Annotated in this window: 97 protein-coding genes, 3 tRNA genes and 1 riboswitch (2 of these 101 running past the window's edge); of the genes, 65 read left to right on the forward strand and 35 right to left on the reverse strand. The window is 39.6% G+C overall.

Going from position 1 to position 115,343, the window contains the following annotated elements:
- On the reverse strand, positions 1 to 451 hold the 5' portion of the coding sequence (locus ABZP26_RS06740; protein ID WP_024601385.1) for a PilZ domain-containing protein. The gene continues 158 nt to the left of window position 1, outside the view; the window shows 451 of its 609 coding nt (coding positions 1–451); its start codon is at positions 449 to 451; the stop codon falls past the left edge of the window.
- A gap of 300 nt (positions 452 to 751) precedes the next feature.
- Here ABZP26_RS06740 and ABZP26_RS06745 point away from each other — a divergent pair, with 300 nt between their 5' ends.
- From ABZP26_RS06745 to ABZP26_RS06755, 3 genes are read left to right on the forward strand one after another with little or no spacing between them, the layout of a single operon-like run.
- Positions 752 to 1,309, forward strand: coding sequence for an RNA polymerase sigma factor (locus ABZP26_RS06745; protein WP_013464680.1), 558 nt, complete (start codon positions 752 to 754; stop codon positions 1,307 to 1,309).
- Positions 1,306 to 2,382, forward strand: coding sequence for a FecR family protein (locus tag ABZP26_RS06750; protein WP_138765170.1), 1,077 nt, complete (start codon positions 1,306 to 1,308; stop codon positions 2,380 to 2,382). The genes ABZP26_RS06745 and ABZP26_RS06750 overlap by 4 nt, the downstream gene beginning before the upstream one ends.
- A 9-nt stretch (positions 2,383 to 2,391) precedes the next feature.
- A complete protein-coding gene (locus ABZP26_RS06755) occupies positions 2,392 to 5,424 on the forward strand; it encodes a TonB-dependent receptor plug domain-containing protein (RefSeq protein WP_368485520.1) in 3,033 nt (1,010 codons plus the stop codon).
- Positions 5,425 to 5,489: 65 nt separating this feature from the next.
- On the opposite strand, the gene ABZP26_RS06760 is transcribed toward ABZP26_RS06755, so the two are convergent.
- From ABZP26_RS06760 to ABZP26_RS06785, 6 genes are all read right to left on the reverse strand, one after another.
- Positions 5,490 to 5,933, reverse strand: coding sequence for a PA2169 family four-helix-bundle protein (locus ABZP26_RS06760; protein ID WP_024601388.1), 444 nt, complete (start codon positions 5,931 to 5,933; stop codon positions 5,490 to 5,492).
- Between the two features lie 172 nt (positions 5,934 to 6,105).
- Entirely contained in the window at positions 6,106 to 7,044 is a 939-nt protein-coding gene (locus ABZP26_RS06765; RefSeq protein WP_028835763.1) for a LysR family transcriptional regulator, read from the reverse strand.
- Positions 7,045 to 7,060: 16 nt separating this feature from the next.
- Entirely contained in the window at positions 7,061 to 8,779 is a 1,719-nt protein-coding gene (aceK, locus tag ABZP26_RS06770) for a bifunctional isocitrate dehydrogenase kinase/phosphatase (protein ID WP_368485521.1), read from the reverse strand.
- A gap of 355 nt (positions 8,780 to 9,134) precedes the next feature.
- Entirely contained in the window at positions 9,135 to 9,617 is a 483-nt protein-coding gene (locus tag ABZP26_RS06775) for a DUF4124 domain-containing protein (protein ID WP_013464686.1), read from the reverse strand.
- Between the two features lie 145 nt (positions 9,618 to 9,762).
- Positions 9,763 to 11,259, reverse strand: a complete 1,497-nt coding sequence (locus ABZP26_RS06780) for a DUF3413 domain-containing protein (RefSeq protein WP_013464687.1) — start codon at positions 11,257 to 11,259, stop codon at positions 9,763 to 9,765.
- Between the two features lie 5 nt (positions 11,260 to 11,264).
- Positions 11,265 to 11,477: a DUF1414 domain-containing protein gene (locus tag ABZP26_RS06785; protein ID WP_008109847.1), complete on the reverse strand. Its 213-nt coding sequence runs from the start codon at positions 11,475 to 11,477 to the stop codon at positions 11,265 to 11,267.
- Between the two features lie 63 nt (positions 11,478 to 11,540).
- Between ABZP26_RS06785 and yejK the strand changes: the two genes are divergently transcribed.
- Positions 11,541 to 12,557 (forward strand): nucleoid-associated protein YejK, encoded by a 1,017-nt coding sequence (yejK, locus tag ABZP26_RS06790; RefSeq protein WP_368485522.1) that lies wholly within the window; start codon positions 11,541 to 11,543, stop codon positions 12,555 to 12,557.
- A 544-nt stretch (positions 12,558 to 13,101) separates the two neighbouring features.
- Positions 13,102 to 14,270 (forward strand): IS3 family transposase gene (locus tag ABZP26_RS06795; RefSeq protein ID WP_128860809.1). Its coding sequence is split into 2 segments (ribosomal slippage): positions 13,102 to 13,372 and positions 13,372 to 14,270, totalling 1,170 coding nucleotides; the frame shifts between segments, so codons are not numbered across the junction.
- Positions 14,271 to 14,591: 321 nt separating this feature from the next.
- On the opposite strand, the gene rne is transcribed toward ABZP26_RS06795, so the two are convergent.
- A complete protein-coding gene (gene rne, locus ABZP26_RS06800) occupies positions 14,592 to 17,771 on the reverse strand; it encodes a ribonuclease E (RefSeq protein ID WP_368485523.1) in 3,180 nt (1,059 codons plus the stop codon).
- A 770-nt stretch (positions 17,772 to 18,541) separates the two neighbouring features.
- Here rne and rluC point away from each other — a divergent pair.
- Positions 18,542 to 19,501, forward strand: coding sequence for a 23S rRNA pseudouridine(955/2504/2580) synthase RluC (gene rluC, locus ABZP26_RS06805; RefSeq protein ID WP_036982979.1), 960 nt, complete (start codon positions 18,542 to 18,544; stop codon positions 19,499 to 19,501).
- An 11-nt stretch (positions 19,502 to 19,512) separates the two neighbouring features.
- The gene (locus ABZP26_RS06810) at positions 19,513 to 20,157 is read left to right on the forward strand and encodes an HAD-IA family hydrolase (RefSeq protein WP_096038368.1); all 645 of its coding nucleotides are present in this window, start codon (positions 19,513 to 19,515) and stop codon (positions 20,155 to 20,157) included.
- On the opposite strand, the gene ABZP26_RS06815 is transcribed toward ABZP26_RS06810, so the two are convergent.
- Positions 20,150 to 20,746 (reverse strand): nucleoside triphosphate pyrophosphatase, encoded by a 597-nt coding sequence (locus ABZP26_RS06815; RefSeq protein ID WP_368485524.1) that lies wholly within the window; start codon positions 20,744 to 20,746, stop codon positions 20,150 to 20,152. The two genes, ABZP26_RS06810 and ABZP26_RS06815, sit on opposite strands and share 8 nt — an antisense overlap.
- 131 nt (positions 20,747 to 20,877) lie before the next feature.
- On the opposite strand from ABZP26_RS06815, the gene yceD reads away from it, so the two are divergent.
- The 14 genes from yceD (at position 20,878) to ABZP26_RS06885 (ending at position 32,762) form a co-directional block, all read left to right on the forward strand.
- Positions 20,878 to 21,402, forward strand: coding sequence for a 23S rRNA accumulation protein YceD (gene yceD / locus ABZP26_RS06820; protein ID WP_013464694.1), 525 nt, complete (start codon positions 20,878 to 20,880; stop codon positions 21,400 to 21,402).
- Positions 21,403 to 21,411: 9 nt separating this feature from the next.
- Entirely contained in the window at positions 21,412 to 21,582 is a 171-nt protein-coding gene (gene rpmF, locus ABZP26_RS06825) for a 50S ribosomal protein L32 (protein ID WP_008109865.1), read from the forward strand.
- A 12-nt stretch (positions 21,583 to 21,594) separates the two neighbouring features.
- Positions 21,595 to 22,635, forward strand: a complete 1,041-nt coding sequence (gene plsX / locus ABZP26_RS06830) for a phosphate acyltransferase PlsX (RefSeq protein WP_013464695.1) — start codon at positions 21,595 to 21,597, stop codon at positions 22,633 to 22,635.
- A 53-nt stretch (positions 22,636 to 22,688) separates the two neighbouring features.
- Entirely contained in the window at positions 22,689 to 23,615 is a 927-nt protein-coding gene (gene fabD / locus ABZP26_RS06835) for an ACP S-malonyltransferase (RefSeq protein WP_033102705.1), read from the forward strand.
- 11 nt (positions 23,616 to 23,626) lie between these two features.
- Entirely contained in the window at positions 23,627 to 24,373 is a 747-nt protein-coding gene (gene fabG / locus ABZP26_RS06840) for a 3-oxoacyl-ACP reductase FabG (RefSeq protein WP_008109872.1), read from the forward strand.
- A gap of 250 nt (positions 24,374 to 24,623) precedes the next feature.
- Positions 24,624 to 24,860, forward strand: coding sequence for an acyl carrier protein (gene acpP / locus ABZP26_RS06845; RefSeq protein WP_008109873.1), 237 nt, complete (start codon positions 24,624 to 24,626; stop codon positions 24,858 to 24,860).
- A gap of 269 nt (positions 24,861 to 25,129) precedes the next feature.
- Positions 25,130 to 26,368 (forward strand): beta-ketoacyl-ACP synthase II, encoded by a 1,239-nt coding sequence (fabF, locus tag ABZP26_RS06850; RefSeq protein WP_008109876.1) that lies wholly within the window; start codon positions 25,130 to 25,132, stop codon positions 26,366 to 26,368.
- A 68-nt stretch (positions 26,369 to 26,436) separates the two neighbouring features.
- Entirely contained in the window at positions 26,437 to 27,228 is a 792-nt protein-coding gene (pabC, locus tag ABZP26_RS06855) for an aminodeoxychorismate lyase (protein ID WP_368485525.1), read from the forward strand.
- Positions 27,228 to 28,214: an endolytic transglycosylase MltG gene (gene mltG / locus ABZP26_RS06860; protein WP_090492912.1), complete on the forward strand. Its 987-nt coding sequence runs from the start codon at positions 27,228 to 27,230 to the stop codon at positions 28,212 to 28,214. Before pabC ends, mltG begins: the two co-directional genes overlap by 1 nt.
- Before the next feature lie 5 nt (positions 28,215 to 28,219).
- Positions 28,220 to 28,846 carry a dTMP kinase gene (gene tmk / locus ABZP26_RS06865; RefSeq protein ID WP_368485526.1) on the forward strand — a complete coding sequence of 209 codons (627 nt, stop codon included), beginning with the start codon at positions 28,220 to 28,222 and terminating at the stop codon, positions 28,844 to 28,846.
- 1 nt (position 28,847) lies between these two features.
- Complete coding sequence (locus ABZP26_RS06870; RefSeq protein ID WP_013464701.1) at positions 28,848 to 29,762, forward strand: DNA polymerase III subunit; 915 nt, start codon at positions 28,848 to 28,850, stop codon at positions 29,760 to 29,762.
- A gap of 12 nt (positions 29,763 to 29,774) precedes the next feature.
- Positions 29,775 to 30,101: a PilZ domain-containing protein gene (locus ABZP26_RS06875; protein WP_008109887.1), complete on the forward strand. Its 327-nt coding sequence runs from the start codon at positions 29,775 to 29,777 to the stop codon at positions 30,099 to 30,101.
- 17 nt (positions 30,102 to 30,118) lie between these two features.
- Complete coding sequence (locus ABZP26_RS06880) at positions 30,119 to 30,898, forward strand: TatD family hydrolase (RefSeq protein WP_036956235.1); 780 nt, start codon at positions 30,119 to 30,121, stop codon at positions 30,896 to 30,898.
- A gap of 4 nt (positions 30,899 to 30,902) precedes the next feature.
- Complete coding sequence (locus ABZP26_RS06885) at positions 30,903 to 32,762, forward strand: alkaline phosphatase D family protein (RefSeq protein WP_368485527.1); 1,860 nt, start codon at positions 30,903 to 30,905, stop codon at positions 32,760 to 32,762.
- A gap of 187 nt (positions 32,763 to 32,949) precedes the next feature.
- Here ABZP26_RS06885 and ABZP26_RS06890 read toward each other — a convergent pair whose 3' ends face one another.
- The 4 genes from ABZP26_RS06890 to ABZP26_RS06905 form a co-directional block, all read right to left on the reverse strand.
- Entirely contained in the window at positions 32,950 to 34,272 is a 1,323-nt protein-coding gene (locus ABZP26_RS06890) for an O-antigen ligase family protein (protein ID WP_368485528.1), read from the reverse strand.
- 64 nt (positions 34,273 to 34,336) lie between these two features.
- A complete protein-coding gene (locus ABZP26_RS06895) occupies positions 34,337 to 34,882 on the reverse strand; it encodes a hypothetical protein (RefSeq protein WP_013464705.1) in 546 nt (181 codons plus the stop codon).
- Between the two features lie 21 nt (positions 34,883 to 34,903).
- The gene (locus tag ABZP26_RS06900) at positions 34,904 to 36,910 is read right to left on the reverse strand and encodes an EAL domain-containing protein (RefSeq protein WP_016899842.1); all 2,007 of its coding nucleotides are present in this window, start codon (positions 36,908 to 36,910) and stop codon (positions 34,904 to 34,906) included.
- Positions 36,894 to 37,592, reverse strand: a complete 699-nt coding sequence (locus ABZP26_RS06905; protein ID WP_029609966.1) for a transglutaminase-like cysteine peptidase — start codon at positions 37,590 to 37,592, stop codon at positions 36,894 to 36,896. Before ABZP26_RS06905 ends, ABZP26_RS06900 begins: the two co-directional genes overlap by 17 nt.
- A 259-nt stretch (positions 37,593 to 37,851) precedes the next feature.
- Between ABZP26_RS06905 and galU the strand changes: the two genes are divergently transcribed.
- The 10 genes from galU to ABZP26_RS06955 all read left to right on the forward strand — a co-directional run bounded on the left by galU (position 37,852) and on the right by ABZP26_RS06955 (position 50,366).
- Complete coding sequence (gene galU / locus ABZP26_RS06910) at positions 37,852 to 38,748, forward strand: UTP--glucose-1-phosphate uridylyltransferase GalU (RefSeq protein WP_016899844.1); 897 nt, start codon at positions 37,852 to 37,854, stop codon at positions 38,746 to 38,748.
- Positions 38,749 to 39,024: 276 nt separating this feature from the next.
- Positions 39,025 to 40,299 carry a Vi polysaccharide biosynthesis UDP-N-acetylglucosamine C-6 dehydrogenase TviB gene (tviB, locus tag ABZP26_RS06915; RefSeq protein WP_290208082.1) on the forward strand — a complete coding sequence of 425 codons (1,275 nt, stop codon included), beginning with the start codon at positions 39,025 to 39,027 and terminating at the stop codon, positions 40,297 to 40,299.
- A 67-nt stretch (positions 40,300 to 40,366) separates the two neighbouring features.
- A complete protein-coding gene (locus ABZP26_RS06920; RefSeq protein WP_016899845.1) occupies positions 40,367 to 41,386 on the forward strand; it encodes an NAD-dependent epimerase/dehydratase family protein in 1,020 nt (339 codons plus the stop codon).
- Positions 41,387 to 41,440: 54 nt separating this feature from the next.
- Positions 41,441 to 42,547, forward strand: a complete 1,107-nt coding sequence (locus ABZP26_RS06925; RefSeq protein WP_016899846.1) for a glycosyltransferase — start codon at positions 41,441 to 41,443, stop codon at positions 42,545 to 42,547.
- A 37-nt stretch (positions 42,548 to 42,584) separates the two neighbouring features.
- Positions 42,585 to 43,868: an O-antigen ligase family protein gene (locus ABZP26_RS06930; protein ID WP_368485529.1), complete on the forward strand. Its 1,284-nt coding sequence runs from the start codon at positions 42,585 to 42,587 to the stop codon at positions 43,866 to 43,868.
- Positions 43,855 to 44,961, forward strand: coding sequence for a glycosyltransferase family 4 protein (locus ABZP26_RS06935; protein WP_016899848.1), 1,107 nt, complete (start codon positions 43,855 to 43,857; stop codon positions 44,959 to 44,961). The genes ABZP26_RS06930 and ABZP26_RS06935 overlap by 14 nt, the downstream gene beginning before the upstream one ends.
- A gap of 18 nt (positions 44,962 to 44,979) precedes the next feature.
- Entirely contained in the window at positions 44,980 to 45,951 is a 972-nt protein-coding gene (locus tag ABZP26_RS06940; protein ID WP_368485530.1) for an acyltransferase family protein, read from the forward strand.
- A 32-nt stretch (positions 45,952 to 45,983) separates the two neighbouring features.
- On the forward strand, positions 45,984 to 47,216 hold the full coding sequence (locus ABZP26_RS06945; protein ID WP_368485531.1) for an oligosaccharide flippase family protein: 1,233 nt from the start codon (positions 45,984 to 45,986) through the stop codon (positions 47,214 to 47,216).
- A 386-nt stretch (positions 47,217 to 47,602) separates the two neighbouring features.
- A complete protein-coding gene (locus ABZP26_RS06950) occupies positions 47,603 to 49,882 on the forward strand; it encodes a choice-of-anchor A family protein (protein WP_016899851.1) in 2,280 nt (759 codons plus the stop codon).
- Positions 49,883 to 49,976: 94 nt separating this feature from the next.
- Positions 49,977 to 50,366 (forward strand): hypothetical protein, encoded by a 390-nt coding sequence (locus ABZP26_RS06955; RefSeq protein ID WP_016899852.1) that lies wholly within the window; start codon positions 49,977 to 49,979, stop codon positions 50,364 to 50,366.
- 10 nt (positions 50,367 to 50,376) lie between these two features.
- Here ABZP26_RS06955 and ABZP26_RS06960 read toward each other — a convergent pair whose 3' ends face one another.
- Positions 50,377 to 51,507, reverse strand: coding sequence for a hypothetical protein (locus tag ABZP26_RS06960; RefSeq protein ID WP_368485532.1), 1,131 nt, complete (start codon positions 51,505 to 51,507; stop codon positions 50,377 to 50,379).
- Between the two features lie 58 nt (positions 51,508 to 51,565).
- Positions 51,566 to 51,648, reverse strand: a riboswitch (cyclic di-GMP riboswitch).
- A gap of 293 nt (positions 51,649 to 51,941) precedes the next feature.
- Here ABZP26_RS06960 and ABZP26_RS06965 point away from each other — a divergent pair.
- The 6 genes from ABZP26_RS06965 to ABZP26_RS06990 are packed head-to-tail and all read left to right on the forward strand — an operon-like array spanning position 51,942 to position 58,739.
- Entirely contained in the window at positions 51,942 to 53,345 is a 1,404-nt protein-coding gene (locus ABZP26_RS06965; protein WP_016899854.1) for an undecaprenyl-phosphate glucose phosphotransferase, read from the forward strand.
- On the forward strand, positions 53,329 to 54,543 hold the full coding sequence (locus ABZP26_RS06970) for an outer membrane beta-barrel protein (RefSeq protein ID WP_016899855.1): 1,215 nt from the start codon (positions 53,329 to 53,331) through the stop codon (positions 54,541 to 54,543). Before ABZP26_RS06965 ends, ABZP26_RS06970 begins: the two co-directional genes overlap by 17 nt.
- Positions 54,540 to 55,061: a polysaccharide biosynthesis/export family protein gene (locus ABZP26_RS06975; RefSeq protein WP_016899856.1), complete on the forward strand. Its 522-nt coding sequence runs from the start codon at positions 54,540 to 54,542 to the stop codon at positions 55,059 to 55,061. Before ABZP26_RS06970 ends, ABZP26_RS06975 begins: the two co-directional genes overlap by 4 nt.
- Positions 55,062 to 55,085: 24 nt before the next feature.
- On the forward strand, positions 55,086 to 57,293 hold the full coding sequence (locus ABZP26_RS06980; protein ID WP_368485533.1) for a GumC family protein: 2,208 nt from the start codon (positions 55,086 to 55,088) through the stop codon (positions 57,291 to 57,293).
- An 11-nt stretch (positions 57,294 to 57,304) separates the two neighbouring features.
- Positions 57,305 to 58,033, forward strand: a complete 729-nt coding sequence (locus ABZP26_RS06985; RefSeq protein ID WP_368485534.1) for a tyrosine-protein phosphatase — start codon at positions 57,305 to 57,307, stop codon at positions 58,031 to 58,033.
- Complete coding sequence (locus tag ABZP26_RS06990) at positions 58,026 to 58,739, forward strand: VpsP family polysaccharide biosynthesis protein (RefSeq protein ID WP_368485535.1); 714 nt, start codon at positions 58,026 to 58,028, stop codon at positions 58,737 to 58,739. The genes ABZP26_RS06985 and ABZP26_RS06990 overlap by 8 nt, the downstream gene beginning before the upstream one ends.
- A gap of 1,417 nt (positions 58,740 to 60,156) precedes the next feature.
- Here ABZP26_RS06990 and rsmF read toward each other — a convergent pair.
- Entirely contained in the window at positions 60,157 to 61,596 is a 1,440-nt protein-coding gene (gene rsmF / locus ABZP26_RS06995) for a 16S rRNA (cytosine(1407)-C(5))-methyltransferase RsmF (RefSeq protein WP_368485614.1), read from the reverse strand.
- Positions 61,597 to 61,859: 263 nt separating this feature from the next.
- Between rsmF and ABZP26_RS07000 the strand changes: the two genes are divergently transcribed.
- The 6 genes from ABZP26_RS07000 to ABZP26_RS07025 all read left to right on the forward strand — a co-directional run bounded on the left by ABZP26_RS07000 (position 61,860) and on the right by ABZP26_RS07025 (position 70,732).
- Positions 61,860 to 62,576: a GntR family transcriptional regulator gene (locus tag ABZP26_RS07000; RefSeq protein ID WP_128583546.1), complete on the forward strand. Its 717-nt coding sequence runs from the start codon at positions 61,860 to 61,862 to the stop codon at positions 62,574 to 62,576.
- A gap of 336 nt (positions 62,577 to 62,912) precedes the next feature.
- A complete protein-coding gene (gene prpB / locus ABZP26_RS07005; protein WP_013464731.1) occupies positions 62,913 to 63,791 on the forward strand; it encodes a methylisocitrate lyase in 879 nt (292 codons plus the stop codon).
- A gap of 25 nt (positions 63,792 to 63,816) precedes the next feature.
- Complete coding sequence (gene prpC / locus ABZP26_RS07010; protein ID WP_058154488.1) at positions 63,817 to 64,944, forward strand: 2-methylcitrate synthase; 1,128 nt, start codon at positions 63,817 to 63,819, stop codon at positions 64,942 to 64,944.
- A gap of 113 nt (positions 64,945 to 65,057) precedes the next feature.
- Complete coding sequence (gene acnD, locus ABZP26_RS07015; RefSeq protein WP_368485536.1) at positions 65,058 to 67,667, forward strand: Fe/S-dependent 2-methylisocitrate dehydratase AcnD; 2,610 nt, start codon at positions 65,058 to 65,060, stop codon at positions 67,665 to 67,667.
- Positions 67,668 to 67,679: 12 nt separating this feature from the next.
- On the forward strand, positions 67,680 to 68,855 hold the full coding sequence (gene prpF, locus ABZP26_RS07020; RefSeq protein WP_016899865.1) for a 2-methylaconitate cis-trans isomerase PrpF: 1,176 nt from the start codon (positions 67,680 to 67,682) through the stop codon (positions 68,853 to 68,855).
- Positions 68,856 to 69,436: 581 nt separating this feature from the next.
- Positions 69,437 to 70,732 (forward strand): diguanylate cyclase, encoded by a 1,296-nt coding sequence (locus tag ABZP26_RS07025; RefSeq protein WP_368485537.1) that lies wholly within the window; start codon positions 69,437 to 69,439, stop codon positions 70,730 to 70,732.
- Positions 70,733 to 70,779: 47 nt separating this feature from the next.
- Here the strand turns inward: ABZP26_RS07025 and ABZP26_RS07030 are convergent, their stop codons facing one another.
- Positions 70,780 to 71,679, reverse strand: coding sequence for a substrate-binding periplasmic protein (locus ABZP26_RS07030; RefSeq protein ID WP_368485538.1), 900 nt, complete (start codon positions 71,677 to 71,679; stop codon positions 70,780 to 70,782).
- A gap of 196 nt (positions 71,680 to 71,875) precedes the next feature.
- Between ABZP26_RS07030 and ABZP26_RS07035 the strand changes: the two genes are divergently transcribed.
- Positions 71,876 to 72,799 carry a hypothetical protein gene (locus ABZP26_RS07035; RefSeq protein WP_368485539.1) on the forward strand — a complete coding sequence of 308 codons (924 nt, stop codon included), beginning with the start codon at positions 71,876 to 71,878 and terminating at the stop codon, positions 72,797 to 72,799.
- Between the two features lie 36 nt (positions 72,800 to 72,835).
- Here the strand turns inward: ABZP26_RS07035 and ABZP26_RS07040 are convergent, their stop codons facing one another.
- Positions 72,836 to 73,609 (reverse strand): transporter substrate-binding domain-containing protein, encoded by a 774-nt coding sequence (locus tag ABZP26_RS07040; protein ID WP_016899869.1) that lies wholly within the window; start codon positions 73,607 to 73,609, stop codon positions 72,836 to 72,838.
- A 448-nt stretch (positions 73,610 to 74,057) separates the two neighbouring features.
- Here ABZP26_RS07040 and ABZP26_RS07045 point away from each other — a divergent pair, with 448 nt between their 5' ends.
- Positions 74,058 to 74,501 carry a transposase gene (locus ABZP26_RS07045; RefSeq protein ID WP_058154493.1) on the forward strand — a complete coding sequence of 148 codons (444 nt, stop codon included), beginning with the start codon at positions 74,058 to 74,060 and terminating at the stop codon, positions 74,499 to 74,501.
- Between the two features lie 399 nt (positions 74,502 to 74,900).
- Here the strand turns inward: ABZP26_RS07045 and ABZP26_RS07050 are convergent.
- The 5 genes from ABZP26_RS07050 to ABZP26_RS07070 form a co-directional block, all read right to left on the reverse strand.
- Positions 74,901 to 74,977 (reverse strand) — tRNA-Val (locus ABZP26_RS07050).
- 307 nt (positions 74,978 to 75,284) lie between these two features.
- Positions 75,285 to 75,361: transfer RNA gene (locus tag ABZP26_RS07055), tRNA-Val, on the reverse strand.
- Positions 75,362 to 75,611: 250 nt separating this feature from the next.
- A tRNA-Val gene (locus tag ABZP26_RS07060) sits at positions 75,612 to 75,688 on the reverse strand.
- Between the two features lie 235 nt (positions 75,689 to 75,923).
- The gene (locus tag ABZP26_RS07065) at positions 75,924 to 76,973 is read right to left on the reverse strand and encodes a DUF3080 family protein (protein ID WP_368485540.1); all 1,050 of its coding nucleotides are present in this window, start codon (positions 76,971 to 76,973) and stop codon (positions 75,924 to 75,926) included.
- On the reverse strand, positions 76,951 to 78,306 hold the full coding sequence (locus ABZP26_RS07070) for an MATE family efflux transporter (RefSeq protein WP_013464741.1): 1,356 nt from the start codon (positions 78,304 to 78,306) through the stop codon (positions 76,951 to 76,953). The genes ABZP26_RS07065 and ABZP26_RS07070 overlap by 23 nt, the downstream gene beginning before the upstream one ends.
- A gap of 192 nt (positions 78,307 to 78,498) precedes the next feature.
- Here ABZP26_RS07070 and ABZP26_RS07075 point away from each other — a divergent pair, with 192 nt between their 5' ends.
- Positions 78,499 to 79,125 carry a riboflavin synthase gene (locus tag ABZP26_RS07075; protein ID WP_028835882.1) on the forward strand — a complete coding sequence of 209 codons (627 nt, stop codon included), beginning with the start codon at positions 78,499 to 78,501 and terminating at the stop codon, positions 79,123 to 79,125.
- Here the strand turns inward: ABZP26_RS07075 and ABZP26_RS07080 are convergent.
- Positions 79,122 to 79,325: a CPXCG motif-containing cysteine-rich protein gene (locus tag ABZP26_RS07080; RefSeq protein WP_008464077.1), complete on the reverse strand. Its 204-nt coding sequence runs from the start codon at positions 79,323 to 79,325 to the stop codon at positions 79,122 to 79,124. The two genes, ABZP26_RS07075 and ABZP26_RS07080, sit on opposite strands and share 4 nt — an antisense overlap.
- A 212-nt stretch (positions 79,326 to 79,537) precedes the next feature.
- Positions 79,538 to 80,407, reverse strand: a complete 870-nt coding sequence (locus tag ABZP26_RS07085) for a fructosamine kinase family protein (protein ID WP_036982909.1) — start codon at positions 80,405 to 80,407, stop codon at positions 79,538 to 79,540.
- Positions 80,408 to 80,529: 122 nt separating this feature from the next.
- Between ABZP26_RS07085 and ABZP26_RS07090 the strand changes: the two genes are divergently transcribed.
- Complete coding sequence (locus ABZP26_RS07090; protein WP_090492838.1) at positions 80,530 to 81,222, forward strand: DUF445 domain-containing protein; 693 nt, start codon at positions 80,530 to 80,532, stop codon at positions 81,220 to 81,222.
- A gap of 97 nt (positions 81,223 to 81,319) precedes the next feature.
- On the opposite strand, the gene ABZP26_RS07095 is transcribed toward ABZP26_RS07090, so the two are convergent.
- Positions 81,320 to 81,682: a DUF3718 domain-containing protein gene (locus ABZP26_RS07095; protein WP_215522084.1), complete on the reverse strand. Its 363-nt coding sequence runs from the start codon at positions 81,680 to 81,682 to the stop codon at positions 81,320 to 81,322.
- 443 nt (positions 81,683 to 82,125) lie between these two features.
- Between ABZP26_RS07095 and ABZP26_RS07100 the strand changes: the two genes are divergently transcribed.
- The 3 genes from ABZP26_RS07100 to ABZP26_RS07110 all read left to right on the forward strand — a co-directional run bounded on the left by ABZP26_RS07100 (position 82,126) and on the right by ABZP26_RS07110 (position 85,648).
- On the forward strand, positions 82,126 to 82,911 hold the full coding sequence (locus ABZP26_RS07100) for a hypothetical protein (RefSeq protein WP_013464747.1): 786 nt from the start codon (positions 82,126 to 82,128) through the stop codon (positions 82,909 to 82,911).
- Positions 82,912 to 83,011: 100 nt separating this feature from the next.
- Complete coding sequence (locus ABZP26_RS07105) at positions 83,012 to 84,394, forward strand: amidohydrolase (protein ID WP_368485541.1); 1,383 nt, start codon at positions 83,012 to 83,014, stop codon at positions 84,392 to 84,394.
- 12 nt (positions 84,395 to 84,406) lie between these two features.
- Positions 84,407 to 85,648 carry an amidohydrolase family protein gene (locus ABZP26_RS07110; RefSeq protein WP_013464749.1) on the forward strand — a complete coding sequence of 414 codons (1,242 nt, stop codon included), beginning with the start codon at positions 84,407 to 84,409 and terminating at the stop codon, positions 85,646 to 85,648.
- 156 nt (positions 85,649 to 85,804) lie between these two features.
- Here ABZP26_RS07110 and ABZP26_RS07115 read toward each other — a convergent pair whose 3' ends face one another.
- Entirely contained in the window at positions 85,805 to 88,027 is a 2,223-nt protein-coding gene (locus tag ABZP26_RS07115; protein ID WP_350607932.1) for an NADP-dependent isocitrate dehydrogenase, read from the reverse strand.
- A gap of 453 nt (positions 88,028 to 88,480) precedes the next feature.
- Positions 88,481 to 88,699 (reverse strand): cold shock domain-containing protein CspD, encoded by a 219-nt coding sequence (gene cspD, locus ABZP26_RS07120; protein WP_013464751.1) that lies wholly within the window; start codon positions 88,697 to 88,699, stop codon positions 88,481 to 88,483.
- A gap of 209 nt (positions 88,700 to 88,908) precedes the next feature.
- Here cspD and clpS point away from each other — a divergent pair, with 209 nt between their 5' ends.
- Together clpS and clpA are read left to right on the forward strand one after the other, a co-directional pair.
- Positions 88,909 to 89,217, forward strand: a complete 309-nt coding sequence (gene clpS, locus ABZP26_RS07125) for an ATP-dependent Clp protease adapter ClpS (RefSeq protein WP_008110102.1) — start codon at positions 88,909 to 88,911, stop codon at positions 89,215 to 89,217.
- Positions 89,218 to 89,285: 68 nt separating this feature from the next.
- On the forward strand, positions 89,286 to 91,547 hold the full coding sequence (gene clpA / locus ABZP26_RS07130) for an ATP-dependent Clp protease ATP-binding subunit ClpA (RefSeq protein ID WP_016899877.1): 2,262 nt from the start codon (positions 89,286 to 89,288) through the stop codon (positions 91,545 to 91,547).
- A gap of 457 nt (positions 91,548 to 92,004) precedes the next feature.
- Here the strand turns inward: clpA and infA are convergent, their stop codons facing one another.
- From infA to trxB, 5 genes are all read right to left on the reverse strand, one after another.
- Positions 92,005 to 92,223: a translation initiation factor IF-1 gene (gene infA, locus ABZP26_RS07135; RefSeq protein ID WP_002962494.1), complete on the reverse strand. Its 219-nt coding sequence runs from the start codon at positions 92,221 to 92,223 to the stop codon at positions 92,005 to 92,007.
- 90 nt (positions 92,224 to 92,313) lie between these two features.
- On the reverse strand, positions 92,314 to 93,018 hold the full coding sequence (locus ABZP26_RS07140; RefSeq protein WP_368485542.1) for an arginyltransferase: 705 nt from the start codon (positions 93,016 to 93,018) through the stop codon (positions 92,314 to 92,316).
- A complete protein-coding gene (gene aat, locus ABZP26_RS07145; protein ID WP_368485543.1) occupies positions 93,011 to 93,727 on the reverse strand; it encodes a leucyl/phenylalanyl-tRNA--protein transferase in 717 nt (238 codons plus the stop codon). Before aat ends, ABZP26_RS07140 begins: the two co-directional genes overlap by 8 nt.
- A gap of 180 nt (positions 93,728 to 93,907) precedes the next feature.
- Positions 93,908 to 96,721 carry a bifunctional aconitate hydratase 2/2-methylisocitrate dehydratase gene (locus ABZP26_RS07150; protein WP_368485544.1) on the reverse strand — a complete coding sequence of 938 codons (2,814 nt, stop codon included), beginning with the start codon at positions 96,719 to 96,721 and terminating at the stop codon, positions 93,908 to 93,910.
- Between the two features lie 295 nt (positions 96,722 to 97,016).
- Positions 97,017 to 97,967, reverse strand: a complete 951-nt coding sequence (trxB, locus tag ABZP26_RS07155; RefSeq protein WP_008110078.1) for a thioredoxin-disulfide reductase — start codon at positions 97,965 to 97,967, stop codon at positions 97,017 to 97,019.
- 276 nt (positions 97,968 to 98,243) lie between these two features.
- Here trxB and pssA point away from each other — a divergent pair, with 276 nt between their 5' ends.
- Positions 98,244 to 99,569 (forward strand): CDP-diacylglycerol--serine O-phosphatidyltransferase, encoded by a 1,326-nt coding sequence (pssA, locus tag ABZP26_RS07160; RefSeq protein ID WP_368485545.1) that lies wholly within the window; start codon positions 98,244 to 98,246, stop codon positions 99,567 to 99,569.
- A gap of 118 nt (positions 99,570 to 99,687) precedes the next feature.
- On the opposite strand, the gene ald is transcribed toward pssA, so the two are convergent.
- Complete coding sequence (gene ald / locus ABZP26_RS07165) at positions 99,688 to 100,809, reverse strand: alanine dehydrogenase (protein WP_008110075.1); 1,122 nt, start codon at positions 100,807 to 100,809, stop codon at positions 99,688 to 99,690.
- Positions 100,810 to 100,948: 139 nt separating this feature from the next.
- Here ald and lrp point away from each other — a divergent pair, with 139 nt between their 5' ends.
- The 6 genes from lrp (at position 100,949) to serS (ending at position 107,764) form a co-directional block, all read left to right on the forward strand.
- Entirely contained in the window at positions 100,949 to 101,428 is a 480-nt protein-coding gene (gene lrp / locus ABZP26_RS07170) for a leucine-responsive transcriptional regulator Lrp (RefSeq protein ID WP_008110073.1), read from the forward strand.
- 197 nt (positions 101,429 to 101,625) lie between these two features.
- Entirely contained in the window at positions 101,626 to 104,115 is a 2,490-nt protein-coding gene (locus ABZP26_RS07175) for a DNA translocase FtsK 4TM domain-containing protein (RefSeq protein WP_350607929.1), read from the forward strand.
- Complete coding sequence (lolA, locus tag ABZP26_RS07180) at positions 104,115 to 104,741, forward strand: outer membrane lipoprotein chaperone LolA (protein WP_350607928.1); 627 nt, start codon at positions 104,115 to 104,117, stop codon at positions 104,739 to 104,741. The genes ABZP26_RS07175 and lolA overlap by 1 nt, the downstream gene beginning before the upstream one ends.
- On the forward strand, positions 104,734 to 106,077 hold the full coding sequence (locus ABZP26_RS07185; protein ID WP_013464762.1) for a replication-associated recombination protein A: 1,344 nt from the start codon (positions 104,734 to 104,736) through the stop codon (positions 106,075 to 106,077). The genes lolA and ABZP26_RS07185 overlap by 8 nt, the downstream gene beginning before the upstream one ends.
- Entirely contained in the window at positions 106,070 to 106,450 is a 381-nt protein-coding gene (gene crcB, locus ABZP26_RS07190; protein ID WP_010389726.1) for a fluoride efflux transporter CrcB, read from the forward strand. Before ABZP26_RS07185 ends, crcB begins: the two co-directional genes overlap by 8 nt.
- A gap of 9 nt (positions 106,451 to 106,459) precedes the next feature.
- Entirely contained in the window at positions 106,460 to 107,764 is a 1,305-nt protein-coding gene (gene serS, locus ABZP26_RS07195; RefSeq protein ID WP_024601694.1) for a serine--tRNA ligase, read from the forward strand.
- Between the two features lie 202 nt (positions 107,765 to 107,966).
- Here serS and ABZP26_RS07200 read toward each other — a convergent pair whose 3' ends face one another.
- On the reverse strand, positions 107,967 to 108,935 hold the full coding sequence (locus ABZP26_RS07200) for an integron integrase (protein ID WP_350607927.1): 969 nt from the start codon (positions 108,933 to 108,935) through the stop codon (positions 107,967 to 107,969).
- A gap of 95 nt (positions 108,936 to 109,030) precedes the next feature.
- Between ABZP26_RS07200 and ABZP26_RS07205 the strand changes: the two genes are divergently transcribed.
- The 4 genes from ABZP26_RS07205 to ABZP26_RS07220 all read left to right on the forward strand — a co-directional run bounded on the left by ABZP26_RS07205 (position 109,031) and on the right by ABZP26_RS07220 (position 112,711).
- Positions 109,031 to 109,960: an IS1595 family transposase gene (locus tag ABZP26_RS07205; RefSeq protein WP_161781329.1), complete on the forward strand. Its 930-nt coding sequence runs from the start codon at positions 109,031 to 109,033 to the stop codon at positions 109,958 to 109,960.
- A 15-nt stretch (positions 109,961 to 109,975) separates the two neighbouring features.
- Complete coding sequence (locus ABZP26_RS07210; RefSeq protein WP_036956898.1) at positions 109,976 to 110,668, forward strand: hypothetical protein; 693 nt, start codon at positions 109,976 to 109,978, stop codon at positions 110,666 to 110,668.
- 286 nt (positions 110,669 to 110,954) lie between these two features.
- The gene (locus ABZP26_RS07215; RefSeq protein ID WP_008130145.1) at positions 110,955 to 112,202 is read left to right on the forward strand and encodes a hypothetical protein; all 1,248 of its coding nucleotides are present in this window, start codon (positions 110,955 to 110,957) and stop codon (positions 112,200 to 112,202) included.
- A 131-nt stretch (positions 112,203 to 112,333) separates the two neighbouring features.
- Positions 112,334 to 112,711 carry a hypothetical protein gene (locus tag ABZP26_RS07220; RefSeq protein WP_024602732.1) on the forward strand — a complete coding sequence of 126 codons (378 nt, stop codon included), beginning with the start codon at positions 112,334 to 112,336 and terminating at the stop codon, positions 112,709 to 112,711.
- A 397-nt stretch (positions 112,712 to 113,108) separates the two neighbouring features.
- Here the strand turns inward: ABZP26_RS07220 and ABZP26_RS07225 are convergent, their stop codons facing one another.
- Positions 113,109 to 114,263 carry an IS110 family transposase gene (locus tag ABZP26_RS07225; protein ID WP_350608565.1) on the reverse strand — a complete coding sequence of 385 codons (1,155 nt, stop codon included), beginning with the start codon at positions 114,261 to 114,263 and terminating at the stop codon, positions 113,109 to 113,111.
- Positions 114,264 to 114,427: 164 nt separating this feature from the next.
- Between ABZP26_RS07225 and ABZP26_RS07230 the strand changes: the two genes are divergently transcribed.
- Both ABZP26_RS07230 and ABZP26_RS07235 read left to right on the forward strand, forming a co-directional pair.
- The gene (locus ABZP26_RS07230) at positions 114,428 to 114,787 is read left to right on the forward strand and encodes a hypothetical protein (RefSeq protein ID WP_368485546.1); all 360 of its coding nucleotides are present in this window, start codon (positions 114,428 to 114,430) and stop codon (positions 114,785 to 114,787) included.
- Between the two features lie 321 nt (positions 114,788 to 115,108).
- Positions 115,109 to 115,343 carry the 5' portion of a 50S ribosome-binding protein YggL gene (locus tag ABZP26_RS07235; protein ID WP_350606650.1) on the forward strand. The gene runs 92 nt beyond the window's last position, so 235 of the gene's 327 nt are visible here — the first part of the coding sequence; it begins with the start codon at positions 115,109 to 115,111; the stop codon falls past the right edge of the window.

Below are 115,343 nucleotides of genomic sequence, written 5' to 3' on the forward strand. Positions count from 1 at the left end.
GTTTTTCAATGGCAACCACTTCGCTATAACAATACACCGCAGAGGCCTCGTGTTGTAAAAAAAGTTTAGTACGAAACTTTTGCCCTAATGTATACAAATGTTCACTGGTAAACTTAATGCCGCCACCGCCGTAACTGTCGCAATAGATAGAGTTATCTTCTGGTTGTTCAGAGGCTAAAATATGACTCATGATCAAATCTATTTTGCGCGACTGAGCTTGTAAAAAAGTAGTTAGTTCTTGGGCAATATCACCTAAATTACGCAAAGGGCCTAAGGCGCTTTGCTCTAAACTGCTTACTTCGTTAGCAAGTTTAAATAAAGGCGGAATATCAGCCTCAAGTTCAGCTAAGCTTTTTGGCACAGCCGAATCATCTACGGCAAACAGATTGACGCGATTACTTTCATCAATTTGAAAATAAAGCTCAAAATCTGATAATTTTTGATTATTCATATGGAACTCCTATCCGTTAATAGTAGCGTTGCGACTACTAAATTACTACACAACACGCCAATAAAATTAAGCTAAATATCTGTTTGCCCTCATTATAAAAAGCCAAATCAACTAAAATTGCGCTAACTTTCAATATTTACCAAACAGGCATAATGATTAAAAAAGCTTTAAAAGGTAATACGTTTACATTGCACTATGTATGTTAGCAACTAATAAATAACCAATAATTAACAAAACTCCTTGTAATTAGCCCTAAAACTCGTAATCTTACGGTAATAATAATAACAAGGGACTACCCACGTGGCTCGAGGACTTAAATTAGCCAGTACATTCTCAGACATATCCACGCAACTGCGGCGCTTCGTGTCTAAAATTGTGTTGCCTGACGATGTTGATGATATTGTTCAAGAAACCTTTGTTAAAAGTTATGAAGCTGAATTAAAGCAAGATATTCAATACACCCGTAGCTACATGTTAAAAACAGCTAAACACCTAGCACTTAATCATATAGCTAAATGGGATAATAAATTTAGTACCCCTTTAAATCACGAAACTGAACTCCCCAAATTGCTTAAATCAATGCAATTAGAAGACGAATACACCTCTAAAGAGCGTTTTTTATTATTTTGTCGGGCGACTGAGCAATTAAGTCCTGTTGTAAGAAAGTGCTTTATTTTAAAAAAAGTCTATGGAATGAGCCAAAAAGAGATCGCACAGCAAATGCAGCTAAGTCAAAGTACGGTAGAAAAACACATTGCCAAAGGGTTATTAAATACCATGCTATATATGCGCGAACAGTCACACGATGAGAGCGACCATTGCCAACAAAGTGCGGACATAATGAGGGCAGCAAAATGAATAACATCCATCAATTTACCTCAAAAGAATTAATATTAGAAAAAGCATCGCAATGGATCAGTGCTATTGACCGTGGCCTTACAAAAGAAGAGCAAGAACAATTTAAACTGTGGATGCTACAAAGTACTGCTCATCAAAATGCGGTGTATGAATTAGCTCAGCTTTGGGATGACCTGAGTGTACTTAACGAACTCAGCGTATTATTTCCAAATAAACAATCGGCTAATAGCAAAACAAAGCCTGCGTATTTATTTGGCATGGCAGCAAGTATTGTTGCTGCATTAATGATGTGCAGCTATTTATTGCTAAATATAGATAGCAATTTCAACAAAAATTTAGCCAAGGTAAATTATACAAAAATTTATAAAACAAAAGTTGGCGAGCAAGCAACCTATGTTTTACCAGATGGCACAATTGTACAACTTAATACCAATAGCTCATTGGAAGTCGCTTATAGCCAAGGCCGTAGGCAATTGTTACTAAGTCGTGGCGAGGGGCGTTTTAATGTTGCTAAAGATGCATCACGCCCATTCAGCGTGATGGCCGGTGATAAAAGCTTTACCGCTCTCGGTACTGTATTTAATGTGCAGCGCAATACTTCGTCAGATCTCGAGCTGGTTGTTACTGAGGGTAAAGTGATGATCACCGATCCTAGCGTTGCTGTTAATGCTGATGATTTTAAAGCGTATCAACAAGCTGATAATAACAATCATGAAATTCGTCAAATTAATGCCAATATTGTGATTTCCGGTGAAAAAGCCATTATTGAACAAAGCGTTACCAAACCAATCACACAGTTATCGGTTGATGATGTACAGCGTGACTTAGCTTGGCAAAATGGCATGTTGATATTTAATGGTGAGCAACTGGTTGATGCCTTAAACGAAGTTAGCCGTTATACCGCCACGCGGTTTGAACTATCATCTGATGAGTTAGCCCGTATAAAAGTGGCCGGTGTTTTTAAAGCGGGTGATGTGGCAGGGCTGTTAGAGAGCTTGCAAAATAATTTTTCGATTGAACATGAACGTTTAGGCGAGCATGTTGTTAGCCTAAAATATCAAAAAAAATCATAGGTAATCGTAATGAAAATCACACCATTGTTAATCAATGTTGCCCATAAGGGTGTAAAAAGTAATTTAAAGATTAAAAAAATGATAAAAAACTATAGAGGATTTTTGTTTGCTAACTGTTTATATAAGTTGCGCAGTAACCATACGTGTCATTTAGCTCAGTTTGGCCTTGTTGCACCGCTGTTTTTAAGTATCAGTGTGTATGCAAGTCAAACCGAGGGACAAATGATGCAATTTGATATAAAAGCGCAACGAGCAGACAAAGCCTTAATAGAATTTGCTAAGCAAACAGAACAAACTGTGGTTTTTTCGTATGAACTTGCCAAGCAATACGAAGCAAATTCGTTGTATGGATTTTATTCTCAACTTGATGCACTAAAAGCATTACTGGCTGAGACACAGCTCGATGCGGTTGTTGATCAAAATGGTTTACTGAGTATTAAACTCAAACAAATCAATAGGAAAGATAACAACATGATGAAGCTTTCAGGAGTTAGTGCAGCTGTATTACCTGCTTTACTTGCAGTTAATTCACAAGGAATAAATGCCGCTGAACAAAGCGCAGAACAAAACATCGAAAAAATTGCTATTGTAGGTAGTCGTGTGGCAGGGCGCTCAGTTGAAGACTTACCTGTCCCCGTTGATATTTTAAGTGCAGAAGCACTCGAAAATACCGGCCAAACAGAAGTTGGCCGCATGCTTCAAGCTATCGCACCTTCTTTTAACTTTTCAAGTTCATCTATCAGTGATGGTACTGACGCATTAAGACCAGCAACGCTACGTGGCCTAGGGCCAGATCAAACGTTGGTATTGATCAATGGTAAGCGTCGTCACCAAGCCAGTATTATTCATATTAATACTTCGGTGGGGCGTGGTACGGCGGGTACCGATATGAACGCTATTCCAGCCTCAGCAATTAAACGTATTGAAGTACTGCGTGATGGCGCTGCGGCTCAATATGGTTCTGATGCAATTGCCGGTGTTATAAATATTGTGCTCAAAGATGGCAGCGAAGGTGGTAAAGCCGCTATTAACTACGGTGAGTACTCAGAAGGTGATGGCGAAACTGTTAACATCGACTTTAATAAAGGCTTTGCTTTAGGTGACAATGGTTATTTAAATACGACTATAAACTATCGTGACCGCGCACCAACTAACCGTGCAGGGCTTCATGGTTCATGTCAATTTTATGGTTGTACTGAGCTCAGTGACGGCACGTTACTGGCAGGCGACCCGCGTGAACTAACCGCGCCACGCGATACATTTAGAATTGGCGATGCCGACTCTCAACAATTTGGTTTAACGGTTAACACCGGCTACGAATTAGGAGCGGGTGAACTATACGGTTTTATTACCTATTCAACGCGTGATAACGAATCAGCAGCATTTTTCCGTCATAATGCCAATGCCGGTGGTAACCCAGTATTACAAGATGGTGATGCGACAGTTCCGGCTGGCTTTTTACCAAAAATAAACACTACGATTGACGATATTTCATATAACTTTGGTTATAAAACGCAGTTTGATAACGACTCAAGCTTAGACTTATCGTACACCTATGGTGAAAACAGCATTGATTACACCACTAGCGATACGATTAATGCCTCTTATGCCAACTTCTTACGTTACGACCAAGGCTTAAGCGCTGCAGATATTCGCACCACTATTCCACGTGAAGGCTACGCCTATGGTATGGAGTTATCACTGCAAACGATTAATCTTGATTTTACTCAAAATTTTGATGATTACTCATTAGCAATGGGCGCAGAAATACGCACCGATGAGTACCGTATTTTAGAGGGCAGCGAATACGCATACCGCGATTACGATACCAACAATGGTGTTAATATTTACGATGGACTGAGCGGTGGTATTGGTAGCGAAAATGCATCAGGTGGCACACAAGGCTTTGGTGGTTCATCGCCAGCATCGTCGGTTGATGAGTCGCGCGATGTGATCTCGTTTTATTTAGACGCTGAAGCTTACGTTATTGAAGATGTGATTATCTCAGGGGCGTTACGTTACGATAATTACAAAGGATTTGGCGATACAGTTAACTTTAAACTCGCGGGTAACTGGTCACTAACCGAAGATATTTCACTTCGTGGTGCATTAAGCTCAGGCTTTAGAGCGCCTTCAATGCAGCAGTTGTACTTTAACAATATCAGCACGCAGTTTGTTGTTGGTCCTAATGGCAATTTAGTGGCTGAAGAAGTGGGCACGTTTAGAAACGATTCAACCTTGGCGCAAAGTTTAGGTATTCCTAAGTTAACAGAAGAGAAATCTCAAAACCGCAGTTTAGGTATTGTTTATAATGTAAGCGATAATATTAATGTAACGCTTGATTACTACTCAATCGATATTGACGACCGTATTGTAATTAGTAATCGCTTAGGCAAAGGTTTATCAAACAGTCTTGATGCCGCGTTATTGAGCTCGGGTGCTGGTGCAGGACAGTTTTTCTTAAATGGGGCTGACACAGAAACGCAAGGTATCGACTTTGTGGCTACATGGAATACAGAAGGCCTAGGCGGCACACTTGATTTTACATTAGCGGCCAACTTTACCGAAACCGATGTTGTGTCGTTATTTACACCTGCAGGTTCTGGTCTTGAAACCGTGCCAGTCGATGATGTGTTTTCTGATCAAGAAATTTCTATCATTGAAGAATGGCAACCAGAAGATCGCATTAACTTAAGTGCGCTTTATCGCCGTGACGATTGGACTGTTAATTTATCACTTAATCGTTTTGGTGAGTATACAGTTGAAGATGGCGGCCGCCAGACTTACGGTGCTGAAATTTTAACTGACATTAAAGTTAATTACTTTGTAACTGATAATTTATCGGTAAATATTGGCGCAAATAACTTATTTGATGTTTATCCAGATGAAAACACCATAGGTAATTCACGTTCAGGCACTATTGTAGATGCTCAAGGTAATACCATTGTCAGCAGTGATGGGGTATTTAAGTACTCTCGTCGTTCAGCGCCATTTGGTTTTAACGGTGCTTACTACTACGTAGGTGCAGAATACCGCTTTTAATTAATAACTCTCCTATTGTTATTTAACAACCAAAGGGCCGCAAGGCCCTTTTATAGTTTTTAAACTTAATGTTTTTGCATTTTACTCATTTCAGCATGACAGCTTTGCATGGTAAGCAATACCTTTGACAGCGCCGCTTCACAATCATGTGATTGAGGCTTTTTTAACGCTGTTTTAATTTCTTCTAAGGTTTTATCTTCTACTTCTTCAAGCTCTTTAATGTAGGTTTGGTCGTTATCGCTAGTGAATGTACTGAGCAAAGCGGTAAATGCTCTGCGTGCTTCTACCGCGAACGAAGAGCCATCTTCACGTGCACCTTGTTGATTAATTGCATAGGGTTGTAAGCTTTCAACACTTACTTTGCGGGCGTCGATCATGCGCTGAAATAATGCACTTACGCTAGGATCTTGTACTTTATCTTGTGCTTTTTCGTAAAAGTCGATACCGCTATTCATTACTTGGATAATGTCGGTGATATGATTTATCTCTTGTCCTTGATGGGTGCTCATAATAATGACCTCTGTTAATTTAAAATACATAGATAACTAAGCAAGCGGCATTCCAACGCGGTTTTATTTTTTAACTAATTGTTTTTCATGGTTTTATTATTATGGGGAGGTCTAGGCAAGCTTGCTAACATGCTGCTAGCAAGCAAAATTTACATAAAAGCATGTAAGAAGGTTATTTAAGCTCTTCAGCTACTTCGGCTACTTTTTGACGTAACCAAATATGGCTAGCATCTCTGTGTAACAAAGGGCTCCATATCATATCAAGTTCAAATGGTGGAATTGGAAAGGGTGGTTCAAGTATTTTAAGCCCCGGATCGTCTACATAAATATTGGCCGCTTTTGAAGGTAAAGTCGCCACGAGGTTTTTTTCTTTCGCTAAATGAATCGCAACATGGTAGTTACGAGTAAACGTGGCAATATTTCGATGCTTCCCAAAATGTGCGAGCGCTTCGTCAACCCAACCCAGCTTTTGCACATCTTTTGGATCCATGCCAACCCCAACACCAAAGCCTGTTTTACTTACCCAAATATGACGGGCTTTTAAATAGCTATCTAGGCTAAAGTTTTCAATAATAGGGTTGTCGGATCTTACTAAACAGCAAAAGCTATCTTTCCAAATTCGCTTATGATGAAACGATTGCGGTAAGTTCTCGAAGCGGTTAATTGCCATGTCTACTTTACCGTTTTCTACATCATGAAAAGTTACATCGCTGGGCGTTAAAATATCTAATGTGGTGTCTGGGGCTTCTTCATGTAATTTCCCTAACAAACGCGGTGCCATGGTACTGGCTGCATAGTCACTGGCCATAATTCTAAACACGCGTTTACTTTGTTTAGCTTCAAATTCGCGATTAGGTGCTAGCGTTTCTTCAAGCGTCATCAAAATACCGCGAATAACAGGCTGTAACTCAATAGCGCGCTCGGTCGGCACCATACCATCACTGGTACGCACTAAAATAGGATCGTTAAAAAGGTTACGTAGGCGTTTAAGTCCATTACTCATTGCCGGTTGAGTAATACTAAGCTGGTTAGCGGCACGAGTAACGTTACATTCGCGCAGTAACGTATCGAGATAAACCAGTAAATTTAAATCTATTTTACTTATATTCATTGTGTGTCCTTAACGTTTACCAGTAATGGATAAAACGCTGTGCTGTAGGATAGGGATAAATATGACTCACCTTTCCATTTTTTATATTTTGTTGTGCTTGTTTCCAAAAGCTCACATCAAGTAGTTCTGGGTGCGTACTGGTTAAAAATTGTTTATATGTTGGGTTAGGCATTACAAAGGTACATAATTGCTCTGGAAATACATCTTGCGGAGCAACCGAGTAACTTTGTTCATCCATCAAATAATCATCATAACTTTTTGCTTTGGGTAGCGCTCTAAAGTTCATGTCTGTTAAATATTGCACTTCATCGTAATCATAAAAAATAACACGTTTGTGCTTACTTACACCAAAGTTCTTTAACAGCATATCGCCAGGGAAAATATTCACGGCAATCATTTCTTTAAGCGCCTGGCCATACTCTTCAATGGCATCGGCGGCACTTTTTTCGTCTGCATTTTCTAAAAACAAATTAAGCGGTGTCATTCGCCGTTCAATGTATAAATGTTTTATGATTAACCAGTCACCCTCAATCACCATCGATGAGCCAATGGTTTTGTGCAACTGTGCTAACAAGTTACTATCAAATCGTGCCAAAGGAAATACGACGTTTGAATACTCTATGGTGTCAGCCATTCGGCCAACACGGTCATGACTTTTAACCAGTTGATAGCGTTTTAATACCGTATCGCGACCAAACGGCTTACTTTCACCAAATTTATCTTTAATAACTTTAAATACATAACCAAACGAGGGTAGGGTAAATACCATCATCACCATACCCGGTGTACCGGGAGCAATGGTAAATTCATCATTAGAATGGGTTAAATGATTCAAAAACTCGCGATAAAACTCGGTTTTACCTTGTTTATGAAAGCCTATGGCGTTGTAAAGCTCGGCGAGGGTTTTATTAGGCATAAGTTGATTTAAAAACCGCACTAACGCTGAAGGAGCATGAGTTTCTACCATAAAATAGGCACGCGCAAAGCCAAAAATAACGCGCATTTGCGACGACTTTGTAAGTAAGGCATCTAAATAGAGGCCTTTATCTTCATGGTGTAACACGGCAATAATAAAAGGCTGAACGCCACTTTGTGATACAACGCGCCCCACAATGTAAGCGGCTTTATTACGATAAAATGGGGTATGTAATATATCAAAACGCATTTGCCAATGCTGGTGGTGTGTATCGGGTGCTTGTTTATAAAAGGCTTTAACTAATAAACGAATATCGCGTTCTAGGTTGACAAAGTCGGCCTTAAAATCAAAGTGATTAATAATACGCTTAATGGTGGGCTTTAAACCATCTACAACAGGAAAATAACTACGGTATTCAGCTTCAACGGGCACAGAAGGCGCATCTTTGAGCGTGGCTTCTACAAAAATAAAGTCATTGTGAAAATAGCGGCGGTGGTACAGGCGGCAGAATACTGAATTATAAAATGTTTCAGCAAGTTCTGCTTGCGGATGAAAACATAAAAAGTGTTGGTAAAGCTTTTTCACTTCAAGCCATAAGCTCTCGTTTAGCGCGTCTGTTTGCTGGCGTTCCCTTAGTGTTTTTGTTGTTTCGTTTACCCGATCATCGTAATAGCTTATACGCAGGCGACTTATATCATTAATAGCTTGCCAGTCTCTTTTAGCAAAAGCGTAGGGAGCCTTGGCTGTTGTTCTTTGAAACAGCAAATAATGCTTTTTAAAACCGGTTAAAATTAATTCAGCAATTTGGCGTGGTTGCATCAGTACTCCTTAATAGACGCCTTTAGGTGTTTAGGATAATGCCGGTGGTTATACCAATTTTATTAAAAACATGATCATTCTAGCGTTTTAAATAATCCGCTAGCTGCGTTAAAAATTATTTATATAGAACAACTATGTATCATAATTTTCGCCTTGTTATCGACTTATTTCTTTGTCGCTATAATAGATCACTAATTTAATGCAATTGGTATTAGTATTAAATCCGAAAAAGGTGGTCAAAGGAAATTACACCACTAAACACACAATAGAGTTTATGCTCTATAGATGTTAAGGGTATGTTATTTTATATTTAAAACCAAGCTAATTAAGATGATATTTATTGAAGTTAGTCTGATTAAGGTTGATAGGCATCAATCTTTTTTTGTAACTTTTTAATACGCTTTTCAATCAATGCTTTATCTTTTTTATATTGCTTATCTAATTTTTTCTGTGTGTTTCTAATATCTTTGCTAATACGCTTTTTATCATCTGCGCTCAATATATGATTTAAACGCTGCTGTTGTTTAAAATCAGCCCTGTCTTTTTCTCGTAAAAGTATTGCTAACTTATGCTGATTACTGCGCAGCTCTGCTTCTAGGTTGGAAATAATCGTATCTCGTTCCAGCTCGTTTAACTGTTTGGTATAGTTTATTTCTTTACCGGTTTGCTTAGGCTCAGTGGCGGTTATTGTGTGTGAGGTAGCATTATCACTACAGGGAAACTGAGAGAAAGTGGTGCCTTTGGGAGTGACGCACTTGAAATAGGTGGTTTGAGCTAATGCAAGAGAGCTAAAACATAAAATACAGACAGTAATGATCAGATTAATAACGCTGAACATAATGATTATCCTTTGTATATTCTGATCGAGTTAATAATTTTTAATGATAAAAACTATAACCTAGCTTGGGGGGATAGCAAGTGCAAAGGAGTAATAACAGAAACTAAGCGAGTCAGTTTTAATGACTCGCTCGTATTATGAGGTGCTATTGAGAAAATGTTTTAAGCTTTTTAATACCATGCACTAAAAATGGAATATCAAGCCCTTGTTCAATTGAAAACCCTTCAGCGGCAGAGATATTTCTAAAATTTCCATCACGATCAATAAGCGTGATTCTATCTTTTTTGTAAGCAATCACCACGCCTTGCGAGTAATTAACCCCAATATTATTACTTTTACTGTACAAATTTTCACCCAGCATAGTTTGTTGCGCAAGCGCATTACAGTTTAAGTATTGGCCAAGGCTCGTAGCGATAATATCGCTAGGCTGAATTAAACCGTTCACCTTAGAAATAAATTTATCGGAACTGTACAATGTTGACGTGGTTACAATTTCATTGCTATTTTGCGAGATACTAAAAGCAAAAAATTCAGTAGCGTCATCACGTACAGTGGCGTTTTCAGCCCCTTTGACAATTCTTATTGCACTGTCTTTGTGTGCTTGCTCGTTAATAAAGCTCAGCTCATCAATACCGGCCACTTCCACACTACGACGTTGGCTTTGCCAAACGGGTAAAGTTTGCTGCTCAATAATGTTCGTTTTGTAAAATGCTGGCAAGCCGTACACAAGCCCAAATAACATATCACTATGATCGGTGGGTTGTAAAAATTGCGTGTTTTTATAAATACTTTGTTGGCTGGCAACAAATTTTGCTAGCTGCTCGTCATTATCAAACACCAAGATATCAACTTTTGCTGCGCTGTAATCTTCACATTTTTCTAATGGAGCAGGTGCTTGATAATTAATACCTTGGTTATTAATTTTAACGTTGTGCGCTTGCTCGTAGCTTTCAACATCCAGCAAATCGTTTTTAGCGAGTAAGCTTTTTGCCGTAGTCGGGTACGAAAGCGGTAGTACATTATCTTGTTTAGTGATATCAAATTTTAAATTGGCATCAGCCCAAATATGAATGCTGTGGCTGAGCGCAAAACAAATCACTAAAAATGAACCAGCATAACGGGCAAATTTAAACTGTTTTAAACGCCCTAAATGATGCCAAGTAAAATTACTAACAGTCAATTGAAACGCTAATATTGCTAACACTATGCTGCCTGCTAGCAAGGTAGTAAGTGCGGGTGAGTTTGTTACACGATGCCACAACAGTGAAATAATTTCAGGCAGTGCAGAGGCATTTAAGTGATAACCTAAGTTAAAGTAGACGTAAGCGTCTAAAGTCAGTATTGAGGCCCCGACAGTTGCAATCACTGCTGCCATACCACGTATATGCCGTGGGTAGGGGAATACTAAACTCAAAGGGAAAACCGTCAGCACAAACGCTAAAAATGCAATAAAGCTAGTGTGGCTTAGCCAAGTAACCATCATATAGGTTATACCCATATAAGTGGTCGGTGGCGAATCGGCAAATAAATAGCTTAAGCTAATTAAAAGCGCTAAGCCAATATTGGCAAATGTAAACCAATGACCCCAACTTAATAATTGACTCGCTTTCGATGAAAACTGGTTGTGCTGCGATAAATTCATAGAGTTTACTTAACCGACTGCGCGAGTGCTTTTGCAAAGTTCTCGGTAACGGCTTGTCTTTTCCCTGTTGGTACATGCTCTTTTAAGATATGCGTGATAGAATTTCCTAAACACATAAGACTTAAATCAACCGGCGCATTATGTTTTGATAAAACATCAATAAGCTGATCGACGATTTGTTCTACTTCTTCATTAGAGTATTTTGATAAGATTGGCATCAGTTGGTTCAATAAAAAGAGTTATATTCCCGTATTTTAACACCAGAGGCGTGAAAAACAAAGATGGCAATAGATGTTAAAAAATTAGTCGTTCACTATGTAGACAAAAAAGACGACGACACTCAAATTCACCTTCGTAACGACGAAATGACTATCAACGATAAAGTGGCTGTATTCATTGAGCAATTACACCATGCCTACAATGGCAAGCCAGGCAAAGGGTTTTGTGCTTTTAGTGGCGAAAAAAACAGTATTGTAGCCTCTACCATGCAAAGCTATCGCAATAATGAGCTTGGCTTTTGGCATATGACCGAGCAAGCATCAACGGTATTAAAAGAAGAGTTAGATAAATACGCCTTTAATGAAACCGGCTATTTAGTATTTTGTCATTATCAGTACGTGGCGACTGATTATATGTTGATTGCCATGATCAATATTAAAGAGCATTACTCAATGACCTCTGAGCTTGATTTAGCCGCATCGCGTCATTTAGATATTTCGCGTATGCAATTGGCTGCTCGTATTGACTTAACCGCATGGGATACCCAGGCAGACGACAATCGTTATATTTCATTTATTAAAGGTCGTGCAGGGCGTAAAGTCGCTGACTTTTTCTTAGACTTTTTAGGTTGTGAAGAGGGCATTGATCCTAAGCAGCAAAGCCAAGTGATGCTAAGCGCGGTAGAAGACTACTTATCGGAGCAAGAGTTTGATAAATCTGAAAAAGACGAGTTACGTAAGCAAGTATTTGATTACTGTAACGACTGTGTTACCACGGGTGAAGAAGCTAATGTGAGTGAACTTTCAGCAACGCTTACCAAAGGCGACGACAACCCGTTTGAAAGTTTTTGTAAAGAGCAAAGCTATGACTTAGAAGAGTCATTCCCGGTTGATAAAAAAACGGTAACCAGCATGGTTAAATTTTCAGGCTTAGGCGGTGGAGTCAGTATCAGTTTTGAGCGTAAGCATTTAGGCGAGCGTGTAACTTATAATGAAGCCACTGATACGTTAGTGATCAAGGGCATTCCACCAAACCTAAAAGATCAACTACAGCGCTTTATGGAGCAACAGCAAGATTAAACTCACAGCGGGCTGCGAGCTACGGGTTTCGGGATCAGGCTCGTAACCCTAACCCCGCAGCCCGTTAACTTTACCTCTATCTTCATTTTTGAACCACGGAGTACACCGAGGCGCTACGCGCTGCACCGAGAATACAAAACAAAACCAATACCCTGTACTTTTTAATTTCATAACATTTGTATTTAATTATTTCCTCTGTTTTCTTCTATCCTCTGTGGTAAATAAATTACTAAAATCTTATTGTCATGCTTACGGCAATTTGCGAGCTACGGGTTTCGGGATCAGGTTCGAAGCCCGATCCCCGCAACCCGTTAACTTTCGATTGTAACTTTACCCTCTAAAAGCGCAGCGTCTCTTAGCCCTCTTTGTGAATAATTTTCTTAAAGATCTAATTGCACTGAGAGAAGAGAATGAGGAGTAAATGAGAAGATAAAACAGGTATTAGCAGATAACTGGTAGACATAGAGCTTGATCTCGTGTGAAGCGAAGCTTCGAATGTGATACGACTCTATAAAAGTGGACACTTATTTAAGGAATAAGTGTTATGAAAATCAAAACTAGGCGTAGTCATTCAATTGAATTTAAAACAAAAGCAGTTGAACAATCGTTAGACTCTCCAGATACTGTTAATGTAATAGCTCATCGGCTGGGCATTAACCCTGTCTTATTATCTAAATGGAGACGAAAAATGACGTCAAAAAGTACATCTAACCCAATTAAAAACCAAGGCCCTGATAAGTCATATAAAGATTTGGAGCGCCAAGTGCGTAAGCTTGAAAAGCAATTGGAAGATGCGCAGTTGGAGAACGATGTGTTAAAAAAGGCGAAGGCCTACTTGGACAGCCGAAAAGAATAAGATTTGAGTATATTCACCAAGCTGCGACAGCTAAGAAAACGATAAAAAAATTATGCACATGGTTGTCAGTATCAAAAGCTGGATATTATAAATGGCTAAAGCAATCATTAAGTCAACGTGCGTCAGAAAACGACTCATTGCTTGAGTTTTTGAAAAAAGTAAGTAGTGATGAGCACTGTATTCCGGGCTACAGAAAGTTGTGGAAAGCCGCTATAGATAATGGGTATGAGTGTAGTAAAGGCCGTGTGCAGCGATTACTGCAGAGTATGGGTTACCGCTCAGCCGCGGGTAAACGCCGATATACCGGTAGCGGAAAAAAGCAGGGGCATATCACTGCAGAAAACTTATTGGGTCGTGAGTTTAGTGTTGATGAACCCAATACGGTATGGGTGTCAGACATAACGCAAGTTCGTTGCAGAGAGGGTTGGCAGTATTTATGTGTAATTTTAGATTTATACTCACGCAAAGTCGTTGGTTGGGCAACAAGTCGAGTTAACAGCGCAGACTTGGTGATTAGAGCGTTAAAAAAAACATGGGATGCACGTAAACCTGATGGAAGTCGCTTATTATTTCACTCAGACCAAGGCAGCCAGTATCGTGCAAAAGAAACAATATCGTGGTTGAACAACCGACAGGTAACAATTAGCATGTCGAGAAAAGGGAATTGCTGGGATAATGCCTGCTCAGAAAGCTTTTTTGCCCAGTATAAAAAAGAATGGATGAACAATTTAAATGAACTGAGTCGTAGTGAAATGACAGTACAAAGTCGCTTTTATATCGAAAACTACTACAACTCAGTAAGAATGCATGGCACGCTAGGAAATGTGAGTCCCATGCAATACGAGTTAATGAATTAAAAACCCGTGTCTACTTTATCGGGGTCGTATCAATGTTTTAACCTTTAACCTTTAACCTTTAACCTTTAACCTTTAACCTTTAACCTTTAACCTTTAACCTTTAACCTTTAACCTTTAACCTTTAACCTTTAACCTTTAACCTTTAACCTTTAACCTTTAACCTTTAACCTTTAACCTTAAGTCTTTAACCTTAAGTCTTTACTCCTTACCCGATCCTCGCAGCCCGAATCCCGTTTGCCAGATACATAAATGCCAGGCATTAAAAAACCGCGTTAAAATCAATTAACGCGGCTTTTTTATGCTTTGAGCTAAACTCAGTGCTTATTCAGCACTCAGCGTTTTAGTCATTGCTGAGCTTGCACGACCGGCAGGTTTTACCGAGCCAGGGCGAAGGCCGCTGTCAGGGATTAACTCACGTTTGTCATGTGCCATTGCAACCGATGTATGCTTGGTTTCGCTATCGGCTACAGGCGCAGGCTGTGCCATTGGCGCACTTGCATGTCCTGCTGTAATCACTGTTTTAGCGTTTACATTAGCTGAACTCGTTTGCGAAACTGCCTTAGGTTTATTTTCAACCACAGGTGCTTCTTTCGCTTCTACAGGTGTTTCAGTAGCGCTAACCGGTGCTGTTTCAGCTTCAACAGCAACTTCTTCAGCTGGTACTGATTCTTCAGCTTTTACTGGTTCTTCAGCTTTTACTGGTTCTTCAGCTTTTACTGGTTCTTCAGTTTTCACTGGTTCTTCAGCTTTCACTGGTTCTTCAGCTTTCACTGGTTCTTCAGCTTTCACTGGTTCTTCAGTTTGCACTGGTTCTTCAGCTTTTACTGGTTCTTCAGCTTTCACTGGTTCTTCAGCTTTCACTGGTTCTTCAGTTTTTACTGGTTCTTCAGCTTTTACTGGTTCTTCAGCTTTTACTGGTTCTTCAGCTTTTACAGGCTCTTCAACTTTCGCTAATTCTTCTTCAACAATGTTTTGTTCAACTGCATCAGAGGCATCAACGGCCGTTTTATGTGCTTTTGCTTTTAGCTCTGCTTCGTATTCAGCAGCGGCTTGATCCGCAACTGGAATGAAAGCAGGCGCTTCATCAGACTTCTCTTGCGTGCCTTCACCTTCAGGACGACGACGACGTTGGCCAGATGCACGAAGATGACGCGGTGAACGACGTGAGCGGGTACGTGTTTGCTCTTGCTCTTCATCTTGTGTTGCCACGTTATCGTTTGCATCAACCACAGCCTCAGCTTGTTTTTTAGCAGGTGCAGGTGCTTTTTCATCAGATACCGGCGCTTGCTTTTCAACAACAGGAGCTTGCTCTTTCACTTGTGGCTTGTCTTCTTTAACCACTGGTTGCTCAACAGCTTGCTCAGTTGTTTGAACTTGCTCTGTGCTTTCGTCTTGTACGCGAACTTTTTTACGTAAATTACGACGTTGACGACGTACCTTAGGCTTTTGCTCTTTTGGCTCAGCATTCTTATCAGATTTAACTGCAGTATCCGTATTTTGAGTTGCCTCTGCTTTTACTTGCGTTTTATCTTCAGTTTTATGCTCAGGACGTTTACGCGTATTTGAATTACGACGGCGCTTATTGCGATTCTCATTCTTTTCTTGCGTATCATTTACAGGCGCCGACTCATTTTTAGCTTCAGTGTCTGCAGTACGTTCGTTACGCGGTTTATTACGAGGGTTATTATTACGACGACGTTGGTTGTTATTACGACGACGATTATCATTACCACGGTTATTACTAGGGCGATCTTGCGATTGCTTTTCAGTCTGTTTTTCTGATTTTTGCTCAGTATCAGACCCAAATAACGACTTAATCCATTTACCTAATGCGGCAAATAAACCAATTTCAGCTTTTGCTTCTACTACCGGCGCAGCTTTTGCTGCCGCTTGTGGAGCAGGCGTTGAAGGCATAACGACGCCTTTAAGCTTCGGCTCTTCACGAACAGGTGCCGCTGGCGATTTAGACATTTCAAATGCTTCAGGCTCAGGCGCAACAACTTGCTCGTAACTTACAGTTTCAAGCGTTTCATCTTTACGTAAACGCATTACTTCGTAGTGAGGTGTTTCCATGTGTTGATTAGGAATAATCACTACATCACATTTATGATGCTTTTCAATACGGTGAACGCTACGACGTTGCTCATTCAATAAATAAGCGGCAACAGCAACAGGCACTTGAGCATTAACTTGAGCGGTGTTGTCTTTAATCGCTTCTTCTTCAATTAAACGAAGAATAGACAATGCGATTGATTCGTTAGAACGAATTGTACCTTGACCACTACAACGTGGACAAACACCTTGGCTTGCTTCGCCTAGTGAAGGGCGTAGGCGTTGGCGTGACATTTCAAGTAAGCCAAAGCGAGAAATTTTACCAATTTGTACGCGCGCACGATCAGGGCGAGCAGCATCTTTTAAGCGGTTTTCTACTTCACGTTGATGACGTGGAGGTGTCATATCAATAAAGTCGATAACAATTAAGCCACCTAAATCACGTAAACGAAGTTGACGTGCAATTTCATCTGCCGCTTCTAGGTTGGTGTTAAGCGCTGTTTCTTCAATATCGCCGCCTTTTGTTGCTTTAGACGAGTTGATATCGATAGAGGTAAGTGCTTCAGTAGGGTCAATTACAATAGAACCACCTGAAGGTAAGCGCACTTCACGTTGGAACGCAGACTCAATTTGGCTTTCAATTTGGTAATGTGTAAATAACGGTGTATCACCTTGATAAAGCTTAACGCGACTCATGAAATCAGGACGAAAACGCTCTATGTGCGCTTTAGCTTCTTCAAAAACACGAGGCTTATCAATTAAAATTTCGCCAATGTCACGACGTAAATAATCGCGAATTGCACGGAAAATTACGTTGCTTTCTTGGTGAATTAAAAATGGTGCTTTTGCACTGTCTGCCGCTTGTTGAATGGCTTCCCAGTGGACTAATAATGCTTTTAAATCGTAGTTTAGTTCTTCAAACGACTTACCAACACCTGCGGTACGTACAATTAAGCCCATACCTTTTGGTAGTTCTAAGCGGCTTAGCGACTCTTTAAGTTCAGTTCGCTCATCACCTTCGATACGGCGAGAAATACCGCCAGCGCGAGGGTTGTTAGGCATAAGCACTAAATAACTACCTGCCACGCTGATAAAGGTAGTCAGTGCTGCCCCTTTTTGGCCGCGCTCTTCTTTATCAACTTGTACAATAACTTCTTGGCCTTCTTTGATCACGTCGCGAATATTCGGACGACCATGAAAGGTGTAACCTTGCGGGAAGTAAGTACGGGCAATTTCTTTTAAAGGAAGGAAACCATGACGATCAGCACCGTAATCAACAAATGCTGCTTCTAAAGATGGTTCAATACGTGTGATTTTACCTTTGTAAATATTGGCTTTTTTCTGTTCGTGACCTGGGCTTTCTATATCTAAATCATATAGGCGCTGGCCGTCAACCAGTGCTACGCGCATTTCTTCTTGCTGCGTTGCATTGATTAGCATACGTTTCATAATGTTACTCTACTAGTTTGTGTCGCTGACATGACGATGTTTTCTCGCCTGTTCAGGTGTTCCTATTTTTAGAATGTGCAGCCTCACGACTGGGTCTTTAACGGAACGGCTCTGTATTTAGTAAGCAGTATTTTAAATGCCGGCAAACAATAGGGTGTAATCACGCTATTAAATTCTAAGGGGATACAAACGTGTCGGCTTTTTAGCTCAATACTCGTTTTATCCAGAAGTTGGCCTGTCATAACAATCTTATTAAATGCATTCATACTAGGTGCGTAGGGCTCTTTAGCTTCAAACCATAGTTTCGTTTTTAAAACTACCGTTATCGTTTTTATGAGCAAAAATCGCTACCGATGTTAATGAACGCTTATTTATTAGATTTTTTTAGTTCTAAATAAGCTGCTGTACGGTACTACAATATTTGAGCGAATTCTGAACGGCGTTTTTTTACGCCGCCACTATCAGACAAATTATCTGTTCATTGCTTTTACTATCACTTTAAAAATCAATTCATGTTCAAACTTAAGCAGCAATATATTACGCGCATTGCCGTTAGTTGTGCGCACGTGTTAACTGGGTATGTATAAAAGCTTTGGAAAACTTAACTCGGATCTGTATGATCGGTTACCCAGAATGTGCATCACGAATGTTTTAATGTGTTAAAAAGCACCGTTGTTATTTGCAAATACTAAATATTTGCGCTGCTGATTATCCCACTATTATAACTGTGTTAGCAACTAAATTATTTTACTTAAATCAGTGATTAGGCAATGTCAGAAAAAACCGGCTTACAAGTAACTTTTGTCACTATCAACGAAGACCACCTAGGTCAGCGTATTGATAACTTTCTTATTACCCATTTAAAAGGGGTGCCTAAAAGCGCAGTTTACAAAATTCTTCGTAAAGGTGAGGTGCGTGTAAACAAAAAACGCATTAAACCTGTGTATAAATTGCAGCTAGACGACGTTATTCGTATACCACCAATCAGAGTGTCAGAGCGTGAAGAGTTTGTCCCTTCAAAACTCGATAAAGTAACTCGCCTTGAAGACGATATTCTATTTGAAGACAAATACCTGATGGTTATTAACAAGCCATCGGGTATGGCTGTGCATGGCGGCAGTGGCCTAAGCTATGGCCTTATTGAAGCATTACGTGTTTTACGCCCAGAAGAGCGCAGCCTTGAGCTTGTGCATCGTTTAGACCGTGATACATCAGGTTGTTTACTCATTGCTAAGCGCCGCTCTGTGCTGACTGCCTTGCATGAGCAATTACGCGAAAAAACCATGGAAAAAAATTATTGGGCACTTGTTGAGGGTCAATGGGACTCTAAAACAAAAAATGTGACTGAGGGCTTGCGCAAAAACACCCTAAAATCGGGTGAACGCGTAGTACGTGTTGATAATACCGAGGGCAAACCGTCGCATACCCGCTTTAAAGTGCTTGAGCGTTTTAACGATTGCTCATTAGTACAAGCATCCCCTGTAACCGGTCGTACTCACCAAATTCGTGTGCATACTCAGTGTCAAGGTCATGCTATTGCCTGTGATGACAAATATGGCGATCAAGGGTTTGACGAGTCAATGCGTAAACGTGGTTTAAACCGCTTATTTTTACACGCCCATGATTTAAGTTTTTACCACCCTAAAAACGAAACCACCATGCGAGTAGAAGCACCACTAGACAAAGCACTATCAAGTTGTTTAGTTAAACTTAGAGCAGCAAAAGCGTGATCTCACCCCCCATGAAAAACTACAAGCTGGTGATTTTTGATTGGGACGGCACCATTATGGATTCAATTAGCAAAATAGTTAATTGTATCCGCAAAAGTGCACAGTTACTCAATATTGAACCGCCGAGCGATACTGCCAGTAAAAATATTATTGGCTTGTCGCTTGAAAACGCAATAGCGAGCTTGTTTCCTGATTACAGTGAGCATCACGAAGCGCTTATTGCAGGTTATAAACAGCAGTATGCGCTTGATACCACCCCAACACCGGTGTTTGAGCACGTTGAACAGGTGCTCACTGAGTTAAAAAATCAAGGCGTAATATTGGCGGTTGCCACAGGTAAAAGTCGGGTAGGGTTGGAGCGTCTATTGGATGAGAGCCAGCTGCGTCATTTTTTTAGTGCTACGCGTACCAGCGACGACGCCAAATCAAAGCCAGCTCCTGATATGCTCTATCAACTACTTGAAGAGCTGGCTATAAGCGCCGACGAAGCATTGATGATAGGCGACACGCAAATCGACATGGCAATGGCAAAAGCTGCAGGTATGGATAGACTAGGGGTAACCATGGGCGTGCACAACGCTGCGCAATTAAACGAGTTTACGCCTATTGCAACCGCTGACAACTATCAGCAGTTGCAACAACTTTTACTTAGTTAGTTTGTGCGCTTAATACATCTAAGCCAAACTCAGCCAATAATTGGCTGAGTTTAATGAGTGGTAAACCAATTAAACTATTTGGGTCATCACCACTGAGCTTTTCAAATAAACAAATACCCAAGCCTTCACTTTTAAAACTTCCTGCACAATTATAAGGTTGCTCTGCATCGCAATAAGCACTTATTTGCGCCGTTGTTAACGTTTTAAAAGTGACATTAAAGGGCTCAACAAGGGTTTTGCTTTGCTTAGTGTCTATATCGTACACACACAAGCCAGTTAAAAAAGTGACCGTTTGCCCACTAAATAAGCTGAGTTGTTTTATGGCGTTTTCTTTATTGTGTGGTTTACCTAATATTTGGTCATTAAATACAGCAACCTGATCGGAGCCAATCGCTAAGCCTTGGCCAAAATGCTCGACCGCAGCTGCGGCTTTTAGTTCGCTTAAACGTTTAACAAGATCGTTAGGCGTTTCGTTGCTGTGAGGCGTTTCGTCAATATCGGGCGAAAACGCTTCAAAAGGCAGATTAAATTTTTGTAATAAAGACTGCCTAAAAGGCGAGCTTGAGGCTAATATAAGAGAGTGCTTCATGGCATGTTTTCCTAGCGTAAATCAGATTGAGTTAGGATAAATCAGATCCGTGAGTAAAACACGTGAAAAACAACGTAAAATTGGTTTTTTACTTTGACTAACCCACTAACTATCTATATGATGCAGCCCCTATGCAAAAGGTGAAAATTCCCATCACCCTTCATCCGGGCAAAGCAGCGCAACACCGTTTAAAGTATGACGGCATTGTACCGCTTGAGAAACTTCCTCGTTTACGAGGGGTTATCCAGGAAGAAGTAGGTGAAATAGCGGTAAAAATTCATTGCAAAAACGATGAGCAAGGTTTAGTTGTGATTAGTGGCAATTTGTCCACACACGTAACTGTCACTTGTCAACGTTGTAATGGTGATTTAGGGTTGGATTTGGATCAAGACTTTGTGTATTCGCCAGTCGGTTTGGATGCAGAGTCAGATGATCTTCCAGAAAGCTACGACGAAGTAGCACTTGATGAAAATGGTGAAATAGACGTGTTTGAGTTAATCGAAGACGAGCTTATTTTAGCAGTGCCATTAGTGCCTACCCACAACGAAGCTTCATGCAGTTATACAGCAGAGCCTGCCAGCTTTGGTGTTTTAAAGGCGGAAGATGATAAACCAAATCCATTTGATATTTTGAAACAACTTAAGAAAGATTCTTAGGAGAAGACTATGGCTGTACAAAAAAGCAAAAAGTCTCGTGCAAGACGCGGCATGCGCCGTTCACACGATGCGATCAGTGGTCCAACTTTAACTGTAGACCAAACATCTGGTGAGACTCATCGTCGTCACCATGTGACTGCAGATGGTTACTACAAAGGCGTTCAAGTAATTTCTAACTAAGAGATTGCTTATATGCTGACCAATCTAACCATAGCGTTAGATATGATGGGGGGCGATTATGGCCCCCGTTCATCTATCCCCGCAGCCGTTTCCGCGGTAAATGCTAATGCCAACTTAAAACTCATTTTATGTGGCAACGAGCAAGTAATAGCTAAACAATTAGAATCACTCGATTCACTTTCTCATCCCAGATTAATAATTCGCCATTGTAATGACGTTGTCACCAATGCTTGCGAACCCGCTGTTGCTATACGCTCAAAAAAAGATTCCTCAATGCGTGTTGCCCTTGATTTAGTTAAATCGGGTGAAGCGCAAGCCTGTGTTAGCTCTGGCAATACAGGGGCGCTATTTTTTATGGCGCATTACGTATTAAAAATGCTTCCAGGAGTGAAACGTCCCGCACTCATATCGGCTGTACCCACTGAACGAAAAAATCCTGTTTACTTACTCGATTTAGGTGCCAATGTGCACTGTGATGCGCAAATGCTGTATCAATTTGGCATTATGGGTTCGGTAGTGGCAGGACAAGCACTCGGGTGTGATAACCCAAAAGTCAGTTTATTAAATATTGGCGCCGAAGACATCAAAGGTCACGACGAAATTAAGCAAGCCGCGCAGTTAATGCAGCAAAGCGAGCTGATTAATTATATTGGCTACAGTGAAGGTAGCGATATTTTTTCTGGCAAAGCCGATGTTATCGTCTGTGAAGGGTTTGTCGGTAACGTAGCACTTAAAACCTGCGAAGGCATTGCCAAACTTATCATGAAAAAATTCACTCGCGCTCTCGAAAAACACGTTGTTTATAAGTGCATGGCGTTTATGTTGGCGCCAATCATAAAAAAACTCTATAAAAGAGTGAACCCCGACCAGTATAACGGCGCTTCTCTGGTAGGATTGCGCGGTATTGTTGTTAAAAGCCATGGAAATGCCTCAGCTAAAGCATTTCATGCCGCAATCGACGAAGCAGTGAAAGAAGTAGAACGTCAACTTCCGGATAAAATTGCTGCTATCTTCGAAAAAACACATTCTAAAGACACGGTGGCCAATCAGTAAATTGATGTGCCGTGTTATACATTATTTATTTTGTTTAATTAAAAGAGCAAACTATGGCACAAAAAATTGCACTTCTTTTTCCAGGTCAAGGCTCGCAAACTGTGGGTATGTTAAACGAGCTACTTGAAAGCTCAGACATAGTAAAAGCCACATTTGCAGAAGCATCAACCGCACTAGGATACGACCTAGCAGATCTCGTTCTTAACGGTCCAGAAGAAAAACTAAATCAAACTCACCGTACTCAACCTGCTTTATTAACAGCAAGCGTTGCTATTTACCGTCATTGGTTAGCAGCAAATCCAGATGCAGACGTTGTCATGGCAGGTCACAGCCTAGGCGAATACTCAGCACTAGTATGTAGCGATGTGATCAGCCTAAGTGAAGCCGTAAAACTGGTTGAAAACCGTGGTTTATACATGCAAGAAGCCGTCCCTGCGGGTGTGGGTTCTATGGCCGCTATTATTGGTTTAGGTGATGACGAAATTAAAGCGGCATGTGAAGCGTCTGCACAAGGTGAGGTTGTTTCACCGGTTAATTACAACTCGCCAGGCCAAGTGGTTATTGCCGGTCATAAAGATGCAGTAGATAGAGCATCAGTAGCTTGTAAAGAAGCCGGCGCAAAACGTGCGCTACCATTATCGGTCAGCGTACCGTCGCATTGTGAACTTATGAAACCTGCGGCTGAAAAATTAGCCGCCGATTTAGCGGCTTTAATATTTAATTCACCTAAGTGTGATGTAATTAATAATGTTGATGTAAAAGCTGAAGGTTCAGCCGATGCAATTAAAGACGCATTAGTACGTCAGTTATACAGCCCAGTTCGTTGGACTGAAACAGTGCAAGCATTAGTTGCACAAGGCGTAACGCAAAGTTATGAATTTGGCCCTGGTAAAGTATTAACAGGACTTGCAAAACGCATTGATAAAGCGATGGTGTGTGGCTCAGTTAACGACCTTGCATCAATCGATACAGCTAAATAAGAGTATATAATATGAGTAATTTATTTTCTTTAGAGGGCAAAGTTGTCCTGATCACCGGCGCTAGCCGTGGTATTGGTAAAGCGATTGCAAACACCTTAGTGGCACAAGGCGCAAAGGTAGCGGGCACCGCGACAAGCGAGTCAGGTGCGGCTAAAATTAGCGAATACTTAGGTGATAACGGTAAGGGTTATGCGCTTAACGTCACCGATCCTGCGTCAATTGAGGCAACATTAGCGGCAATTAAAGCCGATTTAGGTGATATTGATGTTTTAGTAAATAACGCCGGTATTACGCGCGATAATTTATTAATGCGCATGAAAGAAAATGAGTGGGACGATATTATCGACACCAACTTAAGCTCTATTTTCCGTTTATCTAAAGCGGTACTTCGCCCAATGATGAAGAAAAAGAACGGCCGTATTATCAATATTGGCTCAGTAGTGGGCACTATGGGTAACGCTGGCCAAGCGAACTACGCGGCAGCTAAAGCGGGTGTTATCGGTTTTTCTAAATCATTAGCGCGTGAAGTTGCTTCTCGTGGTATTACTGTTAACGTGGTTGCACCGGGATTCATCCAAACAGACATGACGGATGATTTGACAGATGAGCAAAAAGCAGCAACGCTTGCAAACGTACCTGCGGGTCGTTTAGGCCAGCCAGATGAGATTGCAGCAGCTGTGTGTTATTTAGCATCTGACGCCGCTGCGTACGTATCAGGTGAAACTTTGCATGTAAATGGTGCGATGTACATGGTTTAGCTTCGCAATGCGAAATAGTTAAACCACAAATTACCAATGAGTTTGCTAAAAAATATTGAATTTTTCGCAAACTTGCTTTAAACATACTTGAAATCGCTGTGAAAATAAGCGATAAAAGATAAAATAAACACTCAAGAGGTTTGACCAGCAAATTATTTATGGTCAAAAGATTGAATCAGAGAATTATCGGACGTAAACTACGCCGCAATCTGAAAATAACGCATTGGCGTTTTTAATAAAGGAAAGAAGAATGAGCGATATCCAAGAACGCGTAAAGAAAATTATCATCGAACAGCTAGGTGTTAAAGAAGAAGAAGTTAAAAACGAAGCTTCATTCGTTGATGACCTAGGTGCAGACTCTCTTGATACTGTTGAATTAGTAATGGCTCTTGAAGAAGAGTTCGACACTGAGATCCCAGATGAAGAAGCTGAAAAGATCACTACAGTACAATCTGCAATCGATTACGTTACAGCTCACGCTGAGTAATTAATCGCAAATTAAGGGCAGCATCCGCTGCCTTTAATCTTTATATCCAAACCACCTCAAAGTACATGATTCAATTCCAAACTCTCACCTATCATCAGCAATTAAGTTGTTATTGCTCAGCGTTGGTTATTGGTTTGAGACTCGCACTTTGAGGTAGCTTGGGTATGATCATCCCCAATACTAATAACATAACTAGCAACAGCGTTAACGCTGAAATAAACTGAGCTAAGTTAATTGGTATAATAATAATTCCTTATTGGAGGCAAACCGTGGCTAAACGTCGTGTCGTCGTAACTGGCTTAGGAATGTTGACGCCGCTAGGCAATGATGTGCAATCAACCTGGCAAGGCTTATTAGATGGTAAAAGTGGTATTCAAAATATTACCCACTTTGATACATCAAAATTTGGTACTCACTTCGCTGGTTTAATCAATGATTTTGATGCATCGGCTTATATGTCGCCAAAAGATGCTAAAAAAATGGATTTATTTATCCAGTATGGCATTGCAGCGGGTGTTCAAGCTTTTCAAGATTCAGGCCTCGAAGTCACTGAGCAAAACGCAACCCGTATTGGTGTAGCGGTAGGTTCAGGCATTGGTGGCTTAACCCTAATCGAAGAAAACCACATTAAATTACTAAACAGCGGTCCACGAAAGTTATCGCCGTTTTATGTACCGTCTACCATTATTAATATGATCTCGGGTCATTTATCAATAATGCATGGCTTGCGTGGTCCTAATATTTCAATTGTAACCGCATGTACCACAGGCCTGCATAACATTGGCCATGCAGCACGTATGATTGCCTACGGCGATGCGGATGCAATGGTTGCCGGTGGCGCAGAAAAAGCGTGTACGCCAATTGGTATGGGTGGCTTTAATGCCGCACGTGCGCTTTCAACGCGTAACGACGACCCACAAGCAGCGTCTCGTCCGTGGGATAAAGACCGTGATGGCTTTGTGCTTTCTGATGGCGCTGGTGTTGTGGTTGTTGAAGAATACGAACACGCTAAAGCTCGTGGTGCTAAAATTTATGCAGAGCTTGTTGGCTTTGGCATGAGTGGCGATGCCTACCACATGACCTCGCCACCAGAAGACGGCGCAGGTGCAGCACTGGCTATGGAAAACGCATTAAACGATGCGCAAGTAAATGCAGAGCAAGTTGGCTACATTAACGCACACGGTACGTCTACTCACGCGGGTGACAAAGCCGAAACCTCAGCGGTTAAAACCATTTTTGGTGATTCAGCGAAAGATGTGATGGTAAGCTCATCTAAATCGATGATGGGTCATTTACTAGGTGCAGCGGGCTCTGTTGAGTCGATAGTGTCTATCTTATCGTTGACCGAGCAAAAAGTAACACCCACGATTAACCTAGACAACCCAGATGAAGGGTGTGATTTAGATTACGTTCCGCACACAGCGCGAGACGCCAAACTTGATTACGCTTTATGTAACTCATTTGGTTTTGGTGGTACTAATGGCTCGTTACTGTTTAAAAAGGTATAATCTTTTTTAACAACGAACGACAATAAGAACCCAGTTGTTTAACTGGGTTTTTTTATGTGTAAAAAAATATGCAAACAATAATAACAGCAAGTGAAACCAGTACCATAAGTACCCGCGATAGGGGCTTAAACTATGGCGATGGTTTTTTTACAACCGCAATTATTACTCATGGACAGGTTGAGCATTGGGCTTATCATAAAGCGCGCTTAATTGAATGTGCGCAGCGTTTAGGGTTTCCAGCGCTTGAGTTTAAAGCACTTGAGTCGCACATTACTCAGCAAATAGCATCACAGGTTCAAGCGGTTCTTAAAATAGTGGTAACACGTGGCGAGGGCGGGCGAGGCTATGCGCCACCAAACGAATGTAATTTAAACATTATTGTGAGTGTTTTACCTTATCCAGCGCATTATCACAGCTTACACGAGACAGGAATTAGTTTAGCTATTAGCCCAATTAAACTGGCTTTACAACCGCACTTAGCAGGGCTTAAAACCTTAAATAGGCTTGAGCAAGTATTGATTAAAAATGCCCTACAAGCCGAGCAAAGTGATGATGCACTTGTACTTGACTACAACAACAATGTAATTGAAACCTCAGCGGCTAATATTTTTGCAATAAAAAATAATAAAGTAATTAGCCCCAGGCTTGATGAGTGCGGCATTAAAGGTGTTTTTCTGCAATCTTTATGTGATAAATTAGCAATTGAATTTAAAACTATCAGCGTTGATGAGCTTACCCAAGCAGACGCGGTATTTGTATGTAATAGTTTAATGAAAATTGTGCCGGTAAAAAGCATAGGCGAGCACTGTTTTGATATTGCTCACAGTAAGTCATTACTAACAGTAGCCAAGGAGGCTTAGTGTTAAAAGTTATAGTATCAGTATTATTGCTGGCTTTTTTTAGCTCAGTGATTGGCTATCAGCAATTACAGGCAACCATTCAAACGCCATTACAGATAGCCGATAACACCCAATTTGAAGTTAAAAAAGGCACCGGCTTTAATAAGTTGTGCCGTCAATGGCAGCAGCAACAGTGGGTAGAAGACTGTTGGCGTTTTCAAATATTAGCGAAGCTCGACCCAACCTTGACCGATTTAAAAGCAGGCTTGTACGAGCTAAGCGCAGATAGCGTGCTTAATAACATCAAAAAAATAAATCAAGGTCAGCAAATTAGTTTCAGCTTTACCATTATTGAAGGCCAAGCACTTAGGGATGTTTTAAATACCCTGAGTACTTCTACACACTTACAAAACGATTTAAAACTTGAGCAACTTGGCGAGCAAATAATAGGTAAGCAAACCCATCTAGAAGGGTGGTTATTCCCCGATACCTATCATTATCATAGCAATGATACTGCCAGCAGTTTATTAAAACGAGCAGCGCAAAAAATGCAGCAAACGTTGGCTGATGCTTGGCAGCAACGGGCAAGCGATTTACCTTACGATACCGCCTATGAAGCACTGATCATGGCCTCTATTATCGAAAAAGAAACCGCGCTTGCCAGCGAGCGTCCGTTAATTGCATCGGCATTTATAAATAGATTAAATACCAATATGCGCTTACAAACCGATCCAACCGTAATATATGGGCTAGGCGAAGATTTTGACGGTGATATTAAACGTAAAGACTTGAGAAATTACACACCGTATAATACTTATCGTATTAACGGATTACCGCCCACACCCATTGCCATGCCATCCAAAGAAGCGATTTTAGCCGCGGTAAACCCGCCTAAAAGCGAGTATGTTTACTTTGTAGCAAAAGGCGATGGCAGCCATCAGTTTTCAACCACATTAAAGCAACATAATGCGGCGGTTAACCGGTATATTTTAAATAAAAAGAATTAGTGTTTATGAAACCAAAATTTATAGTTATAGAAGGCCTAGAGGGCGCAGGTAAATCAACCGCTATTGCCTTGTGCCAAAACTTTTTAAACCATCATCATATTGATTTTATTAATGTGCGTGAACCCGGTGGTACACCACTAGCTGAATCCTTACGTACTTTAGTAAAAGCAGAGCATCAAGAAGAAATTGCCTTTGAAACTGAGCTACTTATTATGTACGCAGCTCGCTCACAGCTAATGCACAATGTAATAAACCCTGCACTTGAGCAAGGGCAATGGGTATTGGCTGATCGTCACGATTTATCGTCACAGGCGTATCAAGGCGGTGGACGCGGAATTAGTGCAAACACGTTAGCGTCGTTATCCTCTATGGTGTTAAAAGGATTAAAACCCGATTTAACCATTTACCTTGATATTGACCCTGTTATTGGTCTTGAACGGGCAAAAGGGCGTGGTGAACTCGATAGAATTGAACAAGAAGCCATTGAGTTTTTTCAGCGCACCCGTATGCGTTACATAGAACTGGCAAACGATGATGAAAGCATTAAAACCGTTGATGCTAACCAAAGTATTGATAAAGTACACCGTGATATTACCAATGTACTGCGCACATTTTTTTCAGGGTTAAAATAATATGGCATTGCCATGGCTTAACGATGTAGAACAACGTTTAGCTCAAAGCTATAAAGCACAGCGCTTTCATCACGCGCAGCTATTTTGCGGGCCTATTGGGGTAGGCAAGTTTGAGCTAAGCGATCAATTAGCTAACAGTTTGTTATGTCACAATACACAATCGCAGTTGAGTGCACCTAATAGCGTGTTAACGCCGTGTGGGCAGTGTAAAAGCTGCTCGTTAAATCTAGCTGGGACGCACCCAGATAAACGCGTTACCCAAGTAGAAGGGCAAAGCATAGGTGTAGACGACATACGCGGCATAAGCGATTTTATGCACCAGTCGGCGGCGCAAAATGGCAACAAAGTGGCGATTATTGAAAACTGCGAAAAAATGACCACGGCGGCAGCAAATGCATTATTAAAAACCTTAGAAGAGCCAAGTAACAGCCGGTTTTTAATTCTCACAACCAGCCAAGTGGCACAATTACCAGCGACTATTTTAAGCCGCTGTGCTAAAACTGAGGTCAAAGTAACCAATAGCCAGCTAGCACAGCAGTGGCTAAGTTCTTTAGATGTGCCTAACTACCCATGGTTATCATTGTTTTACAGTCAACCCCTGCAAGTAAAGCAGTGGCAACAGCAAAATCAGCTAGAAAGCATTGATACACTCTATAAATTTGCAACTGAGTTTAAACAAAGCCATAATTTCAATGCGTTAGTCGATATAATAAATAAACAGCCTGAGCTTGTTCGTATTTTTACCTTATTTTTAAGTGAGCAGCTAAAACAGCAGCTTTTAAACGGCATGAGTTTTGAAGCCTACCAAGTTGCACAGCAAGCCTTGAATGATTTTTTACAAAATAACATACAAATTCTTGGGCTAAACTTACCGCTTGCGGTATCACGACTAGCGTATACATTACGCAACCAATAAAAAGGATTAGATATGCAAGAGCTATTAGTTGATATAGATGACCTTGACGAACTATATCGCTGCTACATGCCTTTTTTAAAAAAAGGGGGGCTATTTGTACGCACCAATATGCGTTATGAGCCTGGGTATTCACTCGCTTTACGAGTAACCTTACCTGATGCCTTAGAAGACGATGTGGTCACCGGCAAAGTTACGTGGATCACTCCGCAAGGTGCACAAAGCTCAAACCCTCCGGGGATCGGCATTAGCTTTTTAGATGATAAAACAAACCTAAACGCGAAGATCGAAAAACTGCTGGGGACTATGTTAAACTCCGGCAATCCAACTTATACCATGTAGTAAAAACAGGCCTTATTTTGATTGTAGATTCTCATTGCCATTTAGACCGTCTTGATTTTGATAAACTCGATTTAAACCTAGACCAAGTACTTGATAACGCCCGTGCCAAAAAAGTAGAACACTTTTTATGTGTGAGCGTCACACTTGATCAGTTCCCTAACATGCTAGAGCAAATTAATCATTACGACGACGTATCAGCGTCATGTGGTGTACATCCGCTTGATCAAAAAGACGCGCTCAACAAACAGCAACTAATTGATTTAGCCTCGCACCACAAAGTAGTGGCTATTGGCGAAACCGGGCTTGACTACTATTACGCAAAAGACACTCACGCAGTGCAGCAAGCAAGCTTTGTTGGCCATATTGAAGTAGCCAACGAATTACAAAAGCCACTTATTATTCATACCCGCGACGCACGTGCCGACACCATTAATTTAATGCGTGAACACAAAGCAGAAAACTGCGGTGGGGTATTACATTGCTTTACCGAAGATTGGGATATGGCTAAAAAAGCCATTGATATGGGTTTTTATATTTCTATTTCAGGTATTGTAACCTTTAAAAACGCGATAGAGCTTAAAGAAGTGGTAAAACAAATCCCACTTGATCGACTCCTTATTGAAACCGACTCGCCGTATTTAGCCCCAGTACCGTACCGTGGTAAAACTAATCAGCCAGCGTATGTGGAAGACGTTGCTTATTATATTAGTGAACTAAAAGGCATTAGCTTTAACGAGTTGGCAAAGGCCACCACCGATAATTTTTATTCTTTGTTTAAATTAGCAGCTAAAGGCTAACCTCATGACGACTCTCTCGGTGCAACACCCGCTGTTACTTATGGGGCCTATGGTGCGCCGAGCAGAAAAAACCACAGTTTGTATTCAGTTTGCTACCTCAAAGCAGGTAAACGGCCGTATAGAGCTAATGGGCTACGAATGCTATAGCGAACAAAACAGCGTTAGACTGGGTGAACATTTATTTTTACAGTTTATAGTTATTAAACCCATAAACAGTCAGTTCCCGCGCGACATATTATTACAATATCAGTTATTTTTTGATGACAGCCCCGTTGATTTATCAGCGTTTAGTTTTAATGATGGTGCGTTACCTGCGTTTGTGATCCCCAAAAGATTGACGCAAATATTACATGGCTCGTGTCGTAATGCACATCATCCCGCAAAAGACAGCCTAGTTAGTTCAAGTCAGTGGCAAGCTACTCAACGCAGTCATAATCAACAAGGGGCGCAGTTGCTATTGCTCTCGGGCGATCAGGTATATGCTGACGATGTAGCAGGGCCTATGTTATTAGCTATCCATCAACTCATTGAGCAATTAGGCATTTACAAAGAGCAAGCGCTTGCGCTGGATTTACCCGACGATATTAGCCAACAGCTTTATGGCCGTCATCATTTACTCCCTACCACCTCATGGAAAAAGCGCTCTAAATTAGGCATAGGTTACTGGTTAAAAAAAGACGAGCCGCATTTTTCTAGCGTAAAAGCGTATAACCACCTTATTCATTTTGAAGAATTTGTGGCACTGTATTTACTTAATTTTAGTAGTACCGCGTGGCAATATGTTGACTTATCAAAGCTAAATTACTCAGGCGGTAACGAAAAAAGCCAAGCATTGTTTAGCACAGAAAAAGCCACACTCATTGATTACGCTAAAGGCTTAGCTGAGGTAGAGCGATTATGTGCCAATGTGTCTACCTTAATGATGTTTGACGATCACGATGTCACTGATGATTGGAACCTCACCGCCGGGTGGGAGCAAGCCATTAATCAAAACCCCAGTAGCAAGCGTATTGTAAATAATGGCTTAGCAAGCTATTGGCTGTTTCAGGGAATGGGGAACGACGCACTGCAAAAAACCGGTGCGCTACTTACTCCATTTACAACAAGTCTAGCTGGGGATAAGCAATGGCAATTCAAAGCATTTGATAAACATCTAAACGATTTTAACCATTGGCATTATGAGCTAACAACTATTCCTAAAGTGGTGGTGCTTGATACCCGAACACACCGCTGGCGTAACGAGCAGAACTTTAATGAACCCTCAGGCTTGTTAGATTGGGAGCGTCTCACTGAGCTTGAAGAAAGCCTACTCAGCCATGACCAAGTCATTATTGTATCGCCCGCACCGGTGTTTGGAGTCAAATCAATAGAGGCAATTCAAGCGGTGTTTAACATGTGTGGGCAACCGCTTATGGTTGATGTAGAAAACTGGATGGCGCACGAAGGCTCAGCTAAAAAATTGCTCGACACATTTAGACGCACCGACACCCCAAATGAAACGCTGATTTTATCAGGCGACGTGCATTATTCGTTTTGTTTTTCAGTGCAAAAGCGTTTTGGCGATCACCCCAACAGAATTTGGCAGCTCACAGCTAGTGGCATTAAAAACGAGTTCCCGCGTAAGCTAATAAATGTGCTTGATAAGCTCGACTCCATTTTATATGGCCCTAAAAGTCCGCTTAACTTTTTTACCAAACGCTGGCACATGGAAGTCGACAAACACCAAACTAAAGGCAAAGGGCAAAAGTACCTAGTAAGTGATTCGGCTATTAGTTTGGTTTCCCTTAAAGGCGGTAATTTAGTCCGTTACCAGCTCATACACGGCGACGGCCACACCACCGAATTTGATTTAGAAGAGCAGTAAATTGGAACAGGCGATAGGTTTTAGGTGCTAGGTATCAGGTCGATATTATTGCCGATTTGTAGCAGCGACTTCATGTCGCGGCATTTTTTAATGTCGTGAGCGACGAGCGACGAGCGACGGGCAACGGGCGACGGGCTTCGAGTTGCGGGTTTCGGGATTAGGCTCGTAACCCGCTCCCCGCAGCCCGTTAACTTTCACTTCGCCGTTTTTTAATCCGCTTTGGTGCTGGTAACTTATTGGTTAATAAAGCTAAACATAACACCACGATAAATAACATCGAATTAGCCCCTGCTTGCAGCGAATAATCAACCGACGAATGCAGCATCATTGCTACAATAGCTGTAGCACAACCAAACGCCACACCCTGATAAAGGGCCGTTTTGCGCGTTCGCATAGTATTAATACATAACCATAAACAATAAACCACTAACAGCCCCAATAGCGCCGTAGTAGGAATACCCAGCTCAACTGCAAATTGCACATAATCGTTGTGCGCATTGTCGTAATAACCAGAGTAGGGCTCAGACTGATACGCGGGAAACGCAGTATAAAAAGTACCGCCGCCCGAGCCTAATAACGGGTTATCTAAAATCAGCGGGATTGAGTCGCGTACAACTTCATCGCGAGTTTCCGATTGTAAACTGGTTTCGCTAATACGTTGTTTTACCTTTTCTACATCGAAAATGGCACCAATGATGATTAAATCGATAATGAAAAAGCTGACAATCAGCAATTTAAATGCTTTAGGCTTTTGCTTATAAACAAACAGCGCCAGTAAGCTCACTATAATTAAGGCGATAAAAAAAGCCGAATTACCCATGCGACTACGGGTTAAAATAAGTGCCACAATTATAATAATTAGCGATATACGCAAAATTATTTTAGAGCTTAATATAATCTCAGCCCAAGCACGTAAGGTTTGTTTTAAAGTAGGCTTGTAGCCGTTGTTAGTGCGTTTTAGTTCGCTAATTAAAACACCAATGCCTAAGCATAAACACAGCGCTAAATAGTTAGCTAAAAAGTTAGAATAGGTAAAAGTACCAATAGCTCTGTCGGTGTGTTTGTAGCCAAATAAAGGGCTAACAATATCGGGCGATAAGTTTAAGTAACTAGCATACAAAGCCTGAAAAACACCGGCGCAAATGACGGCGTAAATTAATTTTTTAATACGATTTACATTATTACAGTAATTAAATATTAACCAGCTCAACATTATTAAAAAACTGGTTTTTAATAACATTTGTTTGGTTTGAAAAGCATCAACACTTACGCCAAATAACTGAACCGCGCACACAAAAGCAACAATGCCTAAGGCAGTAAATAACGGCCAAGTATATCGAGGAGGTAAGAGTGCTTGCTGGTTATTTAAAACACTGTTTGCCAAGTGAGTAATAAAGGTAAAGCTAGTTAAAATACCAATAGCTAAAATTGCCCAAGGCCTGTAACTACCTAAAGGAAGGGGAAGCAAAAAAAGGATCAGACAAATAAGAAAAAATATAAAACGATTCAAAATAAACTCAAACAAAGTAAAAACGCAGCCAATTGGCTGCGTTTGAATATACTAATAGTAAAAACTAGTTACCGACTTCAGATATACCGTTATCACCGCCTGTACCACCAGAACCTGGAGGTGTTGGTAATGTTGGTAAGCTGCCTACTGGCGGAGCAGGCTGACCTGCACCAGGACCTGCAGCAGTTGCTTCAGAAGCGGTTGTTGCATCAACACCTGCGGTAATTGCTGCTAGGGTAATTGCATCAGTATCTAAACCAGCATCCGAAAGAGCAGCTAAAAAGTCAGAAATTAATGGATTGTCTGCACCAAAACGTGCCACAACAGCAGCAACCATTGCATCTATATCAGCAGCGCCACAAGCGCCATTAAGCAGTTTTTCGTCTAGCTTGATTTTTTCTTTATTTTTACAAATACGTTTAATCGCTTCTACTAAATCTTCGCGTAATTGCTCTGGCGTAGTATCTGCTGTTACGTTATTAAGAATATCAATAATGCTATTTATGCTCACTTCTTGAACCACAGCATTATTATCCGTTTGTGCATAGGTTGGCAAAGCAGTTAGAGCAGACGCACTAGCTACTAAGCCAGCTAAAATTAATTTTTTCATTTCTCGTCCCTTGGTTGAGTACTAATTGCAAAATTTTAGCGCATCGGTGCAAAAAGTAAACTCTTTATTTACGCCATTTTCATTAGATTTAATAATTTTTGATGGTGGTAATATTAAATTACCTTGTACCCCATCACATCCTAGGTATTCAAGTATTTCTAAAGTCTCGGTTTTTTCAATTAAACAGGCTAAAACTTTAATACCAAAGCCATGACAAATATTATTAACTGTTTGAATATAAAATTGACTTTGCGGGTTAGTTACCAAATCTTGAATGTAACTACCATCAATTTTAACGTACTCAATATCAAGACCTTGTAAATACCTAAACGACGTTAAGCTAGTACCAAAGTGCTCAATACACACATTAATACCCAGCTCTTTAATTGCATCTATATGTAAAGACGCAACATGCACGTTATAAAGTAAACCAATTTCATGTAGTTCAAACACTAAGTTTGTTTTAATTACCGGTTTAGTGTGCGAGTAAAGGGTAAGCCATTGTATAAAGTCGGCTGAATACAAGGATGCTTTACTAATATTCAACGCAAACACATCATTAGGGTAGTGCTCTTTTACATCTACAAAGCTACGTATAATTTTTTTATCGAGTTCTTCGGTTAAATTTAACTTTTCAGCCATCGCAAATAAGTGACCATTATTTACCTTTTCGCCTTCATGAATAAAGTGTGCAAATACCTCAAAGTAACACTGAGAATCAGTTTTATTAGCTTGTTTAACAGGTTGCACCGAAAAACTCACTTCGCCAGCATTTATAATCGACTTAATTAAGGTACGCCATTGGTTAACACTAAATAATGACTCTTTATCGTTTTTATCAAACGTAGTGTCTTCACCTATAGTGCAACCAGTATCAAGTAGCGATAACACTTCACCTAAACTCGCTCCTTGCTCAACACCAACAATCGCTAAATTAGCGTAACCGTTTATATGTAAGCTGTTTTCTTTTTGACTTAAATTATCAATGAGGTCTAAGCGGGCTTTATTTAAAAATAAAACGTCATATGGGGCCAGTAATACAAACGTACCCCCATTAAGCCTAAATATAGTTGAATTTGGTAGCTCATCGGCAACATGCTTAAGTATTTTAGCAGCATCAAGCACATGCTGATCACCATCTTGGTAGCTTACCACTTGGTTAATATTATTTAACGAGGGTAGGGTAAGCATCATCGCAGTAATTGGCGTATCGTCAGTAATATTATTTACAACAGAATTAAAGTGGTTTTCAAACGACTTACGGTTACCCAACCCCGTTAACGAATCTATGTATACTTCTTCAGTAAGCGCTTGTGTTTGTTTGGTCAGCGAATCAAACGTACTTTGTAAGTTTATAACCATGTTATTTATGGCTTGGGTTACTGTGCGAAGCTCCCGTGCTACTGGTATTTCTTTATTTAAGGTAAAGCGTTTTCGAGTCACTAAAGTGGCTTGATCTTCTACTGCTTTTAACGGCTTAAATACTGCGCGTAAAATTAAAAATGCAATAGCCAGCGATGCTGCTAATAGCAAAAATGAGCTATATAAGCTGCGGAGTGTGTGTTGCCACAACGTAAGGTAAGATTGCCCAGTATGGCTAGTTACATCGAGTGTACCTGCCATCATCCAACCATTGTTTATTTCAGAGTGCATAGTGGGCGCACTCAGTTCAACAGCATTAATAAACCAACCAGGAACAGATTCAACGCGTTTAGGGTTTTGTAACTCAAACACTATATTATTTTGCACATCGGTAAATTTAATTTGGCTGTAATAACCAGAGTCAAAAATAGCGGTTGCCATCGTTTCGGCAATCATTAGGCTGTCGTCTTCTAAATAAGGTGATATAGAAAGCCCTAAACTGGTAGCGGTGTCTTGCGCATGGCTGGCCATTTGCGTTTGTAAATAATTACGGGTTGTATCCACATCGGTTATAACGCGTACACAAAATGAAATAACCGAAATTAATATGATCAAGCCATATACTTGAGTTTTTAAACTCAATCCATATTTAAATATTCGAGACATAACTACTAGTTCCTTTATTGTTACCGGCGGCGGGGGCAAGCTCACCTTGTTCAATTCGTTCAAGCATAGTGTTCCAAGCAGAAACGCCACGACTATTTTTAACCTTATTACCTAACCCTTTCGATTTGGCTAACCATAAACCTTGGCCATTAAAACTGTATATAGGTTTTAAATCGCCCCGATTGCTTGCAGGCACTAATTTTGTATTAAAGTTATCAAGCACCAACGGTATTTGGTTTGGTTGTTCAAAGTATATAAGCACCATGTGTGGTTGATTAACCGTACGCTGGCGAACATACATAAAGCGTATTTTATCTTCGGGGATACCTAAAGCGATTAAAGTAAAATATTTAGCAATAACATAATCTTCACAGTCACCCATGCCAACACCTAGGCTTTCTAGAGGGGTGGCCCAGTAATCTTTTTTTTGCCAAAGTTCGTCATCGGTTTTGTACTTTATATGCTTATTAAAAAAATCATTAACTAAATGAATTTTTTGCCATTCGCTCTTATCGGCGGAGTCATCTATAAAACTCAGCCACGTTTTTATTCGTTGGTGGCCAGCATCACCGTAAAACTGTTTGGCACGGCTTATTATATCGCTATTTCGCAGATGCAAAAGCATGTCTTGTGCACAAGCAAAAAAAGACACTAATATAATGATGCAAATTCCAACGCGCACAAAGCCCATCCCTAAAATGTTAACAAAGCCATTATATTCCCATTGAAAGTAAATTGATAGATTACAAAAAAAGCAAAAATAACCCGTTAACAAAAAATTAACCTAAAACAATCAAAAAGGCTGCTTTTTATATTGAGCGATTATTTGTGTTGTGTATAATACCCGCCCATCTGGTTAGTAGTATTTAAAACTCGCTACTCGCAGCGGTATTGTATAAATAGCTACGTTATAACCAAAAGTAACTATAAAAGGAATTGAAGTGAAAGTATTAAAAGCAGTCTTGCCTGTTGCAGGCTTGGGTACCCGTATGTTACCCGCTACCAAAGCAACACCAAAGGAAATGCTTCCACTAGTCGACAAACCTCTCATTCAATACGTTGTAAACGAAGCCGTAAAAGCCGGTATTAAAGAAATTGTACTGGTTACTCATGCTTCTAAAAACGCAATAGAAAATCATTTTGATACCAGTTTTGAGCTAGAAGCCACTCTAGAGGCGCGTGTAAAACGTAGTCTGCTAGAAGAAGTTCGTTCAATAATCCCAAGAGATGTAAGCATTATATCGGTTCGTCAATCGGCGCCGTTAGGCTTAGGCCACGCAATACTTGAAACTCGTCCAATCATTGGCAATAACCCTTTTGCTATTTTATTGCCCGATGTAATTATCGATCAATATAAGTCAAATCTTAAGGTTGATAACCTAGCGCAAATGATCGCCCAATTTGAAGGCACTCAACATAATCAAATTATGGTTGAACCAGTCCCTCATGAGGAAGTGCACAACTATGGTGTGGTTGATTTAGCAGGTAAAAAAATCCAGCCTGGTGAAAATGGAGCCATTACCAACATGGTTGAAAAACCAAATAATGACGAAGCACCAAGCAATTTAGCAATAACAGGGCGCTATGTTGTATCGCCCGCTATTTGGGATTTACTCGAGTTTACGCCTCCTGGGGCTGGCGGCGAAATACAATTAACAGATGCATTACTGCAGTTACGTCATCTTGAAACAATTGAAGCGTACCATTTAAAAGGTAAGTCACACGACTGCGGCTCAAAATTAGGTTACATGCTTGCAAACGTAGAATACGCAATGCAATCAAGCCTAATGGGTGAAGAATTTACAAAGCGCGTTAAGCAATTAATGGCAAATGCATAAAGTTATGCAAAACCGGTTAGTAAAAAACTGAATACTAAAGTATCGCTAAAGCTAAAATTAACCGTAAAGAGCTTATTTATACAAGAAATCATTTTTAAAATGGGTCTTTTCATATGAATTTAAACTCAATTAAAAATGATGGAAAATCACAATTAATAAATTTTGCTAATTAAAATAAAAGTCAGCTTAATATTTTGGTTTGGCTGAAGTTGACTTACTTTTGGTGAGCTTTGTATTTTATTGCATTTAGGTTATTAATAAACAGGGAATTATTTAATGAATTTTTCAAATAAAAAAATAGGGGTTATTGGCTTAGGTTATGTCGGCCTTCCTTTAGCTGTTGAATTTGGGAAAAAGTATCCAACATTAGGGTTTGATATAAATCAAGGTCGTGTTGAGCAGTTATTAGCAGGCCATGACTCTACTTTGGAAGTGAGCGATGAAGAACTCAAAGCTTCACCATTTATGAGTTACTCATTTTCTCCATCTGATTTAGAAAGTTGTAATGTTTATATAATTACAGTTCCTACCCCTATAGATGAGCACAACCAACCAGACTTAACACCTTTAGTTAAAGCAAGTCAGATGCTAGGTTCTGTTGTTAAAAAAGGGGATATTTTAGTTTATGAGTCAACAGTATACCCGGGTGCAACTGAAGAGGTTTGTATTCCTGAAGTAGAAGAAGTATCTGGCTTAAAGTTTAATGTTGACTTTTTTGCTGGTTACTCACCGGAGAGAATTAATCCAGGTGATAAAGAGCATCGCGTTACTAATATTTTAAAGGTGACAAGTGGCTCTACACCTGAAATTGCGGAACAAGTTGATCAACTTTATAAGTCAATTATTACAGCGGGGACGCATAAAGCTTCATCTATCAAAGTCGCTGAAGCAGCTAAAGTAATCGAGAACACTCAACGTGATGTAAATATTGCTTTGATCAATGAACTGTCGATTATTTTTAATAAATTGGATATTGATACCCTTGAAGTATTAGAAGCTGCAGGTACAAAATGGAATTTCTTACCATTTCGTCCAGGTTTAGTTGGTGGGCACTGCATAGGTGTTGATCCGTATTATTTAACACACAAAGCACAAAGCGTAGGTTATCATCCAGAAATGATTTTAGCCGGCCGTCGATTAAATGATGGTATGGGTGAATATGTAGTATCACAATTAATTAAAAAAATGCTAAAAAAGCGAATTCATGTTGAAGGCGCAAATGTGCTAATTATGGGCTTAACATTTAAGGAAAATTGTCCAGATTTGCGTAATACCAAAATTGTAGACATTGTTAGTGAATTAAAAGAATACAATATTAATATTGACATTACAGACCCTTGGTGTTCAAACGAAGAGGCTCACCATGAATACGGCTTATCTTTGGTTGAGAATGTACAAGACAATCATTATGACGCTATTATTTTGGCCGTTGGGCATAATCAATTTAAAGAGCTTGGCGCAGAAAAAATTCGCGCATACGGTAAACAAGAACATGTTTTATATGATTTAAAATATCTGCTTGATAAAAGCGATGTTGATATGCGCCTTTAGAATTTTACACATTTAACTTTAAAGAGTGAACAGCTGTTCGCTTCAATATCAAGGTATTCGTTACTCTATGTCACAATTTGAAATAGTAAAAGCAGAACTTCTTACATCACCTAAAACTTGGTTAGTCACAGGAGTTGCAGGGTTTATCGGCTCTAATTTATTAGAAACATTACTCAAGTTAAACCAAAAAGTTATTGGTTTAGATAACTTCGCTACAGGTCATCAACATAATTTAGATGAAGTGAAAAATATAGTAACGGAGGTACAATGGTCTAATTTTACTTTTCACAATGGTGATATTCGCAATTATTCAGATTGTGAAGCTGCAGTAAAAGGCGCTGATTATATTTTGCATCAGGCTGCATTAGGTTCTGTACCTCGCTCAATTGCTGATCCGATAATGACCAACTCAGCAAATATTACAGGTTTCCTAAATATGTTGCAGGCCGCAAAAGAGCAAAACGTTAAAAGTTTTACTTATGCCGCAAGCAGTTCAACCTATGGTGATCACCCTGCATTACCAAAATTAGAGGAAAATATAGGAAATCCGTTATCGCCATATGCTGTAACTAAGTACGTAAATGAACTTTATGCTGCTGTGTTTGCAAAAACATATGGTTTTAAATCAATTGGCCTACGTTATTTCAATGTTTTTGGCCAACGCCAAGATCCAAATGGTGCATATGCCGCAGTTATACCTAAATGGACTGCATCCATGATTCAAGGTGAGGATGTTTTCATAAACGGTGATGGTGAAACCAGCCGCGATTTCTGTTTTATTGAAAATACTGTACAAATGAATATCTTGGCGGCAACTGCAGCAGAAGAAGCAAAAGATGAAGTTTATAATGTGGCAGTTGGTGACAGAACTACACTGAATGAATTATATAATGCGATAAAAGTATCTTTAAATGAAAATTCAACTCTAGTAAAAGGTGAATTGATATATAGAGATTTCCGAGCTGGTGATGTACGCCATTCTCAAGCCGACATAACCAAAGCAAAAAGCTCCTTAGGTTATGAGCCCCAATATAATATAAACGATGGAATTTCAAAGGCCATACCTTGGTATATTAAATCAATTTAGTTAGCAATTTAAAAATAATTATAATTGAAATCTTCTTATGAAAAGGAATAGCACTTGAGTCGCAACACAGTATTTGTAATAAACTCTTTCGGAGGGGGAGGAGCTGAAAGGGCATTAAGCAAAATCTTACAAGATCCAACTATTAATGACGGCTGCCTAACTTTAGTTACACTAGACCATGCAGAGTTTGCATATAGGATCCCAGATAATGTAAATCATGTTTGTTTAAATACAAATGGCAGTTTCATAAAGAGTATATATAAATTAGTAAAGTATTTAAAAGTAAATCAACCAAAGCAAGTTATGAGCTTTTTGGCTCGTGCTAATTGCTGTAATGTAATTGCAGGCAAGCTACTCAATTTTAAAACTATCATCAGTGAAAGAACATACACAAGCACTTACTACAACAACTCGATATCTGGCCAGCTTTTTAAATTTTTAATAAGAGCTTTGTACCCGAAGGCTGATAAAATAGTAGCTGTGTCTAAAGGAGTCGCAAAGGACTTAGAAGTCAATTTTTCAGTCGATAGTGAAAAAATAACTGTTTTATATAATTTTTATGTAAATCAAGAGATAATTGATGCCTCTAATGAGGAAGTTATTAAGTCCCTACCCAGTAAGTTCATAGTTGCTGTAGGGCGTTTACAAAAAGTAAAAAACTTTTCAATGTTAATTGAGGCTTATTCGAAGGTTGCTACATCCCACAAGCTAGTGCTGCTTGGTGATGGGCCTGAACTTAATCATTTAAAAAATATTGCTAAAGTAAATAATGTAGAAGACAAAGTTATTTTTTATGGTCATGTATCGAACCCGTATTCTATAGTCAGTAAGTCATCATTATTCGTCCTCTCATCTAACACTGAAGGCTTCCCAAATGCTTTAGCTGAGGCAATGGTTTTATCAAAGCCAATAGTTGCAACAAACTGTATGTCGGGACCAAGTGAAATACTGGCAGATCAAGTTACTTTAGATTTTGAAAATGTATTTGAAGCAAAATATGGTTTCCTTACACCTGTTGGTGATGCTTTAGCAATGTCAAAAGCAATTACTGATATGCTGAAGGAAGAAAACCTTCATAAATTTAAATGCTTGAGCTATATAAGGTCTCAAGATTTTAGTCAACAAGTGTTTTTTGAAAAGCTTACTAAGATATTAGATTAATGGCTACTATTTCTAACCTATTAAAAGAGATAAAACTATGTGGCTATTAGTGACTTTATTTACTGCAATAGCAACTTTATATTTCATTTGTAAAAGCTTTAAAGGAGTAATGGGGTTAGAAATAAAATTTTTAGCACTAGCTATTTGGGGGAGGTATGTTTTATCTGTTTTGAACGAATATACTTTTAAGCCAATTGTTGCTGGTTTATCAGGAAATGCTCTATTCTCAATTTTCATTGTGATTTTATCCATTTTTATTATTACTAATAGAGCATTTAAGCTAAAGATACTTTTGCCTTATTACCTTCTAATTTTTATTTCAATAATTTCATTCTTTAACGGTTTCAACATTACTGGGTTGATAAATTTTATAATGAAATGGATGTATTTTATATGCATTAGTTTACTAATTTATACTGCTCTTAAAAAAAATGGTTCAGAGAAGGTCTTAGCTATTTTATTAAAAGTACATACTTTTCCATTGCTAATGCAGTTATTGTCTTTACTTTTAGGGGAAGTAAAAGCTACCGAAAATGATGGGTCAGTTAGTGTTATAGGCGGCTACGGGCATGAGTCTGCTTTTTCAATGATTTCTTTGACGATTTTGTTGCTATCAATGTTATACATGCCATTTAAAGAAAAAAAAGCAATAAAATTTTTGTTTGTTAGTGTAACTTCGTTAGTGCTTGCTAACTATAGAACATCTTTATTATCTGCAATCCCGCTCCTGGTTAAGTTTGTTTTTACGTACGCTAAGGCAAAATTTAATAGTCAAAGTCGAATTTATATTTATATTTATATCTCATTGTTCACCGCAGTTTTATTAGTTATTGGCTGGGCGTCAATTTATGAGCGTTTTGTAGATATATTTGATTTGTTTTTTGGTGATGTAAGCTTATTTAAAAATATAAAATATTATAGCGAAAAAGAAATTCTTTTATTTTCAGCTCGTTTTTATATATGGAATCAATATATTGCAGAGTTTTTAACTGGGGATTTTTTTAGTTTGCTATTGGGTAATGGCCCCAACTCTTGGGAGGATTACTTCCGAGTATATGCACACAATACTTTTGTTTCTTACTTATTTGAATATGGCTTTTTTGGGTTATCAATTTTATTTTACATCTTTATTTTAAATTTAATAGCTTGTTTTAAGTCGATTCCAAAATTCAGGTTTACTTTAGTACTGGGCCTAATTGGCTTTTTTATTTTGAACCTGATGACAATGCCTTTGTGGAATATTGAAGGTAACATTTTGTACTCTATTTTAGTTTCATTTTCTTGGTATTACCAAAAGGGATCTGTTAGTGAAAAAAATTAAACGTTTATCTGTTATTGGGCTGAGAGGAATACCAAATGTTATGGGGGGAGTCGAGACTCACTGTGCCAATTTATATTCTGAGATTATAAAATGTTCAAATGATTATGAAATTAACGTAATCGGAAGAGATCGTTATATCATTGACTCTACTTACTTAGGTATAAAAGTAAAAGCGTTACCGAGCATATATACTTCAAGCCTTGAAACGTTATTTCATACTTTTATTAGTATTTTTTATGCAAAGTTTTATTTGAAAAGCAATATAGTACATCTACACGCCGTCGGCTCAGGTTTATTTATGCCTATGGTTAGGTTGCTTGGTATGAAAGGCATATTAACGGTTCATGGTGCTGACTATAAACGTTCGAAATGGGGGCGTGTTGCTAAGTTTTTACTCAAGTCAGGGGAAAGGCTTGGTATTACTTTTTCAAATCAAACCATTGTTGTTGGAAAACAGCTATCGGAAGAGTTAAAGTCTGAATACGGTAAAGCAAACAATAAAATAACATATATCCCAAATGGTATTGATATTAATGTTGATTATGATTCTGAATTCGCAGAGCGCGACTTTTTAGATTCTATGGAGGTGGAGCCGAAAAGTTATATTCTTTATGTCGGTCGTTTAGACCCAGCTAAAGGAATAGAGGATCTTATAAAAGCTTATAAGAAAAGTGGTACTAAATTAAAGTTATTAATTGTCGGTGGTAGTGAACATAAAGGAGATTTTTATCATCATATTACTTCTTACGCAGATAAAAATATAATATTTTCTGGAGTACTGAGTGGTGATAGGCTCATGGCTGCCTATAAAAATACTGCATTGTATGTTTTACCGTCATATCATGAAGGGCATCCAATCTCAGTCCTAGAAGCTATTAACTTTAATGCGCCGATAATAGTCTCTGATATTATACCCAACTTATCGTTGAATCTTCCTAGTGAAAGTTATTACAAACTGGCCGATATTGATGATCTAGCGTTTAAATTAACTGAAGGTAAATTTAACACTGTCGACCGAAATCAGTATATAGAATTATATAACTGGCAAACGATCGCTAAAGAAACATTAATTGTTTATTCTAAAACCTCTTAAAACAGTAATACTCCTAATATGAATAAAGAAATTCAAAGCCTCAGGGGCATAGCATGTATTTTAGTTGTTTATTTTCATGTGATTGGTACAGCTAACACAGGCCTTAAATTACCACCAGACAGCATATATAGAATATTATCGGATTGTTTAATTTATATCAGAATGCCGCTATTCACGTTTTTATCCGGCTACATATATGCTTATCGTCGCTTTAGTTCAGGAGCTTTATATTATGTAAAAGGAAAAAGTAAACGGATATTAATGCCATTAATTTGTGTAAGTGTTATTTTTGCAATAACCCAAGCTTTAACTCCAGGTGTAAACAATAGTTACGATGGAGAGCTTTGGCGGTTATTTTTATACCCTTATGCCCATTTTTGGTTTTTACAGTCGATATTTACAATATTCATGCTAATAGCGCTAATTGATTTTATAAGTAAGAAAAATAACAGGGTTTTAATTGTTGTTGCATTACTTAGTGTGCCATTTTTTTTGTTTTCGGATAAATTTACAGAGCTATTTTCATTTTCGCGTACCTTGTACTTATTTCCTTTTTTCATATTTGGAATGTTATGTAACATTTATAGTGCGCAAGATATAAAAACTAGTCACTTTAAATTAATTTCACTCTTTTTTTTACTGTTAATAGGCTTCCATTTTCATCAAGTTTCAATTGGTGTTACTCCTAACCGAATTAGTTTACTCTCTTTAGTTATAGGATGTATTGGTTCAATGATTTTAGTGAAAATTGGTATAAAAAATACATTACTTATCTTTGTTGGTGGATTCTCTTATAGCATATATCTCTATCATGTTTTTGGTACTGCATTTTCTCGCATATTTCTTAATAGGGTAGGGGTTGATTCTATAGTTTTAAATGTGTTTTTTGGTTTGTTAACAGGTGTAGCACTACCAATTATTTTCCATTTATATATTAAAAAAATAAAATATATAAATTTAGCGTTGTTAGGTAGTGATAAATGCAAGTAAAAACAACTTTAAAACTGCTTAAGGGTATATAAATGCATCTGAAAAGAATCATTGGTTTATCTATTATTTATAAATATACGGCAGTATTATTAGCGTTATTGTTTTCTATTCTGGTAGGTCGTACTTTATCAGTTAGTGATTTTGGGAAATATAACTTAGCTATTTCGATCGTAACTGTTTTAGGCAGTATTTTATCTTTGGGCACAGAGCATTGGTTAATTAAAGAGGTATCTAAAAATAGTGAAAATATTTTCATTCTTATTAAAAAAGCTTTACTTTTGAGGTTTACCGCATTATTTGTAGCTTTGTTATTTAGTGCATTGGCGTTTATTTTAGGGTTAGCTAACTTTGAGTTATTAACTTTTTTAATTATGGTTTTTTGTGTTTTGGCCATGCTTACAGCTGGTAGCCTGGCGCAAGCAACTAGAGGGCTCGAAAAAGCAGATAAAGCATTTCAATACCATGATTTATATCGTTTAATATTTTCTTTTGTTTTCTTTTATTTATTTTTTTTCCTATTCTCAATTAGTTTCGAATCTATTCTTTTTATATTTTTTTTAAGCACACTAATTGGAGTTATATTTAATGTTACTTACTTGAAAAAGCTTAACTTAGTTACCTCTAAATTAGTTTCATTTGATATCAAAAATACGTTTTTAGCCGCACTGCCTTTCTGCGGTATTTCTATACTAGCGATAGTTAATAATAATCTTGATGTACTAATGCTAGGCTTTCTTTCTGATACATCGCAGGTTGCTGGTTATTCTGTAGGTGCAAAAGCATCACTAATTGTTAATTCAGTGACCCTACTTGTTGTGTCTATTTTAGCCCCTCGATTCTCCCGTTACTTTTGTAATAATGAAGCTGAGAAATTAAAGCAAGAACTTTTCATTTCAACAGTGATACTTTTCTTTTTTGGTTTAATTATTATTATTGCTGCTTATTTTCTATCGCCATTATTAGCCTTGTGGGGGGAAGAGTATTTTCTATACAAAAATACATTTTTAATTTTAGTTGTTGCTCAAGTAATCATGTTTGTAGGAGCGCCACTTAGTGCTCTTTTAACTATGACTAATAAAGAAAAATTAGAAAGGAATTGTTTGTTTTTAATGTTAGCTACTAATGTCTTGTTAGGGTACTTCTTAATTCATATGTACGGTGCTTTAGGCGCTTCTCTATCTACTTTAATAAGCATAATTTTTGTGTTCATGGTTAGGTTGATCTCATGTAGGTACTTGTTTATGGAAAAAAATAGAACTCATTAGAGATTTAACTAAAGCTATTTTCACTGTTTATCCTTTTCTGAGCTTAAATCACTTAATAACTCCTTAGTTGCTTTATATTACAGTCTTATTTTGACAAAGGTAAATACGTACTGAATAAAACGCCTTTAATTAACATTAAATTAACATTTACTAGTATTTTAATTTGGTTAATTCGTCTTTTTTGAGTTTTATTTTTTCGTAACTCATTGATATTATGTTTTTGTGTCTTCTTAGATGCCGAAAATTAGTACTTTCGTAGTGTTTTTTGTTCCTTTTGATTTTATTTGTGTATATAATGTTCACCAAGGTTTCGGTGAATTAACTTTCATTAAACAAATGACTTAAATTTGGTGCCTTCATGCACTTTTTCATTTTCGAGGGATAAAATGACTAACTCACTATTAAAATTAAAAAAATTGAGTGCAGTGATCGCACTTACTTTAGCTAGTTCTTCAACACTGGCTGCAGATTTAGGCGTTGCCAATAATTTTTCTGCATTTGTTTTTAATGATTTTAAATCGAACTTTGGCCGTGCTGACGGTGCTATCGCCGCAGGTGAAATAGATCTTAAAGGCTACAGCGTAGGCTACACACGCCCATACAGCCCTGAAGAATATTACTTAATTAGTGAATCTATCATCGATTTTAAATATGGTCGCCAATATGTAGGTAGCATGGTAGCCGGTGGCGGTACTGATATTCACTGGAGTGTTCGTTGGGGTATGGAGTGGGGCTCTAAAATACTTTCTAACCAAGATGAATCGGCTTTACCATTTAACTTTGATGAGCAAGAGCAATATTACAAAGATTTAAGTGCACAATTAAGTGAACTAGATGAAACAGGCACTGTATACCGTAAGTGGGGTGGCCTTTATTTACAAGGTGATGGCAGTTCTGATAGACAAGTATTTAATTTAGATGCGCGTGACTTTGCTAAAGCGCACACTTTTAAAGTATGGGGTATTCCTGCGGATGCCACTGTAATTTTTAATATTACAGGTGATGACAACGTAGTTGTAAAAGGTAAGAGCTTTGCACGTTTACGCCATCATGCAAGTAAAACAGTATTTAACTTTACTAATGCCCAAAAGTTAGATATTAAAGGCAACCGCTGGCAGGGTGTAATATTAGCACCACATGCTGATATTAGAGGTGTGTACGGTACAGCAAAAATGCCTATAATTGGTCAAAGTTTTTATGGCTCGATGGCATTACTAGGTGGCGAATTTGACGGCAATCTGCCAGAGTCTGATCTCGCATTGTGTGAAAACATAGACCTTTCAGAGCAGTATACTTGGAATAGAGATAATGCTAATTATCTGCCAATCTATGACCAAATACTAGCAACGCCAATTGCAATTGATATTAATAACGATGGAATAAGTGACTTAATCTTCCCAACCTATACAGGCACATCTTTAAACTCAGGCGGTGTAATACGTGCGATCGATGGTAAAGACGGAAGCGAGATGTGGAACCTTGAGGTTACAGGGTTTGCGCTTGGGAAATATAGCTTTGCAGCTGCCGATTTAGATAATGATGGAATAATTGAGGTTATAGCCCCGATTAGTTCAAATCAAGTAGGTGTAATTTCACCCCAAGGTATTATAGAACGTTCTTATAATACTGACGGTACCTTGGGAAATATTGTTGTTGGTGAACTAAGTTCTAGCAACCCTGGTGCAGAGTTTATTATGGGGAACACGGTTTATGGATTACAAGGGCCTCTTGTAAAATTATTGCCAGGTAGTGATGCTCCTTCATTCGGTACTGATTCAATATTGTTTGATGCAAATAACGATAATCAATTAGATATACTTTCGAATGGGAAGTTATATATATTAAGCTCGCAAAGTGACGAGGAGAGTGTCTCTATAGAGGGTTTAATTGTCCTTGAAGATTTGAATCAGATGATAAGTGAATCAGATAACCCAATATTTTCTGCTGTTGCTGATTTTGATAAAGACTCTAGTCCTGATGTTGTTCAATTTGGTGCTGATGTAAACTCTTCGGAGTCAATTAGATTGAACATTTATGACGGTCAATCAGTTTTAGATGGTTCTACACCTAACTTGACAATTTCTGTACCTAATACTCATCGAAGCAGTTCATTGGCTATTGCCGATTTAGATGGAAATGGTAATTTAGAGGTTGTAGTTAGTGGCCGCGAAAGTGTTATGGCCTTTGAGGTTACAGTGAACGAGGGCGTTTACAGTTACAGTGAAAAATGGCGTGCCCCTATTAGTGACCGTAGCTCAAAAACGGGTTTATCATTATTTGATTTTAACGGTGATGGTAAAGTTGAAGTGCTGCATAATGATCAAGAGTCATTTAAAATATTTGCTCATGATGGTTCACTTCTTTTCAGCAAAGAAAACAGTAACGCTACATTGTGGGAATACCCATTTGTTGCAGATTTGAATGGTGACGGCAATGGACAGATTATTCTAACTGCGAGTAACTCTTGGTTAGGTGAGTCAGCTAAAAATACAGGGTTAACCGTATTAGAAAATGCAAACACGAGTTGTAGATTTGCGCCTGCGACAAGAATTTGGAATCAACATTCATTCTCAGGTACTAACATTAATCAAGATGGAACTTTACCAACACAGCTTGATAATAGTTGGCAAAAAACAAACACTTTTCGCTCTGCTAATCTAAAGTAAGTTTTTAAATTGAAAAAAGCCAATTAATTATTAATTGGCTTTTTTATTTGTTTAAATAAAGACATCAAATCTTTATAACTAAGTAAGAATTATTTTGTCAGAATTACGATCAGATCCTGCAGTAAAAAGTTTATTAGAAAGGATGCCTAAAAGTATTCAGGATAGTTTTACAGAAGAACAGCTCTCTCACTTGAAAATAGCCATTGGAGCCAGACAATGGGGTAATCATGTAATCGATTATAGGGGAGTGATTAAAATATTTAGATATAGATACTACTATGTTTTATTAGCTGGCCGTAATAGGCGAGTACTGAGTATTAAAGAACAGAAAATAGCGAGTGTTGCGCAAGCTATATTTTTTATCGGTGTTTTTTCACTAATAACAGTACTTACTTTTTTGTTTTTATATTTGATTAAGTCAGCTCTCGGAATAGATATGTTTAAGGGATTTTCATTGGGTGTTTGGGATTGGTTTAAAAGTTAATAAGGGTATGTTAATTACATTGTTCTAAATGGGGTAATATGTCATTAAATTGACCATCGAGTAAAAATACTGAGTTTGTAAAGCGAACAGTCGATGCATTATTGTCATTGTATCTTATGTCGCAAATTTTCGATGTTTCTTTAATTCTTATTGTTGAATCTGTTAATCTAACTGTTGAGCCTACCGTTTGTATAACAGAACTATTTGCTGCATTTATGTAGCATTCATCGCATGTAAAACTATTAAACCACAATTTTAAGTTGTATCTGGTTCCTTTTCCAGATAGTGACTTAATTCTGTTTAATGTTACATTGGACCCCTTTATATCAAAATCTGCGTCTCTACTGTTAGATACTGTTGTATTATTAATTGATATATTTTGAGCACCAGAGTTAACAACTATACCATCGCCTTGTTGATAGCTTCCGCAGTTATCAACACGGCCAATATTATTGAAAATAGAAACTTTATCCAAAAATATATTTTTTGATTGTCCACTAATACTTAGCCCAGAAATATAACAGTCGCGTTCTTCCTCTGTAGATGTTGACAATCCATTAATAACAGTATTTGTAATACTTATATTTTGTGTATTGGAGCCATTTATTCTAATGCCTGATTTATAATATCCTACTGAACTTAACTCATTGATTGATATATCTGCAACAGTTTTATCTAAGTCATAGTCGAACTCGATGCAGGTTGAAGTGTTTAAAGCGTTAATCCTTCTAAAGGATACATTGCTTACTGGATTATTTTTAAACCTAAAACAATAACGAGTATTTAAAAAAGATATATTTTCGAATGAAATGTTACTTCTTGCTATCACCAAACCAGAGTTTCCTCCAGAGTAGTAGTTAAAGTCACTTCTGAAGGTTACTTTTCCTATGCCGATGACTTCGACATGATGATTACCACCGTACAGATAAAGGGCATCATTTTGTTGGTATATTCCAGGTAAAATATTGACTTTATTAACATCAGTATCCATCATTAGCTGATTTATTTTACTGATATGTGCTGGTGTGTCTACAGAATAACCGTGACCATTACCGGTAGGGGCAATGTAAACAGTCTGCGATTGGGTTAATGTTGAGTTTAATATTAAAAATAATATTATTAATAAACATTTTTTATTCATCACAATTACCTTAGAAATTACATAGAAAGGTAATAAGTAATAAGATATTAAATATCTGTATTGCAACCCCGCTACCACAGATAGTTCGTTAGGCCGGAAGTTTTGCGTCCAAGACTTTCATCAAGTTTGCCCTTTCAATTACCACTCATATTAGCTCTTATTCATCAGATAACAAACAGATTAACATTCTTCTAAATATAAAAATATTATTTCTTAGATTAGACATGAACTAATTAAATGAAAATAATAGAGATAACCCAAAAATTAATTTGATTTATTAAATTACGATAGCTGGTTTTTAAATATATAGCTGCGCCTTTTTTTAATACTTAAATACGGGTTTTTATATTGTATAAATAAGTGTGATGGGATATTATTTAGTTTAGTTGTGTAGGGGATTTAGTCCATATTGGGCTTCTATAAGGAACAGTAGTATGACATCTTCAAGGACATTCAAACCTTCAGGTTCTTCTGATGCCAATTTTTACCGTTTATTTGATATATTTGCGCTGTTTTTAGCATTTCAGTGTGCTGCTTTAATCTATAGTTTTAAACTTACTCCTATCTATGCCGCCTCTGCGCTAACTGTTGCACTTAGCTATTTATACAGCGCTGAGCTTTTTTCTACCTATCGCTCTTGGCGAGCTGGCAAATTTAGAACAATGGTAATGTGTGCCTGGGGTAGTGTTTTAATTGCCTTTGCGTTTTTACTGGTTGTTTCTTTTTTATTTAAGTTTACTGAGTCACTTTCTCGCGTGGGAATCGCGATTTGGTTTATGCTTAGTGTGGCGTATTTATATGTTTGGCGTTTAGGGGTTTATTTATATAAACGTAGCCGTCGTAAATTAGGACTATCGCAACGCAATGTTGCCATTATTGGTGCTACAGAGTCTGCTGCTTATTTACATGCTGAAATAGTCAAACACGATGAGCTTGGGTTTAACTTTAAAGGTTTTTACGATGACAGAAGCCCTGAACGTTTATTTGAACAACTTGAAAAGCAGGGTGTTGAGGGCGGTATACAAAGTGCAGTAGATGCCGCTCGTAATGGTGAAATAGATATACTGTATATAGCGCTCCCCATGAAAGCACAAAAACGCATAGCTGATATTTTATTACAGCTAGGTGATACCACCGTTGACGTGCACATAGTGCCTGACTTTTTACTCTCGAATTTAATACATGCTCGCATTGAGCATGTGGGTGATGTTGATACATTAAGCGTGTTTGAAGCACCGTGTATTGGTGCTCATGAATTTATAAAGCGCACAGAAGATATAGTTGTTTCGGCTATTATTGTTACTTTAATCACCCCTCTATTATTGACTATTGCTGCCGCCATAAAGCTGACATCTAAAGGGCCTATTATATTTAAGCAAGATCGCTATGGCTTAGATGGCCGCAAAATAAAAGTGTGGAAGTTCCGCTCGATGACGGTAACCGAAAACAGCGATGTGGTGACTCAGGCAACTAAAAACGATGCCCGAATAACTCCGTTAGGTGGCTTTTTGCGCCGCACTAGCCTTGACGAACTGCCGCAGTTTATAAATGTTTTAAAAGGCGATATGTCTATTGTTGGCCCAAGGCCTCATGCGGTTGCCCACAACGAAGAATACCGAAAAAAAGTAGAGTTTTATATGTTTAGGCATAAAACCAAACCGGGTATTACCGGTTGGGCACAAATTAACGGCTGGCGCGGCGAAACCGATACTTTAGATAAAATGGCCAAGCGAGTTGAATACGACCTACATTACATTAAACATTGGTCTTTATGGTTTGATGTAAAAATAATTTTTATGACAATTTTTAAGGGATTTAAAAGTGAAAATGCGTACTAATACAATTACCACTTTACTTGTTGCGTTGGGCTTAAGTGCACCTGCATTGGCGGTAGAATTACAACCAGGCAGTGTAATGACTAAAGACGGCGCCGAGATTACACCTACGCTACAGTTAGGTGTGAGCAGCAACGACAACTTTTTTATGACGCCGTCTGCCACTCAGTCACGTTTAATATGGAACATAGCGCCGAGTTTAAATGCCTTAATTGAAGATGGTCCAGATAGCTATAAGTTTGATATTGCATCAAGCACGTCGTTTCATAATAAAGACACAACCGATAACTTTACTCAAGTAAATGTAGGCGCAGGTGTGCATAAAGAGTTTACTAGTCAACACCGTTTAGATGTTACTGGTGATGCCGACTGGTTGTACGAGCCACGTGGTGGCGGATTAACTGAAGGCCAGGGCAGCGCTCTAGATGAGCTTGTAAATTATCAGCAACAAAACCTAACTGCTCGCTACGAATACGGCGCACAAAGCTCTAAAGCTCAGGTTGCTTTAACAGCGGGTTATTATAACAAAAATTACCAAAATTTTACGGCCATATCGCAGTACCGCGATTACGATAAACCTATGTTGGGTATTATTGGTTATTACAACACCCAAGCTGGTACGCGTGCCTTTTTAGAGGTTAAACAAGAAAACTACCGTTACGATGTAATTGACTCAAACGGTATTACCCGTGATTCAGACGACGTAAAAGTATTATTGGGTATGGAGTGGGAAGCCACAGCCGTTACCACTGGGTCATTTAAAGTGGGTTATCAAAATAAAGATTTTGAGTCAAACCTGCGTGATAACTTTAGTGGTTTAAGTTGGGAGGCTGCTGCAGTTTGGAAGCCGTTGACTTATTCAACCTTACAACTAGTTACTAGCCGTGCCGCTAAAGACCCATTGCTAGAAGGCGATTACATTCGCGAAAGTGTTTACGGTGCAACGTGGCAGCACGATTGGAGCGATTTTTTGAGCTCGGTAGTAAGTGCTAATTATGTTGATCAACAGTACTCTGGTAGTTTTAACCGTAAAGACAAAGTTAAAAATGCGCGCCTTGGCTTAAATTATTTAGCCAGTAACTTTGGCATGGTAACCGGCTATGTTGATTTTATTGACCGTAATTCAACCCAAACTAATATTGAATTTGACCGCGTAATTGTTGGCCTTAACTTTACATTTGCATTAAAGGGAAATGAATGAAGGTTAAAATTTTAACTTGCTTAATATTGTTACTGAGCTTTTGTAGTTTTGCGAGTGATTCGCAAAACTATATTTTAGGTGCAGGTGACAAAATAGAAATTAAAGTATTTGGTCAGCCTGATTTAGATGTAACCTCATTGCTTGGTAATAGCGGTGAGATAAACTACCCATTTTTAGGTAAGGTTAAACTGGTGGGTTTAAGTGTTTCACAAGTTGAGCAAACAATAAGCGAAGGCCTGCAGCCGGACTATTTAGTTAACCCTAATGTGTATGCGCAAGTAGTAGAGTACCGTCCTTTTTATATACATGGTGAAGTTAAAAAGCCAGGTGGATACCCTTACCAGCCTGCTATGACGGTAAATCAAGCAATAGCATTGGCCGGTGGGTTAACCGAGCGTGCCTCGGTTGATAAAATATTTATTTTTAAAGAGCAAACCAAACAGCAGCAACAAAAAGGTAGTTTAAACAGCCAAATTGCAGCGGGTGACACCATAAAAATAGAACAGCGCTTGTTTTAAGCAGTTTAAGGCAGTAATTAAAAAATGAATACACACACCGAAAAACCTATCAACAACGAGGAAGTTATTGATTTAGGTGCTTATCTTAATGTTATTAAGCAAAGTAAATGGAAGATTTTAGGTTTTGCTATTGTAGTTACCTTACTCACTATAATGGTTGCGTTAACCCTAGTACCTAAGTATGAAGCCACAGCCACTTTATTGATTGAGTCGGAGCAAGCCAAAGCAGTCAGCTTTGATGAAATTTATGGTTTAGACTCTACCAAAAAAGAGTATTATTTAACCCAGTTTGAAGTGATTAAGTCAAATAGTATTGCCCGTGAGGTAATTACTAAACTTAATTTAAAAGATCATACCGACTTTATTGCTAAGCCGTCGCTAACAGACGAGTTAAAAGGCCTGGTTAAACAGCTTTTGCCTTTTTTAAATAAAAAAGAAAGCTCTGTTCTTACAGAGGAGGAGCAAGCCGAGCGTGAAATGTTGGGTTTACTCGCTACATTTAAATCGCGTTTAAGTGTATCCCCTATCATGAATACTCAATTAGTTAGTCTTAAATATGAATCTAGTGATCCTAAATTAGCTGCCTTAGTAGCTAATACTATCGGTGAGGTTTATATAGAAAGCCAAATGCGCGCTAAGATGGGTATTACTCAGCAGGCATCGAGCTGGTTAAATACGCGTTTATCAGAGCTACGTATACAACTAGATAACTCTGAAGCACGCCTACAAGCTTACCGAGAAGAACAAAAACTGGTTGATATAGAAGGTATAGCAGGGCTTGTTACCCAAGAGCTTGAGCAAACCTCAAAACAGTTAGTAGATGCTCGCGCGACTAAAAACAACCTTGAAAGCATTAACCGTGTTATTAACGAATATGGTAACGATAACATAGAGTTACTTGGCAGTATGCCTGAAATTACTTCGCATCGTGTAGTACAAGATGTTAAACGCGAAGTTGTATTGGTTGAGCGTAAGGTGAGTGAACTTAGTGAGGTTTATGGCCCTAAACACCCTAAAATGATTTCTGCTCAGGCAGAACTTGTTACAGTTAAAACTAACCTAAATAAGCAAATAAAGGGTTTAATTACCGGTATAGAAAAAGAGCTTAACAGAACAACACGTACTGTAAATGCGCTTGAGCGCGATTTAGCTAAAATACGTGCTGAATATCAAGACATTACCCGTAAAGAAACCCAATATAATCAGTTAAAACGCGAAGTAGAATCGAATCGTAATATTTTTAATACCTTTTTAACACGTTCTAAAGAGACCGAAGTAACCAGTGATTTTAGCTCTGCTGCTGCGCGCTTTACCGATCGTGCTTATGCACCAAACGAACCAAGTAAACCGAACAAAAAGTTGATAATTATATTCTCTTTTATCGCCAGCTTGGGTTTTGCTATGATAGTAAGTATCTTAGTTGACAACTTAAACGACACAGTTAAAAACAAAAATGATGTCGAAAATAAACTCGCGCAGCGCATGCTTGGCTTGTTGCCTCATGTTGTAGTGCCTAAAAAGAGCTATTTTCCTATTCATGCTTATTTAGAAGACACTTATCGCCGCTTTGCTGAGTCGGTACGTACCTTCCGTACTAGTTTATTGCTCACTCACCTTGACAGAGCGCATCAGGTTATAGCGGTTACCTCTACTTCACCAGGAGAGGGTAAAACCACCACCTCTGCCAATTTAGCGATGTCGTTGGCACAAATGGGCAAGGTATTACTGATTGATGCCGATTTACGTAAACCAACGTTAGCTAAACGATTTGATATACCCGTATTTCACCCAGGTTTAAGTAATTTAATGATTGGTACAGATCAATTAGCTGATTGTGTGCACCTTGATACTCAATCGGGTGTAGCAATTATGCCAAGCGGGCAAATACCATCTAATCCACTTGAGCTTTTATCAAACCCACGTTTTGCTGAATTACTCACTGAGTTAAAAACACAGTACGATCATATTATTGTGGATACACCGCCTACCCAAGCGGTAAGTGATGCATTAGTAATTGCGCAAAGTGTTGATTCGGTTGTGTATGTTGTTAAGTCAGACATAACCCGTATTAAACCAATTACAGCTGGCCTTGAGCGTTTATTTGAAGTAAAAGCCCATGTTGCTGGTGTGGTACTAAACAAGGTAGATATGAGTAAGTCTAAAGATGAGCATAGTCATGGTTACTATGATTATTACGATTACTCACAGCAACCTGAAAAGCCACAAGTGTAATTAAGTAATTTATGATTGATATTCATACGCATATTTTGCCGGGTATTGATGATGGCGCTAAAGATTTAACTGAATCTTTAGCGCTTTTAAAATTGGCTGAAAACGACGGTATTACTCATATGGTGGCAACGCCACATATACATGTGGGCCGCTTTAATAATTCGATTTCTCATATTTATGCTAATTTAGCAAACTTACGGCTTAATGCAAAAAATGAAGGGATAAACGTAAAATTAGCCGCTGCTGCTGAGGTGCGTTTAGACGTAGAACTGATGGCAATGGTGATGGCTAATAAACTGCCTTTTATTGGTAAAATAGCAGACAAAAATGTGTTGTTATTAGAGTTACCGCACTCTCACATGCCACAAGGTTACGATAAGTTTATTCAGTGGCTCGCTAAACAAAATATACGCGTTATTATTCCGCATCCTGAGCGTAATCGCGATATTCAGTCAAACCTTTATTATATTCAGCACTTAAAGCAGTTAGGTTGCGACTTTCAATTAACAGCATCGAGCATTGAAGGCGAGTGGGGCGAAAGCGCGCAAACTATAGCGTTACAAATGCTAAAAGATGGTTTAGTGAACTATGTTGCTTCTGATGCCCATTCAGTAAAACGTCGACCGCCTATTTTAAGCCAAGCTAGAAAAACAGTAGCGCAGTTAATAGGTGAAGAGCAGGCTACAGCGCTTTTTGTAACTAACCCGCTGCAATTAACCGAGAGCTTATTTAATGACTAAATTAAACATGGTCAAGGTAGTGCCTGCTGTTATTTTAGCTCTAATAGTGCTTGTAATTGCATATAGCAGCATGCAAAGTATGCGCGCTAATGCATGGTACTTTCATGCGCTTAATATTGTGCAAGAGTCGGATGGTGCTTTATCTGGTTCATCGCTTCAAGCTGCAGAAAATGCGATTACGTTAGCTACGAATATGGATCCCGAGCATCCTCATTATTGGCATTTTTTAGCCCATATAAAATTACTAAGCCTCAGTGGTATAGATAGCATATCGAGTGAGCAATCAGATAAAGTAAAGCAAACATATCAACAAGCTGAGCAGGCGCTATTAAAGTCGGTTGAGCTTAGACAAACTTGGGCACAAACTTGGATGAGCTTAGCGCAGGTTGTAAGTTATCAAGAGGGACCAACAGAGCGGGTATACAATTATATTCAGCAAGCCAAAAAAGTTGGCCCATATAAGTTAGATATTCATTTAGGCATTATTCAAATTGCGTTAATGCACTGGAGTGAACTACCACCTACCTACAAAGCCCTTTATGTGAATGAACTTAAATTAGCTTCTAAATATGGTTATAAATTTTATGATGTGTTTAGTATGGCTGAGCAAATGAATCGTTTGCCAATAGTGTGTTTATCGCTGCAATTTGGTTCTCATTATGAGGCTATCAGAGGTAGTTGGATGTTTAATAAATACTGTGGTTAAAACACGAGCCACGAGCTTCGGGTAACGGGCCTTGAATCTCGCAGCTCGTTTACTCTGAACTTTAACCTTTTTTGAACCACAGAGAGCACCGAGGCGCTTCGCGCTGCACAGAGAAAAAGCTTCAATTGCGGAAATCTAATAACTAACAACAGTTCTTTAATCTTTGTCTTTAATTACTTTCTCTGTATTCTCCTATCCTCTGTGGTAAATAAATCTTTAAAAGCTTATTGTAATGCTCAGGTCCGGTTGTCCGATCCCCGCAACCAGTTAACTATCTCCTAAAACCTTTTATTTTTGAACCACAGAGAATACCGAGGCGCTTCGCGCTGCACAGAGAAAAGCTTCAATTTTGGAAATCGAATAACTAACAACAGTTCTTTAATCTTTTTCTTTAATTACTTTCTCTGTGTTCTCCTATCCTCTGTGGTAAATAAATTTTTAAGAGCTTATTGTAAAGCTCGCGGCGGGTTGCGAGATTAAGCTAGTAAACCGACCCCTGCAGCTCGTTTACTCTGAACTTTAACCTTTATTTTTGAACCACAGAGAACACCGAGGCGCTTCGCGCTGCACAGAGAAAAAGCTTCAATTTTGGAAATCTAATAACTAACAACAGTTCTTTAATCTTTGTCTTTAATTACTTTCTCTGTGTGCTCCTATCCTCTGTGGTAAATAAATCTTTAAGTTCTTATTGTAAAGCTTGGGCGGGTTGCGAGATTAAGTGAATAAACCAGCCCCTGCAGCTAGTTTACTCTGAACTTTAACCACAGAGAGCATCGAGGCGCTTCGCGCTGCACAGAGAAAAAGCTTCAATTTTGAAAATCTAATAACTAACAACAGTTCTTTAATCTCTGTCTTTAATCACTTTCTCTGTGTGCTCCTATCCTCTGTGGTAAATAAATTTTTAAGAGCTTATTGTAATGCCCAGGTCCGGTTGTCCGATCCCTGCAACCAGTTAACTTTCTCCTAAAACCTTTATTTTTGAACCACAGAGAACACCGAGGCGCTTCGCGCTGCACTGAGAAAAAGCTTCAATTTTGGAAATCTAATAACTAACAACAGTTCTTTAACCTTTGTCTTTAATCACTTTCTCTGTGTGCTCTGTGCCCTCTGTGGTAAATAAATCACTAAGTTCTTATTGTAATAATAGGGCTGGGTGAGGGATTAAGCTCGTAACCCGACTCTCGCAGCTCGTTAACTTTCGCCTAGACAAAAAAAGACCCAGAGCTATAAGAACTCTGGGTTATAGAGGGGCTCGTATTTGAGCCCTGCGCTAACTAAAGACACTTTCAGATTCTTAGGGAGAAGAAGAAAGTTATTTAAGTATAGTCAAAAGTGCTAAAAATACACATTTTTGTTCGTTTTTTATACTGCAGTAATTACAGTGAGTTACATTTGTTATACACACCTTTATTAGAATTTACGCCCAGTTTATTAACTGCGTATTTTGTACTAAATCTCGTGGTAAAGAGTTTTTAACTTTATTTTTTTGCCATTTCCCTAAGCCAATAGGGCAACCACATAAAGTTAGGATTACCTCGCCGCTGGATTTGGTTACCTCTTCTAGGCGTATATCTTTACCATTAAAGTAATCGTTAGCCTGTTCATTGGTTAATGCCAGTACATTACTTTTACACTGTTTTCCAAATACCGTCGCAAATTCGTGCGTTAGGCGTACGCCATTTTTATGAATAACGCCTACCTGAATACCTAATCGCGCATATTTAATTTTGTTTTGTATCGCTTCAAATTCATCAGGAAACAGCCAAAGCTCTTTGTCGCGTTGTTTTAACGTACCTTGCAGACTCGTTAAACCAAATTGCTTTTTAAGGAAGCTCATAAACGCAGCACTTTGTTTACTATCAAAGTCACTAAAGGGGAACGCGCCTTTTTTAACTTTTAATGTTTGGTTTTCGCAGCTGCTGTGCTTTTTAAATTTGGCAATAAAAAAGCCTTCGCTGTCAAAGGTTTGCGGCCAAACATGTAAGTAGCCCTCTGCGGTGGTGGCTTTATCAGCCCCTGGGAATAAGTCGCTTAATGACTCAGGGCTTATATATTCGCCAAACTCATCTAATAATGCGCTGCATACTTGCTGGTTTTCGAGAGGGGTTAATGTACAGGTTGAATACACCAATGTGCCGCCAGGTTTAAGTGCGTAAAATGCACTTTTAATCAGATCTTTTTGTACTTGGGCAATGGTAATATTTGACTCGATAGACCAATTTTTTAGCGCGTCGCTATCTTTACGTACCGTGCCTTCGCCTGAGCAGGGCGCATCAAGTAAAATGCTGTCGAAGCACTCAAACATGTAATTACCAAATACCACACCATCAAAATGTGATAGCGCGCAGTTACCTACACCCATACGCTTTAGCGTGGCACTGAGTACTTTTAAACGTGATGACGACAGCTCATTGGCTACTAGCACGCCTTGATTGTCCATTATCGCGGCAAGTTGTGAGGTTTTAGAGCCCGGTGCCGAGGCCATATCGAGCACTGTGTTACTGGTTTTAAGGCTTTGCTTTAGTGCCATTGGCGGCAACATTGAGCTTGCCTCTTGCACGTACATAGCCCCGCTTAAGTGTAAGTCGGTATTACCCAGCGCTAGGTTTTGCTCTTCATCATTTGGGCGCTCTAACCAAAAACCTTCATCGCACCAAGGAATAGCGGTAAGTTGCCAGTTTTTTTTAGCCGCTTGTTGCTTAAACTCTTCAACACTCATTTTTAATGTATTAACGCGAACAGATTTACGCAGTGGACGACGACACGCACTTAAAAAGTCATCTAAGTTTAGGTGTTCGGGTAGATAGGTTTTTACGTCATTAATAAATGGCTCAGGGATATAAGTGTTTGCGTCCACGATTTGGCTCATACAGTCAAAATAAAGCAGGATAATAGCATTTTTAACGATTTTTTTCAGTGTTAAAAACGAAATAGTAACCCTTAAAAGGTGTCGACATCTTGTTGGGTAAAACAGCTTAAATACATTTTTTATTATACTTTCGGCTAATAATGTCGACAATATGGTGGTTTTTCACTCGATTTAAGTGGTTCTAGGGTTGACAGGTATAAATAATAAGCACATAGTTAGACCATAAATTGTCGACAATATAAAAATACTTTATGACACAGCACTTGTTAAATGAAACATCTATCACAACCGCTTCCGATAAAGTGTTTGTAGATATGCGCCGCGAAATTGTAGAGGGCAGCATTGCACAAGGCAGTAAAATATCTGAGCCGGAACTAGCAAAGCGTTATGGTGTGAGTCGTGCAACGCTTAGAGAGGCATTAAACCGTTTAGAAAGTTGTTATTTAGTTGAGCGTAAAGCCAATATAGGTTGCCGTGTTGTGGCATTAACCGCAGAGCGTTTAATTGAGGTGTATCAAGTGCGCAGTGCTCTTGAGGGACTTGCATGTAGGTTAGCTGCCGACAATATGGAACCAGATGAAGTACAAGGCTTGAAACAATTACTTAATCAGCATTTGCAAACTCAGCGTGTTAAAGAAGGTGAGTCGTACTATCAAGAAGCAGGCGACTTAGATTTTCATTATAGAATAATCAAAGGCAGTAAAAACGCGCATTTAATTCATTTGTTATGCCACGACCTGTACCAGTTAATAAGAATGTACCGTGTACAAATGGGTATGGTAGGGCCGCGGGTATCGAAAGCATTTGACGAACACTTAGCCATTATTAACGCCATTGAAAATCATGATGGTGAGCTGGCCGAAATGTTAATGAAGCGCCATATCAGTGCATCACAAGCAAATATCCAAACAAAATTTGATGGATATCAACAATCAGTACAAGCCACTCAAAATGAAGTGGCTAACTAGGGTCTGTTGACCTTTGCGGATTATAATTTGTTCAAACTAGGAGCGGTTTAATCACGGCGCGAGGTTTGTAACCTAGTGGGCTAAGTCAAAACCGAGCAACAAAGAGTAAATCGCTCCTAGGCAGAACCCGAAGGGCAGCGCCTGTTTAGTATTGATGCTGCGTTATCGCCTATTTATGGGGAATAACCACACCACATAGGCTCTGCCTTGCCTAAATACCAAACAGGCTGCTGCAAATTAAATTTTGAAAGGTCAATAGACCCTAATACAGATGTCACATTTTTAAAAAATACTAAGTTGCCAAAGAGCAGCCCCGTTCAAAGTTAGGAGAAGGTAATGTCAGCAGGATTAAAATTTAAACAGGCAATTGCAAATAACCACCCGTTACAAGTGGTAGGTACTATTAACGCGTACACCGCGATGATGGCTGAAAAAATGGGCCATCAGGCTATTTATTTATCGGGTGCAGGTGTGGCTAATGCCTCATTTGGTATGCCAGATTTAGGGATGACCAGCCTTGATAACGTGCTTGAAGATATTCGCCGTATTACCGGTGCTAGCGATTTACCTTTGTTAGTGGATGCCGATACAGGTTGGGGTGGGGCGTTTAATATTGCCCGTACCGTTAAAGAAATGACTAAAGCGGGGGCAGCAGGCTTTCATATTGAAGACCAAGTGGCGCAAAAGCGTTGTGGCCATCGCCCTAATAAAGAAATAGTTACCCAAGCTGAAATGGTAGACCGAATTAAAGCGGCGGTTGATGCTAAAACCGATAGCGATTTTTACATTATGGCGCGTACCGATGCGTTTCAAAAAGAAGGCTTAAATGCGGCGATAGACCGTGCAGCAGCTTGTGTTGAAGCCGGTGCCGATGCGATTTTTGCAGAAGCGGTTCATGATCTTGCTGATTATCAAGCATTTACTAAGGCGATTAATGTGCCTATTTTGGCCAATATTACTGAGTTTGGCCAAACCCCAATTTACACCAAAGAGCAACTAAGCGATGTGGGCGTAGAAATGGTGCTTTACCCACTTAGTGCGTTTAGAGCAATGAATAAAGCCGCACTTAACGTGTATTCAGCAATTTTGAATGAAGGTTCTCAACAAAGCCAAATTGAAAACATGCAAACGCGTGCAGAGCTTTACGACTTTTTAGATTATCACTCGTACGAAAACACACTCGATAACCTTTTTTCAGCAAAATCTGACAAATAATAAAAATTTCAACAGGAGACACATCATGGTAGATAAAGCATTAGGTGGCGCAGGCTTACGTGGCCAAGTAGCAGGACAAACAGCATTATGTACAGTAGGGCAAACAGGCTCAGGTTTAACTTACTGTGGTTACGATATTAGTGAACTGGCTGAAAAAGCACAGTTTGAGGAAGTGTCGTTTTTACTTTCTCGCGGCGAGCTACCAACATCAAGCGAACTGGCAGAGTACAAAGCTAAACTTAAAAGCTTGCGCGGTTTACCAGAGGCACTAAAAACAGTGCTTGAGAACATTCCTAAAGACGCACATCCAATGGATGTAATGCGCACAGGGTGTTCTATGCTAGGTAACCTTGAAATGGAAAACGACTTTAGCGAAGCAAACGATGCGATTGATCGCATGGTGGCAATTTTCCCAAGTATTATTTGTTACTGGTATCGTTTTACTCATGACGGTGTTCGCATCGAAACACAAACTGATGACGATTCAGTAGGTGCACACTTTTTAACGCTATTACACGATAAAGCGCCAAGTGAATTATTTGCACAAGTAATGAATGTATCACTAATTTTGTACGCAGAGCATGAATTTAATGCCTCTACCTTTACCGGTCGCGTGTGTGCATCAACGCTTTCTGATATTCACTCATGTGTAACTGGCGCAATTGGTACCTTACGTGGTCCACTTCATGGTGGTGCCAACGAAGCCGCCATGGATATGATTGAAGGCTTTAGCAGCGCCGATCAAGCTGAAGACGCGCTAATGGGGATGCTGGAGCGTAAAGATAAAATTATGGGCTTTGGCCACGCAATTTACCGCGAGTCAGATCCACGTAACGTTATTATTAAAAAGTGGTCTGAAAAGTTGGCGGCAGAAGTGGGTGATGAGGTGCTTTACCCGGTATCTGTTCGTTGTGAAGAAGTCATGTGGCGTGAGAAGAAGTTATTCTGTAATGCTGACTTTTTCCATGCATCGGCGTACCACTTTATGAGTATTCCTACTAAGTTATTTACGCCTATCTTCGTAATGAGCCGTGTAACCGGTTGGACAGCGCATGTAAAAGAGCAACGTGCAAATAACCGTATTATTCGCCCAAGTGCTGATTACACCGGGCCAGATGCGCGTAGCTACACGCCAATCGAATCAAGAGGCTAATTAGTTAGCGTTTAAGGTGAGCCTAGCTCACCTTTTATTGTTTATAGCGCTGATGATTACTCATTATAGCGCTTTAGCGTACTCTCCTCCGTCACCAAATTAGCGAATTTATTATGACCATTATTAATAACACCCAATACCGTAAGCCTTTACCAGGCTCAAATGTTGATTACTACGATACCCAAGCCGCCGTCGATGCCATTAAGCCAGGCGCATACGCTACACTACCTTACAGTTCGCGTGTATTTGCCGAAAACTTAGTGCGTCGCTGTGAGCCCGAAATGCTAACCGATGCACTGAGCCAAATAATTGAGCGTAAACAAGACTTAGACTTTCCGTGGTATCCGGCACGCGTTGTATGTCACGATATTTTAGGGCAAACCGCACTGGTTGATTTAGCGGGCCTGCGTGATGCTATTGCTGCAAAAGGCGGCGATCCTGCAAAAGTAAATCCGGTTGTACCGACTCAACTGATTGTTGACCACTCATTAGCTGTTGAGCACGCAGGTTTTGATCCCGATGCATTTGAAAAAAACCGCGCCATTGAAGATAGACGCAACGATGACCGTTTTCATTTTATAAACTGGACCAAAACAGCGTTTAAAAATATTGATGTGATCCCACCGGGTAATGGCATCATGCACCAAATTAACCTTGAAAAAATGTCGCCGGTTATTCAAAACCGTGACGGTATTGCCTTCCCAGATACTTTAGTGGGAACAGACAGCCATACCCCACATGTTGATGCTTTAGGTGTTATTGCTGTTGGTGTAGGTGGCCTTGAAGCCGAAAGCGTAATGCTAGGACGCGCATCATATATTCGTTTACCAGATATAGTGGGCGTAGAGCTTACCGGTAAACGCCAGCCTGGCATAACTGCAACCGATATTGTACTGGCGATTACCGAATTTTTACGTGAGCAACGTGTGGTATCGACTTACCTTGAGTTTTACGGTGAAGGGGCTGATGCACTAACCCTTGGCGATAGAGCCACCATTTCGAACATGACCCCAGAATTTGGCGCCACCGCTGCTATGTTCTACATCGACGATAAAACTATTGATTACTTGCGTTTAACAGGCCGTGATGAAGATCAAATTGCCCTGGTAGAAAACTACGCTAAAACAGCAGGTTTATGGAGTGATAGCTTAAAAACTGCTCAATACGATCGCGTACTCAAGTTTGATTTATCAAGCGTAGGGCGTAACATTGCAGGGCCTTCAAATCCGCATCGTCGTGTATCTACCAGCGATTTAGCAGCGCAAGGTATTTCGGGTGTTGTTGAAAATGAAGAAGGCTTAATGCCAGATGGCGCCTGTATTATCGCCGCTATTACCAGCTGTACTAATACCAGTAACCCGCGCAATGTAATTGCTGCAGGTTTATTAGCGCGAAATGCAAACGCTAAAGGCTTAATGCGTAAACCGTGGGTTAAAACATCCCTGGCGCCGGGTTCTAAAGCAGTGCAGTCGTACCTTGAAGATGCAAACTTACTCACTGAACTAGAGCAACTCGGTTTTGGTATTGTTGGTTTTGCCTGTACTACCTGTAATGGCATGAGTGGTGCGTTGGACCCTAAAATTCAACAAGAAGTGATTGACCGCGATTTATACGCAACGGCTGTGCTTTCGGGCAACCGTAACTTTGATGGCCGAATTCATCCGTATGCTAAGCAAGCGTTTTTAGCGTCACCACCTTTAGTAGTTGCTTATGCAATTGCGGGCACCATTCGTTTTGATATAGAAAAAGATATACTCGGTAAAGATCAACAAGGTAACGATGTAACCTTAAAAGATTTATGGCCATCTGATGAAGAGATAGATGCGGTTATCAAACAAAGCGTAAAACCAGAGCAGTTTAGAAAAGTATACGAGCCAATGTTTAACTTAACTGTTGATTACGGCGAAGATAACGACCCACTTTACGATTGGCGCCCAGAAAGTACGTATATTCGCCGCCCACCTTATTGGGAAGGGGCTTTGGCAGGTGAGCGCAGTATGACAGGTATGCGCGCGTTAGCAGTACTTGGCGATAACATTACAACCGATCATTTATCACCCTCTAATGCGATTATGGCAAGCAGCGCAGCAGGTGAATACTTAACTAAAATGAACGTACCAGAAGAAGACTTTAACTCATACGCCACTCACCGAGGCGATCACTTAACCGCTCAACGAGCTACATTTGCAAACCCTAAACTATTGAACGAAATGGTATTAGATGAAAACGGAGAAGTGAAGCAAGGCTCGTTCGCACGTATAGAGCCAGAAGGTGAAAACACACGCATGTGGGAAGCAATCGAAACCTACATGCAGCGTAAACAGCCACTCATTATTGTGGCAGGTGCTGATTATGGCCAAGGCTCTTCGCGCGATTGGGCAGCAAAAGGCGTTAGGCTTGCTGGTGTTCAGGTTATTGCAGCCGAAGGGTTTGAACGTATTCACCGTACTAACTTAATTGGTATGGGCGTATTGCCGCTTGAATTTAAACCAGGCACAACGCGTAAAACACTTAATCTAGATGGTAGCGAAAGCTACGACGTGAAGGGCGAACCAACACCAGGTGCAACCCTAGAGCTTGTTATTACGCGTAAAAATGGCGAGGTATTAAACGTACCCATGAAATGTCGACTAGATACGCAAGAAGAGCTCTCTATTTATGCGGCAGGCGGTGTGTTACAACGCTTTGCGCAAGACTTTTTAGAAGCCACGCAAGTATCATAAGGACACACGTTTATGTTTAAACCACAAATTAAAGTGCCTGCGACCTATATGCGTGGTGGCACGAGTAAAGGGGTTTTTTTTAATTTAACCGATTTACCCGCACCTGCCCAAGTGGCAGGTGCGGCGCGCGATAGCTTATTATTGCGCGTTATTGGTAGCCCAGATGCTTACGGTAAACAAACCGACGGCATGGGCGGAGCAACCTCAAGTACCAGTAAAACGGTTATTTTGAGTAAGAGTGAACAGCCCGATCACGATGTTGATTATTTATTTGGTCAAGTCGCCATTGATAAAGCGTTTGTTGATTGGAGTGGTAACTGCGGAAACTTAACCTCTGCCGTGGGCGCGTTTGCCATCAGCAATGGTTTAGTTGATAAATCTCGCGTACCGGATAATGGCATTGCTATTGTGCGCGTATGGCAGGCGAACATTAAAAAAAGTATTTTAGTGCATGTACCCATGACCAACGCTCAAGTTCAAGAAACCGGTGACTTTGAGTTAGATGGTGTGACGTTTCCTGCCGCTGAAGTAAAGCTTGAATTTATTGACCCTGCTGATGGTGATGGTGCGCTATTTCCAACAGGCAATGTGGTTGATGATTTAGAAGTACCAGGTGTGGGGACATTAAAAGCAACTATGATCAACGCAGGTATCCCGACTATTTTTGTAAATGCCAGCGATATTGGTTATTCCGGTACTGAGCTACAAGATGATATAAACGCTGATGAAGCCGCACTCACTAAGCTTGAAACCATTCGTGCCTATGGCGCGGTAAAAATGGGACTAATTAGTACTATTAATGAAGCGCAAGCACGCCAACACACACCTAAAGTGGCGTTTGTGGCTGCACCGCTTAATTACAAATCATCAAGTGGTAAGCAGGTTAATGCAAGCGATATAGATTTGTTAGTACGTGCAATGTCAATGGGTAAGTTACACCATGCGATGATGGGCACAGCCGCCGTTGCTATTGGCACAGCAGCCGCAATTGACGGAACATTAGTTAATTTGGCCGCTGGTGGCGGTGCTATTAACGAGGTTAACTTTGGTCACCCATCGGGCACACTTAAAGTAGGTGCCGAGGCGGTTGTTACAAATGGCCAATGGCAAGTGACTAAAGCGAGTATGAGCCGCAGCGCACGTGTATTAATGGAAGGCTGGGTAAGAGCGCCATTTGATTATGACTAACTAGCACCCAAAATACGTACTATAGTAAAATAATAAGCCGCGAACTTAACTTAGTTTGCGGCTTTTTTATTTAGCAATTCAGTAGGTTGTAAAATGTACTTTGTTGAGGGGTGCTCAATAAACAGCAACATTTTTTCTGTTATGTCGGCAAATATTCACTTATATTAAAATGAACATTAGGGTCTGTTGACCTTTCAAGGTTAAATTTGCAGTAGTCTGTTTGGTATTTAGGCAAGGCAGAGCCTATGTGGTGTGGTTATTCCCCATAAATAGGCGATAACGCAGCATCAATGCCAAACAGGCGCTGCCCGAAGGGTTCTGCCTAGGGGCGATTTACTCTTTGTTGCCTAAATGGATGTAGGTAAGGGGCGTGAGCAGGACGCCGAAGCTTTGCTCGGTTTTTACTTATTCTTACATGGATGTAAGCCAGTAGAATAACGCAGGAGCAGTTATCGAGTCCACTAGGTTACAAACCTCGCGCCGCGATTAAACAGCTCCTAGTTTGAACAAATTGTAATCCGCAAAGGTTAACAGACCCTAGCCCGTGTATTTTTTCAATACAGTTTGTACGGAGTACATTAATGGATTTATCAAGGCTAAATGCAGAAAGGTTAATACAAAACTTACAAACCGGTGTGGTGGTGCATTCACCAGACACAGGAATTTTGTATGCAAATCCTGCGGCTTTAAATATTTTACGTTTAACAAAAGAGCAAGCGTTAGGGCGCGACTCGTTTGATAGTAAATGGAAATTACTGGATGAATTTCGTCAACCACTGCAGAATTCTCAGTATCCTGTTAGTGTTGTTATTAAAACCCAAAAACCATTGATGAATCTTGAAATAGGTATATGTGACAGCTCAAGCGACGAAATTACATGGGTGCTATGTAACGCTTATCCAGAGTTTGACGAGCAGAATAACATTGCTGAAATAGTCGTCACTTTTATCGATATTACTCATCAAAAACAAGCTATTCCATTTAAAGAAATTGTTGAATTAGCCAGCGACGTTATTTTAGTTACCGAGGCAAGCCCTATTACTAATGATGGCCCTAAAATTGTTTATGCAAACCAATCGTTTACTAAAGTAACGGGTTATCATTTAGATGAAGTTAGAGGTAAAACGCCGCGCATTTTACAAGGCGCTAAAACTCAACAAGCCACACGCGATAAAATTAGGCATGCGCTAGAAAATAAACAGCAAGTATCTGAGCAAATTCTAAATTATAAAAAATCAGGTGAGCCTTATTGGATTGATATGAATATTTTTCCATTAAAAAATGCGTTAGGTGAGGTGGCTTACTATGCAGCGATTGAGCGCGATATTACAAAAATGAAGCAGTATCAAGCACAACTAAAAGATTTAACCATTAAAGATCCGCTTACTAATTTGCTCAACCGAAGAGGGTTTATGGAAACAGCTAAACTTGCACTTGATGAGTGTATTAAAGACAGCCAGCACTTAACCCTTACGATGATAGATATAGACCACTTTAAGCGCATTAACGATCAATTTGGCCACGAAGGCGGAGATAGTGTGTTGCAAAGCATAGCTGCTACGTTTAAATCATTTTGTGACAGTGATGATATTATAGCGCGTTTAGGAGGAGAAGAGTTTTGCATTGTTTCTCCTACCAAATGTGTCAGTACCGTTGTTAAAACCTTAGCAAAGTTGCAAGATCATTTAAAAGATAACCCAGTGCATTTATCAAGTGGCGGGCAGGTGAGTTATACAATAAGCAGTGGTGTATCAAGTTTGACTTCTGAGTCGTGTTCGCTGCAGGGATTATTAAGAAATGCCGATACAGCACTTTATAATGCAAAAACAACCGGACGGAACCAAACGGTGGTGTTTAACCAAAGCCTTAGACTATGAGTAGATATAACTGAAAACAGGCACGCTCAAATTTAGCTGCCTATGGCTTAATCGAGGTTATAACACTGCTGTTTTTTAGTTTTTATGAAGCGCTCAAATTCATTATTTGCACGCATAATCGCTATTTCTGCGTTGATATCATCTAAGATAAATTGCCAATTAGGCGTACTTTTACTGATTTCATAATACAGGGCTTTGTATTCTATGCTTGGCGTTAATGCAACTAGCGCGCTAAGCATCCTCTTTTTTTCTCTAGCTGATAATAGTGATTTATAAATACTGGCTTTTAGCACTTCTAAGTCGGCAACAATAAGCTCAACCCGACCATTTAAAAGCAAATGAATAAGCTGATACTCACTGTTAGCAACAATGGTTTTTATTCCGCCTTGTTCAATAAGTTGATCTAATTCTTTACTATTTTTATATGAACGTACCACCCCCAGAACCCTTTTTTTTACAGACTCAATACTGCCATCGTAATTTATGCTGTGATCTCTAAGTGCTACAAATGATAAGTCGCCACCAGGAATGGGCTCAGATAACGCCAATAACTGATTACGTGTTTTGGTTAAAATGTTTTCTGACATTACATCGTCACTAATAAAATACTCAGGAAATAAAATATCAGCTTTACCTAATTCAGCTTCACGAACGGCACGCGCCCAAGGGTAAAACTCTATATGTACACCATAGCCGCGTTTTACTAACATGCTTACTGTAAGTTGATATAGCCAGCCCTTATTGCATAAGTGATCGTCTATATAAGGGGGCCAATTAAGTGTAACTAAGCGAAGAACTGTATCGGCTTTTAAATTATAGCCATAGCCGCTTTTGTATTTCTCTCCGGGAAGTGTGATATTTTTATTGTCGACCGTATAGGTTACTGGCGCAGGTTGTGCGTAAGTGAAAAATGATAGTACTAAGGCAGCGATTAAAAATATTCTCATAAGGATAATGCATTTTTATCTTTAATTTTAAGTTTAGTGCGTTATTTGGAATAAACAACTTAAATAGTGAGGTTCTTCTAGTATACAAACAATTAAATATAGCCTTAAAAAGCGATAGCTATTAACATGCAAAGGTAAGTAATTTAACTTTAATACGGCATAACAACTAAAAGTCTTTTTACTAGAGGGAATTTTTATGGCTAACAAGCCAATAAGTGAAGACAATCCATTTGCTAATTTATCTGATGTGCAGTGTGAGCAGATCCAAAATTGGTACCAAAAGCATATTTCTTCAACCTTACATTCTTTACTTAAAGGCAGTAAGTCTGGGCAAGTTATTGAGAGTAAGTTAGAAAGTACTTTAAATAAAGCGCTCTCTCAGAGCAAACAGCTTACTACTTATGCTATTGAGGGTAATTCGAGTATTAAATTAAAAAATGCCAGTGTTATGGCTGAGCTTAATGATACCCGTGATTTGTTTTATGGCGCGCAAGTTAAAATAAATAAACTAGAGCAAAAAATAACAACCAGTGCTCAAGAAATACGATTATTAGAGACAGAAAAAAGCGAATTGCAGCTAGAAGTACGTAGCTTAAAGCAACGTTTAAATCACGTACTTTCAAGGCTAGAATCGCAAGGTGTCTCATTCCAAAAAAGCCATTATGTAGGACGTATATTAGTTCAGGCTTTGCGAGCAAGTTTTGAAAATTGGCAGCAAACTCCACAAGGAGAGCCCTTTAAAAATCATGATTTTTACAAGCTTTTCCCGCGTGTTTTGTACTCAAGCTTATTAAAGGAAATAGAAAAACTGCTAGGGGAGCACGATTATAATCAAATCGAGCGTTCACTTAGTGATTTTGTGTTTAAGCAAAAGGGCTCGCCTGTAGAAAATTGGCCAGATGAAGACCCGATTTACGAGACGCGGTTAATTAACCAAAAGCAGTCAGAGCTGTTAATAAAATTACATAGCCAACACCTGCAACGAAAAAACTTTACGTCCTATTTAGAAAAACGCCTTTCTAGTACTGGCTTTACCCATAAACACAGTGATTTATTGATGACTTTAGTTGAGTTTGCGACACACGATGAAAATAGCAAATTTTCTAGTTATTGCCATTAAGTTATTAGTAATGTTATTAGTATTAAAGCAGCATCACTAAATATCATGTTGTTGTAGGCCAAGTATCTTTAATTTGGTTGCTAGGGTATTTTGTGCAAGTGTTTTTTTTACTATTTTATAAAGTGTGTTTACATTAAGTTGGTGTGTAGGGCGAATTAATAATTGGTGTTTATAGGTTTGCGCGACGCGTTCAGAGATAAGCAGCTTTTTTTTACTTTCTGGGTATTTATTGAGGTATTGATTTAAGTAAGAACGGGTAACAATCGCCATATCGCTGCGTTTTTTTAATACTAATTCAATACTTTTTTTATGACTGCTCAGTAACGTCATTTTATATTCGTTTTCAAGTATTGATGGATTGTTTTCAAAGTTTGCTAACTGATAATGATAGCCTAAAATCCCAATGAGGGTTTTATCGTCTAAGTTATCAAACCAAGCTTGTGACTTTGCAAATTGCTTTAAAGCAATAAATACTTCGCTGTCTGTTGCTATCACAGGGGAGTTACTGATTATATGGTTGCCTTGCAGCCACCCCCAGTTTGGATCTTCAAAAAATACCGCATCGAACAAACCTTGCTGATAATCTTTAAAGCGCCGAATAGGTGTGGTGAGCACAAGCTCAAAATGATAGTCAGATTGTATTTTATTAAGTTCGCTAATTAGCTCTACGGTAAGGCCTGAAGCACGGCTGTCAATAATCTCTATGTAGGGAGGAAATTCATAGCCACCCACTTTGACTAGGGTTTTAGCTTGAACTTGCCCAGCAAAAATAAATAGCAATAGTAATGTAATGAGTGCGGCAGACTTCACAGGTAAATCCTTTCCTAGAATACTTTCTGATATTTCATCTTATAAGATAGCCTACTTGTTAACATAGTATTAATTTTCAAGCAATAAATTCTGACTTTGCAACGTGATTAAATGGATGTTACCAAATATTTATTAAGGAAGTTTAGAGCGTGTGCGCTTTTTTGGAGCTTTTTGATGTTGGCGTTGCTTGATGGCGGGTGTTTCCCCAATGTCGGGTGTTTCCCTCAATGTCGGGTGGCCGGCTTCGCCACTTAACCGACCTACGTTCTTAATAATTAACGTAGGTTGGATAAGCCAGAGGCGCCATCCGACGATGTTGGATAATTCAAAGGCGTTATCCTAAGGTATTGAATAACCCAGAGGTATTAGCCGTTTATTATAAGGAGATTTTTTGTGAGATATCGTAGAAATTATCAACCGGGAGGAACGTATTTTTTTTACGGTTAATTTGCAGGATCGTAAAGAGTCATTATTGGTTGAGCATATTGATTTATTGCGTGGGGCTGTGCGCTGGGTAAAAATGCATAAACCATTTTATATTGATGCGTGGGTGGTGTTGCCTGATCATATGCATGCAGTGTTAACTTTACCCGAAGGTGATAGCGATTATTCTGGTCGTTGGCGCGAAATTAAAAAACGTTTTTCTAAAGGCTTGCCTAAAAACGAACATGTATCACTCGCACGCATTAATAAAAATGAACGAGGGATTTGGCAACGCCGTTTTTGGGAGTATACCATTGTTGATGAACGTGATTATTGGCACCATGTAAATTATGTTCATTTTAATCCGCTTAAACATGGTTTGGTTGAACGGGTAGTTGATTGGCCTTATTCAAGCTTTCATAAAGCGGTCGCATCAGGAATGTACAGCCGTAATTGGTGTGGGGAATAATTAATACATTTTATGTCGGGTGTTTCACATACGTTACCAATAATGAACGTAGGTCGGATAAGCCGGAAGCGTCATCCGACGATGTTGGTATTGGTCATTACCTGTGCATGCTTTGCTTTATGTTGGATGGTGTTTAGTGTTGGAATGTTACCTAATTTATGGTGTTTTACCAATGTCGGGTGGCGCGGCTTCGCCACTTAACCGACCTACGTTCTTTTTTTATTGGTACGACTGAGTGGATTCGAACCACCGACCTTTGGAGCGGGTGATTAAGAGTAGGTAGTGCTTTTTCTTGAGGTGTTTTTTTTAATTGGTGCGACTGAGTGGATTCGAACCACCGACCCTTGGATCGGGTGATTAAGAGTAGGTAGTGCTTTTTCTTGAGGTGTTTTTTTGAATTGGTACGACTGAGTGGATTCGAACCACCGACCCCTACCATGTCAAGGTAGTGCTCTAACCAACTGAGCTACAGTCGTACAATATGAAATTCTTAAACTTTAAATACAGCATTTACTCATTTTGGTACGACTGAGTGGATTCGAACCACAGACCTCTGGATCGGGTGATCAAGAGTAGGTAGTGCTTTTTCTTGAGGTATTTTTTGAATTGGTACGACTGAGTGGATTTGGAGCATTGACCCTTGGAGCGGGTGATTAAGAGTAGGTAGTGCTTTTTCTTGGGGTGTTTTTTTGAATTGGTGCGACTGAGTGGATTCGAACCACCGACCCTTGGATCGGGTGATTAAGAGTAGGTAGTGCTTTTTCTTGAGGTGTTTTTTTGAATTGGTACGACTGAGTGGATTCGAACCACCGACCCCTACCATGTCAAGGTAGTGCTCTAACCAACTGAGCTACAGTCGTACAATATGAAATTCTTAAACTTTAAATACAGCATTTACTCATTTTGGTACGACTGAGTGGATTCGAACCACAGACCTCTGGATCGGGTGATCAAGAGTAGGTAGTGCTTTTTCCTTTATCGTACTTTAAATACAGTATTTACTCATTTTGGTACGACTGAGTGGATTCGAACCACCGACTTCTGGACCGGGTGATCAAGAGTAGGTAGTGCTTTTTCTTTCAACGTACTTTAATTAAATCTTTAAAAATTTGGTACGACTGAGTGGATTCGAACCACCGACCCCTACCATGTCAAGGTAGTGCTCTAACCAACTGAGCTACAGTCGTACTATGAGTTTACGTACTATTTAATTCGTCCATTAAGCTTCATCCTGTCGGCGTCCTGCCTCCACCTCGTTCGGCTGCGAAGCTTCGCTTCGGTCCAATCTCGCCCAACTGAGCTACAGTCGTACTTCTGTATTTAAGAATTGTTAATTGCTTAACAACGGTCGCTAATATATAGCGTGATGAGTGGTGAATCAAGCATGTTTATGGTTTTTAAGTTTATTTGCCGTTTTTTTATTCATATTGGACTGATTTCGCACGTTTTATAAAATTTTTGCCACCAGATAACATGCTCTTTTGCTGACGCTTTTAGCTGAGAGAGTAAGTTGTTAGAATTTGGGTCAAGTAGGGCATTTACCGCTTCACTACTCACTGCTTGATTAAACCATAGCTGCATATAAAGCGGCTGCAATGTTTCTAAATACCCGCTCAGCTGTGCTTGATAGGGCTGTATTTGTTTTAAATAATATTTATTAAATATATTACTGACAATTTTAGCCTGCTGCTTGTTTTTCCCTTTAGGGCAAATATCTTCTACTACTAATGAATTTACAAACTGGGTTGCTGTATGATTTAAGCTAATTTGTTCTCGCGCAGCTTGAATAAGCTGTTGGTCAAATTTGTATCTGTTGAGCGGTTCAAGCGCTGACAAAATATCATCGCTGTTTATTGCCATACTCTTTTTAGTTTCTATTTTGTGTTTAATGGTCGTTAGCTTGTTAAGCGCCTCAACCGTGTCACTAAACCCAGCCGGTTGGGTGCTGAGTTCTTGGCCAGTTAGCTGCCAAGTGCTGCTCAGTTCAGGTTCACTATATAAAACATTATTAAAATAATGAGCGAGTTGAGTTTGTTTTTGGGTTTTTGCCGCTGCAATTTTACTGTGAACGTTGCTTTGTTTATCTAAGGTGTTTAAACAGTTTTGCGCGCTTTGAATAAAATCTATTTGGTACTTCAATTGGCTAGCAGCGGTGGCTGTTTTGCCTAATTGATTATTATGCTCGCTTATCAGAACGTTAAGTTTACATTGGCTAATACCAGCTAGTTCAGTTATGCCAATTTTAATGGCAGGTTGCAACGCTTCAACTGGCTCTACTAAGGCTAATTGTTGCAGTGGCTTTGCGTGTGGCTCAGGCGTTTGTAAGGTATTACTCAAGCGAGACAAATAGGTTTTATTTGCCTCACTGGGCTGCTCTGAGCAGCCCAAAAGCACCATACAACATGCCGCCAATAACCAATTAAGCGGCAGTTTGGTATAGATTGATTGTTTAAGTGAGAATAAATGGTTCACGTTTAAATCGCCTATGAACGGTCAGCATCAGTAGTATAGCTGCAACTGATAGGCCAACGATAATGCCTATCCAAAAACCATGCGGGCCCATTGCTGGCACTATCATGTCTGTTCTTGCTAATACGTAGCCTAAACTAAAGCCGATTAACCAATAAGAAATAAAAGTGATATACGAAATAGGGGCTGTGTGTTTTAAACCACGTAAAATACCGTTTGCAGCTACTTGTAATGCATCAGGAAGTTGGTAAATACAGGCTAAAATCATAATTGATGAAGCAAGCGCTAGTACCGCAGGGCTATCGCTATATAATTGGCTAATCACATCACGCCCTATAAATGTAATAAAAGCGATAAACAACGCAACCATAGCCGCCATAATATAACTTGTTGATACTGCTACTTTTAATTGATCTAAATGATTTTGCCCAAATAAATTACCAATTCGTATGCTAATGGCAATTGAGAGGCTCAGAGGCATCATAAATAACAGTGCAGTCACACTGGCTGCAATTTGATGGCCAGACACAGCCACCGCACCCAAATGCGCAATAAACAGGGGAATACAGGCAAACAAGGTCACTTCAAAAAAAGTAGCGAGTGAAATAGGAATACCGAGTTTGGTAATAATACCAATGGTTTTAAAATTGGGTTTTTCAAAGCCAGTTAATAAGCCTTTGGCATCTATTTTTTTACTCAGCTGGCAATAAGTAACTTGCGCAATAGCCATTACAGTAAATACCAGTGCGGTGGCAATACCACAGCCAGCGCCCCCAAATGCGGGTAGACCAAATAAGCCCTTAATAAAAATATAATTGAGTGGGATATTTACCGCAAGTCCGAGTAGGCTGATATAAAACGCAGGCTTGGTCATCCCCATGCCTTCGGTCATATTTCTATACACGGTAAAAATTAAAAAACCAAATACACCCCATTTAACAAAATGAATGTAATCAAAAGCAAGTCCCGCAATCGCCGGGCTAGTATCAAGCTGTAAAATAACGGTGTTGGCAAGCTGGGCAGCACAAAAACCTGCAATACTTAAAAGGAGCGTTAAATAAAGCGCTTGCTGAAAATAATGGCTAATGCCGTTGCGGTCTTTAGCACCCGCAAATTGAGCAATGACTCCCGTTAGGGCTAATAAAATACCTTGTATTGCTAATAAAATTGGGTTCCATATTCCTGTAGCAATTGAGAGGGCAGCGAGATCGGTTGGACTCACTTGTCCGGCCATAATGGTATCAACCACTGACATTAATACTAAGGTCACTTGTGCTAAAAAAACGGGAAAGGCGAGGGAAAGTAAACGTTTAGCTTCCCAACTACAAAAAGTCATAAAAAACAGCTATTCAGAAAAACATGGGCGCATTGTAATCTATTGTGATTGCTCTATCTATGTAGACAATCAGCGAATCTATTAAATTGCTGCATAAGCTTACTTTTGTTGCGAATAAAAGTGCTATTAAGTGAATTATTTTAGCGATTGATACGTTAAACTAGCACTTTGTTAGAAAGAGAAGCGATTTTTATGTTTACCGGTATTATTCAAACTCAAGCAACAGTAGTCTCTAGAACCCATACGCAGGGTGTATTACGTTTAGTCGTTTCTGTTAATGAGCAATACGTAAAGCATTTAGACTTAGGTGCTAGCATCGCTATAAATGGTTGCTGCTTAACGGTAGTTAAAGTAGAGCTTAGTAATCAAGATGTGGTGGCTCAAGTGCATTTTGATGTTATTGACGAAACTCTGCAGCTTACTAACCTTGGACAACTGGAATTGGGTAGTTTAGTCAATTACGAGCGTTCTGTGTCGTTTGGTACTGAGCTGGGTGGGCACATAGTCTCTGGCCATATTCATTGTACTGCCAAAATAGTGCAAATAGTTAAACTAGAAAATAACTACAAAATGCAGCTTAGCCTTCCAAAAAAATGGCAAAAATATGTGTTATACAAAGGGTTTGTATCTATTAATGGCGCCAGTTTAACGGTTGGCAATATTGATGAGCATGGCTTTTGGTTACACTTAATACCAGAAACACTCGATATTACTAATTTAGGTGCAGCCGTTGTAGGTGATGAATTTAATATAGAAGTTGATCAGCAAACATACACTATTATAAACACCGTCGAAAACTACATGCGCCAACATAGCTAAAATATTTGTTCGTCATCGCTGTCCACGTGTAACTCTAACTTATTACGTGCATAGTCTATATGCATATTTAAATGAATTAGATTACAGCAAGCACTGCATTCTTCATAGTAGTCTTGGTCGCCCATACTGGCATCAAGGTCTAAATGAATATGGTGTCCACAATGTGGGCAGGCGATACGTTGTGATAAAAAGTCTTTCATAACACCCCCTTAAAAATAAAGTTATTTTACCTAGATAGTACATAATGGCTTGACACTAAGTAGCTTAAACTCTGACTAAATGATTTACTTATATTGAGCTCTCAACAGTGACTTATTACAAGTAAATTTAATCAATTAGCGTTAAAAATAACGCTTGAATAGATTTATTTTGTAGAGTTCAAGTATAAGTATAGTGCTTATATTTTGTTTACTCATTTATTTAAGTTTAGTAGTTTTTCAACGTGTTCTTTAGCCTGATTTAAGTAATGGCCTGCATAAATATTGGCGTGGTTTAAAATAGGGTAAAGCTGATAAATAAGCTTACGATGTTGGTAGTTCTGAGAGAGTGGATAATGATGATTATAGGCGCTATAAAATTCATCGGGTAATGGGGCAAAAAGCTCACTCATAGCAATATCGACCTCCCGATCACCGTAATAGCAGGCAGGGTCAAATAGGGTCGGAATATTATTTACAAATCCCATGTTTCCGCGCCAAAAGTCGCCATGTAATAATGAGGGCAAAACATGATGATTATGCAGTTGCTCTTTTACTAAATTTATCAGTTGTTCGGGGTCTGCCAGCACAATGTCTTTTTCAGCTAATAGCTGTAATTGCCAACCAATACGTTCTTCTGCAAAAAATACATCCCATTTTTTATGCCATTGATTTGGTTGAGGCGTAGAGCTTAAATAATTGTCTGTATCAAAACCAAACATCGCTTGCTCGTGTTTTTGATGTAACATGGCAAGGTGTTCACCCATCGTTGACCAATGCGTGTGGGGAAGGTCATCAAGTGTAAGCCATTCTAATACAATAAACGCATATTCTATATTGGCGCCAGTTGTAATACAGTCGGGCACCATAAATATACTGTTTTGAGTGAGTTGTTTTAAGCCCTGTGCTTGTGCTTCAAAGCGATCAAGCTCATTTTTTTGCGCAATTTTAACTAAATAATTGTGCTTGCCATCACTTATATGGAAAAGCTTATCGGTTGATGTGTTTTGCAACTGACGTTTATGGGTGTGTTTAAAATCGTAATGGATAGCTTGGCTGATCTGTTGATTGATTGTTTTCCACATAACAATTGCTCACCTTTTAAACCTATAAATAAACTATGGCAAAAAGGGATTAAATAAACAAATTAATCGGTGTAAAATTAAGACTATCAATTTCTGATACAAATCACTGAAACGGAATAAAAATGAATAAAAGTTTTATCACTAACTTATTGGCAGCGTGTTGTGTTGTTATTGGTTTTGTATTTGATCAAGCCATTGTACTTTCGGTGGGCTTATTTGCACTCTCTGGTGCGGTTACAAACTTACTCGCTATTCATATGCTATTTGAAAAAGTCCCGTTTTTATATGGATCGGGGGTGATTGCGCTCAAGTTTGAAAGCTTTAAAGTAGCTATAAGAAATTTAATACTTACGGAGTTCTTTTCTGAGCATAAAATAGACAAGCTTCTAAGCAAGGCGCAGCCAACGATAGACTTTGAAGCGGTAATTGAAAAGGTAGATTTAAATCCCGCTTTCGATAATTTGTTAGTGGTGATAGAGCAATCACAATTTGGCAGCATGCTGGCAATGTTTGGCGGTACAGAGGCGGTAGAGCCAATGCGAGAAAAATTTATCGAAAAAATGCAATTATCACTGGTGCAAATAAGCGGCACCGACGATTTTAAAATGCTACTAAGCGATATGCTTACTCAAGGCAATAACGCGGAAAATTTACATAATACAGTACTCAAATTAGTGGATGAACGCCTAGATGAACTCACCCCTAAAATGGTAAAAGAAATAATTCAAACTATGATCCGCGAACACTTAGGCTGGCTCGTTGTATGGGGTGGGGTATTTGGTGGCTTGTTTGGTTTGTTGGCAGCGCTTATTTAATAATAAATACACGTTAAGCAGGTACTAAGCCCTGCTTAACGTGTTTGATTCGCGTAAATTGAACGTATTAAAACCGATTTCCTAGTTATAATTTGGGTTATTTAGATCCCGCCATAATAACCACCATCGGTTTATTTACCTTTGCCAAATCCCTTATTGATGTGCTGGTGGTAGCCTCAATATTGAAAAAGCGTGCAGATTTGTCTAAATCATAAAGCGCTACAAAATCATTCATTGATAAATCATTGCAGCGTAATTTTTTGCCAATTACATGCTTGTTGGTATGGAGCTCTTTAATTGTTTTGTGCAGTGTCAGTTGTTTGTTAGATGCAACGGCCATGCAAACTTGTGTACCGGGTGATGAATCAGCGGCAACAAAAGTGGTTGCCATTACAGGCGCTGTTAATGTTGCTGCGCCCAATAATACAGTTGAATATAGAGTTGCTTTGAAAGAAATCATAGTATTTGCCTCTTTGTTTATGTGCAACTTAAGTATTGCTTAATGTAGCCAGAATGTTGTTAACTGAATGGGGCAAGCTGTAAGAAGATGTGTATATAAATCGTGCAATTTTGTAGGTGTATGAAAAGTTGTTCATAAGTAACCTGAACTATGGATAATAAATCTATCTCAAGCAGCTATTTTCAGCGCTAACTGCGTTGAATTTACTTGCAATAGGCCCACTATTGACGCGAAAATTCGCCTTGTTTTCACTGTAAATTTCTGGCTGGAGAAAACGAACTAAATTATTGATATAATTCAATATATTAGTAAATCTCTTAACCAAAGTTCAGGTTAAATAATTTATTTTTGACACACTTTAGCGTTTTCATACTGAAATATTTTTTCAGACTGTTATTATCGCGCCCTAAATTTGTGGCATTTTATATTTTTGGAGCGCAATTGTGAATAAAACGTTAGCCAGTTACTACCAGCAAGCTTATGCGTGTGAGCAACAGCATTTTAACCAATGTTTTTATTGCGGGTGTGAGGCAACAGAGCGCGATCATTGCCCACCATTGCACATGTTACAAAGTATTATTGATTTAGGCGAAGAAGCAGATTTTGTTGCTATTGCGGCTTGTTATGAATGCCATGCATTACTTCATAATGAACGCTTAATGACCATTGATGAGCGTTTTAGTAAGCTTAAAAAGAAACTATCAAATAAATACGCCAAGCCCTTACGTGTGTACAACATGTGGGAAGAAAGCGAGCTTGGCGACATGAGCGATGAATTTGCGCACAGCATTCAAGCGGGCATGAAACTCGGTAAAGAAGCGGCTGAGCGACTCGCCTTTACAGGGTTTAGTTATGCCACTGAAGAAGCGCGCGTTACGGTGCGCGAAAAAACCAAAGAGTTTGATGTAGAAGGCACCGTATTTACCGACTTTAAAGAAGCGCTTAACTATTGCATTACTGTATTAAAAGTACAAAAAAGTGATTTTTATAAAATTTTAGTCGAGGATTATCAAGGCGATTTTAATAAGGCATTGAGCCAATACAGGCATCGTCATGATAAAGTCACCGCCGCAAAAGATGGTAATACATTAATTAAAGATTTTTCAAAATTACATAAGCAAAATTCGGATTTTGTAACCCGAACGGTTAAACACTTTATTAGTAAAGATCCATCGCTCACCACAGAAGGGGCACTGGATAAGCTTTATAACAATTATATAAAAAAATAATTACAGAAACTCACCTTAAATAACCGCCTTTTCACCTGTTTTTTTAGCTTTATGCGTTTGCTTTCGCTAAAGTAGTAAAAAAACAGGAGAACCTAAAAACATGCAAAAATTTGCTCCCTCATTGTTAGCTGTTGGTTTAGCAGCGGCTCTTGTTGGTTGCCAAGAAAGCGGCCCGCAAGATGCAAAAGTAACCATTAATAAAAACCCATACCCAAGTACTTATCAACCCGTTGCTACATCAAGCACATTAATTACCAATGCCACTGTATTAACGGGCACGGGTGAGCGTTTAGATGAAGCCGATGTATTACTTGTTGATGGTAAAGTACAGCAAGTAGGTAAAGATTTAACTGCTAACGCAGACACCACTATCGATGCGCAAGGCAAATGGGTAACACCAGGTATTATTGATGTTCACTCTCATTTAGGTGCTTATCCAAATCCGTCGGTTGAGTCTCACCAAGATGGCAACGAAATGACTAGCCCAAATACAGCAGAAGTATGGGTTGAGCATTCAATTTGGCCACAAGATCCAGGCTTTAATCGCGCACGTGAAGGCGGTATTACCTCGTTACAAATTTTACCAGGTTCAGCTAATTTATTTGGTGGACGTGGCGTTACCCTTAAAAATGTACCGGCTCACACCATGCAAGGGATGAAGTTTCCTGATGCACCATACGGTTTAAAAATGGCGTGTGGTGAAAACCCTAAACGCGTTTATGGCCGTAAAGGTGAATTACCGATGACACGTATGGGTAATATGGCGGGCTATCGCACAGCTTGGATTGGTGCGCAAGAGTACAAGCGTGCTTGGGATAAATATGATGCTGATTACGCTGCGGGTAAAAACCCAGAAGCTCCAAACCGCGATATTAAATACGATACCCTTCGCGGTGTTTTAGAAGGTGAGGTTCGTATTCACAATCACTGTTATAAAGCTGAAGAAATGGCGATGATGATCGACCTTTCTAAAGAGTTTAATTACCATGCGGGTACATTCCATCACGGTATTGAAGCCTATAAAATCGCAGATTTACTGGCTGAAAATGGCTCGTGTGCAGCACTTTGGCCAGACTGGTGGGGCTTTAAAATGGAAGCCTACGATATGGTACAAGAGAACGTAGCGATTGTTGATGCAGTTAAAAACTCATGTGCCGTTGTGCATTCAGACTCAGACACGACGATTCAGCGCTTAAATCAAGAAGCCGCAAAAGTAATGTACAGTGCAAACCAAAATGGTTTTGATATTTCTGAGCAGCATGCAATTAAGTGGATCACGGCTAATGCCGCTAAATCACTCGGCATTGAAGATAAAACAGGCTCACTTGAAGCAGGTAAACAAGCTGATGTGGTTATTTGGAATCAAAGCCCATTTAGCGTTTACGCAAAAGCAGAGCAAGTGTTTGTTGATGGCGCAAAAGTTTACGATAGAAACGATAGCGCATTCCAAGCACAAAGTGATTTTATGTTAGGTCAACAATAAGGAGCACCCAGAATGAAAAAATTATCACGTTCGTTTTCGCTTTCTCTGGTTGCTGCAGGGTTACTAGCATCGGGTGCGGTGAGCGCTCAATCTCTTGCTATAATTAACGCAACACTGCATACATCCTCAGATCAAGGCGTATTAGAGTCTGCCAGCATCGTAATGAATGATGGCAAAATCACTGCAATTAATCCTAGCGATGTTAAAGCAGATAAAATTATTGATGCCAAAGGTCAAATCGTGACCCCTGGTTTTATTGCCACTGTAAATCAACTTGGTTTAGTTGAAGTAGGTGCGGTTGCGGGCTCTCGCGATGCGGGAGAAGAAAAAGCAGGTATTGATTTTGATGCAAGCTTGGCATTTAACCCTCGTTCAAGCCTAATCCCTTATGCACGTAAAGGCGGTGTTACTCGCGATTTGATCACCCCGTACGGCGGTGACAGCATATTTGCAGGCCTTGCCAGTGTGGTGGATTTAAGCGGCAGCTTTGAAAGCGTAAACAAAAAGCAAGCGGCATTAGTGGTTCATTTGGGTGAGCGAAGCAAAGGCTCTCGTGCATTTACATTGCAAACACTGATCAATAAGTTAGATGAGCACCAAACTAAAGCAAGCAAAGAAGCTAAAAAAGACGATGCTAAGCCAAGTGCTGAAGATAAAATAATGGCTAAAGTACTAAAAGGCGATATGCCATTACTAATTAGTGTGTCGCGTGCATCGGATATTGTTGAACTTATAAAAGTGAAACAGCAGTTTGGGGTAAATATTGTTCTTAATGGTGCGCAAGATGCCGTTGTAGTTAAAGATCGAATCGCAAAAGCGGGTATTCCTGTGATCATCAGTGCAATGGATAACTTACCAGGCAGTTTTGATTCATTACATGCAAGCCTAAATAATGCCGGCATACTAGAAAAAGCAGGTGTTAAAGTACTTTTAACTGTGGGTGGCGATGCCAGTCATAATGTTTACCAGCTTCGCTATGATGCCGGTAATGCAGTGTCTTATGGTATGAGCCAGCAAGGCGCATTAAAAGCGATGACTTCAAATGTGGCTGATGTATTTGGTATTAATGCTGGTAGCTTAGAAGTGGGTAAAGCCGCTGATGTTGTAATGTGGAGTAATGACCCGTTTGAGCTGAGCAGCCACGTAAATAAAATGTTTATTAATGGGGTTGAGGTAAGTACTGAATCTCGCCAAGATAAACTGCGTGAGCGTTATACAACAGAATCAAACATGCCACGTGCATACACTAAATAAACTTGTTTAGTTGAATTTAAAGGCCGCATTAGCGGCCTTTTTTATGAACAGCTTTTACTTATACCAATCCGCAAAGTAAACCACTTAAATAAGCGAATTGGTATTAGGCACAAAAAAAGGCGCTCTTTGGAGCGCCTTTTCATTCATTTAATGGATTTATACCAGTTTAGATAAAATCTCGTTAAATGTTGTGCTTGGGCGCATTGCTTTAAAAGCTGCATCGTCATTTGGCTGGAAGTATCCGCCAATGTCCATTGCTGGGCCCTGTGCATCGTTTAGCTCGCTAACAATTTGCTCTTTGTTAGTTTCAAGGTCGCTAGCAATTTGCGTAAACTGCGCTTTAAGCTCGCTGTCATCATTTTGCTTAGCAAGTTCTTGTGCCCAGAATAAAGATAAGAAGAAATGAGAGCCACGGTTATCAATCTCTTTTACTTTACGTGAAGGCGACTTGTTTTCAGCTAAGAATGTGCCGGTAGCTTTATCAAGCGTATCTGCAAGTACTTGTGCTTTTTTGTTACCTGTTGTTGTGCTTAGGTGCTCAAGTGACGCAGCAAGTGCTAAGAATTCACCTAAAGAATCCCAACGTAAGTGGTTTTCTTTTTCGAATTGTTGAACGTGCTTAGGAGCAGAACCACCCGCACCTGTTTCAAATAGACCACCGCCATTCATTAGTGGCACAATTGAAAGCATTTTAGCACTGGTACCCAATTCTAAAATTGGGAATAAATCTGTTAGGTAATCACGTAATACGTTACCTGTTACAGAAATCGTATCTTTACCTTCTTTGATGCGTGCTAGTGAGAATAAGGTTGCATCCATTGGCGATAAAATTTGAATATCTAGGCCAGCAGTGTCGTGATCTGGCAGGTATTTATTTACTTTTTTGATTAGCTCAGCATCGTGTGCACGTTCTGCATCTAACCAGAAAATAGCCGGATTACCTGTTGCGCGAGCGCGGTTTACTGCAAGTTTAACCCAATCTTGAATAGGTGCATCTTTAACCTGACACATGCGCCAGATATCGCCTTTCTCAACACTGTGCTCAAGTAATGTATTACCGTTTGTGTCTACAACACGGATAGTACCGTCAGCTTTTGCTTCAAATGTTTTATCGTGTGAGCCGTACTCTTCTGCTTTTTGAGCCATAAGGCCAACGTTTGGTACGCTACCCATAGTCGTAGGATCAAATGCACCGTGCTCTTTACAAAAATCAATCGTTGCTTGGTAAACGCCAGAGTAACAACGATCTGGAATTACAAAGCTTGTGTCTTGTAATTTATCGTCTTTATTCCACATTTGACCGCTTGAACGAATTGCAGCAGGCATAGAGGCATCGATGATCACATCACTTGGTACGTGTAAGTTTGTAATGCCACGATGAGAATCAACCATTGCGATAGCAGGGCGGTTAGCATAAACAGCTTGAATGTCAGCTTCAATTTCTTCGCGCTTAGCGTCATCTAAAGTTTGAATTTTAGAGTAAACATCGCCTAAACCGTTGTTTACATCAACACCTAGCTCTTCAAAAAGTGCACCGTGTTTTGCAAAAACGTCTTTGTAAAATACTTTTACAGCGTGACCAAAGATGATTGGATCAGATACTTTCATCATGGTTGCTTTCATGTGAAGCGAAAATAACACGCCTTTTTCTTTAGCTGCATTAATTTCAGCTTCAAGGAATGCTTGTAATTTTGCAGCACTAATACGTGATGCATCAATTACTTCACCAGCAAGTAGCGGTGTGCTTTGCTTAAGTACAGTGATATCGCCATTAGCCGCTACGTGTTCAATACGAACATCCGTTGCTTCATCAACAGTTAGTGACTGCTCTGAACCAAAGAAGTCACCTTCTTCCATGCTTGCAACATAAGACTGTGAATCTTTGCTCCATGCACCCATAGAATGTGGGTTATTACGTGCATATTCTTTTACTGAACTTGGTGCGCGACGATCAGAGTTACCTTCACGAAGTACAGGGTTTACTGCACTGCCTTTAATTTTGTCATAGGCGGCTTGAATCGCTTTTTCTTCATCGTTTTTAGGTTCTACAGGGTATTCTGGAAGTGCATAACCTTTTTCTTGAAGCTCTTTAATTACAGCGCGAAGTTGTGGAACTGAGGCACTGATGTTCGGTAATTTAATGATATTAGCTTCTGGTGTTTTCGCCATTTCGCCAAGTTCTGCAAGTGCATCACCAATGCGTTGTTCTTCTGTTAGGTAATCCGGGAAGCTCGCAATAACACGACCAGCGAGTGAGATGTCGCGTGTTTCAACTTCAACACCTGCCGCATTTGTGTACGCTTGGATAATAGGTAACAACGAATACGTTGCTAATGCCGGAGCTTCGTCCGTTTTTGTATAGATAATTTTTGATGTCATCATCATTCCTAGATAGTAGGCCGCATTGGCCAAATTCAACAATGCAAAGAAATCATCGCCTAATACCTTATAAATAAAGTATTAATGTATGCAATGAGTAGTCTGTTAGGTGTTGGTACTCGTATAACCTAAACAAGGTAAGAATAATCACACCTGACGGACTAGTGTCTTTTATAACTAAAATTTATGTAAATCTAAACTAGCCATTAGGCTAAAGTAATTACGTTTTACAGGATAAAGAGTGTAACAAGCTTGGCTAAAAAGGGCTAGGATTACGCGCTAAACGCCAGCAGTTAAACATCTAATAGTGAAATTATTGGGGTAGATAAAATAAAATCAAGGAGTGGGGTTGAATTAACGAACAATGAAGCAATTAATATGGAAGTGGTTAGGGGGGTTAGGGAATTAAGCGAGGATCTAAATAGGTCGCTCGCTTTAGTCTCATATTTACAATCACTCTAAAATATCGCCGTTAGGGGCTATATTAGTAGCGTGTAGACCTTTAGGGCCTTGTTGTAATTCGAAGGTAACATCTTGACCAGCTTTAAGTGTCTTGTATCCGTCCATTACAATAGTGGAGTAATGAGCAAAAATGTCGTTCTCGCAACCGTCTTCTACGATGAAACCAAAACCTTTGGCGTTGTTGAACCATTTGACTTTACCACAAGCCATACTTCTACATCCTTCTATAAGTTGACTAATTTAGTTATCCTAAACTGTATTGTTTGCTAGACTGACTAAGGTTTAATCAATCACCATTTGACTGTAGTTTATTTAAGCAACCAGTCAAGTGTTTTGGGTTATTTTTTAACATTTTATTTATTTTTTTATTCAAGTTTGCTTGAGTTACAAAGACAAGACTATATTTAATTATGAGTGGTATGAAAGATTCTGGTGTTATCGACACCGTTCGCGATAGTGAAAAGCAAAAGTTGCAGCCACCGCGAAAATATAAAGTTGTGTTAAACAACGATGATTACACGCCGATGGATTTTGTAATTGAGATCTTGATGACGTTTTTTAATATGGATAGCGATAGAGCAACTGATGTGATGCTGCAAATACATCAGCAAGGTAAGGGCATTTGTGGTGTTTACAGCGCCGATGTAGCACATACCAAGGCTGAGCAAGTTAACCGCTACTCAAGGGATAACGAGCATCCACTGCTATGTAGTTGTGAGCAGGAATAAATACCACAAAGGTGAACTTTCATCTTTGAAGTGCGGTATAAAATTATTATCTCTGTAAGGGGTTGCCAATGCTAAATAAAGACTTAGAACTAACTTTGAACACCGCGTTTCGTGAAGCGCGTACACGTCGTCATGAGTTTATGACCGTAGAGCATCTTTTATTAGCTCTACTCGATAATCCATCAGCTGGAGAAGCGCTTAATGCGTGCGGTGTTGACATTTCTGGATTAAAAACAGAGTTACTTGAATTTATTGATGAAACCACACCGGTTATTCCTGATTTAGAAGAAGAACGCGAAACTCAACCAACGCTTGGTTTTCAGCGTGTATTACAGCGCGCGGTATTTCATGTGCAATCTTCGGGAAAAAATGAAGTGACTGGTGTAAATGTACTGGTGGCTATTTTTTCTGAGCAAGAAAGCCAGGCAGTTTATTTACTTAAAAAGAATGATATTTCTCGCCTTGATATTGTTAATTTTATTTCTCATGGGATTGCCAAAGGTGACGACGAATTAGGCGATGATACTGACGATATACATGAAGAAGTGCAAGAAGTTGCCAGTGAAGAAGCGAGTAAGCTCGACAGCTTCACCACTAATCTCAACATACAAGCCAAAGAGGGCAATATTGACCCTCTAGTTGGTCGCGACAGCGAAGTAGAACGCACTGTACAGGTGTTGTGTCGTCGTAAAAAGAACAACCCATTACTGGTTGGTGAAGCTGGCGTGGGTAAAACCGCTATCGCTGAGGGTTTAGCGTATCGAATTGTCAACGAACAAGTGCCTGAAGTTATTGCTGATGCGGTTGTTTACTCATTAGATATGGGCGCTTTGCTTGCAGGTACTAAATACCGAGGCGATTTTGAGAAGCGCTTTAAAAGCTTATTAAAAGAGCTGCAAGCTAAACCAGGCTCTATTTTATTTATAGATGAAATTCATACCATTATCGGTGCAGGTGCTGCATCGGGTGGGGTAATGGATGCCTCAAACTTAATTAAACCGCTACTTTCTAGTGGTCAATTGCGTTGTATGGGTTCTACCACCTATGGTGAGTACAAAAACATTTTTGAGAAAGACCGTGCCTTGGTACGTCGCTTTCAAAAAATTGATGTGCTTGAGCCCAGTGTGGAAGACACCACTAAAATTCTTAACGGCTTAAAAGAGCGTTATGAAGCACACCATGGTATTCGTTACACGCAAAAAGCGTTGAAGGCGGCAGCCGAGCTTAGCGCTAAGTACATTAACGAACGTCATCTGCCTGATAAAGCGATTGATGTTATTGATGAAGCGGGTGCAAGCCAACGCTTGTTACCTACCTCTAAACGTAAAAAAACGATTGGTGTTTCTGATATTGAGCTGATTGTGTCAAAAATGGCGCGTATCCCGCCACAAAATGTATCATCGTCTGATAAAGAAACGCTGAAAAACTTAGACCGTAACTTAAAAATGTTAGTGTTTGGGCAAGATCAGTCTATTGATGCATTAACTTCTGCCATTCGTTTGTCGCGTTCAGGTTTAGCGAATGAGAACAAACCGGTTGGTTCGTTCTTATTTGCAGGCCCAACGGGGGTCGGTAAAACTGAGGTTACCAAGCAATTAGCTAAATGTATGGGTGTTGAGTTTATTCGTTTTGATATGTCTGAATATGTTGAGCGCCATGCGGTGAGTCGTTTAATTGGTGCGCCTCCGGGTTATGTTGGTTTTGAACAAGGCGGCTTACTAACAGAAGCGGTCATTAAAAATCCACACGCTGTTGTACTTTTGGATGAGATTGAAAAAGCCCATCCAGATATCTACAACATTTTATTGCAAGTTATGGATCACGGTACGCTAACTGATAATAATGGTCGTAAAGCCGACTTTAGAAACGTCGTAGTCGTGATGACCACTAATGCCGGCGTGCAAGAAACCACACGTAAGTCGATTGGCTTTAGTGAGCAAGACCATACGCACGATGCAATGGGTGAAATTAATAAAGTATTTTCACCAGAATTTAGAAACCGCTTAGATAACATTATTTGGTTTAATCACCTCGATAAAGAAGTTATTTTACAAGTGGTTGATAAGTTCGTTGTGGAGCTTCAAGCGCAACTAGACAAGAAATCAGTTAATCTTGAGCTGACGTCTAAAGCACGTGAATGGTTGGCTGACAAAGGCTATGACAAAGCAATGGGCGCACGCCCTATGGCACGTGTTATTCAGGAAGACCTTAAAAAGCAATTGGCAAACGAAATACTGTTTGGCGAGCTAATCTCTGGCGGTACAGTAAAAGTATCGGTTAAAGATAAAAAGCTGCGTTTTGATTACGAAAGTGATTTAACCCCAGCCTAATGGTCGTTATACAAAAGCCTGCTTTGCGCAGGCTTTTTTATTTGCCAAAGAAATAGACAACAAAAAACCCAGCAAAGGCTGGGTTTTTTGTTTATTAAATGTAATTACTGGCTACTAGGGTCTGTTGACCTTTCAAGGTTAAATTTGCAGCAGTCTGTTTGGTATTTAGGCAAGGCAGAGCCTATGTAGTGTGGTTATTCCCCATAAATAGGCGATAACGCAGCATCAATGCCAAACAGGCGCTGCCCGAAGGGTTCTGCCTAGGGGCGATTTACTCTTTGTTGCTCGGTTTTTACTTAGCCCACTAGGTTACAAACCTCGCGCCGCGATTAAACCGCCCTTAGTTTGAACAAATTTTAATCCGCAAAGGTCAACAGACCCTAGCATTAATTACATTTAATAAACGCTTAAAGCTAGTTTTCACTAGCCAAAAACTAAATCTCGTTTACGCACTTACTTAGCGAGCACGGAATACGATACGACCTTTCGATAAATCGTAAGGAGTCATTTCTACCGTTACTTTATCGCCGGTTAAAATACGGATATAGTTTTTGCGCATTTTACCTGAAATATGAGCCACAACTACGTGACCATTTTCTAGCTCAACTCGGAACATTGTATTTGGTAAAGTATCAAGGACTGTCCCTTGCATTTCGATTACGTCTTCTTTCGCCATGTTTAGCGTAACACCTCTTTAATAGTTAAACGCTGCAGATTTTGCCCAAAATACGCCAATAAGTAAAGGCGCAGGGGCTATTTTTGTAAATTAAATAGCCAGCCACTGGTCATTGCACTGTTTTTGAGCAGGTAAAAACTGCGTTTTATAGTTCATTTTGTCGCATTCATCTATTTGATAGCCTAAATAAACAAATTGTTTTTGTTGCAGTTTAGCAAATTTAAGTTGCTGTAATATCATCACAGTGCCTAAACTAAAGTGCTCATAGTCAGGGTCAAAAAATGTATAAATTGCCGAAATAGCATTGTCCATACAATCAGTTACAGCAACAGCCACTAAGTTTTCTTGATCCCAAAGCTCTATAAAGGTAATGGTTAACCAACTACAAAACAAAAAGCTTTGAAATTGTGATTTATCAGGTGGATACATACTACCGTCTTGGTGGCGCAAGCTAATGTATTTACTGTAAAGTGGATAGTATTGTTCGCGTTCAACTTGAGAATATTTTACCTCAAAGCGGTTTTTTGCTTTGTTAAGTTTACGTTTTTGCGATTTTGTCGGCATAAACTCATTTGCTAAAACGCGCACAGAACTACACGCGCTGCAAATAGGGCAGTGCGGACGGTAAATTTGGTTACCACTGCGACGAAAGCCCAATCCTAATAATGACTCAAACTTATTGCTGCTGTAACAACTTGGATCGAGTATGACCAACAGTTGCTCTTGACGGTTAGGCAAATAACTGCATTCAAATGGTTGGCTTAGGCCAATACGAGCGGGAAGTTGTTCATTCATAAATCGCTAATAGCTCCTGTGGTTGCCACATGCTGTCAGGTGGGGTGTAACACTGTGCTTTATTAAGTTTAGTTAAAAATTCTTCACGTGGAATAACGCTAGCACCTAACGACATTAAATAAGGATTTTCTAATTGGCAATCAATAAAATGCGCATTATGGCGTTTAAGCCAATTAACCAGCGCCCACATAGCCAGTTTGGAGCAATTTGTTTGATGATGAAACATTGATTCACCACAAAAAACACCGGTTTGCATGATGCCATATAAGCCACCTGCAAGCTCTCCCTCGCGCCAAACTTCTAAACTATGAGCAAAGCCATGGTGATGGGCATTAATGTACGCCTGTTGCATTTGTGGGGTGATCCAGGTGCCATCGGTATCAATACGTTGATCGCGACACGCTTCTATCACTTCTTCAAAGGCATGGTTTATGGTTACGGTGACCGGGTGCTTTTTTAAATGTTTTCGTAGGCTTTTACTAACATGAAAGTCATTGAGCTCAACAATACCGCGCTCACTAGGCGACCACCACATAATTGGCTCGTGCTCACTAAACCACGGAAAAATACCTTGGCTGTAGGCATTTTTTAATCGCGCTACCGATAAGCATCCACCAATGGCAAGTAAACCATCGGGATCATCTAATGCATGGTAGGGATCAGGAAAAGCAAAGTGGCTTTGAGCGAGTTGATAGAGTTGTTTAGTCATAACACCGATTGAATAACTGCATGGTCAAGGTAAAGTGTAACCTGTTGCTTTAAAATCACAAACCACAAATTATTGTGTTGTCCATAGGGTTGAGCAGGGCTTACATTCCTGTTAGGTAAATTTTAGACATAAAAAAAGCGCGTTAAAAAACGCGCTTAATTAAATGGTAAACTAATCGAATTAGCTAACCACTTTTACAGGTACTGCTTGTCCAGCGTTAAACTTAGTTGTCATTGCTTCTTCAACAGGTGTAAACGAGGTAAGGTCAATACCTTCAACCGCAGACTTATACTCTTCGATAGTCGGGAAACGACCAAGTACAGTAGAAAGTACTACAACCGGCGTAGAACCTAGTAGTGACTCACCTTTTTTCTCAGATGTATCGGCTACTACACGGCCTTGGAACAGACGAGTTGATGTTGCGATAACAGTGTCACCAGGTTCTGCTTTTTCTTGGTTACCCATACATAAGTTACAACCAGGGCGTTCTAGGTATAGGATATTTTCATACTTAGTACGTGCCGCTGTTTTTGGTTTTTCATCGTCAAATTCAAAACCTGCGTATTTAGCAAGAATATCCCAGTCGCCTTCCGCTTTAAGCTCATCAACAATGTTGTATGTTGGTGGCGCAACAACTAATGGTGCTTTGAATGAGATAGAACCGTTTTTCTTTTCTAGGTTACGCAGCATATGAGCAATAATTTTCATATCGCCTTTGTGAACCATACACGAACCAACGAAACCTAAATCAACAGGTTTGTCGTTGTAAAAAGAAACAGGGCGGATCACATCGTGAGTATAACGCTTAGAGACGTCATCGTTGTTCACGTCTGGATCGGCAATCATTGGCTCAACGATTTGGTCCAAATCAACCACAACTTCTGCGTGGTATTTAGCGTTGTCGTCTGGAGAAAGTGCTGGCTCTTCACCAGATTGAATACCTGCAATACGTTTGTCAGCTAAGTCGATTAGACCTTGTAGCGTTTGCGCTTCGTTATCCATACCTTTGTTGATCATGATTTGGATACGTGATTTAGCAAGTTCAATTGACTTAATTAGCGTTTCATCATTTGAAATACAGATTGACGCTTTCGCTTTCATTTCTGCAGTCCAGTCAGTGAAAGTAAACGCTTGGTCAGCCATTAGGGTACCAATATGCACTTCAATGATACGACCTTGGAATACGTTTTCGCCACCAAATTGCTTAAGCATTTGCGCTTGCGTTGCATGTACAACGTCGCGGAAATCCATGTGCTTAGCCATTTTGCCTTTAAACGTCACTTTAACTGAATCAGGAATCGGCATCGCTGATTCACCGGTTGCAAGTGCAACAGCAACAGTACCTGAATCGGCACCAAAGGCAACGCCTTTAGACATACGAGTATGCGAGTCACCACCGATGATGATAGCGCGATCATCAATGGTAATGTCGTTCAATACTTTATGAATAACGTCGGTCATTGCATGGTAAACGCCTTTCGGGTCACGTGCAGTGATCAAACCAAACTTATTCATAAACGCCATTAGTTTAGGAATGTTAGCTTGTGCTTTGCTATCCCATACTGATGCAGTGTGACAACCAGACTGATAAGCACCATCAACAAGTGGTGAAATCGTTGAAGCAGCCATCGCTTCTAATTCTTGTGCTGTCATTGGACCGGTTGTATCTTGCGAACCAACGATGTTCACTTTAACGCGAACGTTTGAGCCTGCATGAAGTGGTGTATCAGATAGAACACCTACCGCATTACGGTTAAAGATTTTTTCAACCGCTGTTAAGCCTTGGCCTTCATGTGAAATTTCTTTTGAAGGTGCATACACAAGAGGAGTTTCAATGCCGAGCGTTTCAGCAGCAAACGTTTGTAGTTTCTTACCAAATACTACAGCGTAAGAACCACCAGCTTTCATGAATTCAACTTTTTGCGGTGTGAACGCTGATGATACATCAACAAGCTCTTTATCACCGTTATAAAGCTTCTTCTCTTTAGTATTGATTGTTAGCACAGTACCAGTAGCAACAGAGTAGGCTTCTTCAAGCACAGCGTCACCATTTGCATCAGTTACTGTATTGCCGTCTGCATCTACTTTTTTAACCCAGTTTTTAAGGTCAAGACCAATACCGCCAGTTACATCAACCGTTGTTAAGAAGATTGGTGCAATACCGTTAGTACCTGCAACAACAGGTGCAATGTTGATGAAAGGAACGTATGGACTTGCTTGTTTACCCGCCCAAAGTGCTACGTTATTCACACCAGACATACGAGATGAACCAACGCCCATTGTACCTTTTTCAGCAATAAGCATTACTTTAGCGTTAGGGTGTTTCTTTTGAAGTTCAACGATTTCTTGTTGTGCTTCTTCAGTGATCATACACTTACCGTGTAATTCACGGTCAGCACGTGAGTGTGCTTGGTTACCTGGAGACAGTAAATCAGTTGAGATGTCGCCTTCACCAGCAATGTAAGTTACTACTTCAATTTTTTCTTCGATGTCAGGTAGTTTTGTGAAGAATTCAGCTTTTGAGAAACTCTCTAGTAATTCTTTAGCAATTGCGTTACCTGCTTCGTAGGCCGCTTTTATGCGCTCCATATCAGCATCGTATAAGAATACCTGAGTTTTAAGTACTTCTGCAGCCTGTGCTGCAATTGCTGCGTCATCACCAAATGCTAAATCAATTAGCATTTCAATTGACGGGCCGCCTTTCATGTGTGAAAGCAGTTCAAATGCAAATTCTGGAGTGATCTCTGCAACGTGCTCTTCACCTAAAATGATTTCTTTTAGAAACTGTGCTTTAACGCCCGCAGCACTAGTTGTTCCAGGTAAAGTATTATAAATAAAGAAATGCAGTGAATCTTTACGGTGCTCGTTATTAGTATCTTTAATTTGATTAATTATTTCTGATACTAGTTCAGCGCTATCGATTGGTTGTGGGCTTAATCCAAGCTCCGTTTTACGGGTTTGGATTTCTTCCATATATTTTGTATACAAACTCATAGAAAACTCTCGGTAATTTACTTGATATGAAGTTAAGCATTTTAACTGATTTTACAGTTTCTAGTAATGCCTAAATGAATAAAGCTTTTATTCCTGACGATAATTATAGCTAGTTTTACTTATATAATTTGACGGTATTTGTTGCTCACCCTTAGATCCTATCGCACCTAAGCCATTAATTGTATAAATAAAACTAATTTCAATTATAAGTACAATGAATTTTGGTGTGAGTACAGTTATGTTTGGGCACAAAAAAGGGCTGAAAATTCAGCCCTTTTTTAATTTAGATTCTAAATTACAGATTATCTAAAAAGCGTTCTGCATCAAGTGCAGCCATACAGCCAGTACCGGCAGAGGTAATCGCTTGACGGTAAATATGGTCAGATACATCACCAGCAGCAAATACACCTGGCACACTGGTTTGAGTTGCATTACCGTTAAGACCAGATTCAACCACTAGGTAGCCGTCTTTCATTTCTAGTTGACCTTCAAACATATCGGTGTTTGGCTTATGGCCAATGGCAATAAACACACCCGCTAAATCAAGTTCTTCAGTAGCATCTGACGCCACATCTTTAATGCGAACGCCGGTCACGCCCATTTGGTCACCAAGTACTTCATCAAGTGTACGGTTGTAGTGCATTACAACATTACCGTTCGCAGCTTTTTCAGCAAGGCGGTCAGCAAGAATCTTTTCACTACGGAAACTGTCACGACGGTGAATAACATGAACTTCATCAGCAATGTTAGATAGGTATAACGCTTCTTCAACCGCTGTGTTACCACCACCAACAACCGCTACTTTTTGACCTTTATAGAAAAAGCCGTCACAGGTTGCACAAGCAGAAACACCACGGCCTTGGAAATTAGTCTCAGACTCTAAGCCTAAATATTTCGCAGAGGCACCGGTTGCAATAATTAAAGCATCACATGTGTAAGTACCTTGGTCACCGGTTAGTGTGAAAGGGCGCTTAGATACGTCAACTTTGTTGATGTGGTCGAATACAATTTCAGTTTCAAAGCGTTCTGCATGCTCTTTCATACGATCCATTAATGCAGGGCCGGTTAAACCGTGTGCATCGCCAGGCCAGTTTTCAACTTCAGTGGTGGTTGTTAGCTGGCCACCTTGTTGAATACCTGTAATTAAAACAGGGTTTAAATTAGCACGTGCAGCGTAAACTGCAGCTGTATAGCCTGCAGGGCCCGAACCTAAAATAAGTAACTTACAATGTTTTGCTTCAGTCATGATCTTTTCCTAAACGTTTAATACGGTTTTAATGCGCCCGATTCTAAGAAAAACAAGCAGGAAGTAAATAAAAGATGAGATTATTTTTTTTCGCAAATTCCGAAGCTGTTCATTAATGTGTACTAGCAAATGACTTACAAGCAGTGCTCGACTAATAAATAGACTGTTAGCCAATAAAACGACGTTAATTCATGACCAGCCTGATTTTTTTTGTTATCTTTTAACTAATTTTGATTTGTCACGGCTTAATTATGTGACCTAAGTGAATAGGCAACTATGTTATTTTGGCAAGAGAAACCCGCATTTGGGTTGACTTCAAAAGACGTTAACGTCTTAACCAATGCGCAAGAATACCGTACGCAATTGTTAGATTTAATTGCCAACGCAAAAAAACGAATTTATATCACCACACTTTACTTACAAGATGATGAAGCGGGTCGTGAAATATTAGCCGCACTACACAGTGCATCGTTAGCTAACCCTTCGCTTGAAATTAAAGTACTGGTTGATTTTCATCGCGCCCAACGCGGTTTAATTGGTGCAGAAAAGTCAGAGGGCAATGCAAGCTTATATTGCGACGATTTAGAAAAATTTAATTCAAACGTTCAAGTGTATGGTGTTCCCGTAAAAGCCAAAGAACTGTTTGGGGTATTGCATTTAAAAGGCTTTGTTATTGATGACACACTGCTCTACAGCGGTGCCAGTTTAAATAATGTGTATTTGCAATATAGCGACCGATACCGGCTCGATCGCTACTTTTTAGTATCGCAAAGCGAATTATGTGACTCAGTAGTCGATTTTATTGAATCAACTTTATTAAGTTCTGAAGCGGTACCAAGAATTGATCAACGACCGCTTAAACGTATGGCTGACTTTAAGCTTGAACAAAAGCAACTTATGCGTGAGCTTAAATCGGCAAGCTATAAAAGTGCGCAGAACTTGAATACTCATGCAATGGGCATTCGTTTATTTTTAGGTTTAGGCCGTCGTAATAATGAGCTTAATCGCTTAATTAAAGCGTTATTTGATACCACCGAGCAAGAGCTGGTGTTATACACGCCGTATTTTAATTTTCCGGCGCCATTAATGCGCTCTTTACGCAGGCTATTAAAGCAAGGTAAACAAGTCACTATTGTGGTGGGCGATAAAACTGCAAACGATTTTTACCTGCCACCTAGCGAGCCATTTAGTAAAATTGGTGCGTTACCGTATTTATACGAAACTATTTTACATAAGTTTGTAAAATCGCAAAAACGCCACATAGATAATGGCAACTTAAACGTATACCTTTGGAAACACGAGAGTAACTCGTTTCATCTAAAAGGGATTTGCTGTGACCGTAAAGTGCATTTACTTAGTGGGCATAACCTAAATCCGCGCGCGTGGGGGCTGGATATCGAAAATGGTATTCTGATAGAAGACCCTGAGCAAACGATAATGCGCGATATTGATAATGAACGCCAAGAGATTTTAAAGCATTGTCGCCGTTTAACCGGTCCAGATGATTTAGAAACCATGGACGATTACCCGCAGCCGGTGAAAAAACTGCTTGGTCAAGCTAAGCGCGTAAAAGTCGACTTTATTATTAAACGATTTATATAACATTAGGGTCTGTTGACCACAGACCCTAAAATTTAGATACAAAAAAAGCAGCTAATTAGCTGCTTTTTTAATGCTTATACCTAAATTATGGCTTAGGTATAAGCGGTAACAATAACAGTTACGCGTTTTCTACTGCAGTGCGTGGGTCAACATATTCCATGTTGAACGCTTCAGCTACTTCTTTGTAAGTTACTTGGCCTTTAATTACGTTTAAGCCTTTTAAAAAGTGAGCGTCATCTAGTAGTGCCTTTTTGTAACCTTTGTTTGCAAGGTTAATAATGAACGGCAATGTTGCATTGTTAAGTGCAAACGTAGATGTACGTGGAACAGCACCTGGCATGTTAGCAACACAGTAGTGAACAACTTCATCAACGATGAAAGTAGGATCAGCGTGCGTAGTTGCTTTAGAGGTTGCAATACAACCACCTTGGTCAATCGCAACATCAACAATAGCAGCACCTGGCTTCATTGCTTTAATGTGTTCAGCAGTCACTAGTTTAGGTGCAGCAGCACCTGGGATAAGCACGCCACCAATTACTAGGTCAGCTTCTAATACGTGCTTTTCAAGCGCGTCAGCTGTTGAGTAAATAGCTTTAACTTTGTTACCAAACTGTGCGTCTAGTGCACGTAGTACGTCGATGTTACGGTCAAGTACAACAACCTCAGCACCTAGGCCAACTGCCATTTGTGCAGCGCTACGACCAACCATGCCGCCGCCAATAACAACAACTTTAGCTGGCTCAACACCTGGTACACCACCTAATAACATACCACGACCGTGGTTAGCTTTTTCTAGCGCTTGTGCACCTGCTTGAATAGACATACGGCCAGCAACTTCACTCATTGGCGCTAAAAGTGGTAAACCACCGCGTGAATCAGTCACAGTTTCATAAGCAATACAGATTGCTTTACTTTTAACAAGGTCTTCAGTTTGTGGAAGATCCGGTGCAAGGTGAAGGTAAGTGAAAAGAATTTGGTCTTCACGTAACATTGCACGTTCAACAGCTTGTGGCTCTTTTACCTTGATGATCATTTCTGCTTTTGCAAAAACATCAGCAGCTGTTTCTAAAATTTCAGCGCCTGCTTGAACATAATCATCATTTGTAAAACCAATGCCCATACCAGCGTTAGTTTCAACAATCACTTGGTGGCCGTGATTTACAAGTTCGCGAACACTCGCAGGAACCATACCTACACGGTACTCATGGTTTTTAATTTCTTTAGGTACACCAATAATCATAATTTTGCCTTGTTAGAACGGGATAAAAATTTTTCACTATTATATTCACGCTAGGGTAGTGTGTCCCACCTTTTTTTAAGCCCCTTGTAGTGTTAGTATCTGTAAAATTAATTTTATTAGAATAAAAAACTAAAAAGCTATGCATAACTTATTAGACCGTATTGATCGCAAAATTTTAGTCGAATTACAACTTGATGGCCGCCTGTCAAATGTTGAACTGGCCCGACGAGTTGGCCTAAGCGCCACGCCCTGTCTAGAGCGAGTGAAAAAGCTTGAACGAGAAGGGTATATTTTAGGCTACAAAGCGGTGGTTGATCCCGCCAAGCTTGGTCAAGGGCTTTCTGTGTATGTGGAAGTAACCATTACCAAAACATCGCCCGACGTATTTGAAGAGTTCAGTGCCGCTGTTAGAAAGCACGAAGAAATTATAGAATGTCATTTGGTTTCGGGTAATTTCGACTTTTTATTAAAAACCCGGGTTAACGATATGTCAGAATACCGAGGCGTGCTCGGTGATATATTATTAAAGCTGCCTAATGTGAGTGAAAGCCGCACCTATGTAGTCATGGAAGAAGTAAAAGGTGAAGAGGGTGTCGTTATTCGTCCTTTTGTTGCTTAATGACAGAGTAACAGCCGTTAATATACTTTTATTGTTGCAGCCAACTTTGCTTTTTTTAATTAGTGTACGACTAAATAATAAAAACTTGTTCATAATCAGGCCATCATGGTTAAGATAAAGTGCATCAAAATACATTTCCTGCTAAGGTATTCTATTGCCAAGTGAGTGTAAAAAATAATAATGAGGGATAGGTAATTATGCGCCTAAACGGTGTACAAAGACTATTAGAAACGGGGCTCATCGTCAGCACCTTTGCAGCGGTATTTATTTTATGTGCTTTAATTAGTTTTCATCCTGCCGATCCTGCTTGGTCGCAAACGGGTGAATTTACCAACGTACAAAATATTACGGGTACAGCGGGCGCGTGGGTGGCCGACATACTATTACTTACCTTTGGCTGGCTTGCCTATTTTGTGCCAGCGGCTATTCAGCTGCTAGGTTACTTGGTGTTTAAGCAGCCACACCGTATTTTACAACTCGATTACACCACACTTGGATTACGCATTATTGGTTTTGCGCTGTTTATTACCTCAGCAACCGCTATTAGCAGTATTAATTTTGATGATATTTATAACTTTTCATCCGGTGGGGTAGTGGGTGATGTGATTGCATCAGCCATGATGCCAGCGTTTAATTTTACCGGTACCTCTATTTTACTACTGTGTTTCTTTTTTGCAGGCTTAACACTGTTAACGGGTGTGTCGTGGGTACAATTTGTTGATTACTTGGGTGATTTAATTGTTAGGTTATACCGCTTTTTGGTGACCTATGCCCGGGGCTGGATGCAACGCGAACGCATTGCAGGTAAAGTACAAGACGAGCAACCCGATGCTTATTTTGAAAACGATACACGCCAACAAGAACCTGAGCTTGCTAATAAAGTAGCAGACAAACCAAAAGCAATTGATAAACCAGCAACTAAGGTTAATGCCCCTCAAGACGACGAATTTATGCCGTTTGACGAGCTTGACCAAATACTCGATCAAGAAATTAGTTTCAGCGCCATAGACGATGAACCTATGGACACAGAGGCAGCACTTAACGCGCTGGATCAAAGCCCTGTGGTTGAACCTGAAAAACCAGCCACAACCGTGGTTTCACCAGCAAGGCCAATTAACAAGCCAAAATCAGGGTTTCAACCGCCGCTAACTGCCAAAGAGAAGTTTGAACAATTATTAGAGCAAGAGCCACCTCCGGGGCCATTGCCATCATTGGATTTACTAGACAGACCCGACAAAGCAAAAAACCCAATTTCGCAAGAAGAGCTTGATAGCGTATCGCGCCTTGTAGAAACAAAACTACTTGATTTTAACGTACAAGCAACCGTGGTTGGGGTTTACCCGGGGCCTGTTGTTACTCGTTTTGAGCTTGATTTAGCACCGGGTATTAAGGTGTCTAAAATTACTGGGCTTTCAAAAGATTTAGCGCGTTCACTTTCGGCAATTAGTGTGCGCGTGGTTGAAGTTATTCCGGGTAAAACCTATATCGGTATTGAGTTGCCTAATAAATACCGTGAAATTGTACGTTTATCAGAAGTCATAAACGCGCCTAAGTTTGAGCAAAACCCATCGCCACTGACCATGGTGCTAGGTAAAGATATTGCAGGGCAACCTGTGTGTGCCGACCTAGGTAAAATGCCACACTTACTGGTAGCTGGTACAACCGGTTCAGGTAAGTCAGTGGGCGTTAATGTAATGATATTAAGCTTACTGTATAAATCGGGCCCTGAAGATGTACGTATGATCATGATTGACCCGAAAATGCTTGAGCTTTCAGTTTACGAAGGCATTCCGCATTTATTGTGTGAAGTTGTAACCGACATGAAAGAAGCGGCTAACGCACTGCGTTGGTGTGTAGGTGAAATGGAACGCCGCTATAAGCTGATGTCGGCTTTAGGTGTACGTAACTTAAAAGGTTACAACCAAAAAGTAATGGAAGCCAAAGAAGCGGGCTACCCAATTATGGATCCATTATTTAAAGACACCGACGGCATGAAAGATGGCCCAGATGAGCTGGATAAATTACCTAGCATAGTGGTGGTTATTGACGAGTTTGCCGACATGATGATGATTGTAGGTAAAAAAGTTGAAGAGTTAATTGCCCGTATAGCGCAAAAAGCGCGTGCTGCGGGTATCCATTTAATTTTGGCAACGCAGCGTCCGTCGGTTGATGTAATAACCGGTTTAATTAAAGCGAATATACCTACACGGATGGCGTTTCAGGTATCAAGTAAAATAGACTCGCGTACCATACTTGATCAACAAGGCGCTGAAAACTTATTAGGCATGGGTGATATGCTTTATTTACCGCCAGGTACCAGTGTGCCAGAGCGTGTGCATGGCGCGTTTGTAGACGACCATGAAGTACATGCCGTGGTAAACGATTGGAAAGCCCGTGCTAAACCAAATTACATAGACGAGATTTTAAATGGCGATGCCACGGAAGATATTCTATTACCAGGGGAAGCCAGTGAAAATGGCGATGAAGAGTCAGATCCGTTATACGACGAAGCGGTCGCCTTTGTAATAGAAACCGGTAAAGTATCGGTATCGTCAGTGCAACGTAAATTACGTGTAGGCTATAACCGTGCTGCACGTTTAGTAGAACAAATGGAAACATCAGGTATCGTGAGTGCACCAGGACACAACGGCGCGCGCGATGTATTAGTACCTAATGGAGCAAATTAATGAAAAAATTAAGTAGTTTATTATTGGTATTGGGCAGTTTAGTGGCGATGCCAAGCTTTGCTGACGACAGCCAAGTATTACAAGATAAGTTATCGACCTTAAAAAGCTTTAAAGCACAATTTAAACAGAACGTAACCGACGGTGAAGGCCAACTGGTAATGCAAGGTCAAGGCAATATTGCGTTGCAACAGCCATTAATGATCCGCTGGCAGCAAACTAACCCAGACGACACTTTATTTGTATCAAACGGCGATAAAACCTATTACTTTGATAGCTTTGCTGAGCAAGTAACCATTATGAAAACCAGCGGTTTAATTGACTCAACGCCGTTTATATTGCTCACCTCTAAAGACCCTGCGCAATGGGAAAAATACAGCGTGATCGCTACTGACTTAGGCTTTAGCATTACCCCAAATAAAGGCGTAGAAAGCCAAGTAGAGCAGCTTGATATTACTTTTGCTGATAACGAGCAAGGGCTTGCAAAACTGGTAGTTAAAGATAATTCAGGCCAGCTGTCTGCGTTTACATTTAGCAATGCACAGGTTAATACTGAGCTTGATAAAACAACTTTTGAATTTACCCCGCCAGCGGGTGTAGAAATAGACGATCAGAGTAACGGTGAGTAATTTAGGATTTAACTTTGGGCCCGATGTGCGCCCACTCGCTGCGCGTATGCGCCCTTTATCGCTTAACGATTACATAGGGCAGCAACATTTACTCAGCGCTGATAAACCTCTTCATCAAGCGATAGTAGCAGGGCGCTGCCATAGTTTAATTTTATGGGGGCCGCCGGGGGTAGGTAAAACTACGCTGGCGCAAATTATTGCCAACCATGCCGACGCTGAACTAATTCAAATGTCGGCAGTAACCGCTGGCGTAAAAGATATTCGCGATAGCGTAACCCAAGCGCGCGATAACTTACAAAGCCGTGGTCAGCGCACTTTGATGTTTGTTGACGAGGTACACCGCTTTAATAAGTCTCAGCAAGATGCGTTTTTACCGCATATTGAAGATGGCACTTTTATATTTGTAGGCGCCACCACCGAAAACCCCTCGTTTGCGCTTAATAATGCAATTTTATCTCGCGCAAGGGTGTATGTATTAAAATCCTTGCAGGAAAGCGATTTATACACAGTAATAGAGCGCGCACTCAAACAAGACGAACAACTTAGCCAAAAGCAAATCGTGATTGCAGATAACGCCAAACAAGCGCTGTGCCAAGCAAGCGGTGGCGATGCACGTAAAGTGCTTAATTTACTCGAGCAAGCAGTTGATTTAACCACCGAGCAAAACGGCAAGTACAACGTAGACGAACAGGTACTGAGCCAAGTACTGCCCACCCATTTAGCCAAATACGATAAAGGCGGCGATGAATTTTACGATTTAATTTCGGCGTTTCATAAATCGGTGCGAGGCAGTTCGCCAGATGGTGCGCTTTACTGGTACTGCCGTATTTTAGCCGGTGGCGGCGACCCGCTTTATGTTGCAAGGCGCTTACTAGCAATTGCTACAGAAGACATCGGCAACGCCGATCCACGAGCGATGGAAGTGGCTTTAAACGCATGGGATATTTTTCAGCGTGTTGGCCCAAGCGAAGGTGAGCGCGCCATTGCACAGGCCACTTTGTACTTGGCTAGTGCACCTAAAAGTAATGCGGTTTATATGGCGTTTAATCAAGCCAAACAAGACGCTAAAAACGAGCCAAGCTACCCAGTACCAGAGCATTTACGCAACGCCCCCACTAACTTAATGAAAGACTTAGGTTATGGTGCAGAGTACCGTTATGCGCATAACGAAGAAGGCGCATTTGCTGCTGGCGAAAAATACCTACCGCCAGAAATGGATGGCAAACAATACTACCAGCCAAGTGATCGTGGACTTGAGCAAAAAATTAAACAAAAGCTCGATTATTTAAAAGAGCGCGACGCACAAAGCCCAATAAAACGTTATGAGCATGATTAAACTTTACATGATGATAGCCCTTGGCGGAGCGTCAGGAGCCTGTTTACGGTTTTTTATTAGCGAAACCATGCTAAAACTCCTCGGTAGGGGATTCCCTTTTGGCACGTTGACGGTTAATATTCTGGGTTCATTGTTGATGGGCATTTTATACGGTTTAATAGATAAACAAGTTATTGCCGTCAGTCCTGCTAAAACCCTCATCGGAATTGGCTTTTTAGGTGCGTTAACCACCTTTTCAACATTCTCAATGGATTCGTTGTTGTTATTACAACAAGGTCACTTTATTAAAATGGCCCTCAATATCATCTTAAACGTGATGGTGTGTATTTTTATGGCTTGGCTGGGCCTTCAGCTAGTAATGCAAAAAGGTTAAAAAACTAACATGTTAGATTCTAAATATTTACGTCAAGATGTCGAACAAACTGCAGCACGTTTAGCCGCACGTGGTTATGAGCTAGATGTAGCGGTAGTGACTGAACTTGAAGAAAAACGCAAAACATTACAAGTAAAAACGCAAGAACTTCAAAGTCAACGTAACGCCAGTGCTAAAGCTATTGGTCAAGCAAAAGCAAAAGGCGAAGATGCACAGCCATTGCTAGACGCAGTTGCTAACTTAGGCAGCGAGTTAGACGCAGCTAAAGCTGAGCAAGACGAAGTGTTAGAAGCAATTAAACAAATTGCCTTAGCAATTCCAAACTTACCGGACGAGTCGGTACCAGAAGGCGCTGACGAAGACGACAACGTAGAAATTTTAACTTGGGGTACACCAAAAAAGTACGATTTTGAAGTTAAAGACCACGTTGACGTAGGGCAAGACCTAAACGGCTTAGACTTTGAAATGGGCGTTAAAATTAGTGGCGCACGTTTTACCGTAATGCGCGGCCAAGTAGCGCGTATGCACCGTGCACTTACCCAATATATGCTAGACACCCACACAGATAAAAACGGCTACACAGAAATGTATGTACCGTACTTGGTTAATAGTGCAAGCCTTTACGGTACCAGCCAATTACCTAAGTTTGCGGGCGATTTATTTCACACGTTAGGGCTAGTGAACGATGATGGCGAGCAGCAAGCTGGCTTTAGCTTAATTCCTACAGCAGAAGTACCGCTTACTAACAGCGCACGTGATGAAATTTACGAAGAAAGCGATTTACCTATTCGCCTAACAGCGCACACGCCATGTTTTAGAAGTGAAGCAGGCAGCTACGGTCGCGATACACGCGGTTTAATCCGTCAACACCAGTTTGATAAAGTAGAGCTTGTACAACTTGTAAAACCAGAAGATTCAATGCAAGCACTCGAAGAGCTAACAGGCCATGCTGAGCAAATTTTACAAGCGCTAGAATTGCCATACCGTAAAGTGATTTTATGTATGGGCGACATGGGTTTTGGCGCAGCTAAAACATACGATTTAGAAGTATGGTTACCAGCACAAGACACCTATCGCGAAATTTCATCATGTTCAAACATGGTTGATTTCCAAGCGCGCCGTATGCAAGCTCGTTTTCGTCGTGAAGGCGCTAAAAAACCAGAGCTTTTACACACACTAAATGGTTCAGGTTTAGCGGTAGGGCGTACACTTGTAGCCATACTAGAAAACTACCAACAAGCCGACGGCTCAGTAGTCGTACCAGAAGTATTACGCCCATACATGGGTGGACTTGAAGTGATTGGTAAAGCGTAAAATACTAGCTGTCAGTTTTTTGCTATAAGCTTTAGAAAGAAAGCCGCTGTTTGTAATTAACAGTGGCTTTTTTTGTTGACCAGGGTTCAGTTAGCAAGTTAGCGAGTTGTGAGATTAAAGTTTCTGCTCACCTGTAGATACAAGGGCGTGCTTTAGCGCGTTTATTTTTGATAAGGACCAATTTGTACTTTTCTAACCAGCTTTATAACCTAGAAAAAGGACTAATTACGCCATTAGCACCTTGTTGTAAAACATGCGTATAAATTTGTGTTGTTTTAACGTCCGAGTGACCCAACTGAGATTGTACGGTCCTTATGTCAGCTCCGCTTTGTAGTAAATGAGTTGCAAAGGAGTGGCGTAAAGTATGTGGCGTGATAAGTTTGGTTAACTTTGCCATTCTTACAGCCTTTTTAATCGCCTTGCGAACGCCTGTTTGGTGAAAATGGTGCCGTCTTATTTCTCCAGTTTCAGGATCGGCACTTAATTGATGAGACGGAAATAAATATTGCCAGCCTAAAGACGTATTAGCAGCCGGATATTTCTTTGCAAGTGCATGAGGCATCCAAACGCCAGCATATTGCTCATTGTGTGAGTCTAATTGTAAGTATTCATCAACCTGTGCGATCTGATTTCTAAGTAAAGGGATTAACTCAGTGGCAAGCGTCACAATCCTGTTTTTATTGCCTTTACCATTCCATATTCGAATACTCTTATAATCAAAGTCAATATCTTGAACCCTTAGCTGAACAGCCTCCATCACTCTTAGTCCACTACCGTACATTAGCCCAGCAATAAGATAGTAACGTTTACTTAAATGCGACATGAGCACTTTAACTTCTTCTGGCGTCATCACTATGGGTAACTTGGGCTGGCGCTTGCTTCTGATAAAAGTTAAGTCTAAACATAACTCGTTTTTAATAATGTGTTTATATAAAAAAACTAATGCATTTAAAGCAGTGGCTTGAGTTTTAGGCGCTACGTTTTTTGTTAACACAAGGTAGTCCAAATAGCTGACAACTTCGTTATTTCCCATTGAAGCAGGATGTCTTTTTTTATGAAAATGAATATAAGAAGCAATCCACTTTAAATAGGTATTAATGGTCCTAAGTGAGTATTGTCTAACTAACATATAGTCAGAAATGTAATTCAAAAATGGTGATTGTGTTTTCATAAATATCCTAAAACTTTGACTGTATATATATGGCGCTGATCCATTTCTGTGTTGGTTTGCTATACTAAGTAAATCAAATCATGTTAGGAGCGTCCATGAATAATACTCAGTTTGCCAATCTTCAAACAAAACTAGAAGATCTAACTTTTGTTCAGTTGAAGCGTCTCCGACAGCACCTCGAAGAAATGATCTCTTCGAATCATGTAGGTAAAGCTATCGCTGTGCATGAGGAAGGCGTAGGCGAATGTGCCCATTGTGGTAGCGATGAGTTCACAAAATACGGAACAACAGCACGAGGGCAGCAGAGATACAAATGCAAAGCTTGTGTTCGAACGTTTAATTCACTTACAGGTACTCCGTTATCTGGCATGAAAAAACAAGATAAATGGCACCAGTATTCTGAAGGCATGTGGTTTACAGCCAAGATCAGAGAAGCAGCAAGTGAGCTAGGTATTAATGTTAAAACCGCTTGGCGTTGGCGTCATCAGTTATTATCTAAACCAAGACAAAGAAAGCCTTCAGAGCTTCATGGGATCATTGAAGCCGATGAAACCTTTATTAACGAGTCGTTCAAGGGTAAACGCAAGTTGGAAAGACCTCCACGTAAGCGTGGTGTTAAGAGCCATAACATACCTAAAGTACCAGTTATGCTTGCATTAGATCGCAACGGTGCTGTCACTCACTGCGTCTTGCAAAGAAACACAAGAGAAGAGCTGGAGAAATCACTAGCACCAGTATTAACACCTGAGAGTGTATTGTGTACCGATGGCAATTTGTCATATCAAACTATCGTTAAAAACCTTCCTTTTGAGCTTGATCATAAACGCCTTATAGCTATTGATAATCAAAGAGTTATAGATGGCATCTATCACATACAAACACTAAACAATTGGATGATGCGCTGGAAACAGTGGCTAAGGCAATTTAATGGGGTTGGCACAGATTATCTTGATAACTACATCGCTTGGTTTAGGCAAATGGAGCAGTCACAAGAAGACGATAGCTGGGTCGTTTTAGCACTATAAATATTTGGAGTTTTAATGAAGATACTTAAGATATTGATCATTGTTTTTATTACGTTTTTTATAGCTTCATTTGGTTACTTTAAAAAAGATGCCATTGCTTGCGAACTGATAGGGGTAACACACTTCAATGAAGTGTCACCAGATTTTTATGTTGACCAAAGTATCGACACTTCGAAACAAGTTGAGCTGTCTCATGCTGTAGAATCAGCATTTAAAAGGGTTTCGGATATCTATGGCACTCCCACTTCCAACCCTAGAATCATTGCTACAGCCGAAACAAAATATGCCAAGTTCGGATTTAACCCCACAGGTATGCAAAACTCTGGTTTATTTAGGGAATGTATATTTCTAGGCCCTAAAGGACTAAACACTGATGTAATAGCCCATGAACTTGTTCATGCAGAAGTCAGACACAGAACAAACCTGTTTGTTGAACTAACTCAATTACCTGCTTGGTTCATTGAAGGTACAGGGATCAAAGCAGATTACCGAAAGCCATTTTTATTAGAAAACATTGATGTGAAAAATGATGACGTAGATGAGATCAAATCGGTGTTTTACCTTAGTGACTTCCCAAACACCAAGGTAAAGTATTATCAAGCATCGCTAATCGCTGTAGAGCCGATGAACCCAAAGGACATGTATAGAGGCTTAGAAAGGTTGAACAATGGTGAACAGTTTGAGGACGTTTTTGACGAATTCTTTTAATTGTTGATTAATATTGAAATTTTATTCTATCAACACAGAAATGGATCACAGCCATATATATACAGTTATAGCTTGGATGCCCCTATAGTCAAGAAATCGACCCGATGGGTCGTTTTTGTCGGTTCCTAGTAAAATGTTAATTAGTTATATATTTGATATAGAATAATAAAAGATATTTTGTTATTAATATAGATATGATACTACAGAACCAATGTTGGGTAAAAAACGACCCTTAGGGTCGATATTAAATTGTTATGTAAATATACAAATAATTAAGAGTGGGGATATGAGTCAAGATTTAAAATCAATAATTGATGGTTATAAAAGTGATGAGGAGACGGTTTATAATAGCTGGTTCGTAAATAATGACGAACGACTAAAAGCATTTAGAACTATCCGTAGGGGTGTATTTGATGTAATACAGGATATTAAAAATGGAAGTTTTGGGAATGATTTTAAAGGTTCATCTTTAGAATTTGTTTTAAACTGTATCACGGAACAAAAGCAAGTATTTAAAGGAGCATCGCATCCCTTTTACTGGAAGCCAAAATTACGAATACCTGATATTTATGAAAATGAGGAAAATAAAGTTGCATTTGGCCAATTCTTGGAAAAATGCATAAATGCCACAAAAGAAGAACAAATAATTAAGGAAATAATCTTATTAGATCAACGGAAAATTAAAGGATTAGGTCCAGCAGTTGCAAGTATTCTTTATTTTTTACATCCCACTATCATACCTCCATGCAATACTGCTATTGTTAATGGATTCAATACGCTCTTCAAAGATAAAGTAAAGCTCGGGTCGTGGTCAGATTATCTCAGGATGAGAGAAATTATAATAGAGAAAAATGATGAACTAAAGTCTGAGTTATCGAATGACTTGGGTGCTTTTGCAGGGCTTTTATTTGATGTTGGCGAAAAGAAATTACTGATAAGTGACGATCATCTTTCTGATGAAGAACGAACAAAAATAGAAAAGAAAATAAAAAAACGGCACAAAGAAGTTGTAAGTGAAATGGAGGAAGAAGATCTCCACACTGAAATGCAACATCGCATTCTCACTATCGGAAATTCAATTGGTTATGATGTTATTGCCGCAGCAAACGACAAATCAAGATGTCATAATGGTAATAGCTTGTCTTTTATCTGCGTAGATAAGTTTCCAGAAATAGACGTTGATAAAGACACTTATAAAACAATAACACTTATTGATGCAATTTGGTTTGAAAAGGATTCAAATAAAATCACTTGTGCTTTTGAAGTGGAAAAAAGTACATCCATCTATTCTGGGATATTAAGATTAACTGATCTTTATTATTCATTTCCAAATAACCTACCATCTTTGTACCTTATCATTCCTGACAAGCGGGAGAAAGAAGTAATATTGCAGCTACAGAGGCCATCGATTAAAAATAGTGACATTGAAATTCATTACATACTATTCAGTGATTTAAGAAAAGATTGTGATGCAATTTGCAAGTTTGGAGAAGATAAAGATATTCTCAAAAAAATATCAAAGGTGGTAAATTGAAATTATTACATAACAAACTCATCCAGCAGACTGCCAAAAGTGTCGCGAATTTTGCAAAAAACGCAAAAAGTCGCGCCACTTTCGTCAGCGGCTGATGAGGGCGTTAGGTAACAAATCAGGTGTATAGAATCATGGATAGAGTAGTAATTTTCGTTTTGTGTTTCTGCCTATTTATAGGTGGTGCAACTCACATATTCGATAATTTATATTATGGATTCTTGCCTTATAAATTTGCTCCTGAATGGGTTAATATTTATTGGACAGCGTTGGCTGTTATAGATATTGTGGCTGTTTACTTGTTAGTTAAATGGCGTAACGCTGGTTTGGTGTTAACACTGGTTATAATGCTTAGTGACGTAGCAATTAATTCTGTTGCTTTTTATTCATTAAACGTTCTTTCGGATAGTTCTGCTTTACAACTTCAAACATTGTTTCTAGGTTTCTGTATTGGTTCTTCTATTTGGTTATGGCAGTCAAAAAGTAAGGCTAACGTGGTAAATGTTACCTAACAAACAATTAAACAAGGACAAAAACCGTTGGTTTTGCTCCTTCGTCGCTTATTTTAACCAACTATTTTTTGCCTGTTAATTGGGCGTTGGTATGACTCCCACTGTCAAGTTAAACGCACTGATCCTTGCTTAACTTTTTAAGCCATAATTACTTCAGCTCGAATTAGAGCGAGTTAATACATAGGATGAAGCAAGTAAGTTCGTCGGTTATCTTGCTGATATTCGTTGGTTATTACTATTTCTAGTAACAGAGCAGACCTTACTTATTCCGTCGTGGCACCTGTCTTCAGTCTATGTTCGTGGTTCAACGCAGCGTTAGCTGCATTGCCATCCTAACGCCGTCGGTGGTTGTGCCACACCCGATGCTTGATCCCATGCATTAACTCTAATTCGTTTATCATGCGGGTACTCTTGCCAATCTAAGTTTTGTATTCACTGGCGTAAGCACCACTTCTTTAGCAATGGCCCATATGTACGCAATCATTTCTCGGGCAATTGCGGTGACAACCAGGTTGTAGTGTTTCCCTTTGGCTATCATTTTTTTATAGCGCTTGCAGAGCCTAAGTTGTGCTTTCCACGCAATATCAATAATGTCCTTTGGTAAACCTTCTTGTCGTTTTTGCATATCTGTCGATATATTTGCTGCATATCGATAAGTGTGCGCGCCTTCAACAAGGAGGCGTCTTGCTCGGCCATTTCCGCATTTTGTGATAGCGCCAATATGGCGTTTGCCACCACTCGAGTGTTCACTGGGTACAAGACCGAGATAACTCATTAATTTACGGGGATGATCGAAGCGCGTTAAATCGCCAAGCTCAGCAACAACACCGGTGGCGACCAACAAACGAACACCTCGCATTGCTTGTATTGCTTTAACAACGGGATAATAACGCCATTGATGGACGTGATGTGTAAGTTCATTATCTAATCGTTCAAGTCGGCTTATTCGCTCGGTAATTGTTTGTAAAAACTCTTGTAAAACGATGTGCTGTGCTGGGTGTGGAAGCACAAGCTCAGTGAGCCAACGTAAATGTTTTTGTGACCAATTTGCAGTGCCTTTGTAATTAATATTATTACGAAGCAGCAGTGCTTTTAATTGATATTTAGCATCTTTTAAATCTTTCATGGCTACTTCGCGTGCGCGAGATAAATCGCGTACGGCTTCATCTTCAGGCTCGGGAACATAGATAGGTGTTAAATCTTCAGATTTAAGTAATTTAGCGAGCTTAAGGGCATCACGTTTATCGGTTTTAATTTTTTCACCAGGTTTTTTAGGAATAAGAGACGGGGCAACCACATAACAGCAATGGCCAAGGCTTGTGATTAATCTGTAAATCCAATAACCACAAGGGCCTGCTTCATAAACAAAGTGTAGCGTTGCGCCAGGGTATTTAGATTCAAACTGACGGACAAGCTTTTGAACGGCCATTTTGGAAGAAGAAAATCGACCTAGGTGAACAGGTTGAGCGCCTCTATGTTCGTCAATATAGGCGACTTCATTGAATTCTTTATGTGTATCAAGACCGATAAAAAGTATGCTATGTTTATTCATGTTAGCCTCTGCTGTTTAGTTATTTGACAAACTAATTATGGCTCTGGTTTTGAATTAAGCTAACCCACGAAAAGCGGAGGCTAACACCGTGTGGGAGTCATTATGTCTAGTTTTCAAGGAAATTTATGGGGTCAATTTTGAGACTATTTTGTATTAGCTTAATCATGTTTGTATCTGGATGTGCAAGTATTTACGGAGTTACTGGTGCTGATGAAGGAAAAAAGGTTGGTGATTCGTTTGAGTATCACGTAATACACCCAGGTTTAGATGTAACAATCATTGAACCATATAGTGAAAAATTAATTCCTATAGAAACTATTGGTAAAAGCTCTCTCTCGCCCTTAACCCATACGATAAAGTTCGGGACTTCCGAGAAGATACATATTTTAAAGATCGTTGGGAAGTATGAGAAGGACTTGTATCTTGATGATACATACTATGGTTCTATCTGGAATGGAGATGTACTTGTAAAAAATGGAATACTATTTATTAATGGTAGAATTGCTGACAAAATTGAAAACTAACAAACCAAGTCATCGGAAAACCACTCACTGGCTGCGCCAAAAAACCAAAGGGGTCAAATCTTGACTTCAGACATCAGAACTTAAATTTCTCCAAGCGGCTTAATTTAAGCCATTATATTCCTCTAAAAGCGCAGCGTCTCTTATCCTCTTTGTGAATAAATATCTTCATTAAAAAGTACTCAGATAACAATTGAGCGTAATTAGTTAAGTTCTAACTATTTGTTAAATAGTAAGTTATCTTTGGATTTTTCTTCCTTATAACTTACTCTATGTACCTCATTGGCAGATTAATAAGTTGGCGTCATATGCCAAAGGATATTTATGAGTACTAAAAGTAGACGATTACGCAAAAAGTTGTATTTAGATGAATTTGCTATTCTAGGTTTTGAATTTACTTGTAATTTAAATGCTACAGAAGCGGAATTTGATTTATTACTAGATGAGCTTTTAGAATTCATCGATAAAAGAAAACTTTGTATTGCTGGTGGAGGTGACTGTAAGTCATTCAGTGGCTTTATTTGTTCTGTTAATCGTTACGGTTCGGCGACTAACCAAG

Origin of the sequence: Pseudoalteromonas sp. SD03 (genome assembly GCF_040937955.1) — a bacterium.
Lineage (GTDB): Bacteria > Pseudomonadota > Gammaproteobacteria > Enterobacterales > Alteromonadaceae > Pseudoalteromonas > Pseudoalteromonas tetraodonis.

Excerpts from the sequence above, each read along its gene's own strand:
- ABZP26_RS06870 (WP_013464701.1), top strand. The coding sequence starts at position 28,848 with ATGGCATTGCCATGGCTTAACGATGTAGAACAACGTTTAGCTCAAAGC.
- ABZP26_RS07110 (WP_013464749.1), top strand. The coding sequence starts at position 84,407 with ATGAAAAAATTATCACGTTCGTTTTCGCTTTCTCTGGTTGCTGCAGGG.
- ABZP26_RS06975 (WP_016899856.1), top strand. The coding sequence starts at position 54,540 with ATGAAGGTTAAAATTTTAACTTGCTTAATATTGTTACTGAGCTTTTGT.
- ABZP26_RS07095 (WP_215522084.1), bottom strand. The coding sequence starts at position 81,682 with ATGATTTCTTTCAAAGCAACTCTATATTCAACTGTATTATTGGGCGCA.
- prpF (WP_016899865.1), top strand. The coding sequence starts at position 67,680 with ATGTTTAAACCACAAATTAAAGTGCCTGCGACCTATATGCGTGGTGGC.
- ABZP26_RS06900 (WP_016899842.1), bottom strand. The coding sequence starts at position 36,910 with ATGTCTCGAATATTTAAATATGGATTGAGTTTAAAAACTCAAGTATAT.
- trxB (WP_008110078.1), bottom strand. The coding sequence starts at position 97,967 with ATGACTGAAGCAAAACATTGTAAGTTACTTATTTTAGGTTCGGGCCCT.
- lolA (WP_350607928.1), top strand. The coding sequence starts at position 104,115 with ATGAAAAAATTAAGTAGTTTATTATTGGTATTGGGCAGTTTAGTGGCG.
- ABZP26_RS06810 (WP_096038368.1), top strand. The coding sequence starts at position 19,513 with ATGAAAAACTACAAGCTGGTGATTTTTGATTGGGACGGCACCATTATG.
- ABZP26_RS06760 (WP_024601388.1), bottom strand. The coding sequence starts at position 5,933 with ATGAGCACCCATCAAGGACAAGAGATAAATCATATCACCGACATTATC.
- ABZP26_RS06815 (WP_368485524.1), bottom strand. The coding sequence starts at position 20,746 with ATGAAGCACTCTCTTATATTAGCCTCAAGCTCGCCTTTTAGGCAGTCT.
- ABZP26_RS07210 (WP_036956898.1), top strand. The coding sequence starts at position 109,976 with ATGAAGATACTTAAGATATTGATCATTGTTTTTATTACGTTTTTTATA.
- pabC (WP_368485525.1), top strand. The coding sequence starts at position 26,437 with ATGCAAACAATAATAACAGCAAGTGAAACCAGTACCATAAGTACCCGC.
- ABZP26_RS06755 (WP_368485520.1), top strand. The coding sequence starts at position 2,392 with ATGAAAATCACACCATTGTTAATCAATGTTGCCCATAAGGGTGTAAAA.
- ABZP26_RS06980 (WP_368485533.1), top strand. The coding sequence starts at position 55,086 with ATGAATACACACACCGAAAAACCTATCAACAACGAGGAAGTTATTGAT.
- serS (WP_024601694.1), top strand. The coding sequence starts at position 106,460 with ATGTTAGATTCTAAATATTTACGTCAAGATGTCGAACAAACTGCAGCA.
- ABZP26_RS07070 (WP_013464741.1), bottom strand. The coding sequence starts at position 78,306 with ATGACTTTTTGTAGTTGGGAAGCTAAACGTTTACTTTCCCTCGCCTTT.
- ABZP26_RS07215 (WP_008130145.1), top strand. The coding sequence starts at position 110,955 with ATGAGTCAAGATTTAAAATCAATAATTGATGGTTATAAAAGTGATGAG.
- ABZP26_RS07140 (WP_368485542.1), bottom strand. The coding sequence starts at position 93,018 with ATGAATGAACAACTTCCCGCTCGTATTGGCCTAAGCCAACCATTTGAA.
- yejK (WP_368485522.1), top strand. The coding sequence starts at position 11,541 with ATGGCAATAGATGTTAAAAAATTAGTCGTTCACTATGTAGACAAAAAA.
- ABZP26_RS07205 (WP_161781329.1), top strand. The coding sequence starts at position 109,031 with ATGAATAATACTCAGTTTGCCAATCTTCAAACAAAACTAGAAGATCTA.
- ABZP26_RS07225 (WP_350608565.1), bottom strand. The coding sequence starts at position 114,263 with ATGAATAAACATAGCATACTTTTTATCGGTCTTGATACACATAAAGAA.
- rluC (WP_036982979.1), top strand. The coding sequence starts at position 18,542 with ATGTCAGAAAAAACCGGCTTACAAGTAACTTTTGTCACTATCAACGAA.
- ABZP26_RS07080 (WP_008464077.1), bottom strand. The coding sequence starts at position 79,325 with ATGAAAGACTTTTTATCACAACGTATCGCCTGCCCACATTGTGGACAC.
- ABZP26_RS07030 (WP_368485538.1), bottom strand. The coding sequence starts at position 71,679 with ATGAGAATATTTTTAATCGCTGCCTTAGTACTATCATTTTTCACTTAC.
- ABZP26_RS06960 (WP_368485532.1), bottom strand. The coding sequence starts at position 51,507 with ATGAATAAAAAATGTTTATTAATAATATTATTTTTAATATTAAACTCA.
- ABZP26_RS07175 (WP_350607929.1), top strand. The coding sequence starts at position 101,626 with ATGCGCCTAAACGGTGTACAAAGACTATTAGAAACGGGGCTCATCGTC.
- ABZP26_RS06985 (WP_368485534.1), top strand. The coding sequence starts at position 57,305 with ATGATTGATATTCATACGCATATTTTGCCGGGTATTGATGATGGCGCT.
- aat (WP_368485543.1), bottom strand. The coding sequence starts at position 93,727 with ATGACTAAACAACTCTATCAACTCGCTCAAAGCCACTTTGCTTTTCCT.
- pssA (WP_368485545.1), top strand. The coding sequence starts at position 98,244 with ATGTTATTTTGGCAAGAGAAACCCGCATTTGGGTTGACTTCAAAAGAC.
- ABZP26_RS06990 (WP_368485535.1), top strand. The coding sequence starts at position 58,026 with ATGACTAAATTAAACATGGTCAAGGTAGTGCCTGCTGTTATTTTAGCT.
- prpB (WP_013464731.1), top strand. The coding sequence starts at position 62,913 with ATGTCAGCAGGATTAAAATTTAAACAGGCAATTGCAAATAACCACCCG.
- fabG (WP_008109872.1), top strand. The coding sequence starts at position 23,627 with ATGAGTAATTTATTTTCTTTAGAGGGCAAAGTTGTCCTGATCACCGGC.
- ABZP26_RS07085 (WP_036982909.1), bottom strand. The coding sequence starts at position 80,407 with ATGTGGAAAACAATCAATCAACAGATCAGCCAAGCTATCCATTACGAT.
- clpA (WP_016899877.1), top strand. The coding sequence starts at position 89,286 with ATGCTAAATAAAGACTTAGAACTAACTTTGAACACCGCGTTTCGTGAA.
- ABZP26_RS06965 (WP_016899854.1), top strand. The coding sequence starts at position 51,942 with ATGACATCTTCAAGGACATTCAAACCTTCAGGTTCTTCTGATGCCAAT.
- ABZP26_RS07220 (WP_024602732.1), top strand. The coding sequence starts at position 112,334 with ATGGATAGAGTAGTAATTTTCGTTTTGTGTTTCTGCCTATTTATAGGT.
- ABZP26_RS06785 (WP_008109847.1), bottom strand. The coding sequence starts at position 11,477 with ATGCCAATCTTATCAAAATACTCTAATGAAGAAGTAGAACAAATCGTC.
- plsX (WP_013464695.1), top strand. The coding sequence starts at position 21,595 with ATGCTGACCAATCTAACCATAGCGTTAGATATGATGGGGGGCGATTAT.
- ABZP26_RS07150 (WP_368485544.1), bottom strand. The coding sequence starts at position 96,721 with ATGAGTTTGTATACAAAATATATGGAAGAAATCCAAACCCGTAAAACG.
- tmk (WP_368485526.1), top strand. The coding sequence starts at position 28,220 with ATGAAACCAAAATTTATAGTTATAGAAGGCCTAGAGGGCGCAGGTAAA.
- ABZP26_RS06950 (WP_016899851.1), top strand. The coding sequence starts at position 47,603 with ATGACTAACTCACTATTAAAATTAAAAAAATTGAGTGCAGTGATCGCA.
- yceD (WP_013464694.1), top strand. The coding sequence starts at position 20,878 with ATGCAAAAGGTGAAAATTCCCATCACCCTTCATCCGGGCAAAGCAGCG.
- rpmF (WP_008109865.1), top strand. The coding sequence starts at position 21,412 with ATGGCTGTACAAAAAAGCAAAAAGTCTCGTGCAAGACGCGGCATGCGC.
- rne (WP_368485523.1), bottom strand. The coding sequence starts at position 17,771 with ATGAAACGTATGCTAATCAATGCAACGCAGCAAGAAGAAATGCGCGTA.
- ABZP26_RS06930 (WP_368485529.1), top strand. The coding sequence starts at position 42,585 with ATGTGGCTATTAGTGACTTTATTTACTGCAATAGCAACTTTATATTTC.
- tviB (WP_290208082.1), top strand. The coding sequence starts at position 39,025 with ATGAATTTTTCAAATAAAAAAATAGGGGTTATTGGCTTAGGTTATGTC.
- ABZP26_RS07000 (WP_128583546.1), top strand. The coding sequence starts at position 61,860 with ATGACACAGCACTTGTTAAATGAAACATCTATCACAACCGCTTCCGAT.
- infA (WP_002962494.1), bottom strand. The coding sequence starts at position 92,223 with ATGGCGAAAGAAGACGTAATCGAAATGCAAGGGACAGTCCTTGATACT.
- ABZP26_RS06920 (WP_016899845.1), top strand. The coding sequence starts at position 40,367 with ATGTCACAATTTGAAATAGTAAAAGCAGAACTTCTTACATCACCTAAA.
- prpC (WP_058154488.1), top strand. The coding sequence starts at position 63,817 with ATGGTAGATAAAGCATTAGGTGGCGCAGGCTTACGTGGCCAAGTAGCA.
- cspD (WP_013464751.1), bottom strand. The coding sequence starts at position 88,699 with ATGGCTTGTGGTAAAGTCAAATGGTTCAACAACGCCAAAGGTTTTGGT.
- fabD (WP_033102705.1), top strand. The coding sequence starts at position 22,689 with ATGGCACAAAAAATTGCACTTCTTTTTCCAGGTCAAGGCTCGCAAACT.
- ABZP26_RS06775 (WP_013464686.1), bottom strand. The coding sequence starts at position 9,617 with ATGTTCAGCGTTATTAATCTGATCATTACTGTCTGTATTTTATGTTTT.
- ABZP26_RS06750 (WP_138765170.1), top strand. The coding sequence starts at position 1,306 with ATGAATAACATCCATCAATTTACCTCAAAAGAATTAATATTAGAAAAA.
- ABZP26_RS06875 (WP_008109887.1), top strand. The coding sequence starts at position 29,775 with ATGCAAGAGCTATTAGTTGATATAGATGACCTTGACGAACTATATCGC.
- ald (WP_008110075.1), bottom strand. The coding sequence starts at position 100,809 with ATGATTATTGGTGTACCTAAAGAAATTAAAAACCATGAGTACCGTGTA.
- ABZP26_RS07090 (WP_090492838.1), top strand. The coding sequence starts at position 80,530 with ATGAATAAAAGTTTTATCACTAACTTATTGGCAGCGTGTTGTGTTGTT.
- clpS (WP_008110102.1), top strand. The coding sequence starts at position 88,909 with ATGAAAGATTCTGGTGTTATCGACACCGTTCGCGATAGTGAAAAGCAA.
- ABZP26_RS07115 (WP_350607932.1), bottom strand. The coding sequence starts at position 88,027 with ATGACATCAAAAATTATCTATACAAAAACGGACGAAGCTCCGGCATTA.
- acpP (WP_008109873.1), top strand. The coding sequence starts at position 24,624 with ATGAGCGATATCCAAGAACGCGTAAAGAAAATTATCATCGAACAGCTA.
- ABZP26_RS06945 (WP_368485531.1), top strand. The coding sequence starts at position 45,984 with ATGCATCTGAAAAGAATCATTGGTTTATCTATTATTTATAAATATACG.
- ABZP26_RS07200 (WP_350607927.1), bottom strand. The coding sequence starts at position 108,935 with ATGAAAACACAATCACCATTTTTGAATTACATTTCTGACTATATGTTA.
- crcB (WP_010389726.1), top strand. The coding sequence starts at position 106,070 with ATGATTAAACTTTACATGATGATAGCCCTTGGCGGAGCGTCAGGAGCC.
- ABZP26_RS06940 (WP_368485530.1), top strand. The coding sequence starts at position 44,980 with ATGAATAAAGAAATTCAAAGCCTCAGGGGCATAGCATGTATTTTAGTT.
- ABZP26_RS07230 (WP_368485546.1), top strand. The coding sequence starts at position 114,428 with ATGTTTGTATCTGGATGTGCAAGTATTTACGGAGTTACTGGTGCTGAT.
- ABZP26_RS06885 (WP_368485527.1), top strand. The coding sequence starts at position 30,903 with ATGACGACTCTCTCGGTGCAACACCCGCTGTTACTTATGGGGCCTATG.
- ABZP26_RS06765 (WP_028835763.1), bottom strand. The coding sequence starts at position 7,044 with ATGAATATAAGTAAAATAGATTTAAATTTACTGGTTTATCTCGATACG.
- ABZP26_RS06895 (WP_013464705.1), bottom strand. The coding sequence starts at position 34,882 with ATGAAAAAATTAATTTTAGCTGGCTTAGTAGCTAGTGCGTCTGCTCTA.
- ABZP26_RS07035 (WP_368485539.1), top strand. The coding sequence starts at position 71,876 with ATGGCTAACAAGCCAATAAGTGAAGACAATCCATTTGCTAATTTATCT.
- lrp (WP_008110073.1), top strand. The coding sequence starts at position 100,949 with ATGCATAACTTATTAGACCGTATTGATCGCAAAATTTTAGTCGAATTA.
- ABZP26_RS07025 (WP_368485537.1), top strand. The coding sequence starts at position 69,437 with ATGGATTTATCAAGGCTAAATGCAGAAAGGTTAATACAAAACTTACAA.
- ABZP26_RS07075 (WP_028835882.1), top strand. The coding sequence starts at position 78,499 with ATGTTTACCGGTATTATTCAAACTCAAGCAACAGTAGTCTCTAGAACC.
- ABZP26_RS07105 (WP_368485541.1), top strand. The coding sequence starts at position 83,012 with ATGCAAAAATTTGCTCCCTCATTGTTAGCTGTTGGTTTAGCAGCGGCT.
- acnD (WP_368485536.1), top strand. The coding sequence starts at position 65,058 with ATGACCATTATTAATAACACCCAATACCGTAAGCCTTTACCAGGCTCA.
- aceK (WP_368485521.1), bottom strand. The coding sequence starts at position 8,779 with ATGCAACCACGCCAAATTGCTGAATTAATTTTAACCGGTTTTAAAAAG.
- ABZP26_RS06780 (WP_013464687.1), bottom strand. The coding sequence starts at position 11,259 with ATGAATTTATCGCAGCACAACCAGTTTTCATCGAAAGCGAGTCAATTA.